Source organism: Robertkochia flava, from assembly GCF_020166515.1.
In the GTDB taxonomy this organism is placed as follows: domain Bacteria; phylum Bacteroidota; class Bacteroidia; order Flavobacteriales; family Flavobacteriaceae; genus Robertkochia; species Robertkochia flava.
The window spans coordinates 57,672-173,014 of record NZ_JAINZT010000009.1 but is presented as its reverse complement, the minus strand read 5'-3'; the positions used below and the strand labels follow the sequence as shown (position 1 = coordinate 173,014).

Sequence of the window (115,343 nt, the reverse complement as noted above, 5' to 3'; positions counted from 1 at the left end):
CCGGGGTTGGCATAGCTTCAGGATTAATGATCATGCAAGAGCCTAGGCTGTGGCCTCGGCTTCTGCCAGTTTCTTTGAAAAGTTCGAAGCGAATTGCTTAAAGAGTTGGTTAGACACCGTAGTGATCAAGCGCGATCCGAACTGGGCAATCTTTCCGTTAATGGTGACATCCATAACAGAATCCAGTTTGACCCCTCCGTCTTCAGCATCAGAAAGGTTGATGGTCATGACCATTTCTGCATTCCCTGTTCCCTTGGAATCAACGCCATCTCCTGCAATAATGATCTTTCGGTTTTCCTTGTCAATTTCCTTGTACAGGATATCGGCATCGTACTGCACCCCCATCGGGCCAAATTTCATGCCTACCTTTCCCTTGTAGTGGTTCTCTCCCACCTTTTCTTCTACAGTTACCCCGGGTACACAGTCCATGACTTTAGACGGATCGATCAGGTGTTCCCAGACCAACTCCGTATTTTGAGGTACCTCAAAGGATTTTTCCAATTGTGTTTTCATCGTGTTTTATTTTCTCCCCCTGAGCAGGGGTGTTTTTGTTGGGTAAAGATTTTGTGTTGCTACAGGACTTCTATTGAAAGCACTGTTATAAAAGTCATCCTCACTTTAATAGCCAAAGTGAAGATGACTTCCGTCAATGTATGTTCAATCTTCCAATATCACTTCTTGTGTGCCTGGATGGCATCCCAAACCTTGGATGGCGTGATCGGAATGTCCAGGTGTTTGATTCCAAGAGGCGACAGGGCGTCAATGATCGCGTTGGCGATGGCCGGTGGTGCTCCTACCGTAGGAGATTCTGCCACTCCTTTGGCTCCAAGCGGGTGGTGTGGAGATGGGGTGATGGTATGCCCGGTCTCCCAGTGGGGTGATTCCACCGCTGTGGGCACCAGGTAATCCATGAAGGTCCCGTTGAGTACATTCCCTTCGTCGTCATACTGAATACCTTCGTACATGGCAGGGGCAATTCCCTGGGTGAGTCCGCCGTGAACCTGACCTTCCACGATCATCGGATTGATGATGTTTCCACAGTCGTCAATAGCCACAAAGCGTTTCACGTCAATGGCTCCGGTTTCCTCATCGATCTCCACTACACAGATATAGGCCCCGTTAGGGAAGGTGAGGTTTGGTGGATCGTAATAATGAGTAGCCTCAAAGCCGGGTTCCATTCCCGGAGGGATATTGGTATAGGCCGCGAAGACCACCTCCTGAATGGTTTTTGATTTCTCAGGAGCTCCCTTCACAAAGTATTTCCCTACTTCCCAATCGATGTCTTCTTCACTTACTTCCAGCAGGTAGGCCGCTATTTTCTTCCCTTTGTCCCGCAGTTTACGCGCTGCGATCGCTGCTGCAGCACCCGCCGTCGGGGTACTCCTACTGGCGTAAGTTCCCAGTCCGTAAGGAGCAGTGTCGGTATCCCCTTCTTCGATCTCTATATCCGAATACGGGATCCCTAATTCTTCTGCCAGGATCTGGGCATAGGTGGTTTCGTGCCCCTGTCCCTGTGACTTAGTCCCGAAGCGGGCCAGCGCCTTTCCTGTGGGGTGTACCCGGATCTCCGCACTGTCGAACATGGCTATCCCCAGGATGTCAAAGTCTTTTGATGGTCCGGCTCCAACCACTTCGGTGAAGGTGCTGATCCCGATCCCCATGAGTTTTCCCTGGGCGCGTTTCTCTGCCTGTTCTTTTTTGTATTTCTCATAACCCAGCATGTCCATGGCTTTCTTGAGCGTTGCCTCATAGTCGCCACTGTCATAACTCCATCCAAGTGGGGAGGAGTACGGGAACTGATCCTTTTTAATAAAGTTTTCCAGGCGCAGCTGGGCCGGGTCTTTCCCGATCTCTGCGGCGAGCTTATCCACCATACGCTCTATGGCGTGTACCGCCTCTGTTACCCGGAAGGAACAACGGTAGGCCACCCCACCCGGAGCTTTGTTGGTATATACCGCATCGAGCTCGGCAAAGGCGTGTTGGTAATCGTAAGATCCGGTACAGATCGAGAACATACCGGTAGGATATTTAGACGGGTTGGCCGAAGAATCGGTATACCCGTGGTCTGCCAGGGTAGATACTTTAAAGGCCTGGATCTTTCCGTCTTTGGTAGCCGCCAGTTCACAGTCCATATGATAGTCGCGTGCAAACCCGTTCACCAGGTTTTCTGAACGGTCTTCGATCCATTTTACCGGTTTCCCGATCAGGAAGGTGGCAGCAATGGCCACTACATAGCCCGGGTATACGGGTACCTTTCCTCCAAATCCTCCCCCGATATCGGGAGAAATGATGCGGATCTTTTCTTCAGACAGGCCCACATGACCGGCTACCAGAGCCAGTACCGTACGAATAGCGTGGGGTGCCTGGGAGGTCAGGTAGATAAGCATCTTTTCGGTATCCTTATCATATGAGGCCACCACCCCGCAGGTCTCAATGGAAGCTACATGAATTCTGGGTAAATGGATACGTTCCTTTACCACCACATCGGCCTTGGCGATAACTTCCTCGGTCTTGGCTTTGTCGCCACGTTCCCAGTGATAGATATGATTGTCTTTCTGTCCTTCCTTGTCAGGTCGTAACAGGGGAGCATCTTTATCCAGGGCTTTATAGGGGTCTACGATGGCATCCATGGGCTCGTAGTCCACTTCCACAGCCTCTGCTCCGTCTGCTGCGATGTACCGGTCTGTGGCAATTACAGCGCAAACTTCCTGAGATTGGTGCATGACCGTATCGGTGGGAAGCACCATTTGGGTGTCTGAAAGCAGGGTAGGCATCCAGTGCAGATTGTATTGTGCCAGGTCTTCTCCGGTGATCACTGCCAATACTCCGTCAATGGCCAGTGCCTTTTCCTTGTTGATATTTTTGATCCTGGCATAGGCATACGGACTGCGTACCATGACCATATGGAGCATTCCCGGTAGCTTCACGTCATCGGTATATTTACCCTTCCCGTGTAAAAACCGGGCATCTTCTTTTCGCTTAACAGAGTGGCCCATTCCGCCTACCTCTGGTGATGTTTTACATTTAAACATAATTTCTTTTTTATGAGGTTAGACAGTGGTTTCTTTCTTCTGCATTTCTTCTGCAGCCTGCTGTATGGCTTTTACAATATTGTTGTAGCCGGTGCACCTGCAAAGGTTGCCCGAGATCCCCCAGCGAATCTCTTCCTCTGTTGGGTTGGGGTTGTTGTTCAGAAGGTCGATGGACCTCATGATCATCCCGGGAGTGCAGAAACCGCAGTGCAAACCGTGCTGGTCGTGGAATCCTTGTTGCAGGGGATGGTTGGTGCCTTCTGCGGCTACCCCTTCTATGGTGGTGATCTCAGCCCCGTCTGCCCTTACGGCCAGATAGGTGCAGGATTTGATCGATTTTCCGTCCAGTAAAATAGTGCAGGCCCCGCAGTTGGAGGTGTCGCAGCCAATATGGGTGCCGGTAAGGCTCAGGTTTTCACGGATGAAATGGACAAGGAGCAGACGGGAGTCTACCTCGGCCGTAACAGGCTGTCCGTTTATAGTCATTGATATCGTATGCTTAGCCATAATTCTTTATTTTCTTGCTCTTTCCAGGGCTTTGTTCAACATTCTTTTGGTAATGGTATTAACGATGGCGCGTTTATACGCTTCCGAACCTCGCAGATCGGAATCCGGCTCACAGTCTTCACTGGCAATTAACCCCACCTGTGCAATAAGTTCATCGGTGATCTTCTTGCCGCGCAATACTTCCTCGCCTCGCTCGAGTCGCATGGGCATCGGACTGAGATTGGTGAGTCCGATTCCTACTTCCCGGCAAACGCCGTCATCATCCAGTTCCAGATGTACCGCTACCCCGGCAGTGGCATAATCTCCCACCTTTCGTTCTACCTTGTGGTAAGCTCCTCCGCTGTTTTTCTTTGCTTTAGGTATCTGTATCTCTGTAAGGATATCCCCGGGTTCCAGGGCGGTCATATAAAAGCCGTGGAAGAATTCATCGATCGGAATCGATTTTTCGCCATCCGCCCCTTGTGCGATAATGGTTGCCCGCATGGCGATCATTAATGCGGGTTGATCGTTGGCCGCATCCCCGTGAGCAATATTGCCACCAATGGTACCGCAGTTACGTACCGAAGGATCGGCAGTGAGCCAGATCGCATCTCCGAATATGGGATATTTGCTTTTCAGCAACTCGTTGTGCTCCATTTCCGATTGGGTGGTGAGTCCTCCGATCTTCAGCAGATCACCTTCTTCCTTAATATAGGACAGGCCTTCGAGCTTGCTGATGTCGATAATGTGTTCCGGGGTGGCAAAGCGAAGCTTCATCATGGGTAGCAAACTTTGTCCGCCAGACATGTATTTCGCTTCCTCGCCTAATTCCTGAGACAAAGCAATAGCCTGTTGCAGGGATGTTGCTTTGTGATAATTGAATTTAGCAGGGATCATAGAGGTTTATAAATTAATGTGAATAAGAAAATTTTATAACGAATTGATCTCTAAGTTATTAAGAAAAATACCAATCATTTAATTTTTTCTATAAAAAAATCATAATTCCTTATTGATTTTAACTATAGATTATTAATCTGATAAATTCAGAGATTACTTATTTTTCGCGCCAGCGCCGCATCAGGGTTGTTTTCCTGCTGTTTTTTGGCAGTACAGTGCTGGTTTATCCCGGGGTTTTAGACAGGCCTGATGCCATGAAACTCAAAGAAAAATCGGGGATATCCCCGCCAACGCCAGACCCGGAGACCTGTGATCCGGTATTTTTTTCAATAATATTCAATACCTTTCTGATATGGAATCTCGGTACGCTCAGATATACCTCGACTATAACGCCACCACTCCCTGCGATTCTAGGGTAGCAGAGTCGATGTGGCCTTATTTTACCGAGCATTTCGGCAATGCCTCCAGCAGTCATCATCCTTACGGTTGGCTGGCGAAAGACGCCCTTGAAGAGGCTACAGGTGTCATAGCGGCGGCACTGGGAGTACAAGCAAGGGAATTGGTGTTTACTTCCGGGTCTACCGAAAGCATTAACAGCGTTCTTAAAGGTGTTTTCCGAAAATCCGGTGCTGAACGCAATCACATCATTACCTCTAAGGCCGAGCATAAGGCGGTGCTTGATGTTTGTGCATACCTGGAAACCCAGGGCGCGAAGGTGACCTACCTCGATGTGACCCCAAAAGGGTTGATTGATATGGAGCAGTTGGAGCAGACCATCTCAGAAAATACCCTGATCGTAGCTGTGATGCTGGCTAATAATGAAACGGGAGTGATCCAGGAATTGGATCAGATCGCAGCCCTATGTAAAACCTGCGGTAGTTTGTTGTTTTCTGATGCCACCCAGGCCCTGGGAAAGATCGGGTTGGGAAACTTTTTTGACCTTGTTGATTTTGCATGTTTCTCCGGACACAAGCTTTATGGTCCCAAAGGCATTGGGCTTACCTATATCAGTGAAGAACGGAAAGACGTATTGGATCCTTTTATTCATGGAGGCGGTCAGCAAAGCGGATGGAGGGGTGGAACCTATAATACCCCGGCCATAGTGGGCCTGGCCAAAGCAGTAAGGTTGGCTGTGGATCAACAGGTAGAAGAGGGAAAACGTTTAGGGGAATTGAGAGATCAACTGGAGCATGGCCTCCTGGGTATAGAGGAAACTGTGATCAATGGCAGCCATGTAAACCGCTTGCCCAATACGCTGAATATATCTTTTAAATATGTGGACGGGGAGGCGCTGCTCCGGGCACTGAGTACTCACATGGCAGTGTCTAATGGTTCTGCCTGTAATTCCGCCAGCGTTAATCCTTCTCATGTCTTAAAAGCAATGGGCCTTGCGACAGATCTGGCATTTTCCAGTCTTCGGTTTAGCCTGGGGCGCTATACCACCCCTCAGGATGTAGAAAAGGTGATCGATCTGGTTATCCGGGAAGTATCCGGCCAGCGCGCTTCAAATATTCTTTGGGAGCGACGTTCCCGTTAAATTAGTAGCGTTCGTGTATAGGGTCTTCCTTTTTTCTTAACATCCCCCCTTTTTTATTGGAAAAAACAGCCAGGATCTCCGCGAAGATACTCGCAGCGATCTCTTCCGGAGTATTGGCACCGATCTCCAGTCCGCAAGGAGCATAAATGCGATCCAGTTGTTCCGGGGTCAAAGGATTTCCAAAAGATTCGAATTCATCCTTCATCTTTTCGAACCTCTTTTTTGGGCCCAGGCTTGCAATATAGGGGGCCGGGGAATTCAGGCAATGCTTAAGGTTTTTCAGGTCGGTCTTATAATCGTGCGCCATCAGAACAACGGCGGTACGTGAGTCAATTTTCGGGTGGGTCTCCTCGTATTTACTGTAGAGGTGTTGCACGAACCCGAGCCGTTCCTTTTTCAGTTTTTGAAGATTTCCAACCAGGCTCACCTCCCAGTCCATTACCTGTGCCAGGTCGATCATCGGGTATACGTCGTAATTGTCTCCGTAGATGGCCAGATGGAACCGGGGAGGGATGAGTTCGATAAAAACACTCAGCTCCAGCCCTTCCAGGGTGTAGTGGTAAATCCTTGATTTATTGCTGTTCAGTACCGAAGCGATATCGTTGTGAAGTAATTTTTCCAGTTCGGCATGACCGCAGTTGTCCAGGGTTTGGGTTTCTGTATCGTAGTAAAACGTTTGCCCCAGGGAAAGATGGCTCTCCTTGTTATTGATAGCGGTTACCGTAGCCAGGACATGTGATTTTCTCGAGTTGATGCACCGCTCCAGGAAGTTCAGGGTATTGCCTTCCGGGGTAATGGGGGAGATAAGGACGTCTATGACCCCGTTACAGCCCAGTCCGACTCCGATCTGGTTCTCGTCATCTTTTGAGGTGTCGTAGGTAACAATGGAAGGTTCTTTTTTAAGAATGGCGATCTGGGATCGTTTAAGGGCATCCCCTTCCAGGCACCCCCCGCTGATGCCGCCCTCGAAAACTCCGGATTGGAAAACCAGCATGCGGGCCCCCTCTCTTCGATAGGAAGATTCCTCCACACGTACCACCTGTGCAATGGCACATTTTTGGGAGGTGGATTTAAAATCGTTGTACAATTTTAAGATCGCCTTTATTTCTTTCATGGTGCTCAGGGATTTAAATCCGGGAATCGATATTATTTATAATCCGTTTCCGATAATTCATTATAAATGTTTTATCTTCAACTTATTAAGATTTTCATTGTAAAATTAGAAAAATAATCCTGAAAGTATACGTGTAATGGGAGTGAAGGACGGATTTAACAGAACGATCGATTATGTGCGTATCGGGGTCACCGACCGTTGTAACCTCAGGTGCTTTTACTGCATGCCGGAACATGGCATACCTTATGAGCCCAGGGCCGAATTATTGAGTTACGAAGAGATCGTTCGTTTGTTGGATGTTCTGGGTAGACTGGGCTTTACAAAAGTGAGGTTCACCGGCGGAGAACCCTTTTTGAGAAAAGATTTTATTACCCTGCTGGAAAAATCCCATGCCCTCTCCTACTACAGGGACATTCGTATCACGACCAACGGTACCCTGATGGTGAAGCATATTGAGAAACTCAGGGAGCTGGGTATTCAAACCATAAACCTGAGCCTGGACACGCTGGACCCGGAACGGTTCAAACAGATTACCCGCCGCGATGATTTCAATAAGGTGATGGAAGCCTTTCATACCTTGCTGGAGAATGGGTTTTACCTGAAGATCAATGCGGTTGTGATGAATGGCATCAATACCGGGGATATTCTTCCCCTGGTAGCCCTGGCAGAACAACACCCGGTGAGCATTAGGTTTATTGAAGAAATGCCATTTAACGGGGGGTATAAGAAAAATGAAGCGGTTTTTAAGGCGGGAGATATCTTAAACACGATCAGACAAACCTACCCTGGTATCAGGGAAAAAACAGGGAAGCACGGAGACACTTCCACCAATTACGCCATTGACGGATTTCAGGGAGATGTGGGCATCATCCCGGCGTTTTCGAGAACCTTTTGTAATACCTGTAATCGCTTACGCATCACTCCAAAAGGAGAGATCAAGACCTGTTTGTATGATGGAGGGGTTTTTAGTATCAGGGATTTTATGCGTTCAGGAGTATCCGACCAGGATCTGGCGGAAAAATTTAAAGAACTGATCAGGCTGAAACCAAAGGATGGTTTTGAAGCGGAGCAGGGAAAACAGCAATCTACGGTTCGTAAAGAGAGTATGAGTACCATAGGCGGTTAAGATGAGTAAAACGTTCATAACATACCGGGAAGCATTGGATATACTGGAAGCGCATAAGGCCTCATTTCCTGAGGTTCCGCTTGCTCTTGACGATTGCGGGGGGCAGTTTCTGGCCGAGGATCTGATTGCAGACCGCGACTTTCCGCCCTATCACCGGGTTACTATGGATGGTATTGCGATCCGACACCGAACCTTTGAGAACGGTATCGATACCTTTTCTATACAGGATGTGGCTCCTGCCGGTGCCCCTCAAAAAACACTGAACGATGTAAACGCCTGTATCGAGGTGATGACCGGGGCGATACTCCCGAAAAGCACTGATACGGTAATCCGGTATGAAGATCTGGAAATTCAGGATGGCCGGGCCCGTATTATGGTGGATGCTGTCACCAAAAGACAAAACATACATTTCAAAGGCATAGATATTACAGCAGATACCATTATTAAAAAAGCCGGTGGCCGCATCTCCAGTGCCGAGATCAACGTGGCGGCGGCTGTGGGTAAGGATAAGCTCCTGGTGCGTAAAATGCCCAGGGTGGTTATTGTATCCTCCGGGGATGAACTGGTGGATGTGCATGAAAAACCCCTGGCGCAGCAGATCAGGCGGTCCAATGTCTATGGGATTAAAAATACACTAAGGGAGTGGGGGATCACAGCAGAGTTAAGACACCTTCCTGATGATAAGCCTGAGATGGAAGAGATTCTGTCAGGATTACTGGAGGATTTTGATATGCTGGTGATCACCGGCGGTGTTTCCAAAGGAAAGTTTGATTTTTTACCCGATGTTTTGGATACCCTGGGGGTGGAGAAGCATTTCCATAAGATACAGCAGCGCCCCGGAAAACCCTTCTGGTTCGGTACCAAAGGGCAAGACACCCATATTTTTGCCTTGCCGGGTAATCCGGTGTCGGCTTTTGTGTGCTTGTATGTCTATATACGTTTCTGGCTTCAGAAATCCCTGGAGGTAGAAGATCAACCGATTTATGCCAGGCTTGCGGAAGATGTGGTCTTTCAGCCTGATCTGATCTTTTTTACAGAGGCTAAACTGCACGCTGAACCGGATGGCAGCCTGGTGGCATCCCCGGTATTTGGAAACGGTTCAGGAGACTTTGTCAATCTGGTCTATACAGACGGATTCTTAGTGCTGCCCCAGGATAAAAACGTGTTTAAAAAGGGGGAAGTTTACCCATTTATACCCTACAGAATGAAATTATAAGGTCATGAAAGCCGAAAAGACATCTTGTTGTAATGCAGAAAAGGTGGTGGCGGTTAAGAAGGCGCCTTCCTTTAAAAGCGGGTTCATGTCTTTTTTGTCTACGGCCCTGATCATTATTATACCTAAATGTCCGTTTTGTATTGCCGCCTATGCGGGATCGCTCCTGTTGTTCTTCGATATCGAGATCATGGCCTTGCAGCCCGTTGTCGATCATGGAAAGCCGGTGCTGGGTTTGATCATTATTTGCCTGATCGCTTTTAACTATAATGTAAAAAAGTCGAAGGTGGCCCTGGGTATTGCCATTACGGCATTCGCCATTCTGCTGCTGGCTACCTATGCCAATATTCATTTACTCCCTGAATGGCTCATCTACCTGGCCTTTTTCTTTGCCGCCTGGTACAATGGGAATTTCAAGTATTTCTATAGTTTTTTGAAGTCGGGGAAACAGGGAAACAGGGAAGCAGTGAGGCCGGTAGACCGGTAAGTTGATATACCGGTAATTAAGGAGATGAGCAGCATAATTAATTTGGCATGACCTCCAACTCCAACTCAACCTCATTACTTCAAAAAAAACCGGGCCTGAGCCCGGTTTTTTTATTCTGCGCTATACCAGATAGGAGAGGAGTACACCCGCTCCTGTATGGTTGCCGGGTGACCTGTTTCCTTAACATCAATACCCAGTTCCAGGGCTCCCAGCAGGGAATACCTGGGGGTAGGGATCTCCAAAGCCCTAACGTAATAGAATGCATTTTGCGTGGCATCGAATTCAGGGTCGGTCCATACCACAGAGAGTTCGGGGGCGCCAATGGAATTGGTGTATTTTCCGGTGGTCAGGTCGACCGTATTGCCCACCTTTTGGCTGCCGTCGGTGCGATCTCCGGAGAGGGCTACATCAAAAACCTTTTCCTGTGATTTCCCATTGGCATCAAGCCATCCTTTAATGATCTGTATTCTGTCGAGGTTGGCTCCGTCCGGATCCTTCATAACTGCTACCATAAAGGTAGGGGCTTTTCCATCGGTGTTTTTAAGGTCGCCTCCCATGGGTACGCCTTTGTTATACCCTGTTTGCACCATGTTGTCGCCTGCCAGGTCGTTATCGGTATAATCAAATCCGCCGAAGAATCTCAGGGTAATGCGCGGCCCGGTGGTGGCATAGACTTCTTTTCTTTTGAAAGCGTCAACCAGGGCCTGCCGGGTATTTGATTCGGCCCAGACACCTACCCATCCGGCTGCCCCCATATCCCAGCCTTTGGATGATCCTATTCCGGTAGGATGCGGACGTTTTTCATTCGTGGCATCATGCTGTCCTTTCCCTGCAAAATTGGTTTCTTCGATAGCCGACATTCCGGTGTGGGAATCACTGCTTCCGATCATACCCATTTTATAAGGGTTCGTACCAAGTTTAGCTTCCATTTCGAGTCCTCTCATCAGGCCGGTTCTCACATAATCTGCAAGGGTAGGTGGTGGTCGGGTCCCGTCAGGTGTAAGGGCAAAATCATAGGTTTCATAATCGGCGAATTCGTCGTTAGGAGACAAGGCCGGGTGTGTTTCGGAGTCTCCCTTGATCTGGGTGACCTCCACGGCGGGCTCCCATTGCATACGTTTTTTCGCATAGGCCTCATCCACGGGTTCCCCGTTTAGGCGTACTTCCGGAAACATTAGCCCGATACTGATATTGGGATTGTGGGGAATGGCCACAAAATCGGCGCCTGTCCTTGCGCTCGTTTCGTCAAGCCAGGTCCACAGATCCTCCGGATTGTCGCTGTCAAGGGCGCTGTACGGGATAAATTTTTTGGCTGTTTCTCCTCCCTGTGGCATAAAAACGACCCGGTGTAAATTTGCGCCGCTATTGTTGGAGCTCCATTCCCATCCGATTAGAGTAGTGAACTTACCGGGGTCATTGAATTTTTCTGCATCCGCAATATTTCGTTTCCATGCTTCAGCAACCTTCTCGCCTCCGAAATCCTCAACGAGGTCCTTAGCTGTTAAATTAGCTTCATTAGGTTGGTCAAAAGCCGCGAAATTCAGGATGTCGTAGATTTTTTGCATCCCTTCATCATCTGCATCCGGGGATATTTCCAAAAAGGCTTTTCCTGTTTTGGTGTCTGTGATTCCCGGAGTATTCTGATACATCAGAGCCACAGAACCCAATAACTCTGCATGATCGGCAATGACAATAAAATCCAGAGGTTTTGTCAGCTTCCAGGGTTTACCGGTAGTGGGACTGGTGACCTCCTCACCCCGGGCGAACCGGTATGCGATCTCCGGAGTGGAATTGGGAGTTCCGAACAGGTACACATCGAAGGAATTCCCCGTATGCTGGTGCGTATCGCCCCAGTAAACCTCCTTAAGGGGATTTTGTGGGATCTCAGGAGTTGGCTCCTCAGCAGTCTTTTCGGCACCTGAAGATACAGTATTCTTATTATCGGTTTTGCAGGAAATAAAAAGGATCAGGGCAAAGAGGAGGGTTATGATCCGAAACATAATGAATTGTTTTATTATGAATGCATCTAAGATACTGATTATTAATGTCTTGTAGGGAAAATCAAGTGTTTTTGGAGAAGGAGAAGGGAATTCTAGGTATTTCTATAAGTTTTTTGACGTAGGGGGGAGTCGGGGAGACAGGGAGACAGGGAGACAGGGAAGCCGGTAAACAGGGAAACAGGGAAACAGGGAAGCAGGGAAGCAGTGAGGCCGGTAGACCGGTAAGTCGGTATACCGGTAATTAAGGAAATGAGCAGTATAATTAATTTGGCAAAACCTCCAACTCCAACTCAACCTCATTACTTCAAAAAAAAACCGGGCCTGAGCCCGGTTCTTTGATCAGTCTGATACGGCCGATTTGAGTAATGCATTGAAATCGTCTAATTGTACCGAAAAGCTTTCCTGGCTGGGAGGGAATTCCTTAAAAGTTTCCAGGAAGGCCGACATATGACCGCCGATCTGTCCCAGTACCCAACTTCTGTTTTCCGCCCATTCGTCATAGCCCCTGGCTTCGTGGAACCGCTCAAAAGGATCTAATTTCAAATTCGTTACAATGGGGGTGGATAATACGGGTTGGGGCGATCTGAACCACCTTTTCTGATCTCTGAACAATACCTTCCAATCGCCATACCGCATCCCGTGAAGGGTGGTTTCCGTAAAATAAAAGAACTCCTTGCGATTGCTTTTACCATTGTTTAACAACAGATCGCTTTGGTCGTACCCGTCCAGGTGTACCTTGAAGCTTTTACCTGCTGCCTTATGGCCGGTAAGCAGGTCTTCCTTGATATTCACATCCCCAACCCAGGACATCAGGGTGGGAACCCAGTCTTCCATGGTCATGAATTCTCCGGTTACGGTGCCAGCAGGAATATGGCCATCCCACTTTACCAGCATGGGAACCCGGAAGCCGCCTTCCCAGCCACCAACACCTTTCTGTCCGTGAAAGGGGTGGTTACCGCCATCGGGCCAGCTGTTCGAGGCAGCCCCATTATCGGTCGAGAACATGACGATGGTATTTTCGTCAACTCCAAGTTCTTCCAGGAGGTCCAATAGTTCACCTACATCGTCATCCAGCTCCATCATTCCATCGGCGTAGAGTCCGTAGCCGCTCTTCCCCTGGTATTCGTCGTTGAGGTTGGTTCGGTAATGCATTCGGGTGGTATTATGCCAAACGAAAAATGGTTTGTCATCGGCAACGGCCTCCCTGATGAATTCTTTAGAATGCTCAAGGACATCCTGGTCGAGGTTACGCTGCACCTCTGTGCCCCAGGGGCCAAGGTCCTTAACTTCCTGCTTTCCGTTAGCCAGCGCTTTGGAATGAATAATACCACGTTCTTTGAGATTCAATCTTTCCTGTACTTCTTCGTCTTTAGGGAAATCGTACTGCTCGGGATACTCTCCGGCATTCAGGTGATAAAGGATCCCGTAGAATTCATCAAAGCCGTGAGCGGTGGGCAGGTGTTCATCCCGGTCTCCAAGGTGATTTTTTCCAAACTGCCCTGTGGCATATCCGTAGGGTTTAAGAAGCTCGGCCAGGGTGGGGTCGCTGGCCTGCAATCCCTGCGGTGCACCCGGGAGCCCTACCGTACTTAGTCCGGTACGCATGGGATACTGTCCGGTAATAAACGCTGCCCGGCCTGCGGTACAGGAAGCATGTGCATAGTGGTCCATAAAGATCATGCCCTCTTTTCCGATACGGTCGATGTTTGGAGTTTCTCCCCCCATCATCCCACGGTGGTAGGCGCTGATGTTCCACATGCCGATATCATCTCCCCAGATGATAAGGATGTTGGGTTTGTCCTGTGCCAACAAGGAAAGACTCCAAAGTAATGTCAATACAGAAATAAAACCCAGAGTCGTTACTTTCTTTTTCATAATGAATTCGTTTTAAGGGTTGAAATATCATAACTCAGAAGAGAAAGCATGAGATAATAGGATCTGGATTATAAATATATGAAAATCAATCATTTCTGTAAAAAAACACTTTCGGTAAAGGATTTTGGTAAGACCGATATGCCGGAATGAATCTTCGTGCATCGTATTTGGAATCTTCTTCATTCCGGGATCCCAATATCAAACCCGGGGTGATCGATATGCTGTGAATTAAAACGCTGATTTCAAGCGAATTGAATGGATTTGATCTGTTAAAATTGACCTGTGACTAAAAATTACATTCCTTAAAATACCTATCTTTAACTTCGTAAAAATGCTGAATTACTACATTTATAAAAATCAGGAAGATGCCGAATGGGTGACATTCGTGCATGGTGCAGGGGGCAGTTCGAGTATCTGGTTCAGGCAAATTCGCTCTTTTAAAGAGCACTACAATGTTTTGGTATTGGATCTGAGGGGGCACGGCAGGAGCAAGCCTAAACTCAGCGATGCCCTGAAGAGCAATTATACCTTTCACGCCATAACCAAGGATATTATTGAGGTGCTGGATCATCTGAAGATCGAAAGATCTCATTTTGTGGGGATCTCATTGGGTACCATTTTGATTCGTAATCTTGCTGAAATTCACCCGGAACGGGTGCAAAGCATGATCATGGGAGGAGCCATTCTAAAACTCAATTTCAGATCCCAGCTTCTGATGCGGTTTGGGGTGGTGTTCAAATCGGTGATCCCATATATGTATCTCTACAAGCTCTTTGCCTTCATTATCATGCCGAGAAAATCGCATAGAGAATCCAGGATCCTCTTTGTGAATGAGGCCAAGAAACTGTACCAGAAAGAATTTATGCGTTGGTTCAAGCTGGCTTCAGAGATCAATCCGCTACTTCGGTTCTTCAGGCTTAATGATATTGCGATTCCCACCATGTACATCATGGGCGATCAGGATCATTTGTTCCTCCCGAATGTCAGGAAGGTGGTGCAGCAACACCGGTTAGCTTCCTTGCTGATTATTCCTGATTGCGGCCATGTGGTCAATGTGCAGAAACCGCATTTATTCAACGAGGAAAGTTTGTCCTTTCTCAGGGGCTTAAAGGGATAAGGTGCTTCTTTCCGGATTCATTTTTTAGACTTATAAAGTATACTTTATTCCCGGTAAACCTGCCGGCAACTTCAATAGCGTTTCATTCTCTTACGGAAGGAGAGGAATTTCGTGTTTTTAATGGGCAGGTATCCGAAATGCCTGTTCTGAAAAACGTAGCGTACTCCACCATACAAGAATAGCCACCCTGCCCGTCGGTAATGACAGGCAGGGTGGCAACACCTCGTGCGTTATATAAGCTGGTTTCTATCCTGGCTCTTTCGTCTTTACGCTTTCATCTTATTCCGAAGGCGTATACCATATGGGCGAGCCCCATGCTCTTTCCACTATGGTTTTCGGAATGCGGTCCGGAAATTTCACATCGTGCCGGATCTCGTCGAACAAATTCCACCGTGCAGTAGCTAATTGAAGCGCACGTACGTAGTAATAGGCGTATTGCGAAGGGTCAAAATCGGGATCGGTCCATACCGCAAGTAATTCCGGGTCTCCTTTTTCTGTATTGAAATCTCCTGTTTCAAGATTTACAGGAGCATCGATGGGCTCCACCGAGCCGTCTTCCTTTAAACGTTCTCCCGAGGCAACCACATTATAGATCTTGTCTTTAAGCTCTCCGTTCTCCACCCATCCTTTGATGATCTGGATACGATCCAGGTTAGGGCCTATAGGGTCTTTCTGTGCCCAGACAAGGATCTGAGGTGCCGTAGTTCCTTTATAATCCTGACCCATGGGAACTCCTTTCTTATAGGCGTCGGCAATGATTTCCTGGTAAGACTCCAGGGAAGTATCAAAGCCCTGTCCGGCAAAAGCCCTTACTTTCAGACGGGGTCCGCTGGTGGCGAAGGTTTCCTTGTTATACATTCCGTCCCAGATGGCTTCTCTGGTATTGGAGGTTGCCCATACACCGGTAATGGCTCCGGGATTCATGTCGGCTACCGTCATCTCTCCATCCATATCATTTTTAGCCCTGTCTTCAGCCGTCCTGTCTGCCAGGCCATGACCTCCGACAAGCCAGTTGTCTTCTTCTACATTGGAAGGGGAGCCGTTGTGACTGTCGGTTCCACCGGCAAAACCATATTTAAACGGATTGGTACCCAGGTCCATCTGATATTTAAGTCCCCTGGTGAGTCCGTATCTGATGAAATTCCTTTTTTCAAAAACACGATTGTTGAACTTGGCAATGGAGGGGGCATTCTCAAAATCAGCAAATTCATCGGTTTGCCAGAATTGAGAAACGACTTCAGAATTTCCCTTGATCTGCATCATCTCGATAAGAGGCTCCATGCTGGCTCTGGTTTCCACATACTCTTTGGTGATGGGGCCACCACTCAGGGTTTGTTCAGGAAAATCGAGGCCCTTGCTTTCATTGGCATTATGCGGGATGGCAAATACTTTTTTTCCTTCATTGCGCTGTTCCTGCATCCAGGCCCAGAGATCTTCCGGATCTTTACTTTCATTGGATGAGAAAGGGATGTCGGGAACTATGGTGTCGCGAAAGAATACGTTTCTGTGAGAATTTCCCTCATTAGGGGCTGAGGACCATTCGTATGCGTGGATGGTAGTGAATTTTCCGGGTTCGTAATGTTTTTCGGTGGCCTCAAAATTGGATCTCCAGGTCGACTTTACAGCCTCCCAGCCTTCCCAGAATTCCGCATGTGGATTGTCTCCCCCTGCCAGAACGTCAAGAACGTATTTTTTGTAAAGTCCCAGGGCTTCCTGGTAATTGGAAGCTTCCCTGAACTGTGTCGGAATCTCACTGTTATAACCTTCAGATTCCGGATTTCTTAAGGTATAGGCTTCTCCCATAAATTCAGAATGGTCGGTTACCGCACACCAGTCAAGAGGTCTTTTTATCTTGTGCTTCATCCCGTTAACCATAACCTCTTCCCCCTTGGCAAAGCGGTAAGCCTCATCCGGCCCGATTCGGGTTCCTGCTATAAAGGCATCCATGGACACCCCGGTATGCAGGTGTTCCTCTCCGAAATAGGCATCCTTTAGTGGGTTTTCCGCGACCTGAGGTGTTACACTTTCCGTGTTTTCCTCGGTCATGGTACTGGTATCTTCTTTTTTATCGGTCTTGCAGGCAACAAAAATCATCAGGGCAAATACGAATATTAGAATGCGCATCATTTTGTGTGATTTTAACTTATGAGCATCTAAGATACTGATTATTAATGTTTTGTAAAAAAAATATGAAGGGAGGGGAACCAGGGAACCAGGGAGACAGGGAGACAGGGAGACAGGGGTGCAGGGATGTAGGGAGGTGGGGAGGTGGGGAGGCGGGGATGTGGGGATATGGGGATGTGGGGAGGAAGTTGCGAAGGTATGAGTCTGCCTGCCCTAACGGGAGGGAACGCCTTTGGCTTTGACAGGATGGATGTTCTATGTGACGTTCCCGTGAGGTACCGCTATAATTTCTGGCAACCCCATCCGTCAGCGCGATTCCGCGCTGACACCTTCCCCTCCCAGGGGAAGGGCTTAATCGGATCAATGGTGTCTACAAATTGAATCCCTTATGCAATACTTCAGGGTATGAATTTCTCCTCCCCCTTGGCAAGGGGGAGGTGCCCGCAGGGCGGAGGGGAGGACCAAGCGTAAAGAAAACAGCCAGTGGCTGTTTTTAGCGCCGGGGCCTGCTGGCGCGTGGGCTATCATGGTAAGGCCATGAGACGGGTTGGTGTTCCGGTGAAGCACCGTTAAAATTTCAGGATACCCCTCCGTCAACGCCAAAGGCGTTGCCACCTCCCCTTGCGAGGGGAGGATCAAGTCGTTGCTAGAATTAGCAGCTTTGTAAACAACCCGGTTTTAAAACGAACTGATCCCCTCATTTTGAAAAGCATGTAGTTCACCTCCCCCTTGGCAAGGGGGAGGTGCCCGCAGGGCGGAGGGGGTAAAAACAAAAAACCCAAGCGTTTGCTTGGGTTTTTTTGTGGTACCTCCAGGAATCGAACCAGGGACACACGGATTTTCAGTCCGTTGCTCTACCAACTGAGCTAAGGTACCAGTTGCCTGCAGTATTACTGCGATTGCGGGTGCAAATATAAAGGCATTATTGATATTTGCAAAAAGAAACTTTAAAAAAAATCGCTTTCGTAAATTTACAACTTAAAATCTAAAACATGAACCTGGTAACAGACGTTGGGAATTCCTTTGTTAAACTGGCTGTCTTTGAAGGAGAAAGGTTGCTGCATCTTGAAAAAACCACCCATGAGAACTTTCTTCAGGGGGTGGAAAAACTTTTTTTGGAATACCCGGATATCCATCAGAGTATTGTCTCTTCTGTGGGGAGGCTCGACCAAAAAGACCTCCTGGCCTTAAAAGTCTTTTCGCCGGTACATGAGCTGACTTCTTCCTCACGTGTCCCTTTTGTGAACGATTATAAAACACCTGCAACCCTTGGGGTCGACCGCATGGCACTGGTAACGGCTGCCTATTCCGGGTATCCCAAGCAAAATTGCCTGGTTATCGATGCCGGCAGCTGTATCACCTACGACCTTCTGAAAGCAGACGGGCATTACCTCGGGGGAGCCATCTCCCCGGGCCTGGAAATGCGGTTTAAGGCACTGAATCATTTTACCGAAAAACTCCCCTATGTTGAAGGCCGTGAATACGATGATCTGATAGGAAGTTCTACGGAAACTTCAATAATTTCCGGGGTTGTTCACGGAATGGTTAATGAGATCGACGGAATCATTGCGGCCTATTCAAAAAACTTTAAAGATTTAACAGTTATTTTAACAGGAGGCGATTGCCTATTTTTGTCAAAAAGATTAAAAAGTACCATATTTGCCCATTCTAATTTCCTCCTGGAGGGACTGAATTACATTTTGGAACTTAATAAGCATAATGATTAAAAAGATTTTTGTTGTGGTGGCATTTCTGGCTGTTTCGGTTGGTTTTGCCCAGGATGCAAGTGTTTCGCCCTATTCTTACTTTGGTACCGGTGACCTTCGGTTTAAAGGCATGGTGGAAAACCGCCTTATGGGTGGTTTGAGCGTGTTTGCCGACAGTATTCATATGAATATTAAGAACCCTGCTGCCTTGTCTAAATTGCGTTTAACCAATTTTACAGCTGCGGGATCGGCGAGAACCCTTACCCTGAAGACGGAGGAGGCCAGTGAAAGTGCAGGTCAGGCGAATTTTGATTATATTTCTTTAGGATTTCCCCTTGCTCGCCGGTTGGCAGTGCAATTCGGAGTGATGCCGTATACTACCGTAGATTACAGTCTTGAGAATTACAATCAGGATCTGACCCCGGAAGAACTTACCCGCTATACCGGGAACGGAGGGGTAAACAAGGTGTTTCTCTCTGCAGGATGGGGGATTACAAAGAATTTAAGTGTCGGGGCAACGGCCAATTATAATTTTGGTTCCATACAGCGCAGTGTGCTTTTCCGGGTAGGTGATGTGCAATACGGTACCCGTGAGCGAACGGCTTCCGAATACAGTGGCTGGGATTATAATTTTGCTGTGCACTACCAGGGGAAGATCTCAGAGAATCTCGAGTTACAAAGTGCCTTCACCTTTGCGCCGGAAGCATCTCTGGATTCCGATAACTTTACAGAAATATCTACTATCTTTGTAGATGCCAGTGGCAGGGAGATTCCGCAGGATCGTATTGAGGTGGATCTCGATGAGAGCGGGCAGAGAACCACTCAGGTTAATAAGCCCTACTCCTACACTGCGGGACTCGGAATAGGAAAGCCTTTTTCCTGGTTCGTTGGTGGGCAGTATGAATTCACTCAAAGCAGTGCATTTATGATGGAGTACCCTGTTACGACCCTTGGGAACTACGAAGACGGTAACCGGATCTCGGTTGGTGGATTCTGGATCCCGGAATACAATTCCCTTACTTCTTACTGGAAACGAGCTACTTATCGATTGGGGGTGAAGACCGAAGAGACCGGATTGATGGTGAACGGTAACACCTTGAAAGATTTTGGCATGACTCTTGGAGTAGGATTGCCAGTGGGAGGTTTCTCCAATGTTAACTTGGGAGCGGAGATAGGCAGAAGAGGAGAGATTTCTAACGGAGGAGTTCAGGAAAATTACGTAAATATTTATATTAGCCTGTCCTTAAATGACAGGTGGTTCGTTAAGAATTTAATTAGATAACTAAAACTGAAAAGATGAAAAAGAGACTTTCAATGGTGTTAGGCCTTTTAGCGGCAGCTTCTTTTGCTTATGGTCAGGCTCAGAATCCTGAATGTATGCAGAACCTGTCTATTTTCGCCGAGCATGCAAAGGTTAAAAATTACGAAGCGGCCTACGAGCCCTGGAAAATGGTATTTGAGAATTGCCCGGACCTGCATTATGCAACCTATGCATACGGGGAGCCTATTCTTAAAGATCGTATAAAAAATGATGAGGCCAACAAGCCGGAGTACATCAATACCCTTATGGAGGTTTACGATAAAGGGCCACAGTATTTTCCAAAGCGATACACCAAGGCGGGAAGTATGATCGATATCGCACTGTTGAAATTCGATAACGACATGGCTACGGATGAAGAGCTTTATGAGCTGCTCGATAAGGCGTTCAAAGAAGATCAGGAGAACTTTAAGAATCCTAAGGCCATGTACCTGTATTTCTCTACCCTGGTAGACCTTCACGGTGCCGGGAAGAAAGATCTTCAGGAGGTGTTTGATACCTATGATGCTGTAACCGGAAAGATCGAGTCAGAGAACCGCGAGCTCGCAGAGATCATACTAAAGTATGTGGAGAAGGATTCTGCCGGAACCCTGACAGCTAAAGAAAAAAGAGCACTTAAGAATGCCCGTATAAACGGAGAGTCTTACGAGAAGATCAGCGGAAGTATCGACAGTAAGCTGGGAGCCCTTGCAGACTGTGATAACCTGATCCCGTTATACCAGAAGAATTTCGAAGAGCGTAAAGGAGATGCCGATTGGTTAAGAGGTGCTGCAGGACGTATGGACGCAAAAGGATGTACCAGTGATCCGATGTTCGTAAAGCTGGTGGAAGCTCTTGATGCCATTGAACCATCTGCTTCCTCAAAATATTTCCTCGGGTCTCTTTATGAGGAAAAAGGAGATAACTCAAAGGCTTTGGATTACTTTAAGCAATCTGTGGACCTGGAAACAGATAAGTATAAGAAGGCCAACAAGCTGTTGAGTATTGCCTCTAAGGCGAGAAACAGAGGTCAGAAAACCACTGCTTATAAATATGCAAGACAAGCCATTGATGTGAATCCATCTGAGGGAAGAGCTTATATGATGATCGCCGGTCTGTATGCAGACAGTGCCAATGAATGTGGATCTACAACTTTTGAGAAAAAAGCGGTTTACTGGAAGGCTGCAGAAATGGCCAGAAAGGCAGGTCAGGTAGACCCTTCTATGGGTAACAGTGCTTCAAGTGCTGCCAGTGCCTACGAAGGACGTGCGCCCAGCCGATCTGAGATCTTTAATTCCGGACTTCAGGGGCAAACTATCAGGTTTAACTGTTGGGTAGGCGGAAGCGTTAAGGTTCCATCACTATAAGATGAAAGCATTTTTTAGATACATCTTTTTAAACATTGTCACAGTTTTCACTGTGACAATGTTTTTTTCATGCAAGGGTGACAACCTGGAAGAGGTGAGACGCATGTCGGAATACAGGCAGGTTCCCGTTGGGGAGGCTTCCAATTTCGAGCTGCGGTACACAGATTCTCTTGAGTTGCGCGCTATTGTAAAAGGGAAGGTGTATCGTGATTTTACCAATCAGGATTTTCCATACCAGGAATTTCCGGAGGGGGTAAGGGTCGATTATTTTAGCGAGACCGGAGATACCAGTACGGTGACGGCCAACTATGGAGTGATCTACTCTAATACCAAATTGATCGACCTGCAGGGGGATGTGAATCTCATTACCTCCGACGGGAAGCACCTGCAGTCTCCGCAGTTGTATTTTGACCAGGTGAATAACTGGATCTTTACGGAAAAGGACTTTGAATTTACCAGCCAGGATTACGATATGACGGGAACGGGGATCGACTTTAATAAGGATTTCACCCAGGTTCGCTTTCGCGGAAAGAAGGGGAGTGCAGTGCTCAAGGAATGATGCCCGGTGCTGATTCTGATAAAAAAGTTATGTTAAGGTCTCTTTGCAGAGGCCTTTTTTGATTCAGATAGGAAGCAGGCTGTAAACACTAACAAGTTTTGTTTATTTTTGACTAAGCGTAAGATGAAAAATTCAATGAAATACTTTAAGATTTTTGAGGTCGCCTACCTGGTGATCGCAGTGGTTTCCATATATGAGGTGGTGATGGAGTGGAACAATGAAAGGAACAGGGCATATCTTTTTCTGTTCTTCGCCGTTTTTTCTCTGTTCATGTTCTTTTTCAGGAGAAGGTATCGCAAGAAATTCGAAAACAGGAATAAAAAGTAAGCATGACGCTAAGTATCGTCATAATCATTATTTCCCTGATCTTATCGGCCTTTTTTTCCGGCATGGAGATCGCCTATGTCTCTGCCAATAAGATTCATATCGAGATCGAAAAGAAACAGGAAGGTCTGCTTGCACGCACCCTGACCCGGCTTACCAAAAAGCCGTCCAAGTTTATTGCGACCATGCTGGTGGGTAATAATATTGCCCTGGTAGTCTATGGGATCTATATGGGAGAGCTTATTGTTTGGTTGTTGTATCCGGAGTACAAAGAGGTGCGTTCGCTTCCCTTTAACATCATCCTGGTACAAACGGTGATCTCCACCCTGATCATCCTTCTTACCGCAGAGTTTCTTCCCAAGGTATTTTTTCAGATCTATTCCAACAAACTGGTTAAGGTTTTTGCCTTCCCGGCCTATCTGTTCTATCTCCTCTTTTCGCTGATATCGGAGTTTGTGATGTGGATCTCGGATATGATCCTGAAATACATTTTCAAGACCGATGGTGATGAGGTGCAACTCGCTTTTTCCAAGGTAGAGCTGGGCGATTATATCTCTGAGCAGGTCGAGGCAGCCGATGAACAGGAAGAGCTGGATACCGAGATCCAGATCTTTCAGAATGCCCTTGAATTCTCGGAAGTGAAAGCTCGGGAAGTAATGATACCCCGAACCGAGATCACCGCTGTGGAGCTTCATGAGAGCCCGAGAGCACTTTCCCGGATCTTTACCGATACCGGTTATTCCAAGATCCTGGTTTTTAAGGATACCATAGACGATATTATCGGGTATGTGCATTCGTTTGAAATGTTCAAGCTGCCGAAAACCATCAAAAGTGTGATGCTGCCGGTAGAGTATGTGCCGGAAACGATGCTGATCAGTGATGTTCTGGAATCGCTTACCAAAAAGCGAAAGAGTATCGCAGTTGTCCTGGATGAATACGGGGGTACCTCAGGGATCATAACCGTTGAGGATATTGTGGAAGAGCTCTTTGGAGAGATCCAGGATGAACATGACAGCGTGGAGTTGGAAGAGGTGCAAATAGCAGAAAATAAGTACCGCTTCTCTGCCCGCCTGGAGGTCGACTACCTCAATGAGGAATACCGACTGAACCTTCCTGAAAGTGAAAACTATGAAACCCTGGGTGGACTGATCGTGAATCATCTCGGGGATATTCCCGAAAAGGGGGAAGTGCTGCGTATCGAGCCCTATGAATTTACCATTCTCGACGTGACAAATACCAAAATCAACCTGCTTCAACTCAAAGTTCTCGGAGAGGCGTAAATAAAGCCTAAGAATTGTTTTTACAGGTTTTGTTTATTGCAAAAAAATGGTATTTTCGCCCTCACTAATTTGATAAATTGATTGATAGATGGCAATTCTAGAGAAAATAAGAAGCCGTTCCCTTTTCCTTATCCTGGTAATAGGGCTGGCTCTTTTTGCATTTGTGATTTCCGGCGTATTTACCAGTGATACGGGAGCCGGGAAGTCTGTGGTAGGAGAAGTTAACGGAGATCCGATCTCCAGGGAAGATTTTGCCTTGAAGGTAGAGAACGCATCCCGTAGATTCGGAGCTGGTGCCACTACAGTACAGGTAGTAAACCAGGTTTGGAACCAGGAGGTAAGAAGCCGAATCCTGGCACAGCAATTTGAACACCTGGGTATCAGCATCGAAAAAGGACAGATCCTTGAGGTGGTAAAAGCCAATCCGGCCTTCGCGAACGATCCTAACTTTTTGAATGAAGCAGGGGTCTTTGACGAGCAAAAATTCATCGACTTCATTTATCAATTAAAAACCAATAGTCCGGGAGCTTACCAGCAGTGGCAGGCTCAGGAGGATGCGCTTATCCGTGCTGCAGAAGAAGGTTCTTATTTTAACCTGATCAAAGCCGGCGTGGGAAGTACCCTTAAGGAAGGAGAATTGAATTACCATATCGAAAATGATAAGGTAAATATCACCTATGTAAAAGTGCCTTACACTGCGGTTTCAGATTCTGCTATTACGGTTTCTGAAGGCGATATTAAAAATTATATCAACGATCACAAGGAGCAGTTTACAGAAGAAGCTTCCAGAAGTGTGCGTTATGTATTCTTCTCAGAGGAAGCCTCTGAGGAAGATATTCAGAATATCCAGGACGAACTTTCTGCACTGCTTGCAGACAGAGAGGTATTTAACGAGGCTGTAGGAGCTAAGGAAACCCTTCCTGGTTTTGGTAATGTGGAAGATGTTGCCGCTTTCGTTAATGAATATTCTGATGTAAAATACGATACCCTTTTCGTAGCCAAGCAAAACCTTTCTGCCTCCCATGCAGACCAATTGTTCGCTCTGGAGGAAGGAGCGGTATACGGACCGTATGAAGATAACGGATCTTACAAGATCTCCCGTATGATGGCTAAAAAGGCCAACGGATCTGTAAAGGCAAGCCACATCCTGGTTTCTTTCGACGGGTCTCAGGCACAGCCAAAGGAATCGCGTACCAAGGAAGAAGCAGAAGCCAAGGCAAAGGAACTCCTTGCTGAAGTAAAGGCTGATCCGGAAAAATTTGCAGCACTAGCCCTGGAGCACTCGGAAGATCCGGGATCTGCAACCCGTGGAGGAACTTATGACAATATCACTCCAGGACAAATGGTGAAGCCATTTAACGATTATATCTTCAACAATGAGATTGGTGCTGTTGGTCTGGTGGAAACAGACTTTGGATTTCACGTGATCAAGATTGATGATAAATACGATGCGGTTCAGCTGGCTACCATCTCCAGAAAGATTGAGCCTTCTGAAAAGACCTTGAGCGATGTCTTTACAGAGACTACCAAATTTGAGATGGCTGCAGGAGAAGGTGATTTTGCTGAAGTGGCAAAAGCTTCTGAATACGTAGTAAGACCGGTGAACAGGCTGGAGGCCATGGATGAGAATATTCCCGGGATCGGAAATCAGCGTTCTTTGGTACAGTGGACCTTTAACGAGGATACTGAAGTGGGAGATGTAAGACGATTTGATACGCCTTCAGGGTACGTGGTGGCCCAGCTTACTGCCAAGCGTAAAGCAGGTCTGGCCAGTGTAAATGACGCTGCAGCACGAGTTACTCCTATCATTAAAAGACAAAAGAAGGCTGCCATTATCATGGAAGAGAGCGCCGGAAAATCAATGGATGATCTGGCAAAGGCATACGGTGCTTCTGTAAAGACTGCCAACGGACTTACCATGAAAACTCCAACGATTCCCGGGGCAGGAAGAGAACCTATGGTTGTAGGTACTGCTCTTGGTATGGGAGAAGGTGAGGTTTCCGGTCTTATAGAAGGTGACGGTGGTGTGTATAAGATCGAGGTGGTGGCTAAGGATATTGCACCCTCACTTGACAACTACAGTACATACGCCAATACTCAGAAGACCCTGAACAGAAACCGTGTATTCTCTGCCGCATACAATGCGCTTAAGGAGAATGCGGAGATCGAAGACGAAAGAGCTACCATTTATTAATGGAATAAAGCATATCATTCAAAATAAAAAGGCCTCCATGCGGAGGCCTTTTTTATTGAAATAGTGTTGGTTTCAAAGTATCATTTTTTCAAAGGGGATGATGGTGTGGTATCCTTTTGATCTGAAGTAGGGTTCCGGGTTGTTTCGCGTTGCAGCGAGGATAAAATCTCCGCCCCAGGCACCAAGACTCTTAAGTTGACCGTCGAAATCCGGGAAAAGCTCCTCCTGAACGCTAGGGATGCCGAGCAGGCTGCTGATAAGTTCCTCGTGTTCTGCCATGAGGCTGCTGAAAAGCTCCAGGGTTTGCGATGTGGCAAAATCACGGCTCAAGCTGCCTGCCTTTTGAATTTCCTGTTCTGGACGTTGTTTAAGGCTGCGGTAACGCCTGATACCTTCCCTGCTGTTCTGCTTCCTGTTCAGGTGTATAAAGTACAGATGCTCCTTAAAATTTGGGTTAAAGTTAACCTTGTTTGCCAGGGGTCTGGATGCTGTGCGATTGTAGAATAAGGGTGCATCAGAGCCTGCACAGGCAATGTCGTACCCGCTGCCGCCTAAACTCTCGGCCAGCAGGCGGTATGGGTCTGTTTTACTCCATAGCGCCAGGTTGTGGATGAAAGTGGAAGAGGACCCTAGTCCCCAGTCTCTTTCGAATTCCAGAAAGGAGCTTAGTGAAAGCCCACCCGTGTCCTCAAGTAAGGAAGGGTTTTGGGTGTGGATGGACTGGAGTATTTTTAAAAGAGTGCCCGTTACAGGCCCTTTGTCTCCGGCGGCGATGATTCGCTCCGGATCCATGGCTTCAGTTCCTACTTCGTTTAAAAATGCTCCCAGGTGGATGCTGGTCTCAAACCAGGCTTTTCCATTCGGTTCATAGCTTGTGAAATGAAGCATCCCACCGGATCGTGTGCTTACCTCCAGGCGTTGTCCCTTTTTGGTTGGCAGGGCCAGGCCTGTAGCTCCGTCAAGTATTAGATATTCCCCGGAGAGGAGCACTTTTCCGTGGCTGTAGTATGTGGATTTTCCTTCCCCCATCTTATCCCTGTTGTGCGCGGTATTCCTCAACCGCCCTGGTAACATCGCGGTGGGTAACCACTTTATCTTTAAAGTAGGAGGTGAAATGCGTTTTCTCCTCTTTTGATGCTTCCAACTGGTTGAGAATATTGAGCAGGTGCATTTTCATGTGTCCCTTTTGGATACCGGTGGTAATAAGGGAGCGCACAGCAGCGAAGTTCTGTGCCAGGCCGGCAACGGCCACGATTTGCATCAGGTCTTTAGCTCCCGGATAGTCCAGGATCTCCAGGGAAAGTTTTACAAGGGGATGGAGGTTGGTAAGGCCGCCTACCGTTCCAAGGGCCAGGGGGATCTCTATACTGAAGATAAATTCATCTTCTTTGATTTCTGCCTTGCTCAGGCTTCGGTATTGTCCGTCTCTCGACGCATAGGCATGTATTCCGGCCTCCACGGCTCTGAAATCGTTACCGGTTGCCAGGACTACCGCATCGATACCGTTCATGATCCCTTTGTTATGGGTAACCGCCCGGAAGGGTTCTGCATTGGCGATGGCTACGGCCTGTACGAATTTTTTAGCAAAACTCGATGGGGTGAGCTCCGGATCTTCGTTCAGCTCGCTGATCGGGCAGCGAACTTCGGCACGTACCCGGCAGTTGGGTACATAATTAGAGAGGATGCTCATAACCACCTGTATGTCTTTCTCGTCGTCTGAGAAATCGGAGTATGCGTCGGCTTCTTCCTGTAGCACCTCGGCCAGTCGTTCCAGGCAGGAGTTGATAAAGTTAGCTCCCATGGCATCCAGTGTTTCAAAGGTGCAATGCAGCTGGTAGTAGTGCTCCAGGGCCTGGGTTTTGTCAACCAGTTCTATTCCGGTAATACCACCGCCTCGTTTGCGCATATTAGCGGTAAGGTCTTCCAGGGATGAAAATAAAGTGGGTTTGATCCTGATGAAGAATTGCCGTAACTTCTGCGGGTCTCCGGTATAGATAAAATGTACCTGTCCGATCTTTTCGGTTGCGATCACCTCGGCGTGAAATCCGCCACGGTCCATCCAGAATTTGGCGGCGCGACTGGCGGCAGCTACCACCGAGCTCTCTTCTATGGCCATGGGAATGGTGTACAGCTTATTGTTGATCAGGAAATTGGGCGCTATACCCAGGGGCAGATAGTAGTTAGAGATGGTGTTTTCGATAAATTCGTCGTGCAACTGCTGCAAACGCTCATCTCGGTTCCAGTATTTTTTCAGGATGTCGACACCTTTTTCCTTATCGGCAAAATAGTGTTCAGATAACCAGGTTATTTTTTCCTCTTTAGAGAGTTTGGAAAATCCTTTAACGGGTTTACTCATGTTCGAAACAGATCAATATTCTCAGGCAAAGATAAGAATTAACACTTCTTCTGAAGGGGTCACGGTTTAATGATGTGCAGCCCTTATCAGGCCTAACCTTTAACAAAATTTACAGGGATTTATGGGAATAATTTAGTAAACTTGGGCGCTTTCAAATAAAAATTCAATTAATGAGAAAAATCAGCTTAACCTTTTTGCTGTTTTTAGGTCTGTCGACCTTTGTTTTTGCACAGGATCAAAAGTTTACTTTAGAGGAAATATGGGGGGGTGCTTTCAGTACAGAAGGCATGGATGCCCTGCACTCCATGGATAATGGAAGGCAGTATACCGTGCTTAACTTTGACCGTGCAACCCGAAGCAGTTCGGTGGATAAATACGATTACGAAACCCTGGAAAAGATCGAAACCATAGTGAGTTCTGCCGATCTTGACGGGATCGCCTATTTTACTTCCTATGAGTTTAGTGCGGGGGAAGATAAACTGATGCTTGCCACCGATATGGAGTCGGTATACAGAAGATCTACCCTTGGAGTGTACTTCGTCTACGACCTTAACGATAAATCCCTTACCCCTGTTTCTGAGCATAAGATACAGGAGCCCACCTTTTCTCCGGACGGAACCAAAGTGGCATTTGTTTTTGAAAACAATATTTACATTAAGGACCTCCAAAGCGGGACCACCACCCCTGTCACTGCAGACGGGAAGGAAAATGAGATCATAAATGGGGTCACAGACTGGGTTTATGAAGAAGAATTTTCTTTTGTCCGGGCCTTCGACTGGAGTCAAGACGGGGAGAAGATCGCATATATTCGTTTCGACGAGCGGGAGGTTCCTGAGTTCTCTATGGATGTATTCGGCCAAAGTCTTTATCCCGATCAGCAGGTATTTAAATATCCCAAGGCAGGAGAAGATAACTCAGAGGTAAGTTTGCATGTCTATGAATTGTCTGCAAAGGAAACACGGGATATTACGCCTGCGGATGCTTATTATATTCCCAGGATAGCCTGGACCTCTCATGAAGATGTGCTAAGCGTACAAACTGTAAACAGGCATCAGAACGACCTGAAACTTTATTTTTACAACCACGCATCAAATGAAACTGCTCTGGTATTGAACGAGACAGACGATGCCTATGTGGATGTTACCGATAACCTGACCTTTCTGGAGGATAACAGCTTTATCTGGACCAGTGAGCGCGACGGGTTTAACCATATTTACTATTACGATAAGAACGGGAAGCAGAAAACCCAGGTAACCAGTGGTCCCTGGGAGGTTACGGATTACTATGGTTACGATCCGGAGACGAAGCGAATTTTTTACCAATCGGTTGAAAATGGTTCTGTTAACCGGGATATCTACAGTATTCGCCTGAATGGAAAAGGGAAAAAGCGCTTGTCTTCTGAAGCGGGAACCCACCACGCTACCTTCAGTGCTGATTTCACCTATTACATCAATACTTTTTCCAGCGCAACCACTCCGTATCGCTACACCCTGAATACGGCAAAAACGGGAGAGGTGATCAAGGAGATCGTGAATAACGAACAGTTAGAAAACGATCTGGAGGCTTATGAGATGTCAGAAAAGGAATTTTCCACCATTGAAGTAAACGGAAACGACCTCAATATGTGGATGATCAAGCCTGCCGATTTTGATCCTGCCCGGGAATATCCGATGCTGATGTACCAGTATTCAGGTCCGGGGTCCCAGATGGTGGCTAACCGCTGGCATGCGGCTAATGATTACTGGTACCAGATGCTTGCCCAGAAGGGCTATGTAGTCGTGTGTATTGACGGCAGAGGAACCGGATTCAAAGGAGCCGATTTTAAAAAGGTGACCTACAAGGAGCTTGGAAAATACGAGGTGGAAGACCAGATCGAGGCGGCCAGGAAACTGGGAGCACTTTCTTATATCGATGCCGAAAGGATCGGGATCTGGGGATGGAGCTTCGGAGGGTTTATGAGCTCGAATGCCATTCTTAAAGGGAACGATGTGTTTAAAATGGCCATTGCTGTAGCTCCGGTTACCAGCTGGAGATTCTACGATACCATCTATACCGAGCGCTACATGCGAACCCCTCAGGAAAATGCTTCCGGATACGACGATAATTCTCCTATCAATTATGTGGATAACCTTAAGGGCGATTACCTCTTGATTCACGGCTCTGCAGATGACAACGTACATGTACAGAATACCATGCGAATGGTGGAGGCCCTGGTACAGGCAAATAAGCAATTTGACTGGGCCATCTATCCGGATAAAAACCATGGAATATACGGGGGAAAAACCAGGCTGCAGCTTTATACAAAAATGACTAACTTCATTGACGAAAACCTTGGAGACAGGATTCATGCACAGCAGGCGGAGAAACAAATAATAGACTAACTCTAAACTACAACTATATGGAATTTAAATACGGCGGTTCTGAAACGAATCAGCGTACGGTACTAGGGCATCCTTCGGGCTTGTTCGTGCTGTTCTTTACCGAAATGTGGGAGCGTTTCTCCTATTATGGTATGCGCGCTTTACTGGTGCTATTTTTGACATCGGCCTTACTCGACGGAGGCTGGGAATGGAGCAATGCCGATGCGCTTAAGCTTTACGGTGTTTATACCGGACTGGTGTACCTGACTCCGATTCTGGGTGGATTGATAGCCGATAAATTACTTGGCTATCGAAAAGCCGTGGCCCTGGGAGCACTGATCATGACGCTTGGTCACGCATCTATGGCCCTTGAAGGGGTTACCGGGATCTTCTTTTACCTCGGACTGGCCCTGCTGATCATCGGTAACGGATTATTCAAGCCGAATATTTCATCCATTGTAGGACAATTGTATAAGACCCAGGGGAAAGAGAAAGATGCCGGATATACTGTGTTTTACATGGGTATTAATGCCGGGGCCTTCCTGGGGATTCTCTTGTGCGGTTATATCGGGGAGCAGGTCGGATGGCATTACGGTTTCGGACTGGCCGGGATCTTTATGTTTTTCGGGATGCTGCAGTTCTGGTATGCACAGGGCATATTTGGAAATATAGGACTTAAGCCCGTGAAAGGAGATGTGGCCATGGTTGGTGATGTTTCTGAAGAGGAGGCTGAGCACCCGGAACACGTTTACCGCGACAGGGGTATCGTAATTGCCGTTTTTGCTTTGTTCACCGTGTTCTTCTGGTGGGCCTTTGAGCAGGCCGGTGGTTCCATGACCATTTTTGCAAATAATTATACCAACAGGGTGCTGGAAGGAAATGCCGGGATGACTTTCAAGATCGTCAATTCCCTGATCGCCATTATTCCTATGGGTATTATTACCTGGGTACTGGCCTTACTTTTTTAACAAACCTTTAAAAAATACTCGCTCTCCAACATTCTTCTCGCTACCAGTTTTGTGATCATCTGGGGGATCGTGCTCTGGATGCTGGGCAGACAATTCCAGGATGATGCACCCGAAGTTCCGGCTTCCTGGTTCTCTGTTTTGAACTCCTTGTTTATCATCCTTTTTGCACCGCTGTTTTCAAAACTGTGGCAGAATGTGGTGAATCCATCCGGTCCTGTAAAGTTCGCGATCGGGTTGTTCCTGGTAGGTGTGGGATTTGCTTTCCTCGCTTACGGAGCGTCTAATATTCCCCAAGGTGCCGAGACGGCGGCGGTAAGCATGATCTGGTTGATCCTGGCTTACCTTTTCCATACCCTTGGAGAACTTTGTGTATCGCCGGTGGGACTGTCCTATGTGAGTAAACTTGCTGCTCCCAAGCTGGTAGGATTGATGTTTGGTATCTGGTTTATCGCCAACTTCATCGCCAATACCCTGGGAGGGTTTACAGGAAGCTATATCGATCAGATCTCTGAAGAGTACGGTTTATCTACCTTCTTCATGATCTTTACCCTGATCCCAATGGGTGCTGCGGTAGTGATGTTGCTTATTACCCCTATCCTGAAAAAGAAAATGCACGGCATCCACTAATCAGTCGATTGCGGTTTTAACATATAATATCCCTTTTCACCGGTGTAGTGGAAAGGGATATTTTTTTTCCGGCATGTTGCGGCCCATACAGCTACCAGGGAAGGGTAGTTACTGCCGTCGGCAATAACGATCTCAGGATCTAAGCGGGCGGTGAGACGCTCCAGATTTACCTGTGCAGAGTTGATCAGTAAGAGGGCAGGTCGGGAATCCATGTCAGGTATATAATCGCCCTTACCTTCTACAACAATAAGGTCCCTGCCGGCTGCCGTTAAAAAGAACGGAGGGTGTTTCCGGGGGGTGTTGCGGTGGTCCTGGGGAGTGGTGACTTTATCTGGTTTCCGGGTGTAATTATTATATGTGAGTTGCGTTCCGGAGGAGATCCGGACTATACTTTGACGGTAGTTGTGGGTAATCACCAGTGTTTTTTCGGATACCGGCTCGCCCGAAACGATAACAGCACCCTGTATGATGAGTATGGCAAGAGGAAGTCCGGGGACAAAGCTTCGGCGGTAAAAGGATGCCACAAGAATGCAAATGAAAATGTAAATGGATACAAGGGTAAAGGTGTTGGGAAGGGTAACTGCTTTAAGTAAAAACATATCGGCCGGGATGAGATCTGCAGTACGCTCCAAAACCGTGGTGCCGAATTGGGCCAGGGTTACCATAAAACCTGGAGGGGGTAAAATGATGGAGATGGCAAGTAGGACGTAACCGCATATTAAGATAAAACTGATAATGGGGGTAAGTAGCAGGTTGGTGATCAGGAATGTGCCCGGAAATTGGTTAAAGTAGAATACAGCCAGGGGTGCTGTAAACAACTGGGCGGCCAGGCTAACCCCGGTAAGTGCCCAAAAGAATTTCAAAAGGCGGTTTCCAGGGCTTCTGAACTTAGATAATAAAGGACTTGTAACGAGTATTCCGGATACTGCAAGGTAGCTGAGCTGAAAACCCGGGTCAAATAGGTAGAGCGGACGAAAAAGCAATAGGACGAATGCGGATAAGATGAGGGTGTTGATGGCGCTCTGCCGCTGTTGAAGCAACATTCCTGCCGAAAGAAATCCGAACATGACGGCAGCCCTGACCACCGAAGGAGGAGCGCCGGTTAAAAGTACATATGCGGTAAGGAAGGTGAGCAGAAAAAACAGGTGTAATCGCTTACCAGAAGGTAACCACCTTAGAGGCCATAAAAAGAATCCTATTACCGTAGTGAAGATCCCGATGTGTAAGCCTGAAAGGGCTACCAGGTGGGCTCCTCCCGAGTCCCTTAGTTGATTCATCAGCCCTTCATCCAGGAGATCCCGGTTTCCCAGCACCAGGGCTTTTAAAACCCCGCCAGCGAATGCACTCATCCCTGAAGCCTGGAGATTGAGCGAGATCTTTTCTCTTATCCGGAAAAAGAAGGTTCTCCAATTGCCTTTGCTATTGGTGATCTGGATGGTTCTCGGATGAATATTTACAATATGGGCAATTCCCTGTTTGTTCAGATAAGCGCGGTAATTAAAACTTTCCGGGGTGGCACGGGGTAGAACTGGTCTGATCTCGGCCAGGGCCCGGTAACCAAAACCCGGGTAGAGGGGAGTGCAAAACGGGTCGGCTGCAGGAAGGCGCGCAATGGCAATTTCCGTTGATTTGGGGGACCCGGCGAAACGAATCTTTACAAGGAAACGGTTGTAATAGTCCGTAGTTTTAAGAACTTCCGCAACTGTAAAATTCACCGCTATGACAGGTGAACTCTCTTGATGTCGGTGCGGTTTTGTTTTTGAACTGAAGGATGTTGTGGCCGTATATCCCAGGAGTAAAAAGAAGGACAGTGTGTGCAGTTCAAAGAATATCCTATTATTTCCTCCCAGAGCAAGCAGAAGGGAAAAAGTACTTATACACCATAAGAAGGAAAGGACCGGTAAGGGGATAGCCTCCGGAAAATAAAACCCGAGAAGGATACCGGGGATCAGGTATGTAAGGAGTTTTAAAATGGCAATATTCAGTAACCTCATAATTAAAGTTACTGAAAAATATAGAAAATAATCTATAAAATTCTTCTGGCGTGATGGAAGGCATGGTTCCAGTACCCTTCTCTTAGAGAGGAAACCAGAACACCCCTGGAGCTGGTGGAATGTATAAATTGAATTTCCCCTTCTTCCACTTCTACCACCAGGCCTACATGATTGATCCTGGAAGAATTTCTGCCGGTGGTGAAAAAGAGCAGGTCACCTTGCTTTACTTCCTCCAGGGGGATTTGCATTCCCTGGGTTGCCATAGCAGAAGATGTACGTTGTAAGGAAATGTCTACGGTTTCAAAGCTGGTATAAATAAGTCCGGAGCAGTCCATACCCTTCCTGTTGGTACCTCCGTATTTATATCGGGTACCGTGGTAAGACATTGCGGCACGAATAACCTCTTTTACAATGGGGGAGAACTCAGGCATCTCCTCAGTTTCAACGGCGGTGGTATCCGGTACGTTAGCCTCAGGAGTTTCTGCAGGCGTATTTGCCGAGATGTGTATCCTTGTAGGTGTGACTGATTTTGCAGTCTTCCTGGATCCTCCGCAGGATGTTAGCACGAGGGTAAGTAAAAGGTATAAATAAGGCGTTTTCATAGTATCGGGACTTGTCGAAAATTATGAAATTTTTTCATAAATGAGTTTGGCCGCCTTTTCACTGGCACCTTTTCCACCCAGTTTTTGTTCCAGTTCTTCGTAATCTGAAAGGATTCGCGAACGCACTTCCGGATCCAGGATATGGTCAAGTTCTTCCTTCAGGCGTTTTTCGTTAAAATCGTCCTGAATGAGTTCGGTAACCACCTCCCTGTCCATGATCAGGTTAACAAGGGAAATGAATTTCAGGGTAATGATCCTTTTAGCGATCTGGTAACTGATCCAGTTGGCCTTATAGCAAACCACCTGGGGAATTTTAAGTAAGGCGGTTTCCAGGGTAGCTGTTCCACTGGTTACCAGGGCCGCTTTTGAAGCGTGCAAGAGGTCGTATGTTCTCCCGGGAATAAAGGAAACATGACTGGAACCAATAAATTGACGATAGAAGTCGAAATCCTGGCTTGGAGCTCCTGCGATCACAAACTGGTACTGTTTGTATCCCGCGGCCACCTTTAGCATGACCTCCAGCATATTAGTGATCTCCTGTTTCCGGCTACCGGGCAATAAGGCAATGATCTCTCGTTCATCCAGGTTAAACTCTTTTCGGAATGCATCGGGCTGGGTTCTCTTTTGCTGGTCCAGGGCATCCAGTAGCGGGTGTCCTGTAAAGTTTACAGGAAACTGATGTTTCTTCTCGTAAAATTCCTTTTCAAACGGCAGAATGACGAACATTTCATCGATATCTCGTTTTATAGCCTTGATCCTTCCCTCCCGGGAGGCCCATACCTGCGGAGAAACATAATAAAAGGTCCTGAAGCTATTTTCTTTTGCCCATTTCGCTATACGGAGGTTAAATCCGGAGTAGTCAATAAATATAATAACATCGGGCTTGTAGGCTTCGATATCTTCCTTGCAGCTGGTGATGTTCCTGAAGATAGCAGGCAGGTTTTTTAGTACCTCAAAAAATCCCATGAACGACTGCTCCTTATAATGCCTTACCAGGGTGGCCCCTGCGGCCTGCATAAGGTCTCCGCCCCAGCACCTGAAGTTGGCGTCCGGGTCGGTCTTTGCGAGTGCTTTGATCAGGTTGGAACCATGAAGGTCTCCGGAGGCTTCACCTGCTATGAGGTAGTATTTCATTGGACTTCGGGTTAAAAGATTTTAAGCAAAAGGATGATAAATGCACTGAACAAGGTGGCAATCAGGACCCCTTTGGCCCTATGGTCTCGTTTTAATTTCAGGAAGCCGAAAAATGCGGCCATATTTAACAAGGCCCCAAGGGCAACCAGGCTACCCAGGTGTCCTTGCTGCCGGGCAGCTTTAAGGCTTTCTTCAACACCAAGTTCAGAGAACAAAAGCAGGTAAAGTATGATTCCGATAGCGTTGGCAATGAGGCCAACTGCTATTCCGGTGGCAATTTCTTTCTTAATCATTGAGGTTCCATGTGTTTAGGTCTTGTATGCTATGATGGGCCGTGAGGTCAAACTGTACCGGGACAACAGAGGCATAGCCGTGTTCCAAAGCCCATTCGTCTGTATCCTCTCCTTTGTCAAGGTTGACAAACTTACCGGTAAGCCAGTAATAATCTTTGCCCATGGGATTGGTGCGTTTATCGAACTCCTCAACCCAGTTGGCTTTAGCCTGTCGGCATACCTTGATGCCTTTAATGCCTGAGTCTGGCAGATCCGGGAAATTTACGTTTAAAACCACCCCTTTTGGTATACCATTGGCCAGGGCTTCCCTGGTGATGGTTTCCACAAGGGATTCCACGGGCTCAAAATTGGCGTCCCAGGAATAATCGCAGAGGGAAAACCCGATGGCGGGAATACCTTCGATACCGGCTTCAACGGCTGCACTCATGGTTCCGGAATAGATGACATTGATGGATGAGTTCGAGCCATGGTTGATGCCGCTTACACAGATGTCGGGTGTTCGTGGTAGGATCTCGCGAACGGCAAGCTTCACGCAGTCTGCCGGAGTGCCACTGCAACTGAATTCCTTGTGGGTTTCTCCGGTGTTGTAAGGGGTGCAGTAGAGGGTTGAATTTACCGTAATGGCATGCCCCATGGCACTTTGCGGCTTGTCGGGTGCCACTACCACTACCTCCCCGATCTTTTTCATGATCCTGATCAGGGTACGTAATCCTGGAGCAGTTATGCCATCGTCGTTGGTTACCAGTATCAGTGGTTTCTTCTTCATTGCTTTATCCGTAATTAAGGTGCTAAATTAAGGATTTTATGCCTTATGCATTCGCCCCGGGGCATTTAACAAAAAATTAGAAGCGCCGGAAAGGTATGGCATGATTTTTTCCTTATTTTAGATGTTCTCAAGTCCAATCTGAGACCTCCGGTAGCGGACTTTTTGGCGTGGAACTATGAAATTGAAAGAATTACCAGGGAACCTTACCGTTTCCGAATAAAACCTCCCCCGCTGTATGCGGGTCAAAAACGAAATCTATGAAAAGGAAGTTTGTTTATTTTTTGGCAGCGATGCTCATCTCTGCCGCATCCTGCAGTTTTACCAATAAAACCTTTGATAATCCGGATAAGGATAAGCTGCTGATCGATCTTATTACTTATGTCCTTGAGAAGGGGCATTACAATCCGCAGGATCTGGATGACGATTTTTCATCCCGGGTATTCGACCGGTATATCGAAGCGTTGGATCCCATGAAACGATTTTTTCTTCAGGAGGATATCGAGGAATTTGAATCTTACAGAAACGCTATTGACGACCAGTTGAAAACCTCTGACCTTACATTTTTTAACCTTACCCATGAGCGTATCATCAAGCGTATGGATGAGGCCAATGTGATGTACAAGAAAGTATTGGAGGAACCATTTGATTATTCTGCCGATGAAACCATAAGCGTGGATTATGATAACCTGGACTATGTGGCAAGTCGTGACGAGCTCTGGGACAGGTGGAAGAAACAACTTAAATTATACAGCCTCGAGCGGGTAGTATCCGCGAAGAAGGAGAAGGAAGAAACCAATGCTTCTTACGATATTGCCGAGCTTGAAAAGAACGCAAGGGAAAGTATTGGGGAGACCTTTTCTGAAAATTTTGATATTTATGACGATCTGGAAAGAAGAGATTGGTTCGAGTTGTTCCTGAATTCGGTGGTGGAAGAATTTGACCCCCATACATACTACTTTGCTCCGGAAGATAAAGACCGGTTTGATATGAGTATGTCTGGTAAGTTTGAAGGGATCGGGGCCAGGCTTGAAAAACGAAGTGATAATATCCGAGTGGTGGAAGTGATCTCAGGCGGTCCTGCCTGGAGAGGAGAAAAGTTAGAAGTGGGAGATGTGATCACCAAGGTGGCCCAGGGCAATGAAACTCCGGTGAGCATTGTGGGGATGCGTCTGGATGATGCAGTAAAGCTGATCAAAGGCCCTAAAGGTTCTGAAGTTCGCTTAACCTTGAGAAGGGTAGACGGAACCATTGAGGTGGTTTCCATTACCCGAGATGTGGTAGAGATCGAGGAAACCTATGCCAAATCAACCATTATTGAGCGCAATGGTCATACGTATGGTCTGATCAATCTGCCGAAGTTTTATATCGATTTCCAGGATTACGAAGAAAGAAACGCTGCAACCGATGTGGCTTTGGAAATTGAAAGGCTCAAGGAAAGTGGCGCTGAAGGGCTTGTAATGGATCTTAGAAATAACGGTGGAGGATCCTTAAAAACCGTGGTGGATATCGCAGGATTGTTCATAAAAGAAGGTCCCGTGGTACAGGTACGCTCTACCGGAAGAGGTAAGGAAGTACTGGCTGATGAAGATGACCGGATCCAGTGGGAAGGTCCGCTGGTGATCCTGGTAAACGAATTGTCGGCTTCGGCTTCAGAAATTCTTGCTGCTGCCATGCAGGACTATGAAAGAGCTATCATTATTGGTAGTAAGCAAACCTATGGAAAGGGTACGGTTCAAAACCTGATCGACCTGAACCAGTTCTTAAGAGGGAATCAGGAATTCGGAGATGTGGGAGCCTTAAAACTGACCACTCAGAAGTTCTACAGGATCAATGGAGGATCCACCCAGCTTGAAGGGGTAAAGAGCGACGTTGTTGTTCCGGATAAATACAGTTATAGCCCGATAGGAGAAAGAGATCAGAAAAATCCGCTTCCCTGGGATAAGATCGATGCAGTACCTTATAAGAAATGGGAGAGCTCTATAGATTTTGAAGCCACAATTGAGAAGTCTAAGGAAAGAATGGCCAACAACGAGCAGCTTAAGCTTATCGATGAGAATGCCAAATGGATCAAAGAGCGCAGGGAAGAGAAGGAGATCCCTTTAAATCTGGCCGCTTATGAGGCCGATGTAGAGCAGGACGAGGCCGTAGCCAAGAAATACAATGTTATTGCCAAGTATGAAACCGGTCTTAAATTCCAGCCATTGCCATATGAATTGCCTATCATGGACAAGGATTCTACATACAAGCAAAAGCGCGAGCGCTGGTATGAAGATCTTGCCGGAGATGTTTATATGGAGGAAGCCATCAATGTGCTTCAGGATATTAAACTGAACAGTATCAAACAAGGGAAACTGGCGGATGTAAAGAATTGATTCTGCACAGCAGGTAACAAGGAAATAAAATGATACAACCCTGTGATCTTTTGATCACAGGGTTTTTTATGCAATAAACACAGGGTGATAAATGCGTGATGGTGCAGTTGTAGCTCTATTTCTTTTTTGGCAGTTGTTAAAGGATGCAAAAGCATCATATTTCTTTTTGTCTGCGGATACTTGGCTGTGTGATGTAGGTCTTTAGATCAACTTCTGAATTGATCAGGAGGGCTGGTAAGTTAATCTTAGGTAGAAGTGTGTGTACTTCTTAAAAGCAGATCACAGCCATTCGTTGATCCTGTTAGCGTCCAGTTTGAGGAAGATGAACAGCAACAGGGTGAAGCCGAGCAATCCGGAACCCCCGTAACTAAAGAACGGAAGTGGGATCCCAATAGTAGGCAGCAATCCGATTACCATGCCGATATTGATGGCAAAATGGAAGAAAAGTATGGAGGCCACCCCATAGCCATACATTCGGCTGAAGGATGTTTTTTGACGTTCAGCCAGGTAAATGAGTCGGAGGATAAGCAGGGAAAATAACATGACCACTGCCGCCGAACCTATGAAACCCCATTCTTCCCCGACAGTACTGAAAATATAGTCCGTATGCTGTTCGGGTACGAAGTCGCCCTTGGTTCGGGTGCCTTCCAGGAAGCCTTTCCCATGGAGTCCGCCGGAACCGATCGCCGCTTCACTTTGATAGGTATTGTAGCCTATGGTCTTTCTGATCTCTTCGAGTTTGGTCGGGTCGTCTTCCAGGCGGAGCCACAGACTGAATCGGTCGCGGTGGCGCTGTTCAAAGATGTTTTCGAAAATAAAATCGACCGAAAATGACATGAGTCCGGTAACCACAACGATGGTGACAAGGGTGATGAGTTTAAGTCTTTTTTTCTTTCGGTTCATGAAATAATACAAGAATCCAAGCAGTGTGCTCATCCCGAGTATGATCCATACAGGCCCATAGATAAGCGTTAATGCGAATAGAACCACCCCGAAGAACCCAAGATAAAGGTAGAGGGGGGAAACACCTTCCCGGTGCAGGACAAAGAACAGTGAGGCATAAACCAGTGCGCTCCCGGGATCGGGCTGGGGAATGATGAGCAGGGCCGGAAGGATCATGATCCCGATAGCCTTTAGCAGGTCTTTTGTGTCGGTAATATTGGTTTGTATGTCACTCAGGTATTTGGCCAGGGCTAGTGCTGTGGCAGCCTTTGCGAACTCGGAAGGCTGCAGGGTCATGCCTCCAATGGCATACCAGGAGGTAGCCCCGTTAACGTTCTTTCCGAACACGAATAGCCCGAGCAGGGAAAGAATAGACATCAGGTAGATCACTCCTGCAAATCGCTCGTAGAACTTAGCTTCGATAGATACCAGAATTACTGCGAGCGCAAGGCTTACCCCGATAAAAAGCATCTGCTTCCCGTACAGGGTATCGAGATCGAAGATGGAGCCACCGTCTCCGCTATAGGTGGCAGAATAGATGTTGATCCATCCCATAGCCACCAGAATGAGGTATATGATAATGCTTATCCAGTCTAATTTTCTGCTCATTCCGTAGATTTAGGTTCTGTTGACTTGGGTTCTGTCGTTTTGGGTACTATTGATTTTGATGCTGTACCCGTTTTGGGTTTATAAGGGCCATATCCGGGAGGATACATCATTTTAGAGCCGTCATTAATACTGAAAGGCTTTCCGCTAAGAGGTTTCTCGTATTCTTCCTCAAGGCTGCCTTCGAGTACAAATTGTTCCATGCGTTCGCTTTCCACTTCCCCCTTAAGGTATTTTTCGATCATCAACCCTGCAATTCTTCCTGCCCACCGACTTCCCCAGTACCCGTTCTCCACAAATACCGCCATGGCGATCTTTGGGTTGTCTACAGGAGCGAAGGCTACAAAAATAGAGTGGTCGGTAAGCTGCACCCTTACACTGTCGATCTTTGTGAAGTTCTCGGCCGTTCCGGTTTTTCCTGCGATCTCAATGCCTGGAATTTTGATCCACTTGGCCGTACCCTTGTTGTACACATCGTTCATCCCTTCGATCACCGGTTCATAGTGTTCGGCGTCGATGGTGGTATAATGTTTTGTCTTGTATTTGGACTGATCTATGGTGTCATTCTCTATATTCTTGATAATATGAGGCGTATAGTAGTACCCCCTGTTGGCAATAATAGCGGTTAGATTGGCCAGCTGTATTGGCGTAGTAAGCACTTCTCCCTGTCCAATCGCATTCGACAGGGTGTTGGTGGCAAACCACCGGTTTTCCCCATAATACCTGTCGTATAGTTCCGGAGAAGGTACTTTTCCGGGTTTCCCGTTAGGGAGGTCGTAACCGAGGTAGCTTCCGAGCCCGAAACTGCGAACATGATTTTCCCATTTTGCCATACCTTCTTCTGCGTCCGGATATTTTTCAATGATCCTCCGGTATACATTTGCGAAATAGGCATTACAGGATTCGTAGATCCCCCTGTTCAGGTTGTTTCGCGCCCCGCTGTTACAGTGACACCCCATAAAGGAATTCCGGCCATAGCGGTAGCCGTGATAGCAGGTAAATGTGGTATTCTCGTCTATAACTCCTTCCTGAAGTCCGATAAGGGCGTTCAGAGTTTTAAAAGGAGATCCGGGCGGGTATTGTGCAATGAGGCCGCGGTCGTATAGGGGTTTCGCAATGGAATCGTAGTACAGGCGTGTGTAATTTTCAGACCTTTCCCTTCCTACCAGCAGGGCGGGGTCGTAGGTGGGTGCAGAGATCAGGGCCAGGATCTCTCCCGAATCCGGCTCCAAAGCAACAATACCGCCTCTTTTGTTTTGCATGAGCCTTTCCCCGTATTCCTGCAGGTCCTGGTCTATGGTGAGGTAGATGTCTTTGCCCTGAACCGGAAGGGTGTCGAAAATACCTTCCTTATACGGGCCTATCACCCTGTTAAACCGGTCTTTCTGGATAAATTTCACCCCTTTCTGGCCTCTGAGGACTTCCTCGTATTGCTGTTCCACCCCCTGGCGGCCTATGAGCTCCCCGGACTGATAGTAAGGGTTTCTCTGCAGATCACGCTCGTTAACCTCACTGATATAGCCCAGGAAATTTGCACCTACGTCGGTCTGGTAATGGCGCAGGGAACGCTTCTGAATGTAGAAGCCTTCGTATTTTCTCATTTTTTCCTGCAACCTGGCATACTCTTTCTTGGAAAGTTGAGGGACAAATACCGAAGGGAGTCGTGGGGAATACGTATGGGCCTTTTTGAATTTCCTTTTAAAGTCTTCCTCTGTAATTCGCAGTAAATTGCAGAACTCCAGGGTATCGAGTGGTTTTACATCCCTGGGAATCACCATGACGTCATAAGAGGGCTGGTTGGCCACCAGCAATTCTCCGTGGCGGTCATAGATATGGCCCCGTTCCGGGTAGTCGTATTCAGCCTTGATGGCAGTATCTTCCAGTGGATTCTGATTACTGCTGTCAAGAAGTTGTAAATACGAAAGCCGCCCCAAAAAAATAATGGCGGTAATCAGGATAATGGATGATAGCAGTAGTTTCTTCATGTTTTCTTTTTACTGAACAGCGATATGAAGATCAAACTCAAAACAAGCGTGAAAATTGCTGAGAAAATAGTTTTTTTCACAATAATGACCAAGTGGGCAAAACTAAATATCTCGAGGCTGAAAAGCACTAAATGATGTGTTAAAATTAATAGCGACAGATAGTTAATTCGCTGACCGTAAGTGGTCTTGCTTATTTTGATGGTCTGGTAGTCATAGCTTACTCCGAAAGCCCAGCGCATCATCACCGGTCTCAGGAAAGCTGCCGTCAGGGTTGCCGCAGCATGTACCCCTCCGCTGTCACTGAAAATGTCAATGCTCAGCCCCAGTAAAAAAGATAAAAAGATAAACGGGATGGTGTTTTCCCTGTCATAAGGGTAATACACCAGGAATAAAATGTATATGTATGGGTTGATGTATCCCAGGAAGTTGATATGATTGAACAGGGTAACCTGAATCAGTACCAGAAAGATAAATAAGATGGTATTTGTGAGGCCGCTGTTATTCATCAGTTTGTTTTTCCAGTTCCAGGATCTCTTCCCGGTCGAGGTTTTCTATGACATAAACATGGTCAAGGGTGGCCATGTCATTAAAAAGCTCCACATTGATGATATAGTAGTTCTCAGAAACATCCAGTTCAAAATCCCTGATCTTTCCGATAGGGATCCCTTTAGGGAAAATACTGGACATTCCCCCGGTAATAATGGTGTCTCCGGCTTTAATAGGGGCCGCCCGAAGAATATCGACGAGTTGAACCACGTTAAGGGTCTTTCCATCCCACTGCAGGGAGCCGAAGTTATTCGTGTGTTTTACGCTGGCATTGATCTCTGAAAGGGTGTTTAAAACGGACTGCACCGTGGCGTATCCGGAAGAGGTGTTCTCGACAATACCTACCAGGCCATGACTGCTTATTACACCCATATCCTGCCCTATATTGTTATCCTTCCCCTGGTCTATGAGCAGGTAGTTGCGTTCCTTGGAGTAGGAGTTTTTGACCACAGTGGCCGGATAGATCCTGTAGTTTCGCAACAGGCTGTCTGCAGGGAAGAGGGAGTCTCCGGAGGTAATTATTTCAGGTTGATTCACCAACAGAGAGCGGAGTCTCAGATTCTCTTCTACCAGTTGCTGGTTGTATTCCCGCAAGTGGAAATAATCTGAGACCCCGTCTGAAAGGTTGTATACTCCGCCGGTGATCCAATTGGCCGAGTTTACAAATTTGGTATTGTGATAGGAATGGGCATTAAAAGTGAGTCCCAAGGCAACAGACAGAAGCACCAAGTATGTAATAAAGGTTTTGTTCCTTATTAAGAAATTGATGATCTGTTGCATGTTTCAGCCTTCTCCTATTTGATAAGTATGGGTTTGTATTTTTCAAGGTTCTTAAGAGCGATCCCGGTTCCTCTTACCACAGCCCTTAACGGGTCTTCAGCGATATAAACGGGGAGATCGGTCTTTTGGGAGATACGTTTATCCAATCCTCTGAGCATAGAACCTCCACCAGCGAGATAGATACCTGTGTTGTAGATATCGGCAGCCAGTTCCGGTGGGGTTTGAGACAGGGTTTCCATAACGGCATCTTCAATTCGCAGGATGGATTTGTCAAGGGCCTTAGCGATCTCCCGGTAGGAGATCTGTACCTGTTTCGGTTTTCCGGTAAGCAGGTCACGTCCCTGTACGCTCATTTCCTCCGGCGGAACCTCCAGGTCTTCTGTTGCCGCTCCAATAGCGATCTTGATATTCTCGGCAGTGGTTTCCCCAACGTAAAGGTTGTGCTGGGTACGCATGTAGTAGATGATATCATTGGTGAAAACATCTCCTGCGATCTTCACTGATTTATCACAAACAATACCCCCCAGGGCGATCACCGCGATCTCGGTGGTTCCCCCACCTATATCTACGATCATATTTCCTTTGGGCTGCATGATGTCCAGACCGATACCAATAGCAGCTGCCATAGGTTCATGAATCAGGTAGACTTCTTTTCCGTTTACGCGTTCTGCCGATTCCTTAACCGCTCTCATCTCTACCTCTGTGATCCCTGAAGGGATGCAGATAACCATTCTGAGGGTGGGTTGAAGGAATTTCTTCTTCAGAGCAGGAATGCCTTTGATGAACATGTTGATCATCTTTTCGGAGGCATCAAAGTCTGCGATCACTCCGTCTTTGAGTGGACGGATGGTCTTGATGTTCTCATGGGTTTTCCCCTGCATCATGTTCGCCTCTTTTCCTACGGCAATAATTTTTCCGGAAATACGGTCCCGGGCAACAATGGAAGGGCTGTCTACCACCACTTTATCGTTGTGGATGATCAGGGTATTGGCAGTACCCAGATCTATAGCAATTTCTTCGGTCAGGAAGTCAAAAAATCCCATGGGTAAAATTTGGTATTAATTTGGATAAAATCTAATCTTCCAAATGTAATAAATTAATGTTTAAAATGACGGGTTCCGGTAAATACCATGGCCATATTATTTTCATTGCAGTAATCCACACTTAATTGGTCCTTAATGGAACCTCCGGGTTGGATCACTGTAGTAATTCCGGCCTTATCTGCGATCTCCACGCAATCGGGGAAAGGGAAGAAAGCATCACTGGCCATAGCGGCTCCGTTAAGGTCAAATTTGAACGATTCTGCTTTTTCAATAGCTTGTCTTAGCGCATCCACCCGGCTGGTTTGTCCTGTACCACTGGCACAGAGCTGTTTGTTCTTGGCCAGTACAATGGTATTGGATTTCGTGTGCTTACAGATCTTGGAAGCAAATAGGAGGTCTTCCAGCTCTGCTGCATTGGGCTTGTTCCCGGTCACATAGTCCAGGTCTTCCAGGGTGTCGGTCTTCAGATCTTTGTCCTGAACCAATACACCGTTAAGACAGGTTCTTACTGTTTGCTGCGGAAGGGTGGTTTCTTTTTGAACAAGAATGATCCTGTTCTTTTTCCCTTTAAGGATTTCCAGAGCCTTCTCTGTATATGCGGGAGCAATAACCACTTCACAGAAAAGCTTGTGTATTTCTTCTGCGGTAGCTTCGTCGATGTCGGTATTGGATATGAGGATGCCTCCAAAGGCAGATACAGGGTCTCCGGCAAGGGCGTCCAGGTAAGCTTCTTTTACCGTTGGTCGGGTGGCAATACCACAGGCATTATTGTGTTTTAAAATGGCGAAAGTCGGATCGTCATTGCGGAATTCTCCAATCAGGTTTACTGCGGCATCCACATCCAGGAGGTTGTTGTAGGAGAGCTCTTTTCCATGCAGTTTATCAAACATTTCTTCCAGGTCGCCATAGAAATACCCTTTTTGATGGGGGTTTTCTCCATAGCGAAGTTCCTGTCCCTGTTGCTCACTTACCTTAAAGACGGTCTCCTTACCATCCTGGTTAAAATAATTAAAAATGGCAGTGTCGTAATGCGAAGAAACATTAAAAGCTTTTGCCGCAAAGCGCTTGCGATCTTTCAGGGTAGTGGCTCCGTCTCCTTCATTTAGGATCTCCAGTACTTCGGCGTACTGGTCCATGGATGAAACGCACCATACATCCTTGAAGTTCTTGGCGGCTGCCCGGATCAGGGAAATTCCACCGATATCAATTTTTTCAATGATGTCCTGCTCTGCTGCACCACTGGCAACGGTTTTTTCAAAAGGGTAAAGGTCAACGATAACGATATCCAGTTGCGGGATTTCATATTGTTGCATTTCAGTGACGTCTCCGGGGTTGTCCTGTCTGTTCAGGATACCGCCGAATACCTTTGGGTGGAGGGTTTTTACCCTGCCGCCTAAGATAGAGGGGTAGCTGGTTACGTCCTCTACAGCGATCACATCAACGCCCAGGTCGCGAATAAAGGTTTCGGTACCACCGGTAGAATAGATGGTTACTCCCAGTGCGTCAAGTTTTTTAACAATAGGTTCTAATCCTTCTTTACTGAATACGGAAATCAAGGCTGATTTAGCCCTTTTTAATTCGCTCATTTTTACTGTGTTGTTTAAAGCTGCAAAAATATATCTTTTGTCCAGAATACCCGTAAGGCACCCGGATAAAATATTTCTTTTTTAACGGAATAAAATAGATTTACAGGAGGGTAGCCACTTTTTTGTTGATATACTCCAAAAAGCGTTCGTCAGCTTCTGTAAAAGGGTCCGGGGTGTGAGAGTCAATATCGATCTGTCCGATATTTTCTCCGTTCACAAATAAGGGAATTACCACCTCTGCCTTTACATTGATACTGCAGGCGATATAATTGTCCTGGGCCGCGACATCGGGAACCACGAAATTCTCATTGGAAACGGCTACCTGTCCGCAAATGCCCTTGCCAAATGGGATAATGGTATGGTCTGTGGGTTCTCCGGCGAAGGCACGCAATTTAAGTTCGTTCTTATCGCCGTTTTTAAAGTAAAAGCCCACCCAGTCATAATGCGCAACAGAAGTTTGCAAAAGCTCACAAATGGCTTCCATTTTCTGGTCAGGAGTGCGTTCTGTGTCGGCAATGATCTGATCAATCTGAGGTTTTAAAAGGTCTAGTTCCATAGCTTATAATTAACTTTCGCGAAGGTAGTCTATATCTCTTATAATACCTTACGTCATAGGGGTATTTCTTTAGATTCAGTTTACGATGATCACCGAATTCACATGGCCTTCGTCGTCGTATTCCTGAACCGGATTTGTCGGGTCGGTTATCCATGCGTCGTCTACCACAAACCTGTAATAATGTTTGCCCTCCGGGAGTTCGAGCTTGATCTCCCAGCCGTCTTCGGTTTTTTCCATAAGGTCGAGGTCGGGTTGCCAGTTGTTGAAGGTTCCTGCAACAGCGACATTTTGCGCACTTAGGTGGGTGTTCAGGAAAAAGCGCACTTCCTTGGTGACTTTAATTACCGAAACCGGTCCCAGTTGATCGTGGCGCACCAGGTCGTCGTTCAGGGGGTCCTCGATCATCACCCCATCCACAATGAATTTGTATTGATAGAAGCCGGGTTCCAGGTCCAGAGCGAGTCTCCATCCTGTAGCGGTCTTTTCCATGGGCAGGGTGTGATTGTTCCAGCTGTTAAAGGTGCCGGTAAGAATCACTTCCCTGGCATCGGTATGTCCCGGGAGTCGGAAAAGGGTGTTGCCCATAATGTCCGGCCGGAAGGTGTTGAGTTGCAGGAAGTAGCTGGTGTCTCCGTTGGGAAAGGTGCCGGCCACCACGTTATCGCGAAAAGATGCGTCGGGTTCTGCCCAGTATTTGCCATTGACCAGGTATTTGAAATCCCAGGTGAGTTCATCCTTAAAAATACTAAGGGGTTGGGATAGCACAAATACCCCGTCTCCGAGCGGGTCCATGGGAACTCCGTCTTTATCCCAGTTATTGAAATTTCCTGAGATGCATACCCGTTTTACTTTTACCCGTGCCGGATCTTTGGTTCTTCCGTTCTTAAGCCGGGTAAAGGTCTCATAATCCTGGGGGGAGAATACGAAAATTACCTGGTCTCCCTTGAGGTAGTGCCCCAGTTTTTGGGCAGAAGCAGTCAGGGGGGTGATAATTAGCACGAGGCTTATCAACCACCAGGTTTTAGGAATACTATAGCTGTTTTCGCTCATGTACCAATGGGATTGAACATCCAAACATTACATGAGGTATTAGCAATGGTTTAGGGGGGTAGCAGTAGCGGTTTTTTCTGGAGACGATGAGGGCTGTGTAGGAATAGTTAGTGAAATTACCAATTTAAGGTGATATCGAAAAGAAATCTTTTATAAACTTAGTTGTAATTTACTAATAGCCAGTTGACAAGCGTTATTTGACCATGATCACGGAGTTAAGGTGAACAAACTGGTCGTATTCCAGGACCTGGTTCCTGGGGTCTGTGATCCATTTTCCGTCTACAATAAATTTATAATGGTGCTTCCCGCCCGAAAGGTTTACGGTAATTTTCCATGTATCATCTACCCGTTTCATCAGGAGGTCATGCGTTGCCCAGTTGTTGAAGGTGCCTGCCAGAACTACTTCTCCGGCGCTGGGGTATGATGTAAGTTCAAAAGTGATGGGGGTAGTTACCCGGACCACCGAGTTGTACCCTCCGAATTCGTTATGAGTCTTATTCGGGTTCGCAGGATCGTGGAGCCATTCCCCGTCTGCAATGAACTTATAGGAGTGGTCTCCGGGGGGCAGGTCCAGAGTGATCTTCCATCCAGAATCCGTTCTATTCATTTTAAGGGCCTCTTCATTCCATTTGTTAAAGCTGCCGGTAAGGATCACTGCTTTAGCCTTTTCGTGTCCTGAAAGGTAGAAGGTAGTATTTCCGTGCTCATTATGGGTGAGGGGGTAGAAATCAAGATTGTATACATCCAGCCAGAAATTCCCCTTTCGGGATTCGGTGATATTCCGGAAGGAAGTGTCGGGCTCTGCCCAGAATGAATGATTTACAACGTACTTGAATTCCCATTTGACCCGGGAATCAAAATCTTTCAGATCCTTTGTCAATTCATATTCATAGGGGGAGACCTGTTTCAATTCCCAGTCATCCATTATCCAGTCGTTGAATTCACCCGAAAGGGACACGTTATCAATGCGTATTTCACCTGCATTCAATTTTTCTCCGGTACTGTCCCGGGTGAGAATATTGTAGTCCCTGATGTCAAAAGTGAATATCACGCGTTCCCCCTCGATCCGGTATCCTTCCTGCTGGGAGTGTCCTGCGAAGATTCCTGCTATAGTGAACCATATAATAAAACAGACGATTCTCATGGCGTTTTCCCGGTGTAAGGTAGTTTAACAAATATAACTGCTTTCTTTTTGTAGTTGATCAGGAATCGGCGCATGCCTATAAATTCATAACCCAGGACACCGTCTATAGAAGTGCCAAAGGCCTTTGACATGCCGTCCAGGTTAGCAAGGATGGTTCTCATGATGCCAACAGGGAGATCTTTTTCCAGTCGGAGGCCGTATAGTTTTCCGGCAAAGGCCTCTGTCTTTTTATTTGCAATGCCCTTAAAATGAATTCTCTTGATGATCCTGAAGTTCTCCAGGGCTTTTTCCGGAATACCAGAATCAAGGAAGTTGATCTCTGAAGCTGTGTCCAGGACCATTCGTAAGGGGGTATTGTTAATCCTGGTATGCAGAACGATGCTGTGTCCCTCAAGGGAGAAAGGGATGCTGTCTGCAGGGGTGTCCAGGAAGAAGTGGTTGTCGATCCGGTCTCCGTCAGGATTCAGTTTGAACAGGGTAACCTGCCTGAGGAAGAAATCTATATATACCTCAAATTCACAGATAACCTCCTTCCCTATGATCCCGATAATTTTTTGTTTTTTCTCTGTTTCAATATGGGAAAGGTCTACGATGTCGGCGAGATGACCGGGTAGCCGGAAGGTATCGAAGGCGAAATCCAAAACCCTGTGGGCAGGGATATTCTCGAGTACTCCGTTTACGCCATATCCTGTGGTTACGTCCACATGGGGTTTACTGGTTCGGAAATGAACTTTATTCAGGACGAGATTTTTCGCTCCGGTATCCAGGATGAGGTTGCCGTATTGTCCGTTTATGGTTGCTTTAAGAAGAATCAGGTGATCTGCCAGGTCAAAGGGGATTCGGACCGTATTTTCAGAAAGTACTTCCGCATTTGGGAAGCCGATCGTGGCGGGTTGGTTTTCCACAGTCGTGGCAGGGAGTCTGAATACAGCCAGCGTAAAGATGATATATGTGAAGAGGTGTTTCAAGAATTCCCTTTTTAGAAAGACGAGCAACCTCTGAAGACGTTACAAATTAAAAAGAGCCGCATTATGCGGCTCTTTTTCGATTAGGGTGTATATGTTCTTGGAATTACATCATTCCGGGCATTCCGCCTCCACCCATTGGTGGCATTGCAGGCTGGTCTTCCTTGATGTCAACCAGCGAGCACTCGGTAGTCAGGATCATTCCTGAAACGGAAGCGGCATTTTCCAGTGCAATTCGCGTTACCTTAGTCGGGTCAATAATTCCCGCCTTGAGCATGTGTACGTATTCGTCTGTTTTGGCGTTGTAACCAAAATCATCCTTGCCTTCGTATACCTTGGCAACTACCACAGAACCTTCCTTACCGGAGTTCTCTACGATGGTTCTCAGGGGTGCTTCGATAGCTCTGGCAACGATCTGCATTCCGGTAGCCTCATCGTCGTTCTCAGGGGTTACCTTGTCAAGGGCGCTCTTGGCGCGAAGCAGAGCAACACCTCCACCGGCAACGATTCCTTCTTCCACGGCAGCTCTTGTAGCGTGCAGGGCATCATCAACGCGGTCTTTTTTCTCCTTCATTTCTACTTCCGAAGCAGCTCCTACGTAAAGTACAGCAACTCCACCGGCCAGTTTTGCAAGTCGCTCCTGAAGCTTTTCCCTGTCGTAGTCAGAGGTGGTAGCTTCGATCTGTGCCTTGATCTGGTTTACGCGGTTCTGGATGTTCTCTGCAGCACCGCTACCGTTTACGATAGTAGTGTTGTCCTTGTCTATGGTTACCGTCTCTGCGGTTCCCAGCATATCCAGGGAAGCATTTTCCAGGGAAAATCCTCTTTCCTCAGAAATTACGGTTCCTCCTGTAAGGATGGCGATGTCTTCCAGCATGGCCTTTCTTCTGTCTCCAAATCCTGGAGCTTTTACTGCTGCGATCTTAAGTCCGCCGCGCAGTTTGTTCACTACCAGGGTAGCCAGGGCCTGACCGTCAACATCTTCAGCAATGATAAGAAGAGGTCTTCCTGATTGGGCTACAGGCTCCAGTACCGGCAGGATTTCCTGAAGGTTAGAGATCTTCTTGTCAAACAACAGAATGTATGGGTTATCGAAGGAAGTGATCATTTTTTCTGAATCCGTAACGAAGTAGGGAGACAGGTATCCACGGTCGAACTGCATTCCTTCAACCACATCCACATAGGTGTCTGTTCCTTTTGCTTCCTCTACGGTAATAACCCCTTCTTTTCCAACTTTTTCGAATGCCTTGGCGATAAGGTCTCCGATGGTTTCGTCGTTGTTGGCAGAGATCGCAGCAACTTGCTTGATCTTCTCAGAGGAGTCACCAACTTCGGCGGCTTGCTTATTCAGGTCGGCAACAATAGCCTCAACAGCCTTGTCAATACCTCTTTTCAGGTCCATAGGATTGGCTCCTGCTGCAACGTTCTTGAGTCCTTCCTTAACTATGGACTGCGCCAGAACGGTTGCTGTAGTAGTACCGTCACCGGCCAGGTCGTTGGTTTTGGAGGCTACTTCCTTCACCATTTGAGCACCCATGTTCTCAAGGGCGTCTTCCAGTTCGATTTCCTTGGCAACCGAAACCCCGTCTTTGGTTACATGAGGAGCTCCGAACGATTTATTGATAATAACGTTTCTACCCTTTGGTCCAAGAGTAACTTTTACCGCGTTAGCCAGTGCGTCTACACCTCTTTTGAGGCCGTCGCGAGCTTCGATATCAAATTTTATGTCTTTAGCCATTTTTGTGAATTTTGTTTTTAGTGTTTCAGTGAAACTTTGTTTTAATGATCGGTTGTAGTACCTGTTATACGATGGCGAGTATATCGCTCTCGCGCATCATCAGGTAATCGGCACCTTCCAGCTTAAGTTCGGTACCTGAATATTTTCCGTAAAGCACGGTATCTCCAACTTTCACAGTCATCTTTTCATCTTTTGTTCCCGGACCAACGGCCACAACAGTGCCTTTTTGTGGTTTTTCCTTGGCGGTGTCAGGAATAATAATACCTGAAGCAGTTTTGGTCTCTGCTTCCATAGGCGCTACCAGAACCCTGTCTGCTAGTGGTTGAATGTTTACTTTAGACATATGCTTTATTTTAGTTAATGAATTCTTTTGAAAATCACACCCTGCTATCAGGCAGAAATTATGCCAACCGGCAGCTCCTGACAAAATGCAAAAAAAAATGCCAGCTTTCTGACAAGCTGGCATTTCAAATGAAATATCTTCTGACCTTACTCTGCTCCGGTAGAATCTTCACCTGAAGTTGTGGCAGGTGTTTCGGCCGGAACCGTTTCAGGAACTGTAGTCTCGATCTGTGAATCTTCAAGAAGTTTTGAATCGTCACTCATTCCATTGTTTGAAACAAGGGTGATGTTTGAGAGGAGGATCAGCACTACCAATACAGTAGCCAGGGTCCAGGTACTTTTGTCGAGGAAGTCTCCTGTTTTTTTAACTCCACCTACAACCTGGTTTCCACCACCTCCGAAAGAGGAAGAAAGTCCGCCTCCTTTAGGATTTTGAACCATGATCACCAACACCAACAGGAATGCTACTATAATAATGAGCAGCATGAAAATTGAAAAAGTACTCATATCTCTCTATTTATTTCCGTCTTTTAATTTCTTTATTGCTTTGATTTGGTCTGCAAATAAACCACTTTTTTCCGGATATTTCAAACTTAAAATTTTATAAGCCTGTATGGCCTTTTTGTACTTCTTTTGTTCCAGGTAAACCCGTGCCAGGGTTTCGGTCATTAAGGCGTGACTCGGGGCTTCGTAATCGGTAACCAGGTTCATGGCAGGAGCATCCTTACTCACCGGGGGGATCTTTGGGTTGTTCTCCAGGAACCTGTCGATAAGGCTTAGCTTGTTGCCCAGTCCTGCCGATTCTTCCTTCGAAGCTGTCTTTTCCTCAGCTGCAGGGGCTGCTTCCTCACTTTCGGAATTCGCACTCTCGGTATCCGGTATGGGGGCTGTTGTTTTCGTTGTTTCCCGGTCTATGGGTTTTAACCTGTCAGACAGTTTGAGCCATTCGGTGAACGAGTGGGTTTCTGACCGGTCAAATTCCAGGGGCGCGCCCAGGTTGAGGGGTGCTTCAGGAGCTGCTGTTATGCTGCCTTTCTCTTGTTTTTTAACGGTTTCCTGCATTTCCGGGGATGCCGATGAGGGACTTTTACCCGGGGTTTTGGGTTGAAACAACTCGGGATCCATCACCGATTCTGCATCCACCTTGTTGAAATCAAAGGTGGTCTTGTTGTCCTTTACAATAACTTCTTCCTGGTCTTCCACCTCGAGCTCGGAGACCTCCATGCCGCTGGCCAGCTCCATGATCTTATTGGCTACCCTGTTTTGGGTGAATTCTTTAGAGGTGATGAACTCGAAAAGAATGGACCGGTCTCTGGTATGAGCCGCCACAACCTTCAGGGTGTCATTGTATTTAAAGCTTTTTTCCTGTTTAAGTCCTTTGAGCTGCAATGCCCTGGCAGGCTGAAAATAGGGGAACTCCTCTATAATCTTTTCCAATTCAGAGGTATGCCCGGAGGCGATCTTCTCGGGTTTATGCAGTAAGAATGAAAAGCTTGATACGTTCATAGGTTACCAGTTGGCCAGTGAGGCATTAAAAATATCCTGGGTGATCCGCTCAAAGATCTCTTCGTGAGCGGTGCCCCTGATGGCTGTGAGCTGCGTATTGGCCGGGTAATCGTAGAAAAAGGAGAAGCTGCGTTCAAAATTCTCCTCTTCATTGTCGGTATTGGTGAACCGCACCCTTACGCCAATGGTCAGCCGGTTTTGTGCCGCGCGCTGATCGGCCGTCGCAGACATGGGGGAAACCCTGTATTCTGTGATCTCTCCTTCATATATAAGGTCTCCGCCTGAGTTTACCAGTTGCAGGTTGGTCTGATTCAGGATCAGGTCCTGCAGGGTACGGGTAAACAAAATATCCAGTCCGGGCTCTACAATGGGAGCATTGTTCTGGAAAAAGTTTACCTGGTAGGTTTCGGCGGTGGTGTTTACTCCCGTAAAAGAGTAAGGGCCGCAACCACTGAGCAGTGCACTTAGAATAAATAAACAAAAAAATCTTTTCATCAGGGTCATGGATAAGTTCAAATGAACGAAAAAAATTATAAATCGTATTGTTTGATTTTTCGGTAGAGGGTGCGCTCTGAAATGCCGAGCTCGTTGGCGGCGGCCTTTCGCTTTCCTTTATTGCGCTCCAGGGCCTTTTTGATCAGTTCGAGTTCCTTGTCCTGGAGGGAGAGCGTTTCTTCTTCTTCGATCTCTTCCGCGAAGTGGTATTTGTCGCTCAAAACGGATGGCTGTGGAGCTGCAGGCGCACTTTTGGGTTCGTCCAGTTCCAGGATAGCTAAGGCGCTGGACTCCTCCTCGGGGTAATCAACCACTTCTTCGTTTCCGTAGATCTTTTTAATGAGGTTCTCGTTGTCGCGTTGTACTTTTTCCTTGTTCCCCTCCTTCATCAGCTCCATGGTAAGTTTTTTCAGGTCGTTCAGGTCGCTTTTCATATCGAAGAGGATCTTGTAGAGGATCTCCCGTTCACTGCTGAAATCACTTTCCTTTTTCTCTTTTCTAACCACGGCCGGAAGGTTGGTTCCGGAATTGGGCAGGTAGCCCGAAAGGGTGGAGATGCTGATGCTCCGGTTTTGTTCGAGCACAGAGATCTGTTCGGCCACGTTGCGAAGTTGCCTGATGTTGCCCGGCCATCGATAGTTGTTCAGTATGTGTACAGCATCGTCTTCGAGACGTATGGTGGGCATTTTGTATTTCTGTGCAAAATCGGCCGCAAATTTCCGGAAGAGAAGGTGGATGTCGTCTTTCCTGTCGCGAAGCGGCGGCAGGTGGATCTCCACCGTACTTAAGCGGTAATAAAGGTCTTCCCGGAACTTCTCTTTTTTGATGGCTTCGAACATATCGATGTTCGTGGCCGCAACAATGCGTACATTCGTTTTCTGCACCTTGGAAGATCCCACTTTCAGGAATTCCCCGTTTTCCAGCACCCTTAGCAGACGAACCTGGGTGGTAAGGGGAAGTTCCCCGACCTCATCCAGGAAGATGGTGCCGCCGTCGGCCTCTTCGAAATATCCGCTTCGGGTTTGGGTGGCTCCGGTAAATGAGCCCTTTTCGTGTCCGAAAAGTTCCGAGTCGATGGTGCCTTCAGGGATGGCTCCGCAGTTTACGGCGATGAACTTGCCGTGTTTGCGGTGAGAGAGGGCGTGGATGATCTTTGGGATCGATTCTTTTCCGACTCCGCTTTCCCCCGTTACAAGCACCGAAATATCGGTAGGGGCTACCTGTATGGCTTTTTCTATGGCACGGTTGAGTTTAATATCATTACCGATAATGCCAAATCGTTGTTTGATAGCCTGTACAGATTCCATGGTATTAGCGTTAAAAACTGAGGTTATTATGCGTTGTTCTCACTGTATCCTACCGCCTCTCCCAGAAGGGTGGCCGAGGTGCAGTCGTTAATTTTTACATTGACAAATTCGCCTACCTTGTAGTGTTCCTTAGGAAATACCACTACGGTGTTCTGGGTGTTTCTCCCCATCCAGTGTGCATCCGATTTTTTGGAGGGACCCTCAATAAGCACTTCCTCGACCTTGCCCAGGTGTTGTTGGGTGCGGTAAAGGCTGTGTTTTTGCTGCATATTGATGATCTCTGTAAGTCGGCGCTTCTTGATGTCTTCCGGTACGTCGTCTTCCAGTTTCCGGGCGGCCAGGGTTCCCGGGCGCTCGGAATAGGCGAACATAAATCCGAAATCATACTTTACGTATTCCATCAGCGACAAGGTATCCTGGTGATCTTCCTCGGTTTCAGTAGGGAAACCGGCGATCATGTCCTGGGAGATCGCACATTCCGGAAGGATCCTTCTGATGTTGTCAATAAGTTCGAAATACTCTTCCCTGGTGTGTAGCCTGTTCATGGCCTTAAGAATGCGGTTGCTTCCGCTTTGCACCGGCAGGTGGATGTATTTACAGATGTTTTTATGCTTCGCCATAGCCTCGATCACGTCCAGGGTCATGTCCTGGGGATTGGAGGTGGAGAAGCGAAATCGCATTTTCGGAAAGGCGGTTGCGGCCATGTCAAGCAGACCTGCAAAGTTTACAGCAGTAGCTTTTTGCATTTCGCTGGCTTTTTCAAAATCCTTTTTGAGTCCGCCTCCGTACCAGAGGTAGCTGTCTACGTTTTGCCCCAGCAGGGTCACCTCCTTGAAACCTCGGTTCCAAAGATCGCCGATCTCTTCGATGATGCTTTGGGGGTCCCTGCTGCGTTCGCGCCCGCGGGTAAAGGGAACCACGCAGAAGGTACACATGTTATCGCAGCCACGGGTAATGGAAACAAAGGCACTTACCCCATTGCTGTTCAGTCGTACCGGGGCCACATCCCCATAGGTTTCTTCCTTGGAGAGAATCACGTTAACAGCATCCCGTCCCTCGTCGATCTCGGCCACCAGGTTGGGCAGGTCCTTGTAGGCATCTGGTCCTACAACCATATCAACGATCTTCTCTTCTTCGAGGAATTTGCTTTTTAGGCGTTCGGCCATACAGCCCAGCACCCCGACCTTCATCTTTGGATTGATCCTTTTTACGGCGTTAAAATGCTCGAGGCGCTTTCGCACCGTTTGCTCGGCCTTTTCGCGTATAGAGCAGGTGTTTACCAAAACGAGATCGGCCTCTTCCATTTGCTGGGTGGTATTAAACCCCTCCTTCGCCAGGATGGATGCCACGATCTCACTGTCAGAAAAATTCATCTGACAGCCATAGCTTTCTATATATAACTTTCTCTGGTTGTCTTTTTTCTGATCAAGCACCAGGGAATCCCCTTGCTTGTTTTCATCTATGATCTTCTCCATAACCCCTTAAGTTCAATTAGAGTGCAAAGATAAAATTAATTCTGAAGTAGTGACAAATTGGCAGGAATTATTAAGTGATGAAGTGGTAGGGGGTGTAGGGATGTGGGGATATAGGGAGGTGGGGTTATAAGGGTAAGGAGAATCTATCATTAAAAACTGCCTGCTATGTTAAAGCAGGTTGCCGCTTCGGGCCGTGGCCCTCCCTCCCTCCCTACCTCCCCGCCTCCCCATCTCCCTGCTTCCGGCAGGGTCTATATGCATGAGGGGAGGGGGGTATAATGCCGGGCTAATAATTATTGCGATGGATTGCCTGTAAAAATCCGATGGTATTTAAACTAATTCAAATAAAAAACCCCGGTTGCCCGGGGTGATTAAAGAAGTTATTGGTCTGATGCTGTTATGGGGTACAGTTGGTGAAAGTGGGCTTGGGCAGGGTCCAGTTGGTAGTATCGAATGCAAAGGCTGAACATTCGATGACATTGCTAACATTCCAGTTGTCCAAGGATTGGTTAAAGGCGGAAGCAGAATGGAACATGGCGTACATGTCAGTTACCTTGCCCACGTCCCAGGAGCTTAGATCCTGATTAAAGGAGGATGCCTCCCAGAAAACTGCTCTCATCCGGGTAATATTGCTGACATCCCAATTGCTGATGTCCTTATTAAACGAAGTTGCACCGTAAAACATAAAGGAAATGTCAGTGATATTGCCTAGATTCCAGGAATTGAGGTCCTGATTAAAAGAAATTGCATCTCCAAACATGCCGAAAATTTCGGTGACCTGGCTAACATTCCAGGAATTCAGGGGTTGGTTAAAACTTGAGGCAAAGCGGAACATTTGGTTCATATCAGTAACCTTGCTAACATCCCATTTGCTTATGTCACGGTTAAAGGAAGAAGCTTCCCAAAAGCTCCACTTCATGCTTGTTACATTACTTACGTCCCAGCTGCTGATGTCCTGGTTAAAATCAGTTTGGTTCATAAATAGTTCGCTCATATCGGTTACCAGTGTTGTAACTGCCCTGGAAACATCCTCGCCGTTCTGTATTAATTGTCTTAAGGAGGCTTCATCCAACACTTTATATGTGATGTTGTTTATAATTCCTGTATCTCCCGGCTTTGCCCATGCTCTTGCTTTGATCGTAATCCCGTTAGCGTCCAGGTAAATAAGAGGCAGGTCACATCCGTTTTCATCAACTTCCTTTCCGGGGGCAGTATCATTACACTGGTCAAGATCGTCTGTGATGCCATCCTCATCTGTGTCTTTCTGAGACGGGGCACATCCGTTTTCGTCGGTGGGTTCACCCTCAGGTGTATTCGGGCAGGTATCCTTGTCGTCGGTTACCCCGTCTCCATCGGTGTCCGGTTTAGCAAAATGAGCGGTTACCGATTTATCACCGTCCATTTTAAAGCTCAATGGATTGCTGGTTCCGGTTATGTCGCCGGTCCATCCGGTAAATTCGTAGTTTTCATCTGCTGTTGCGCTGATGGTGGCCGTTTGTCCGTCCTTAAAAACTTTTTCAATTGGGGTGGCTACTCCGCCTTCGGTGCTGTTGACATTCAGGGTGTAGTTCGGGATCTCTTCCTTCTTGCAGGCGGTAAGCCCCAAAAAAAGGAAAATTGCGGGAAGTAGTTGGAATTTCATTAGGTATAGGTTGAATATTTGGGGGCTAAAAGTAGAGCATTCAGGTAAAAGAAGTCTCTCTTTTTTGGAGGTTTAAGTTCTTAATTTTCGGGAAAGGAATCTAAGGGATTCAAGGTTAGTCCGTTAGGCATAGCTGGATTTCAGCGTGAAATGCGTTTTTGGTGATGGAGGGAGAAGCTGTCATTTTATGCTGCCTGCTATGCTAAAAGAGATTACCGCTTCGGGCCGTGGTTCTCCAGGCCTGACTGGATGCGGGCAGGATTTGCTGCCGTTAGGGATAGTAGGCTCGCAAAGACATCTTTTACCGGCTTCCCCGCCTGCCCGTCTCCCCGTCTCCCCACTTCCCTACATCCCCACATCCCCACATCCCCAATCACTTTTTCTTCCTCCCTTCCAAATTATTTCTACATTTATACCAACTAAACCAACCAAAAATGACTTACAATCAACTCATTGAGAAAATCGCATCGGGAAAGGTGCCTGATCTGGGAGACGTCCTGGGGAATGCTTTCGAACTTTTTAAAAAGGCCTGGTTACAGGGGTTTTTATACGTGATCCTTAGTGTCGTGTTGGTATTGCCGGCGATCTTTATCATGTATATCCCCATGGTGGGGGTGGCTGTTTCCGAATCCCAGGGGATGGACCCTTTTGAGCAATTCGGGGAGATGGCCTGGTTGCCTTTGTTGCCGTTTTTTCTGTTGTTCTTTATTGTGATCCTGCTGGCTCAGGCCATTGTGATGGCCCTGCAGGCAGGTCTCTACCGCTCTTTTGAGATCCTGGAAAGGGGTGAGGAGGTGAAGCCGGGGGTGCTGTTTATGTTCTTAAAAGGCAGGTATATCGGAAAAACCTTTGTGCTGGCATTATATGCTATCGGGATCGCACTTCTGGCTACAGCGCTTTGTGTTTTACCCGTGATCTATGTCTCGGTGCCTATTTATTTTTTCGGGGTTATCTTCGCTTTTAATCCTGAACTCAGAGCAATTGAAGTGGTCAGGGCTGCATTTAAATTAGGAAATAAGACTTGGTTTGTTAGCTTTGTCCTCATTATACTCTCATCGCTTCTGGCACAATTCGTAGGCGTACTGGCATGTGGTATCGGGTTGTTGTTTACCGCTGCTTTTGTTTATATGACTATTTATCATATATATAAGGACACCACCGAAGAGGGGTATGCTGATGGGGTGCCTGAAGTAATACAGGAATAGCCCGGAGGATAAAAGCGGAGGCTGAAGGGTGTTATGCCCTTGCTGGAAGCGGCCGTATCTCAGGGCTCATCGGGGGAAATAAAAAAATCTGTATACTTTTGTATACGTAACAAAAAAGAGCTTATGGCAAAGAATTTGGTTATAGTGGAGTCGCCAGCCAAAGCGAAGACCATCGAAAAATTTCTGGGTAAGGATTATCGGGTGGAATCTAGTTTTGGCCATATTGCAGATCTTCCTGCAAGGGAGTTGGGCGTAAATGTGGAGAAGGATTTTAAACCAAAATACGTAGTGTCCAGCGACAAGAAATCGGTGGTCAAAAAATTAAAGGATCTGGCTAAAAAGGCGGAATTGGTCTGGCTCGCCAGTGATGAGGACCGGGAGGGAGAGGCAATTGCCTGGCACCTGGCCGAAGAGCTGAAGCTGGATAAGGACAAGACCCGGCGAATTGTTTTTAACTCGATCACTAAAAATGCCATTCAAAGGGCTATAGAGAATCCCAGAACCATCGATTACAATCTCGTGAATGCGCAGCAGGCGCGACGTGTGCTGGATCGTTTGGTGGGGTATGAGTTGTCTCCCGTGCTCTGGAAAAAGATCAAGACCGGTCTTTCAGCCGGAAGGGTGCAGTCTGTGGCTGTGCGTTTGATCGTAGAGCGGGAAAGAGAGATCAAGGATTTTAATCCGGAGGCATCCTTTAAAGTTGCAGCCGTTTTCGCCACCGAAGACGGGAAGTCGTTTAAAGCCCGTTTGGGTAAGTCGTTTACCACCGAGGCAGAGGCCAGAGGCTTTCTGAAGAAAAATCTCGGAGCCGGTTTTAAGATTGCCTCTTTGGATACCAAGCCGGCAAAAAAATCTCCGGCGCCACCTTTTACCACCTCTACGCTACAACAGGAGGCTTCCCGTAAGCTTTATTTTTCTGTAGCCAAGACCATGAATATGGCACAACGCCTGTATGAAGCCGGACTCATAACCTATATGAGAACCGATAGTGTGAACCTGTCTCCGGAGGCCATCAGTGCTGCCCAAAAGGAGGTGGAGAGCTACTACGGGGAAGAATACAGCAAGCCGAGAAATTTCAGCAGTAAAAGCAAAGGAGCCCAGGAGGCTCACGAAGCCATACGTCCTACAGATATGAGCAGGCACAGTGTTCAGATAGAACGCGACCAGGCCAGGCTCTATGAATTGATATGGAAACGAACCCTGGCCTCGCAGATGAGCGATGCACAGCTGGAGCGCACCAATGTGCGGATAGAGGCCGATACCCACAAAGAGCAGTTCCTGGCCAATGGAGAGGTGTTGAAGTTTGATGGGTTTCTTAAGGTGTACCTTGAGGGTACCGATGATGAGGATGAAGAACAAAGCGGTATGTTGCCGCCGCTAAAAGAAGGGCAGAAGGTTGTTGATCGTGTGATAACCGCAACCGAACGCTTTACTCGGCCGCCTTATCGCTATACCGAGGCCTCCCTGGTGAAAAAGCTGGAAGAGCTTGGTATTGGCCGGCCATCTACCTATGCGCCAACCATTTCTACCATCCAGAACAGGGGGTATGTGGAGCGCGGTACCATTGAAGGCGAGGCCCGTGCATATAAAGAACTAACCCTTTCCAAAGGAGAGGTAAGTGAAAAGGAGCTTACTGAAATGGTGGGCTCTGACAAAGGGAAACTGGTACCAACCGATATCGGATCCATCGTGAACGATTTTCTTGTTAACCACTTTTCCGGGATTTTAGATTACCACTTTACTGCCCGGGTAGAGGAGAGTTTTGATAATATCGCCTCCGGGGAGGAAGACTGGACACAGATGATGAAGGAGTTTTACAAAGACTTTCATCCCAATGTGAAGGATGTGGAAGAGAATGCCGAACGGGAGAGTGGAGAACGCGTGCTGGGAACAGATCCGGAATCCGGAAGGCAGCTCAGTGTTCGCCTCGGCCGCTTTGGTCCCATGGTTCAGATCGGTACGGCCGACGAAGAGGAAAAACCGAAGTTCGCCAGTTTGCTGCCCGATCAGTCCATAGACAGTATTACCTTCGAAGAAGCGCTGGACCTCTTTAAACTTCCCAGGAAACTTGGGGTTTTTGAAGGAGAGGAAGTTGAGGTGAACGTGGGGCGTTACGGGCCTTATGTTCGTTTAGGAAAAACTTTTATTTCCCTGGATAAGGGGGAGGATGTGTTTTCTGTGGATATGGAAAGGGCTGCAGAGCTGATAAAGCAGAAAAAACAGGCCGATGCACCCATCGCTTCGTATCAGGGGAAAGACGTGACCCGCGGAAAAGGCCGCTTTGGTCCGTTCATCAAATGGGATGGTATGTTTATCAACGTGAATAAGAAGTACGACTTTGATAACCTGAGCCAAAGTGATATTGAGGCCCTTATAGAAGATAAGCTCCAAAAGGAGCGCGATAAGCTGATCCAGAGCTGGGATGACGAAGGTATTCGCATCGAAAAAGCCCGCTGGGGTCGGTCTAATATTATAAAGGGGAAGGTCAAGGTGGAGTTGTCCAAGGATGTGGATGCCACAAAGATCACCCTGGAGGAAGCGAAAGAGCTTCTGGAGAAAAAGGCCCCTGCCAAAAAGAAAACCGGAAAAACCAAAGCTAAAAAATAACCTATGAACACCGACTTTCTCTCTCCTGTAGAGAGTGTGGTCCTCGCCCACAATGAATTGTTGCCGCCCCAGGCTATTGGCAGAAGCATTCGTATTCACTCTGAAAAAGAAGGGTTTCCCGAGCTTGAAGGCGTTAAGATCGCCCTGATCGGGGTCGATGAATTCAGGAATGCCAAGGTCCAGCGGCAGGACCATTTGAAACTTAAGGAATTGCGCAAGCAATTCTATCAGCTGTTCATGGGGAACTGGGGCTATGCCATTGCCGACCTTGGGGATCTTCACCCGGGGGCATCTGTAGAGGATACTTATTTTGCCCTGAACGATATTACCTCCGGGTTGCTTAAGCGTAACATTATACCTGTAGTTTTCGGGGGTAGTCAGGATCTTACCTATGCCATGTACAGAGCTTATGATACCATGGAGCAAATGGTGAACCTGGTATCTGTAGACAGTAAATTCGATTTTGGTGAGGCCGATGAGTTGATCTCCTCCGGGTCGTACCTGAGTAAGATCATCGTGAATCCGCCAAACAACCTGTTAAATTTTTCCAATATCGGCTACCAGACCTATTATAATGCCCAGGAAGAGATCGACCTGATGGAGCGGTTGTTCTTTGATGCCTATCGTCTGGGGGAAGTTATTGCTGATATTACGGTAGTAGAGCCGGTATTTCGGGATGCAGACCTGGTGAGTGTGGACCTCACTGCGGTACGTGCTGCCGATCTCGGGTCTTTACCTCATGCCAATCCGAACGGATTTGATGGCAGGGAGATCTGTGCTATCGCCAGGTATGCCGGGATCAGCGATAAAGTTAGTGCTTTCGGACTCTTCGAGTGTGAGGCTACCTCCCAGGGGGCTCAGCTTGCAGCCCAGCTTATCTGGTATTTTATAGAAGGGGTTAATATTCGTAAAAACGACTACCCGTTTGCACCGGTGGAAAACTTCACCAAATATATTGTTCCTATTGAGGATATGGATATACACTTCTTTAAGAGTAATATCTCCGGAAGATGGTGGATAGAGGTGCCTAAAAATGAAGACCTGCATAATAATATCCAAAGACAGACGTTATTACCCTGTACGCATGAGGAATATCTGCGTGCGAGTGAAGGGGTCGTCCCTGAAAGATGGTGGAAGGCCTGCAAGAAAATGTTGGTGTAATGTGCTAGAAAATAACAGCTTAATATTTATACACTGTGTTTTGTAGGCATTTGACAACAAAAACTATACGTTTATTGTTTTTTTGGAATTTATTAGATAGGTTTACCATCCTGAATTTATGAATGTAATTTAACCTCGTTTATGCATATGAAAAAGCTATTTCTATTAGCATCTGTTACATTATTATTGGCCAGTTGTGGGTCAAATGACAGAGGAGAACTAGTTGGTGTAAGTGGTAAGAGCTGGCATCCTGAGAAGCCCTATGGAATGTCGCTGGTGCCCGGAGGGTCCTTTATTATGGGGAAATCCGACGATGATGTCGCCAATGTTCTCAATGCTCCGACCAAAACAGTTACGGTTCGTTCCTTTTATATGGACGAGACCGAGATCACAAACAGCGAGTATCGCCAGTTTGTGGATTGGGTAAAAGATTCGATCGTTCGAACCCGCCTAGCCATTCTCGCAGAAGAACTGGGAGAAGTTCCCGGAAACGGAGGGATAGGAGAGTTTGCCTTCAAAGACGCCGATACCAGTAATTTATCTGAATACGACAAATACATGCTGTTTAATTACGGTGGTATGGATGAGGAAAGTTACAGGGGGCGCAGACTCAATAAGAATGTTGATCTGATCTGGGATACCAGCAGATATCCGGATCAGTACTATGCAGAGGTTATGGATTCCATGTACATTCCTGAGGACGAGGCTTACAACGGACGCAGAACTATAGACGTTACCAAATTAAAATATTCATACAACTGGATGGATATCCAGGCAGCTGCCCGTGCAAAAGGGCAGGGGAACCGTAAGGACTTCATCCGTAAGGAAGAAACCCTGGTTTATCCCGATACTACTGTATGGATCAAAGACTTCAGCTATTCTTACAACGAACCTATGCATAACGACTACTTCTGGAGTGAAGCTTACAGCGAATACCCAGTAGTGGGGGTAAGCTGGCATCAGGCCAAGGCGTTTTGTGCGTGGAGAACCAAATACAAGAATGACTTTCAGAAAGATAAAGGGAAGCAGCCTGTAAATCAGTTCAGACTGCCAACCGAGGCCGAATGGGAATACGCCGCCAGAGGTGGTATCGAGTCTGGTACCTACCCATGGGGTGGACCTTACATCCTGAACGACAGAGGATGTTTTATGGCCAACTTCAAACCGCTTCGTGGTGACTACGCTGCAGACCAGGCATTGTACACCGTAGAAGCCAAATCCTACGACCCTAACGATTACAACCTGTACAACATGGCAGGAAACGTTTCGGAGTGGACCAATTCATCTTATGACCCCAACTCTTATGAATATGTTTCTACCATGAACCCAAATACCTATGATGGTGACAATAAACGTCGAGTTATTAGAGGTGGTTCATGGAAGGATGTAGCTTACTTCCTGCAAGTAAGTACCAGAGATTATGAATACCAGGACTCTGCCAGAAGTTATATTGGCTTCAGGACTGTTCAGGACTACATGGGTACCGAAGCTACCCAGAACTAAACCACCAAATTAATAACTTAACTTAACTAAAATTAGTAACTATGGCACAATCAAAATCACAAAAAAAGCTATTTAACATGGCCTACGGGCTGGGTGCATCGGTTGTAATCCTCGGTGCTTTGTTTAAGATCCTTCACTGGGAATTCGGACCGGTAGACGGAGGAGTACTTCTTGCTTTCGGACTTATTACCGAAGCTGCGATCTTCGCAATTTCTGCTTTCGAACCTGTAGATGATGATCTGGACTGGTCTTTGGTATATCCAGAACTGGCCGGAGGTGAGTCTACCGGAGTAAGAAAGAATGATGCTGCTGAAGCTAAGGAGGCAGAAGGACTGCTTTCCAAAAAGCTTGACGATATGCTGAAAGAGGCCAAGGTAGATGCTCAACTTATGGCCAGCCTTGGAGAAAGCATCAAGAACTTCGAAGGTGCTGCCAAGAGCATTTCTCCTACTGCAGAGGCTATGACTTCTACCAAGAAATACAGTGAAGAGCTTTCGCTTGCAGCTGCTCAGATGGAATCTCTTAACAGTCTGTATAAAGTACAGCTGGAGAGTGCAAGCCGTCAGGCTAACATCCAGGAAGAGGTGGCTCAAAATGCCGACGCCCTTAAAGATCAGATGCAATCACTTGCTAATAACCTTTCTTCACTGAACAACGTATATGGTGGAATGCTTTCTGCTATGAACAAGAGCTAATTAGTGTATTATAACTATTAACCTTAAAACCTAATTAGAAATGGCAGGAGGAAATTTATCACCACGTCAGAAGATGATTAACCTGATGTACCTGGTTTTCATCGCGATGCTGGCGCTGAACATGAGTAAGGAGGTACTTTCGGCTTTCGGACTACTGAACGAAAAACTGGAAGTGTCTAACGAAAAAGCGACACTTAATAACGAAATGGCATATAACGGGCTGAAGCAAAAAGCGAATGACCAGCCGGAGAAGTATGCCGTAATGTTAGAGAAATACGACGGTATTAATTCATTGTCTGATGAATTCTATACCTATATCGAAGGGATCAAGACCAATATTACGTCTAATGTAAAGGAGGCAGATCTCGAGAGCGGAAATTACGAGGTAATGGACAAGGCCGACGAACTTGACCAGTTCTTTTTCCAGGGAGATAATTACTCTAAAGAAGGACAAAAGTTTGTAGACTATATCCATTCCTACAAGAAACAAGCGATTGAAACGATTAACAGCATTCCGGATTCCCTGATCAAAGCAGAGCAGAAAGAATCTTTGGCGGCTACTATTGAAGAGCGTTTCAAAACCGGAGACGAGAATGGAGAGGTAAAGAACCAGGCCTGGTTGAACTACCACTTTGAAGGTTTTCCATTGATCGCCTCGCTTACCAAGCTAACCAATATCCAGTCTGATATTAAAACGACTCAAGAGGATGTTCTTTCAGCTATGGTACAAGGTCAGCTTACTTCTGATGTTTCCTATAGTAATTACTCGACCCTTTTAGAGCAGCCTAAATCTGCTTACTATTCGGGAGAAGAGTTCGATGGAGCTATTGTTCTTGGTAGGGTAGATGCCTCTACTGTTCCGGACAGAGCCGAACTTACCCTGGATGGAAGAGAGCTTAAGGAAGGAGAAGATTATGAGTTTGCCGGTGGTCAGGTTAAAATGAAAGTCAGTGCCGGTCGTCCGGGAGATCATACCCTTGAAGGGAAGCTGATCTTTAAGGAAGACGGGAAGGAGATCGAAGTACCGGTTAGCCAGACTTTCGCTACCATCAGTAAGCCTAATGCAGCGGTTATTTCTGCTGATAAGATGAACGTGGTATATCGCGGGGTTTCTAACCCGTTAACCATTTCCATCCCTGGTATCCCTGATAACAAAGTAAGTGCTAGCGCTCCCGGTCTTAGCCGTGCATCCGGAAGTAAGTATACCATGAACCCGGGAACAGGTCGTACCGTGAAGATCACGGCCAGTGGTACCCTTCCTGACGGACAGCGTGTTGCTTCGTCTTCAGAATTCCGTATCAAGGATATCCCAAGACCTTCAGGTACCGTACGTGGAGAGTTCGGGGAGATCAAGATGCCAAGAGCCAACCTGGAGATCTCAACCATCGGCGCTATGCTGGAAGACTTTGATTTTGACCTGAACATCGCGGTGAGCGGATTTAAATTCAAAGTACCCGGTCAGCCTACTGTACAGGTTAATGGTAACAAACTTGATGGAAGAGCCAAAGCTGCCCTTAAACGTGCAGGAAGAGGTGAATCCGTACAGATTTTTGATATTGAAGCTTACATCACCAACAACAGATCTTATAAACTCAAGAAAGTATCTCCTGTTGTTGTTGAGTTAACGAACTAATAAAGACTTATGTTTATGAATTGGAAAGGAATAATTGTAACGATTTCAGCCCTGTTTGTTTCGGGGTCGGCATTAGCGCAGGCCAACCTGCTTAACGCCAAGACTCCTGAAATGGTTGGGGTGAAGACCGAACAGCAGATCGAAGCTGATAACGATCAGCCCCTGCCTTACGGTTATGTAGATGATCGCGATATCCTATGGTCTAAAACCGTTTGGGAACGTATTGACCTGGATGAAAGAGTGAACTTTCCCTTCTATTATCCCATCGATACCGTGGGTATTGGTAAGGACAGAAGGTCGCTTTACGATGTGATCATGAAGAACGCAAGACTCGGGAATATCGACCTCTATGCAGATTCGTATTTTACCGATAAGCGTACCCTGAAGGATCTCGAGGCTACCCTGAAAAAGGTAGATACCACAGACCTCGGTTATGAGCAGTTAAATGCGGGGGAGCAGATTTCTCCGGAATATATCAATAAAAGAGATATTACTGCAGCAGAGATCGAGGAGTGGCGTATCAAAGGGGTTTGGTATTTCGACAAGCGCCAGGGAGAACTTAAATACAGGTTGCTTGGAATCGCACCTGTGGCTCCGGACGTTAACTTTATCGATTCAGGAAATGCGGATCTTGTAGAGTTATTCTGGATCTGGTTTCCAAGTGTGAGGGGAATCCTGCACGAGGCCAAAGCCTTTAATAACCAGAATTCTTCAAGGCCGATCTCCTTTGATCAGTTGCTGAATGCCAGAAGGTTCAACGCCTATATTTACAAGGAAGAGAACGTTCAGGAAGACCGCAAGATCAAGGATTACATTCCAGACAATGCCTTGTTCCAGCTGCTGGAAGCCCAGCGCATCAAGGAGAATATCCGCGACAAGGAACAGGATATGTGGAGTTACTAAGTCCTGTACATCCAATTCAGAACACATAACAACAAAGAAGCGCCCGGAATTTCCGGGCGTTTTTTGTTTGTTCCATTGTTGTTAAGGGCTTGGATATTCCGGAGTGGCTGTTTTTAATACGGCAACCCTGATGTGATGCCTTCAGCCCCTGCCTGTCTGGCTGTAAGCAGGTATTTCTCCCTGTTAGGGATGGCAGGCTGACAAAGACGTGAGTATTTAAATTCATCTCCTTCTCCAAACTCAAACTCAAACTCAAACTCAAACTCAAACTCAAACTCGTACCTCCGTACCCCTGCCTGCTGCAGGCAGGCTCGTACCTCATAACTCGTACCTCGTACCCCGGCACATTTATTATTTTTAATTATCCATTCATAATTACATCCTAACCTCGTAACCTTGTAACTTCGTAACTTTGAATCATGATCGACTATATCATTGTTGGATGTGGGCTTGCCGGTATCGCCTTTGCTGAAGAACTGGAGAAACAGGGGAAAAACTACCTGGTTTTTGATAACCGGTCCCAGGTGTCATCTCATGTGGCCGGAGGGATGTATAATCCTGTGATATTAAAACGTTTTACCCCGGTTTGGCGTGCTTCAGAACAATTAGCGGTACTTGATAGCTATTATTCCGGGCTTGAAAAGAAACTGGGGGTGCAGTTAAATAGCCCCATGCGATTATTGCGAAAGTTTGCTACCATTGAAGAGCAGAATAACTGGTTTCAGGCAACAGACCATCCTTTGCTTTCACCTTTTATGAATACCCGGTTACATCATTTGAATTTGGAAGGTATCCATGATCCGCACGGGTATGGGGAGGTGTTGAATGCCGGTTGGGTGAATACTGCAAAGCTGCAGGAATGTTATATGGCACACCTTGAGCAATCGGGTAATTTGAAGCGCGAGACCTTTGATTACAACAGGTTATCACGGGAAGATGGAGGATGGCGATATGGCGCTATGGAGGTAAAGCATGTTGTATTTTGTGAAGGGTATGGAATTAAAAATAATCCGTTTTTTGACTTTTTACCCCTGAACGGTACCAAAGGGGAATTACTTGAGGTGGAGATTCCCGATCTGGACATCGATTTTATTCTTAAGTCTTCGGTGTTTCTGCTTCCTCTGGGCGATCACAGGTATAAGGTAGGGGCTACCTATAAGTGGCAGGATAAAACCAATACGCCTACCCAGGCCTCTCGGGAAGAACTCACCGAAAAACTTGAGAAATTTTTAAAACTCCCTTATACGGTTAAAGAACATCTAGCGGGAATAAGACCCACGGTAGCCGACAGAAAACCGCTTTTCGGCTCTCATCCGGAATATTCTAATTTGTTTGTCTTTAATGGTTTGGGCAGTCGGGGGGTGATGATCGCTCCATGGGCTGCGCCCTTGCTTTTCCGGCATATTGAGTCGGGAGAGGGATTGCCTGCGGAGACCGATGCCTTACGATTTAAGAAACGATGGTATAAACGTGCTTAGGACTTGCCTGCGTTGGCATCGTATTTAAAGAAGAAATTGATCCAGATATTTCTGGATAGCCTCATAATAACGGGCATGAAAACGACCAAGGTGCCAACGATGCTGATAAATGCTGTTTTCAGGGAACTGTTCAGCAATAAAAAGGAAATGACAAAGGCCGCCACTGCAAATGCAATTCCCACAGCATAACTTACGTACATGGCCCCGTAAAAAAAGGAGGGCTCCATCTTGTATTTCAGGCCACAGGACGAACAATTTTCATTCATTTTCAGGGTCTGGGAGGGTATGTAAGGATTTTTGTACGTATACATGATCTCTTCATGACAGCGGGGACAAGTTCCTGTTAAAATGCTGTATAGTTTTGATCCTTTTTTTAACATTTGCAGAAATTTTCCATAAAATTAGTGCTTTCCAATAAAGTGCTAGGTAACCTTAGTCACAAAATATGCTTAACGTACATAATCTTTCTATAACCTTTGGCGGGGAATATCTTTTTGAAGGGGTTTCCTTTAAATTGAATCCCGGAGACCGGGTAGGTCTTATCGGCAAGAACGGTGCCGGGAAATCGACCATGCTCAAGGTGCTTTCCGGAGAAATGGCACCGGATGAGGGAGCCCTCGCCACCGATAAGGAAGTGCGGATTGGATTCCTGAAGCAGGATATCGACTTTGAGCAGGGGTGTACCGTTCTTGAAGAGGCCTATAAGGCTTTTGAGGCCATCAAGGCCCTGGAAGCGCGAATGGATGAAATTAATAATGCCCTGGCCCAACGAACCGATTACGAAAGTGAGGCCTATCACGACCTTATGGTGGAACTGAGTGATAATACGCATCAATACGAAGTTTTAGGGGGCTATAGTTATCAGGGTGATACAGAGAAAGTGCTCCAGGGGCTCGGGTTTAAACGGGAAGACTTTGACAAGCGTACCGATACCTTCTCAGGAGGGTGGCGGATGCGGATCGAACTCGCGAAGCTGTTGTTGCAGAATAATGATGTATTGCTGCTGGATGAGCCTACAAACCACCTCGATATCGAATCGATCATCTGGCTGGAGGATTTTCTTAAGTCCTATCCCGGGGCCGTGGTGATCGTCTCTCACGATAAAATGTTCCTCGATAATGTGACCAACAGAACCATTGAGATCTCTCTGGGGAAGATCTATGATTATAGAAAACCATATTCTGAATACCTGGAACTGCGCAATGAGATGCGGGAGCTGCAACTGAATGCCCAGAAGAACCAGGAAAAGCAGATCCAGCAAACCGAAAAGCTGATCGAGAAATTCCGGGCGAAGGCCAGTAAGGCTTCCATGGCCCAGTCACTGATCAAGAAGCTGGAGCGTACCGAGCGTATTGAGGTTGATGAAGAAGATAATGCGGTGATGAATGTGCGTTTCCCTGTTTCAGTGAGGCCCGGAAAGGTGGTGATTGAGGCCGAAGGGGTGTCAAAGGCGTATGGGGAGAAGCAGGTCTTGAAAGGGATCGATCTCCTGGTCGAGCGCGAAAGTAAGGTGGCTTTCGTAGGCCAGAACGGACAGGGGAAAACTACCCTGGCCAAGATCATCGTTGGGGAGCTTTCTCATGGCGGTAAACTCAACCTGGGGCATAATGTGCAGATCGGCTATTTTGCCCAGAACCAGGCCGAATATCTCGATGGGGAAAAAACCGTTCTCGATACCATGCTGGATGCAGCCAATGATGGAAACAGGGTTAAGGTCAGGGATATGCTGGGGTCATTTCTTTTCAGGGGAGAGGAAGTGGATAAGAAGGTAAAGGTGCTTTCCGGAGGAGAGCGAAACCGGCTGGCCCTGTGTAAGATGTTGCTGGAGCCTTTTAATGTGTTGGTAATGGATGAGCCCACCAACCACCTCGATATAAAGTCGAAGAATGTACTGAAGGAAGCTTTGAATGAGTTTGAAGGCACCTTATTGCTGGTGTCTCACGACCGGGATTTCCTGCAGGGGCTTACTAACAGGGTGTATGAGTTCCGCGATGGGGATATCAGGGAATACCTTGGAGATATTAATTACTACCTCGACGAAAGGAAGGCGGCGGATTTCCGCCAGATTGAAAAAGGTGATCATCCTAAAAAGGCGAAGCAGCAAAAAGAGGAAGCCCCTGAAAAGCTTAGTTACGAAGAACAAAAAAAGCTAAAATCCCTGAAGAATAAGGTGAGCAAGGCAGAGAGTCGCATGGTTCAGCTCGAAAAACAGATAAAAGCAAGGGATAAGGAGCTGGCGGAGAACTACGACAAGCTGGCTCAAGACGCCGATTTCTTTCAAAAATATGAGAAGCTTAAAAAGGAGCTCGAAGAAGTCACCGAAGAGTGGTTTCTTTTAAATGAAGAGCTTGGGGGTAGTATCTAACGTTGTATTCGGGAACGGTTGTTATTGTGGGCATTCGGAGGAGGCCCGGGAATAATACGTGTACTCTTCATATTTAAGAAAGTTTTAACCTGTTAAAGCCGTTCATATAGATAGCTTTGCATATCATCAACTAAAATTGCTATGAATCATAAATACGTCTCTGCGATTCTGGGGCTTGCCCTGATTGCTCTTGGTGGATACGGGGCTTCTTACCTGATCTCAAACAAGAAAAAACCGGAGTCTGTAGTCCAGAAAGTGGTCAAAACCGTTTATGTGGATACGGTGCAGAATGGAGAAGTTCCTGTAATTATTAATGCAAACGGTACGCTGGTAGCGAAAAGACGTATTGAGTTATATTCCGAAGTTCAGGGGGTACTGCTTAACAGTGCGAAATTATTCAAGGAGGGGCAGGAGTACCGGAAAGGAGAGGTATTGATGCAGATCGATGACGAGGAATTTTTTGCCTCCGTACAATCTCAGAAAAGTACCCTTATCAATCTGGTAACAGGCATCATGCCGGACCTTCGCCTGGATTATCCTGAGGCCTTTCCTGCCTGGGAAACTTACTTACAAAACTTCAATATGAAAGGGCTTACTCCCGAATTACCAGAGCCGTCATCGGTTCAGGTGAAGAACTTTTTAATAGGGCGGGGGGTTTATGCGGCATACTATAACCTTAAGAATCTCGAAAAAAGACTTTCCAAGCATATCCTTAGGGCGCCTTTTAACGGCATCCTTACCGAGGCCCTCGTTAACGAGGGTACGCTTATAAGGAATGGCCAGAAACTGGGGGAGTTTATTGATCCCAGTGTCTATGAAGTGGAGGTTGCGGTGAATAAATCATTTGCCCCCTATTTAAAGGAGGGCGAGGAAGTCTTGTTGAATAACCTGGACAATACCGAATCCTGGAAGGGGACCGTTTCCAGGGTAAATGGAAAGATCGATCAGTCTACCCAGACCATAACGGCCTTTGTAGAGGTAACCGCTGACGAATTGAAAGAAGGGATGTACCTGGAGGCGCATATTCACGCCCGTGACGCCCAGAACGCCTATCAGATCGAGCGCTCCCTCCTTGTAGATCAGTCCAGGGTGTATGCTGTTAAGGATACGGTCCTGGAATTGCTTCCGGTGAAACCGGTTTTCTTTTCTGAAAAACATGTTATTGTAGAAGGGCTTAAAGACGGGGCAAGGGTGTTGTCGCGCTCTGTGCCCGGAGCTTATCCCGGAATGGTGGTTAAGATTTCTGGAGACAGGGATGTGAGCATGAATGATACCAAACCTAACGTAGCCGCCCAATGAGAAAAATACTCGCTTACTTCATCAAATACGATGTCGCGGTAAATGTTGTTATTATCGCATTCTTTATTTTCGGGATCATTGGGGCATTCTCGCTGCGATCTTCATTTTTCCCATTAGTAGACTCCAAGATTATTTCTATAAATGTAGCATATCCCGGCGCTGCTCCCCAGGAGATCGAAGAAGGTATTATCATTAAGATCGAAGACAATCTTAAAGGGATCGAAGGGGTTGACCGGGTGACTTCAACATCCCGGGAGAACGGGGGTAGCATTACAGTGGAGATCCTTAAGGGATACGATATTGATTTTATGCTCCTCGAGGTAAAGAATGCAGTAGACCAGGTGCCCAGCTTTCCCACCGGAATGGAGCCCCTGGTGGTAGGGAAACAAAAGGCGATACGGGAAACCATAACCTTTAACGTGAGTGGAGACGAGGTAGCCCTGTCTACTTTAAAACAGATCGCCCGCCAGGTGGAACGCGACCTGAGGGGTTTTGACGGGATCTCCCAGATCGAGATCACCGGGTTTCCCCGGGAGGAGATCGAGATCGCTGTGCGCGAAAAGGATTTACAGGCCTTTGATCTCACTTTTTCTGAAGTGGCTCAGGCAGTTTCGGAGACCAACCTGCTGATTACAGGAGGAAATATAAAAACAGATTCTGAGGATTACCTGATACGGGCCAACAACAGGTCCTACTTCGGCGACCAGTTGAATAACGTGGTGGTAACGGCTTTGCCCAACGGTACTAACGTAAGGCTTAGGGACGTGGCTGATATCCGGGACCGGTTCGAAGAAAATCCAAATGCCTCTTACTTTAACGGGAATCTGGCAGTAAACCTTTCCATTAGTAATACCAACAGTGAAGACCTGATTCCTACAGCAGAAAAGGTCAAGGAATATATTGATGATTTTAATAGTAAATATAATAATGTCCGGCTGGATATAGAGTCTGACCGTTCTATAACCCTGAAACAGCGAACCGCTTTACTATTTAAGAATGCCTGGCAGGGTATTCTGCTGGTACTGGTGTTCCTGTCCATATTCCTCAATTCCAGGATGGCCTTTTGGGTGGCCTTCGGACTTCCTATATCCTTCCTTGGACTTTTTATTTTCGGAGGGATGTTCGGGATCACCATCAATGTACTGTCCCTTTTCGGAATGATCATCGTGATCGGGATCCTGGTAGACGATGGTATCGTGATCGCGGAGAATATATACCAGCATTATGAAAAAGGTGCCACTCCGGTTCAGGCAGCCATTAACGGAACCATGGAGGTGTTGCCGGCCATTATATCGGCTATTATTACCACCATACTCGCCTTTTCCACCTTCCTGTTTCTGGATAGCCGTATCGGGGAGTTCTTCGGGGAGGTATCTACCGTAGTTATTATTACACTGACCATATCCCTGATTGAGGCGCTCATCATATTGCCCTCACATATTGCCCATTCCAAGGCGTTACATAAGCTCGAGGATAAGGAGAAAGGCAAGCAGAACCTGATTCAGAAGTTCTTTGCCGGGATGCGTAATATTAACGTTTACGGAGACCGTCTTATGGATTATATGAGGGACCGGTTGTATTCTCCCACACTGAAATTCTGTTTAAGGCACCAGGTGCTTACCATGGGGCTTTTCATTATGGCTTTGGTGCTTACCTTTGGATCTATCGGCGGCGGGATCATAGGAACCACCCTGTTCCCTTCCATAGCCAGTGATCAGGTGTCCGTGAACCTGTTAATGCCTGAAGGGACTTCTCCAAGGGTAACCGACTCTATTATAACCATGGTAGAGGAGAATGCCTGGAAAGTCAACGAGAAATTTACCGCCCGGCAAACCGGGAAAAAGCCGGTAATTGAAAATATTGTGAAAAGAGTGGGGCCGGGAACCAATAAGGCGTCCCTTAATATCAACCTGCTACCAGGAGAAGAAAGGGATTTCGAATCCTTCCTGATTTCCAATGCCCTTAGGGATACTACGGGAGCTGTTTACGGCGTAGAGCGATTGACCTTTAATTCCGGAGGTAACTTCGGAGGAAGTCCGGTTTCGGTTTCTCTGCTCAGTAATAATACACAGGAATTGAAATCTGCCAAGGATTACTTTCGGGCGGAACTGGAAAAGGATCCAAGACTAAAGGATATCGTCGATACCGACCCGGAAGGGATCAAGGAGATCCGTATCGAATTAAAAGAAAATGCCTATGCCCTTGGCCTGGACCTGAGAACGGTAATGAGCCAGGTTAGAAGTGGATTCTTCGGGTTTCAGGCACAGCGTTTTCAGAGAGGTCAGGATGAGATCCGGGTCTGGGTGCGATACGACCTGGCAGACCGGGGTTCTATAAAAGACCTGGATGAGATGCGAATCCTTACCCCCTCGGGAGAACGGGTTCCTTTTACAGAGATCGCAACCTATGATATCGCAAGAGGAGACGAATCTATCCAGCACCTCGATGGCGTACGGGAGATTCGTGTGGAGGCAGACCTGGTGAATCCTAATGCCTCTTCTACAGATGTTCTTGCCGATATCCGCAACAATATCGTGCCGGAATTGCAATCGTTATATTCTACCGTCAGGGTGTCTTATGACAGTGGGCAAAACCGGGAGGCAGGTAAGCTGTCCAGCTCTGCAGGAAAGGTTTTTCCAATTGTCATATTCCTGATCTACGCGGTAATTGCATTTACATTCAGAAGCTATAGTCAGCCTTTATTGCTCATTCTGATGATACCGTTCAGTTTGATCGGGATCGGCTGGGGGCACTGGCTCATGGGCTTCCCTATTAACGTGTTGTCCATGCTGGGTATCATAGCCTTGATCGGGATTATGGTAAACGACGGATTGGTATTAATAGGTAAGTTTAATAGTTACCTTAAGGAAGGAGCGAGCTATGCAGAGGCCATTTTACTGGCTGGAAAATCCAGGTTCAGAGCGATCTTTCTGACCTCCCTGACCACGGTAGCCGGATTGGCGCCACTGTTGTTTGAGAAGAGCAGACAGGCGCAATTCCTGAAGCCTATGGCTATTTCCATATCCTTTGGAATTGCCATTGCAACTTTCCTGACCCTGCTCATGTTACCCGTATTGCTTACCATAAGTAATCAGATAAAAATGGGAACCTTCTGGTTGAGAAAAGGGGAGTTGCCTAACCCAAGAGAAGTAGAACGCGCTGTTAAAGAACAAAAGGTTGAAGAGCATGAAGTTTACTAATACCCTGGTTGTATTTTCACTTACTTTTATAATGACCGCCACTGCCTGGTCTCAGGATATCCTGGAAAAGCAGGAGGCCATTTCTTATACCCTGACCAATAACCTGGGCATCGAGATCGCCAAGAACAATACAGAGATCGCAGAGAATAATGCCAGTGTACTTAACTCCAGGTTTCTACCTACCTTAACGGGGAATGCGGGAGCAAGTATTGACCGTACCTCCACAGAAGGTCAGCTGGCCAACGGAGAAGTGCGTTCGGCCGACGGGGTGGAAACCACCAGGTATAATGCTTCTGTGGATCTTAATTTTGTGCTGTTTGATGGCCTCGGAAGGCTTTACAATTACAAGGCCCTGAAAGAAGAACGCAACCTTACCCAATTACAGGCCAGGGAAACCATTGAAACCACCATGCTGCAGCTGTTTTCTGTGTATTATGAGGTGGCGCGGTTAAGTGAAAATGTGGGGAATCTCAAACAAGCCCTGGAGATCTCCAAGGATCGTCTGGACCGGGCTAAATACCAGTTCGAATACGGTCAGAATACCGGTTTGGATGTACTCAATGCAGAGGTGGATGTAAATACCGACAGCATTAACCTGATCAATGCACAACGAATCCTTAAAAATACCAAAAGAGATTTGAACCTGATCATGAACCGGGATCTGGAGACGGATTTCCAGGTAGATACCCTGGTAACCTTTATGCCCGGTCTTCTAATGGAAGACATGTTAAGTGATGCCCGTGAGAATAACGTAAACCTCCTGCAGGCCCGTTCCGGAGAACAGATCAATGAGTACGGTATTAAGTCGGTACGAAGCGGTTTTCTGCCTACCGTAGGGTTGTTTGGATCTTATGGTTGGAACAGGTCTGAAAACAATAACCCACTGGCCTTCCTTTTGGAAAATACTTCTACCGGACTGTCCGGAGGTATTAATCTGTCGTGGAGCCTGTTTGATGGGGGAGGTACCATTACCCAGTATAAGAATTCCAAGATAACTTACGAGAATCAGGAGTTAAGCAAGCAACAGGTAGAGCTCAATGTGGAGCGTGATATTCGTAACGCATGGGAGACCTATAAAAATGCACTCTTCATTTATGAAGCCCAGAAGCAAAACGTGGCAACCACAGAAAATAACTTCAACCGAACTGAAGAGCGTTATAAGTTTGGGAGGGCAACCTCCCTGGAATTCAGGCAGGCGCAGATCAACCTGTTAACTGCCATCCTGAATAAGAACCAGGCCAAGTATACGGCTAAACTTGCCGAACTGGCGGTGTTACAGGTGAGCGGACAGTTGCTGAATGTAGATTTTTAATTGAATGTCGTGATCGAGCATTTTTTTCAATGCCCTTATTGCTGGGAGGAAATATCCATGCTGCTGGACCCATCCCAGAGCCAGACCTATGTGGAAGACTGTGAAGTGTGTTGTAATCCTGTAGAACTTACAGTGGAGTTTGAAGCGGGGGAATTGCGTTCATTCAGTGCTGCCAGCCTGGAACAGTAGTTATTTCTTTAAGGCTTCGATATCTCTTCTGATCTCAGTAATGGCCTGATGGATCTGTTCTATGGATGCATTTCCGGGGTCCTTATCGATCTCCATGCTAATCTTACTGTTTACCTGCCATATCTCCTGGATCTCATTTGCATTTACAGTAACAGGAGGGTATTCCTTATTGAGTGAGATCAGCGAGAGTCTGTCGTTATCCGGATGCTTCTGGATCTTTTTAACAAGAACACTATCCTGGAGTACGATCACACAGATGGAGTGGTTGTCCAGCAAACTGAGATTTTCTACCGCACGGCCCAGAACCCATTCTCCTGGGTAGAGGGAAGGGAGCATACTGTCGCCTTCCACCTGGAAGCCGCGATAGGTAGCATTCCGGTATTCATTAAGCGGGAGCTGAAAAGCGGGGAGCTCATCATACCAGTCGACATCCTGGAGGTTGTGCGGATATCCGGCTGCAGCCTTCACATTGACCATAACAATATTGTCATTATTTGCGCTGTCTACGGTAACCACCTTAGGGGTGGTATTTACGGTAAGCTCAATGGTCTTACGGTGACTTTTACCATAAAGCCAGAGCGGATTAATGTCGTATTGCTGTAGCAGCTCTGCCACCACCGCGCCGGAAATCTTGCTCTTTCCGCGTTCAATATCGGCTGTAGAATTCTTAATGCCCAAGGCTTCTGCAAAGGATTGCTGGGTCATGTTTAAGGCTTCGCGGATCTCCTTGAATCGGATTACCTCTATTGGCAGGTCAGACTTCATATGGTAAATATAAATAAAAAAATGGAATAATTCCTTTTTATTGGAAATAATCCTATTTTTGAATTCTCATCAGGTAAATATAATTAACCTGTTTGGATTTCAGAGGTGCCCTTTGTGTTTTGCATCTTATCAACCATTCCAAAATCAACAATATGACGAAAACCTGCTTACTTTATGATGGTAGTTTCAAAGGATTGATGACTGCTGTTTATCTCGTTCTGGACAGAAACCTTTCAGAGGTAACCATTCTTTGTAATAATAAGTACAGTACCGGGGCCGGTGGCTGTAAAATAGAGGTGCAATCCCGTGACCTTTGCCTGGCCGATGTGCGAAGAATGATCAGGGTCAAAGCCGGAGAAGCGTACTGGCAACTTATTTTCAGGGCGTTTTTAAGTGAACTGAAGGGTGCTGAAGACTGTATTTTGGAATTCGTCCAGCTGGTGGCCGACTCAGAATGCTTTGTTCCCCGGATGGAGAAGCAAACCTGTATCCGGAATATCAGGCATGCTGCGGGGATGGTGCAAAGAGCGGAAGAGCGGTTCTACGAGATCACCAGGACGCGACTTGAGAATAAGAAGGAGAAATGGATCAGCCTGCAGCCAACCTTTGACCTGGTGCCACTTCTGGCTTCCAGGTTATCTGAGGAATTTCCGGAAAAACGTTGGGTTTTGTGGGATAACAGGCGCAATTCCGGTTGGTGTTTTAACGGCGAATTCCTGGAGCCGGTAAACCCGGCTTTTAACCCAGAAAGGGCTATTCAATCTTCCGGTCGTTCGATCGGGACTTTGGGAGCCAGGTAATAATATTTAACCCCAGTTTTTCCCGACAGGTGTTTTTGATTTTATAACCTTATCGGTTTCAATAAGGGTTCTGGTATAATGGGAAGCGTCTGCCGTTGAAGGATTGCCGGAGCGTTGTTGTATTTTCTTTGCCTCCGGTATGCAATAACTCATTAAAATTCCAGTTTTTGTCTTAAGATTTCAAAGGTAGGGGTCCTTGAAAGGGGAGTATTTCCCTTAAAGGGTCATGGCCATTTGATATCGGTATGCGATACGAAAGGACCTTTAACAATTAACCAGGGTCCGGGTTCATGTTTGGCAGTATTAATTTTTTAAATTGCAAAACATCTGGAAAATGTGATTTATGAATCCTAAGAAGATTAGTGTGTTTATTATTTCATCACTCCTGGTGATGTTTGCCTTTACGTATATAAGTGAGGCACATCCCGATGGGGAAGGACAAACCCAGGACGGTTTTTCGTTTTTTGATGAAGTGATAAAATATCCTACTACTGCCTCCTTTCTGATGTCTGGTGCTCTTGATCAGGGGGATACCAGGGCCATAGACAGCATTGTGGCCAATATTGAGCAGGTCGTGCTGGAGGAGGGTCCTGAAGCACCTGGTCCGGAGGCCCCGGAAGTGGATTACCGCAGGATTGATACCTCAAGGATACGCAGGCTGGACTGGCCTAAGGATAAAGACAAAGTTATTGGGCAGCTCAGGGAACACTTGAATTCCGGATCCTGCAGGATCATACACTACGGAGATTCCCAGCTCGAAGGCGACCGGATCTCGGCCTATGTCCGAAACCGGCTCCAGGTACTTTACGGGGGCGAAGGCCCCGGGTTTGTTCCGGTAAAACAATTGTATCATCAGCTAAAGGCAAAGGTGACTCCCTCTGAGAACTGGTTGCGGTTCGCCGCTTTTGACCCCAACCACGAGAAATTCGATCATAAAAAGTACGGAGCCTTTACCTCCATTTCCCGTTTTACCCCTTATGTCAGTAAAGACAGTGTGTCCCTGGATACCATCCCGGTTACCGAAGCCTCTATTGCTATTGCAGCCACAAGGATGTCGTATAAGCGACTACGGAGGTTTACCCGGGTGAATCTTCATTTTGGTCATGCGCAGACCCCGCTAAAGATCGAAGTGTTTAATGAAGGTGTCCTGATCCAGGAAGACAGTTTAGCTGCCGATCTCGGATACAGGAATTACCGGATAGCACTGGATGCTCCGCCTGCCGACCTAAAGGTGGTTTTGCGATCAAAGATCAGTCCCGACTTCTACGGCCTTACCCTCGATGGTACCGGTGGAATTTCCCTGGATAACGTTGCCATGAGAGGCGCTTCGGGAACGGTGTTTACCAAACTGGATAAACAGAATTTCCGGGCAATGCTTTCGGACCTGGATCCCGGGATCTTTATCTTTCAGTACGGGGGGAATTCTGTTCCTTACCTGAAAAGCCAGAAGGCCATAGATAACTACGCCAATTATGTGCTGGCCAACCTGAACTGGGTACGAAGAATGCAACCGGATGCCAGTGTTATCTTTATCGGTCCCTCAGACATGTCGACCCTCGAGAACGGAGATTATATAAGTTACCGGCACCTGCCATACCTGAACGATAAGCTCAGGGAAGTTTGTGTGAACAACGGGATCGCTTACTGGAGTATGTTCGATGCCATGGGAGGAGCCAATTCCATGCAGCATTGGGTAGACCAGGAGCTTGCTAAATCCGATTATACCCACTTTTCGCCTTCCGGAACCAAGGTGATCTCCGAACTATTTTTTACCGCCCTTTACCTGGACTTAAACGAATAATGTATGAAGAGACTTTTATCGCTGCTTGTCGTGATCCTTTTGGGAGTGTATGCCAGTGCCCAGGAGTATGTGTTGGATAGTTTACTCAGGGTACATCCGGGGCTCGTAAAACAGGAAGCCAATACCCTTTATTACGCTGAGGATTCCCCGGCATTTCATCATTTTTTTACCCAGCTCGACAGTGTCTACCAGGGAAAAAAGGAAAAACTGCATATTATGCATATCGGGGGGTCTCATATCCAGGCCGACTTTTATTCCAATAAATTGCGTACGTATTTGCAGAATATGAACGAGGTGGCCACCAGTCAGCGTGGCTTCGTATTTCCATACCATCTGGCCCATACCAATAATCCGTTGAACTACCGGGTGGAGGCTAACAATGACCTCTGGGAAGGCTATCGCTGTTCGGTGAGTTCTCACGAAACCACCTGGGGGCTCGCAGGGGTTACCGCGGCTTTTCGCGAAGCGGTAGATACCATTACCATTCGCAGTAACTACAAGAACGATGACCTGCGAACGCGGTATTGCTTCAACCGGCTGAGGATATTTTATGATACCTGGACAGACGATTACCAGGTGCGGGTTATTGACTCATCCCTGGTATTGTCAGACAGTCTTGTGGATAGGGGGAAATTCAGGGAGTTCCGGTTTGGTGGTGACCTGGAAGAGATCTCCATTGAGGTCAGACGCTCAGAAGGTGCCGGAAAAGATTCCGAGTTTTTACTGATGGGACTTGAGATGATGAATGACGAGCCCGGAATAGAATACACCTCTATTGGCGCAAACGGAGCAAAATTTGATTCCTATTTTCGATGTGAGCTCTTTGAAGAGCAGCTTAGCCTGTATCGCCCGGATCTCTTTATCGTATCTATAGGTACCAACGATGCCTATACGCCAAATTTCAAACCGGAAAAGTACGAACGGCAGTATGAGGAATTCATTGAGATGGTGCAGCGGGTTAACCCCGATTGTGCGCTGTTGCTAACCGTGCCTAATGACTCCTATTATAAAAGACGTTATCCGAACCGGAATACAGAGCAGCAACAACAGATCATACATAAACTCGCCAGGAAGCATCAGATGGCGGTTTGGGATTTTTACGAGATTATGGGCGGACTTGGTGCCTCCGGACAGTGGTATGAGAATGAATTGATGCCTAAAGACCGAATTCATTTCACCCTTTTCGGATACAGCGTTAAGGCCGACCTCCTGCTGGATGCCCTGGTAAAACAATGGGAGCACTTTACCTCAAGACCCGTGAACAGTATATTAACTCATTTTAAGGCTATAGGTGAATAGAATAAAAGATATTTTTACGTTTACAGAAGACTTCCCCCTGATCTTTACCCAGGTCAATTTCTGGATCTTTTTTGGGGTGATTTATCTCTTGTTTTCCTTTCTTTATAAAAGAATCCGGGTAAGAAATGTATACCTTTTCCTGATTTCTCTTTTCTTTTATTACAAGACCAGCGGTATGTTCGTGGGCTTGCTGATCTTCTCGACCATAGTCGATTATTTTATTGGCAAAAACATTTACAAAAGTGACGATCCGGTACGTAGAAAAATACTGGTTACCCTTAGTGTTGTGATTAACCTGTGTACCCTGTGCTATTTTAAATACGCTTACTTCTTCACCGATTCTTTTAATTACCTCTTTCATACCCAGTATGAGGTGGTGAACTGGCTGGCACAATGGAGTAATAGTTTTACCACGGTAAATTATTTTACGGTGGATAAGATTATCCTTCCGGTAGGTATCTCTTTCTTTACTTTTCAGACCATAAGCTATAGTGTGGATATCTACCGGAAAAAGGTAAAACCCCTGGATTCTATCCTCGATTTTGGATTCTATGTGAGTTTCTTTCCGCAGCTGGTTGCCGGACCTATCGTAAGGGCAGAGAATTTCGTGCCCCAGATCGATGCCCCTACCCGGGTAACGAAAACAGACTTCAACCAAGGGAGTTTTATGATCCTGAAAGGACTGATCAAAAAAATGATCTTTGCCGATTATATTGCCATGCATTTCCTCGACCGGGTATTTGATGCTCCAGATATGTATTCGGGCTTTACCAATATCATGGCCATGATCGGATATTCCCTGCAGATCTACGGCGACTTCTCGGGATATACCGATATCGCTATCGGACTGGCGCTGTTGATGGGCTTTAAACTGCCGACAAACTTTAACTCGCCCTACAAGGCAGAGAACTGTGGGAACTTCTGGAAACGCTGGCATATTTCCCTGTCTACCTGGTTAAGAGATTATCTCTATATCCCTTTGGGTGGAAACCGGGAAGGAACACGCGCTTCTTATATTATCCTGGGCATTATCCTGCTGGGCGTCATGCTCGCCTTTGGCAACCTTTGGACCTATATTCTGATCCCCGCCCTGGTTGGAGGGGCTGTGGTGGCGGCCCGGGTATCCCCTGTTGTAAAGAACCAAATCAACACCAATATCAACCTGATGTTAACCATGCTTATCGGCGGACTCTGGCATGGGGCCTCCTGGAAGTTCGCCATCTGGGGCGGACTTAATGGGCTTGGTATTGTGGTCTATAAGTTCTGGCGAAAGGTAAGTCCTTGGGAAAACAAGACCGGATGGCTGGTGCACGCCTGGAAAATCCTGGTGACGTTCATCTTTATCACCTTTACCCGGATCTATTTCCGCGGGGAAAGTATGGAGCAGATCGGTATGCTCTATGATCAGATCTGGAATAATATGGACTGGGCAGGGGCCGGAACTGTGTTAAGTGCTTATAGCTCGGTATTCTGGGTCATGTTACTGGGGTATATCACCCACTGGCTTCCTCAATCCACAAAAGATGGTATACAGGGACTGTATGGCCGAAGCCCGATGCCTGTAAAGGTAGCCACCGTTGCGGTGGTAGGGGTGTTGTGTTACCAGGCGTTTTCATCGGACTTCCAGCCGTTTATTTATTTCCAATTCTAGGGGAGAAGCAAGATTCAAGAACCAGGATTCAGGATGCTACCCGTCTTCGCGAAGTTTGTTTTGAAACTTTGGCGATCTCCCCATTACAGGAACGAGTTTGAGTTTGAGTTTGGGTTTGGGTTTGGAAATGAAGATGAATTTGAATACTCACGTCTTTGCGAGGCCATGCAGTGGCCGTGGCAATCTCCCCATTACAGGTACGAGTTTGAGTTTGAGTTTGGAGATGAATTTGAATACTCACGTCTTTGCGAGGCCATGAAGTGGCCGTGGCGATCTCGCCATTACAGGTACGAGTTTGAGTTTGAGTTTGGAGATAAATTTGAATACTCACGTCTTTGCGAGGCCATGAAGTGGCCGTGGCAATCTCCTTATTGCAGGAACGAGTTTGAGTTTGAGTTTGGGTTTGGAAATGAAGATGAATTTGAATATTCACGTATTCAGGGGTTTATCTGTCAAAGTAAGGGAGCGATGCGACGTGGCGATCTCTCCATTGCAGGAACGAGTTTGAGTTTGAGTTTGGGTTTTGAGTTCGGATTGATTTTCTAGGAAATTGACCTTTTGGAATTTGATCATTTGAAATTACAGACAAGTATCTCACTCACCACTAACCACTCACTACTAACCACTAACGACTCCCGACTCCCGACTCCCGACTCACAATTCACTCCAAAGGCGTTCCAAAGCTTACCATCCAGTGTACGCCATATTTATCGGTGAGCATTCCGAAATAGGCCCCCCAGAAAGTATCGGCCATGGGCATTTTTATAGTGCCACCATCCGAGAGTCCGTTGAAGACCTGGTCGGCCTCCTCCCGGCTATCGGTTTCCAGGGAAATTGAATAATTGTTGCCTGCCTTTAGCCCCGGTTCCATATTGGAGGGATAATCACACCCCATCAGGGTGGCATTCCCCAGGGGAAGGTCCATATGCATGATCTTATCCTTGTCCGATTCCGGTACAGGATACTCCTCGGAAGGAGGCATCTCTGAAAACCTGCTGATGTTGCCAAAGTCGCCTCCAAAAACATCCTGGTAGAAAGTAAAGGCCTCCATGCAGTTCCCGTCAAAATTCAAATAGATATTAAAACCTTTCATGATCTGTTTATTTATTATCGATGGTAATATCATGGTTTTAAGGCTTGTATAAAATTACGTAATATTTGGATTGCAAGCCCTTGTATAAATGCCTTTAAATACGTTTCCCGAGGTTAGACTTGGATATGAAAAGGAGTTACAGGTTACACGTTACAGGTTACGAGTTACACGTGATAGGTGAAGAGTTAGAAGTGAGAGGTAAGAGGTAGGAGGTAGGAGGGGTAGAATGATGATTACATAAAGACAAAAAATCAATAATCTATAATCCATAATCTATAATCCATAACCCATAATCCCCACACCCTACTAACGACTCCCCACTAACCTAAAATAAAATCTGCTGCCATACGCGCGTGGAGTTCGGTGGTGTGAAGCAGGGGAATATCCGCCTTTTCTGTTTCCAGTAAGATGGGCAGTTCCGTACAACCCAGTATGATCCCATCAGCGCCACGTTGTCTCAGCGCCTCGATCTGATTGCGGTAAAAATCCCTGGCCTGCTCGGTAAATTCGCCCCTGGTAAGTTCTTTGCTTACGAAATAATGCGACTTATTAATACTGCCCTCGCTGTCGGGGATAATGGTTTCAATACCGAATTCCTTCTGCAATACCTCCGGGATATACCCCAGGGTCATCGTAGGTCTGTTGCCCAGTAACCCCAGCTTTTTCAGCGATCGGTTTTTCGCCTCCCTTCCCGTTGCTCTGGCAATATGAAGGATGGGTATGCCTATCTTAGGTTGCACATAATTATAGACCTTGTGCGGGGTATTGGCACAGATCAGAATACCTTCGGCTCCTGCTTTTTCCAGTTTTTTTGCCACATCCAGGTATTTTTTGTTGATCCGTTCCCAGTCCTGCGAACGCATGACCTCAATATTGATGCTGTAAATGATAAGTTCAGGATTGCTGTGGGTGCCGAGTTCCTCAGCCACCATTTCATTGATGAGCTTGTAGTATTCAAGGGTGGAGAACCAGGAGGTGCCTCCGATCATTCCCAGTGTTTTCATAATTGTATTTTACTTTGGTTGATTGCTTTTCATTTCCTTTCCTTTATGAGGATTACGACTTCCAAAATACAGTTGATCACCCGTCATAGTTGTACAACTTTTTCAGATGGCGTTTAACATAAAAGAACCTGATGGTCCCTATAACCAGCATGACCGGACCGACAATGGTGAGTAGTATACCCAGCCATTTGATATCTTCCAGTATGTCGAGTTTCACGATGGCAAGTCCGGAACTGATAAATACAATGAACGTCCTGAAATAGGCCAGGAAAGTCCGTTCATTTGCCAGCCGGGTCCGGTCGAGCGCGAGTAGGTCGGTAAGACTTAATTTAGTATCTGTTTTCAAAGCGTGGTATGTTTAATCTTGCGTATCCCTGATGCCCATGTACCTCGGGATAAAGGGCTAAGTTAAGGCATAACCGGCAGTAAAAAAGTAACATAGGTTGCAATGGAATTACGCCTCCTTTCCATTAAATTTACGAATAAACCTAAAAAGAAAGCTTCCTCATTTTGGAGTATACCCTTTGAAGCATTGTGCTTTTTGCATTGATCCTATGAGGAGCAACTTGCTGTGAAAGACTACATTTGTGCTTATCAAATAAACCTGTCCCATGGCTAACGTGATACTTATTGGTATCGTCTTGCTGTCCCTGATGCTCGGGTGGCAGTTCAGGCTGGAAAATGATTTCCTAGGTTTGCGGCCGGGTGCTCTGCGAACCCTGGATCTGCTGGTAGGATTTGTGGCCTCCGCCGTTGCCTGTGCCCTTTGTTTCCTTTTGCTGATCTGGTTTACCGATGCAAGGATCAATGCGAATTCCTATTCCGGCAACCTCTTCTTTAATGCTTTCTGGTGGACCCTCAGGTCGGTGCTTACCGAAGAATTGATCTTCCGGGGGATATTGTTGGTATTGCTCATCCGTTATCTTGGTATTCCAAGAGCCTGTGTGGTCTCTTCCGTCGCTTTCGGGCTATATCACTGGGGAAGTTACGGGGTGTTCGGAGACCTTTCCCGTATGGCGGAGGTTTTTGTGCTCACAGCTGTTGGCGGCCTGATGTTTGCCTTTGCATTTGCCCTGACAAAGTCGCTTTATCTGCCCATAGGCTTGCACCTGGGGTGGAACCTGGTGAGTGTAGTGGTTTTTTCGGAAGGTCCGCTTGGGATGCAGTGGCTGGAGGTGGTGCCCCGAAACGATCTGAGCACGCTGATGACCGTGCTCATCTTTACTTACCAGGTCACGGTATTGCCCGTTATTGCGTACGTATATCTAAAAAACAGGGCAAACTTGCTGCTATGACCGTTATTTTCTTTTTGACCACACCTCGTGGATCGGATCTCCCTTACTGCTCTTTCCGGAGTGATGCCAGTTGCCGTCTTCCAGTTTGTAATTAAATTCCAGGGTGGCCCCAACGCGGGAATTGTCGCGGGAGAAGAAGGCTATATTTTCAGTGTATTTTCCTTTTTTGGTGGTGTAGGTACCACCTCCGGTTCCCATAAATTCGCGGGTTTCCGTATTGTAGGCAATCCATTGAAAACGGGTTCCCGACAGGATCTTCATGGTTTTTCTGGGTTGGTCTGTATCCCGCATCTGAATCTCCCCATCGCGTTCCCTGCCTGAGATCAGCCAGGCCCCGGCCAGGTCACCTTCCTTCCCTTCATCGATCCTGGTAAATTCCAGGTCGCCTCCTACGACTTTTAAGGTCGAATCGGTTATTTCGATCTCGAAAGAGGTGGTGTTGCCTACCCGAAGCGGTACAGCACTGTCGTATTCCACCGTTTCTGTCATGGTATTGCCGTTTAACGACCAGCTACCTCCGTTGGTTCTCAGGAATTCTCCTGTTTCTGCCAGGTAATAAGCAATAGACTGATATTTTTCTGAGAAGATCACCACAGCGCGAACCTGCTCTCCATGTTGATTGGTTGCCATAGCTTCCCAGGCGCCAACAGGCGATTGGGCCCATAACGATGTTGTGATGCAAAACAGGGCGATGAAAAGAATGAATGGTTTCATAATGTATTGGTTTCGTTGTGTTTATTAAAAATACGAAATAGAATATGATTTATTGTGTGGAGGATGTTTTAAGTGATGAGGTGATGTATTAATGTAATGATGAAGGGATATGGGGATGTGGGGATGTGGGGATATGGGGATTCGGATGGTTCGATCTGGCGGCCCCGCAAGAAAGCCTGGTTGTGGCCTCCCTGCCACTGTAAACTCAAACTCCAACTCGTCCCTCGAACTGAAGAAAGGAGTACTTCGCCTTGCTCAGTCAACCTTTTAGGGGGACGCTTTACCCATCACCCCGGGGCTGCTAATCTACCTTTCAGGAAATTTCAAATTTCAAATCCCACGTTTGTATTGCAGAAAAGGGCTAAAGGATAAGGCTCAGTTTGACCACTGACTGCGGACTTCCAACCATTTGTAAACCTAAACTCAAACTCCAACTCGTCCCTCGAACTGAAGAAAGGAGTACTTCGCCTTGCTCAGTCAGCCTTGGAGGGGGTGCTTTACCCATCATCCCGGGCCTGCTGTCGCAGGCCTCAGAATTTTTTATTTCCTGTCTTACGCCAGCCAGCTGCCGACGTCCGGAAATAAAAAATCCCGATCAACTTTGTTGACCGGGATTGATGTGCACATGAGAGGAGTCGAACCTCCACACCCGAAGGCACTGCCACCTGAAGACAGCGTGTCTACCATTTCACCACATGTGCGTGTTGCCTTGTAAAGAACGTTTCTTGCTTTTAGGCGGGGGCAAATCTAAATAAATTGTTTGAAATGGGAAAGGAAATTTACAGAAAGTAAAATTGTGAGATCGAGGATTTGTAAAACTGTCTTTTTAGTATAAACGACAACTTTTGGTATTCATGTCAAGTCAATGATTTATGTAGAGCGTTTAATTGATTGGTAATTAGCTGTAGATCTTTCCGAAGGTTAATGTATTCCTGTTCACTCAAGTATTCAAGATCCTTGGCAAGGATTAAATGATTAATGGTTTCCATCGCCGAACCGAACGCCAAAACCATGAACCTAGCTTTGTCTTTTTTTGTATACCTCGAAACTCCCTCCGATATGTTGGAAGCAATGCTCATGGAAGATCTTCTGATCTGAGAGGTTATGCCAAACTGTTCAGCCTTTGGGAAGAATCGACTAACCGAATAAACAGATTTAACCAAGCCTCTGGCATTCTGCCATACCTCAAGTTTTTCAAAATAGAATTGATACATTTTTTAATTTATTTTGATAAATATAGTAAATAATCGATTTTATTCCTCAATTCCTCAATTCCTCAATTCCTCAAACTCACTTAACCTGATATTATTCAGAAGTTTACAATTCTGTATTGCATTTCTATTCTTTGAAATCTCATAAAAAAACGTATTTTTGCAACCGCAAAATTTTTATGCTATGACCGAATCGGGAAAGATCGAATTAATGGCGCCGGCCGGAAACTTTGAATCATTGCAGGCTGCACTGGATAATGGGGCAGACTCTGTTTATTTTGGAGTGGAACAGCTTAACATGCGGGCCAGGGCCAGCATTAATTTTACCATGGACGACCTTCAGGAGATCACCAGAAGATGCCGTGAGAAAAACGTGCGTACCTACCTTACCCTGAATACCATTATTTACGATCATGACCTCACCCTGATCAAGACCTTGCTGGATAAGGCAAAGCAGGCAGAGATCACCGCGGTTATAGCCATGGACCAGGCGGTAATTGCCTACGCCAGACAGATCGGTATGGAGGTGCATATTTCTACCCAGATCAATATCACCAACATTGAGACGGTCCGGTTCTACGCAATGTTTGCAGATACTATGGTGATGAGCCGGGAATTAAGCCTGCGCCAGGTAAAGAAGATCTGTGAACAGATCGAAAAAGAAGAGATCAAAGGGCCTTCGGGAAACCTGGTGGAGATCGAGATCTTTGGGCATGGTGCCCTTTGTATGGCGGTATCAGGTAAGTGCTACCTGAGCCTGCATTCTCATAACTCTTCAGCGAACCGCGGGGCTTGTAAGCAGAATTGCCGTAAGAAATATACAGTGATCGACCAGGAAAGCGGATTCGAGATCGAGCTCGATAACGAATATATGATGTCTCCCAAAGACCTGTGTACCCTGGATATCCTGGATCAGGTGATCGAATCAGGAGCAAAAGTACTAAAGATCGAAGGACGCGGACGTGCTCCTGAGTATGTAGCCAGGGTGATCAAGACCTACAGGGATGCCATTGATGCGTATCATGAAGGTACATACACCAAAGAAAAGGTGACAGCCTGGATGGAGGAGCTCAGCACCGTATACAACCGCGGATTCTGGAATGGGTATTACCTGGGACAAAAGCTCGGCGAGTGGAGCGATGGCCCCGGGTCTCAGGCGACCCAGAAAAAGGTTTATATAGGAAAAGGAGAGCACTTCTTTCCCAAGGCCGGTATCGCCCAGTTTAAGATCGAAGCCTATGATATCAAAGTAGGTGATAAACTGCTCATTACCGGTCCTACCACCGGGGTGAAGGAGTTCGAACTCACAGAGATGATGGTAGACGATCAAAAGGCGGAAGCCGCTAAAAAAGGAGATTCAGCTACCATAAAAACCGACTTCAGAGTGCGCCTCTCCGATAAACTTTATAAAATTGTTTCTGCCTAGTGGTTGTAGTTACCTTACAGCGCGAAAAATGCATCGGGTGCAACTATTGTGTGGAGCTGGCCCCCGGACAATTCCAGATGTCCAAAAAGGATGGGAAAAGCGTCCTGCTCCATTCAAAGGATAAGAAGGGTTTTTTTACCATTAAGTCACATGACAACAGCATTTTTGATCCCTGTATGGAGGCCCAGAAAGCCTGTCCGGTGAAGATCATTACTACCAAGATGATCTAAGGTAGGGAGCCAAGAGCCGGGAATCAAGACTCAGGAGTATGGAAGTAAAAGCCTGAACCTCCATGTCAGTAAAACGACTTGGAACAAGGATCAACTTCATCTCCAAACCCAAACTCGAACTCAAACTCGTACCTGCATTAGGGAGATCGCCACGTCGCATCCGCGGATGCTCCTCGCGAAGACGAACTCGTCATATTACGCATCCCTGGATGCTCCTCGCGAAGACGTGAGTATTCAAATTCCTCTTCATGTCCAAACTCAAACTCAAACTCAAACTGGTACCTGCATTAGGGAGATTGCCACGTCGCTTCGTTCCCTGCCTTTGGCAGGTATACTCGCAAAGACGTGAGTATTCAAATTCATCTTCATGTTCAAACTCAAACTCAAACTCGTTCCTGTAATGGGGAGATCGCCACGTCGCATCCCTGGATGCTCCTCGCAAAGACGTGAGTATTCAAATTCATCTTCATGTTCAAACTCAAACTCAAACTCAAACTCAAACTCGTTCCTGTAACGGGGAGATCGCCACGTCGCATCCCTGGATGCTCCTCGCGAAGACGAATGCGTCATATTACGCATCCCGTACCTCCGTACCCTTGTACCTTATCACCTCACCACCCCATAAAAAAACCGCCCCGGTTTCCCGAAGCGGTTGGAGAATTCAATAAGGATAGGGAGAATTAATTCCCATCCTCGTCATCATCATAGTAGTGATTGTCGTCATCGTATTTTTCGAATTCACCGCAGACCTCCGCATGGGCGATCAGGTAAATATCTCCATCCAGCCCTCCAACAGTATAGCTGTCTGAGGAGGCATAATCCAGTTTTTCATTTTTATAAGGGTATTGTCCCGGAGCAACAGTGGGTGTGCCCATCTTTTCAGGATACATGTCAGTACCTGCATAGAAATGTGTTTCTGTGAGATAGAAACCATTCATCATTTCATATTCCACTTCCAAAGTGCCTTCGAGGTAGCTGTAGTTGAGGTATCCCACCAGGGTTCCTTTCCCGGTGTTACACTGGGCTGCACCTGCCCATAGTTCCATGGTGCCCGAATCACCCTCAGAGAGCATATTGGTCCATCCCCATCGGGAGAAATTGTCGGGTTCGGTATTATTAAAACATAAGGCGTCGGCTCCTTTGGCAAAAAGGGTTTCGCAGGAAACGTCTTCCAGTTCCCTTTCACAGTGGAAGCGGATATCATCGATGGCCCCCGAATTATTCAGTTCCAGGACCATTTTTACCACTCCCGGGGTATTTTCCAGGTCTACGGTTTGAACCCCGTTGTCATTCATAGGCATGATCTCTTTTTCAAAGATCAAGGCATCGTCTTTGTCGTAAAGTTTTACAAATGTGCCATCCGCTTTACTTTCCCCGTCGAGATCGATCATCAGAAAAGAAGTCATGTTAACCTCTCCATTTCCATAGCCACTAAAATCGAATTCGAAGTAGGATCCCGCAACGTAACTGTCATCGGGATCTTCACTGTCAAAGTCCTCCGTGATGATAAGAACGTTATTCTGAGCGGTATCATTTGTAGGTTCAAATCCGTTCTCGCTGTCTTCCGATTCCCCGGGCCCCCCGTATTGAATGTTCGGAGTGCCCAGATCGATATCGCCCCCCGTAGGAGCATTGGAATCAAAGATCATGGCAGCGTTTACTCCGGGGTTCGCCTCCGGGTTTTCGGCATAGATCCTTACCTCTCCGCCACAGCCATCCGGCATGGTGGATGAAATAATATCGCCTGCCATGTAACCCTCTGAAGGTTCGTCAAAAGTAATTACAACGGCCTCTTTTACCGTTAGCATGGAATTGGTTTCCAGTAGTTTTTGATCTTCCATCAGGTCGTTCTGGCAGGAAAACAGGGCCAGTACCAGAATTACTCCGATGAGGTGAACTTGTTTCATTTTTTTTCGTTATGTTGATTATTAGTGTCACTAATCTAGCTAAATGCCTGGTAATAAAATACTTATATTCGTTGTGCGCCTTTTTATATCGATAACAATATTTTGTAGGAATTCATGACCTGTTTCTTGAATCAGACCCATGACTTACGGGTGAGCCGAGGGTATATAGGTTCGGTAAATGGTGGTGAATAATAGCAAAGCCTGCCCGTAGTTGTTGTGTTTCATATTGTAACAATGTTAGACAAATGAAGACTGATCTTCTGAAGTATATGCAAACCAATCAAAATATTATGAAGCAACTTATTACACTCATTTTTGTACTTGGTTCTTACCTGGGTGGCATCGCTCAGGAAGAGGTGAACTGGAAAAGCGACCTGGAATTTCTTAAGACAACCATAGATACAGAATACCCTTTTCTCTATAAAAAGATCAGCAGGGAAGATTTCAACAAGCGTTATAATGAGTTATACGCTCAGGTGGAGTCCATGGAAGATTATGAGGCGGTTTGCGGAATAATGGAGCTGGTGTCTTCCTTCGAATACGGACACACATCGGTAGGCTTAAGGGGAACTGATTTTGAACTCAGGCAGCTTCCGGTTAACCTTATGGAATTCAAGGATGGAATTTTTATAGAAGGAATTTCGGAGGAATATAAGGAGGATGCAGGTGCGAGGGTCCTGAAGATTGCTGGTGAGGATGTCATGGATGTGTACAGACAGGTCTATCCTTATTTTCCTGCAGAAAACTCCCAGTTCTTTAAGGCATATGGAATGAATTTCCTGGTGTATACCGAGCTACTTGCAAAGGAAGGTCTGATCCCTGACCCCGAAGCTGGAGTAACCCTTACGCTGGAAAAGAACGGGAAGTCGTATGAGCGCACTTTGAAGCCCATGGAAAAAGGGAAGCGCCCACCAACAGATTACGGATACACGAAAAATGAAGCGGGTTGGATAAGTGCCCGCGATCAGGGTTTTACACCTAATTACCTCAAACATCTCGACAGGATCTATTATTCTGAATTTCTCAATGACAATAATGCCATGTACGTGCGCCAGAGCCAGATCCAGGACGATTCCCTGGTGCCCATCCCGGAATTCTACGATAAGGTGTTTGAAGAGATCAGGGAGAAGCATATAGATAAACTGGTTATTGATGTGCGCCTGAATGGGGGAGGGAATAATTATAAGAATAAGGCGGTGATCAAGGACATTATTGCACACCCTGAGATTGATCGGGTAGGACATCTTTTCGTGATCCTGGGTGATCGTACCTTTTCAGCCTGCCAGAACCTGGTGAATGAACTCGATAATTATACCAACGCCATCTTTATTGGTGAACCTACTGGGGAAAATATCAACTTCTACGGGGATAATAATAAGGTGGTGCTTCCGGAAAGCGAAATTCCGGTGTACCTAAGTTTTGCCTGGTGGCAGGATAAACCCCAATGGGAGAACCAGCAGTGGCTGCCACCCCATATAGCTGTGCAGCTAAGCTTTGAAGATTACCTGGAAAACCGGGACCCCGTGCTGGATGCAGCTCTAAATTTCAGGGATGATGATTTTATTCTTGACCCTATGGACCACCTTACAGCCCTGTTTATGAAGGGGGATGTTGAAACCCTTAAATCGGAAGCCTTCAGGCTTTCAAGGGACGACAGATACGTATTCTTTGATTTTGAAAATCGATTCGCTGAGGTGGCAGAGCGGTTATTGTCTTCAGGGCAGGTCAATGAAGCCATGTTCGTGGGGCAGCTCAATACGGAGCTCTATCCGGAGGCTGCCGTCTCCTGGGCAGGTCTGGCTAAGGCACTGAAGCAATCCGGAAGGGAACAGGAAGCGAGGGAGGCGGCAGAAAAGGCTATGCAGCTTTGCGGAGACTCCTGCGGGATCCGGCAGGAATTAGCGTCTTTACTGAGTTCACTGGAGGAATAAGGCCCAGGTTGATTTTGTTAAGATGTTATTAAAACACTTTTATTTAATTGACATATCAATTAAATTTGAATAACAAATCAATCATCATCAAAAAATGAACACACTAATCAAAATCCTGACGGCGTTCTTGTTATCGATTTTTATCAGTACTCATGCCCAGGAGAAGCCTGTAGATTCAACCCTGACAAATCAACAAATCGAGGCGGCAGTAGATTCGCTTTCCAGGGCGCTTAAACAGGTTTATGTATTTCCGGACATGGCCATTAAAATGGCAGATCACATTAGTGCTCAACAGAAAAAAGGGGTGTATGCCGGTCTTGGAAATGGAAGGAAGGTTGCCGAGCAGCTCACTGCCGACCTGCAGTCCGTGAGTAAGGATAAGCACCTGAATGTACGTTTTAATCCGGAACGCATCGCTCAATACATGTCTGTAGCTTCACCAGAGGACAGCGTGGCCCGAAGGGAACGATGGGTAGGTGAAATGAGATCCCAAAACTTCGGGTTTCATAAGATAAGTGTGCTGGAAGGCAATATAGGGTATCTCGATCTCAGGGCATTTATGAACCCTGAATTTGCAGGGGAAACCGCTGCAGCGGCCATGAACTTTCTGGCTAATGCCGATGCTCTTATAATTGATCTTCGGAGAAATGGAGGAGGCTCCCCGGGCATGATACAGTTGCTAACCAGTTATTTGTACGACAGCGATCCTGTGCATCTCAATAATTTTTACTGGCGTCCCACCGACACCCGAACCCAGACCTGGACCCTCCCTTATGTTCCCGGTAAGCGGCGTCCTGATATCCCGGTTTATGTGCTCACCAGTAGTGATACTTTTTCTGCAGCCGAGGAGTTTACCTATAACCTGAAGAACCTGGAACGGGCTACGGTCATAGGAGAAACCACCGGAGGAGGAGCCCATCCCGGAGGCCCCTATCCCCTGGATGAAAACCTGGTTGTCTTCATTCCTTCCGGCAGGGCCATTAACCCGGTGACCCAATCGAACTGGGAAGGCACAGGGGTAAAACCGCATATAGAAGTACCATCTGACGAGGCGTTGAAGGTGGCCGTTACAAAGGCCGTTGAAAACCTGATGACGGGATCAGACAATGATGGGGAAAGGCGATATTATGAACAACTGCTACTGGATCTTAAATCCGGAAAATTAGATATCAAAGGATAATCAGCAACTATTCCAACCAATGAAAAGCTCCCCGTGTTTTTAGCAGGGAGCTTTTCTTTTTTCCGGAGGTCTCAATACCCCTGACTTTTTGTGCTTAAGGCTTCAGGAGATTCAGAACCGACGCTACTTCTTCCGGATATGGTGCATTATAAGAGACGATCTTTCCGTTTTTTGCTATTAGATAATGTGGGTAGCCTGCGGTGAATCCTGGATGGAGTTCCCGTGTTATTTCATCCCAGTAGCCCTGAGCCTTTTCTTTAACAAAATAGTAATGCCAACCCTTGAGTTCGTATTTCTCTATTGCATTTCGCCACCGTTGCTTAGAATCCGGATGACTGGTTTCGCGCGCCAGGTAAATATATTCCACCGATACTCCCTGTTTCGTTATTTCTTTCTTCAATTGCGGAAGATACTCCTTGAATTGTTTAACACAAGGAGAACAACTGCTGTACCATAGATCTATATACAGGGTCTTGTCTTTAAATTGAGGTTGTTTGATCAATGCATCGATAGATTGAACTTCCTGTGTGATGATGTGGTAATTTTCATTTTTTGCAAGGCGGTCTTCAACCGGAATGTTGAGGTATATAAATCCTGATATAAGCAGGACAGCAACAGCGGCCAGGGTTACCTTAACGGCTTTCATATGGGGACGCAGATAACCGTAGAACAGTCCAAGTGTATACAAGACCGGAAGCATTGCAGATTCCTTGTGAGGAAATGACTCCAGCAGATAACGCCATTTAAAACTGGCATCAGGAGAAAAGCTCATCCAATACCATACGTTCAGGAGTAGCGCGACACCATAGCAAACCAGGAAAGGAAGCAGGTTTTGCAGGAAGAAGTTACTTCCCTTTCTTTGGGAGAGTAGGCAAATTCCCTTTTGGGTATTTAATGCAAAGAACAGCATTCCTGACAGTACCGTAAATGCAGAGGCACAGAAAGCCGGGAAGCTGGAAGTATTGGGGTAAATAATAAGTAGTGTGACTCCCAAAAGAAGGAACACTATCTTTTCTGTACGTTTCATGAATTTAATTTTTGATTGATGATTGATTGCATTTATAGGTATTTATTGTAAGCTTTTCGTTACAATTTAAAGAATGAAAACAGGAATATGCAGATTTTCTTGCAATTACGATTAACCGGAATGTCTGGAACGTTACGCATGTTTATCCAATCCGGATGACCGATAATAGATCGTTTCACCGCATTGTAAACCTTCATGATTTTGGACCTGAAGACAAGGGCAGGGGTACTGCACTGGCCATATGGGCTGAGGTAACAATATGACATCCCTTCATTCAATTGAAAATTTGTTTTGTGCGAGTTATTTAAGTAACGGGATGGGTTTGCATTTTTGATCTTTCCGGATAAGGGGAATTTAAGGCTGCCGTATCCAGGGAGGTCCGTATGCCCTGGTTCAGACTGCCAAAATATAGAAGAAAAGGTTGTATCTAACTGTTATTCAGGTAAAAAGAAATTTAAACCTCGTTTTTTACAAGATAAATCCTATGCATGCATAGTATATTTGCACTGTTGAAATTTTGAAAAAGAGCAAAGAGTCAGGAGCAAAGAACAAAGACGAAAGTTTTTTAAAGGATGCTTCTCTCGATTGCATAAAGATATCACTTATCCTACTTGAGGTAAGAAACCGGTTCCTGCCCCCCTTTGGAACCGGGGATACGATCTCATAATTTGAAGTTGATTTTGATTATTTAAGTTTATTGGTTGGTTAGTGAAAAAGGTCGCTCATTTGGGTGGCCTTTTTTTATTGGGCAGGATGAAGGATCAAAGTCAAAAAAAACAAAGATGTAAGATCAACTCCTCTGGTGAAATTTTAGTTGTAACCGGATCTTTGATGTACTACGGGTGTTTCTGGTACAAATGGGATTTCTGTGTTATCTATCATCATCCATCCTTAATCGTCTGTTTCTCAGCTATTACCGTATGCACCAAAAAAATATAAATCATATACAGATGATTTGTAAAGGACACATAATCAGCAATTTAATCTTTGTTTTTTACAAGTATTAAACTGTGCATGCATAGTATATTTGCACTGTTGAAATTTTGAAAAAGAGCAAAGAGTCAGGAGCAAAGAACAAAGACGAAAGTTTTTTAAAGGATGCTTCTCTCGATTGCATAAAGATATCACTTATCCTACTTGAGGTAAGAAACCGGTTCCTGCCCCCCTTTGGAACCGGGGATACGATCTCATAATTTGAAGTTGATTTTGATTATTTAAGTTTATTGGTTGGTTAGTGAAAAGGTCGCTCATTCGGGTGGCCTTTTTTTATGGTACAGAATGAAGTTAGAAAAAGCAACGACAAAATGTAGCTGCTTTGGGAAGAGGTAAAGATTTTAAACCGTTAGGACTAAACGGTCTTCGGATCATTTGCCAAATCATTTGAACGGATGGTGACTGAGAAACGACTGCAGATGCATGATGGGCCAGAAATGAGGGATGGGGCTGATAATCACTATTCGATCCAGAGGTGTTTTGGTGAAACTGGCAGAGGTTCGATACGTTTAAGGTTCCCTTCAAAATCTCCATAGATAACTCCACCGGAGTATCCTTCATTATTAAGTTGATTGTAACCAACTACTACGGTTTGTGATAGGGGGTCATAGGTGTAACTTGTGAAGTTAATCCCGGCCATAAGCTCTTCTTCGGCTTTTCGAAGAAGATCGTACATGAATCCATTTTCTCCTCTTGACAGACTCAGGTCTGATAATTCCAATATTGCCGGTCCATCACTCAGCGCACCTGGTGAGGGGTAAGGAATACTATTTTTGATCAGCGCCTGGTCCGGGGTGAGAAGTTTGACTTCCGTAAACCCTGGTGCAAGAACCCTTTCTGCGCCGGAGGTGTAGGATGCAGCATTTGAAACCGTGAACGCGTCTGTGGAAATGGTTTTGTGCACTCCGTTATCGAGGTAGAGGTGAATCATTTCTTTTGTAATGATACCCCGGAATGGTCTTTCAATTTCAATGCTGTTCGTGATAGCAGCATTTTGCAGGTCGATCTGTGTGAGTCTCCTGCTGGTATCGCTATCAGGATAATAGAAGTAGAACTTTTCGTCTATGGATTGAAAATGGTAGTCGTTTACCACCCCGGAGGCCTGGCCCATAAAAATTCGTTCGCAGGATTCGTCCCCTCTCATGATATTAAGGTAAAAATGATAGGAACCATCAATGGTTTCGTGAGTGATATGGATTGTGTTTTCCAGGGATGCCAAAGGATAAAAGTCAGAACTGGCAATTGGAGCACTGCTGCAGATCTGGTCATACCAGTTCACCTTACCTGAGTCGCAGAAATATTCTGAAAACCGGTAATTATCCGGGAATGCTGAGTTCCGGTAAAAAAAAGTCAGTTTGTCGTCATTCCTCCTCAGATGCAGGTAATCTGCTCCAATATCAAAATTTGTATTAAGGGGTTCAGTAACCTCTGCCTGGCCATTCGCGCTTAGCGTGTAATGATAAACTTCCTTTTCTGAATTCGGTATATTTTGATCTGACGTATACGCAATAGCCGATACAACGGGAAGCCTCGTAGAATTTCCATCAAGGTTTTCCCCCTCACTTTTTGAACAACCGGTAAATAAGAGAAGCAGGTAAAAAGGGTATAAAAATTTCATTTTGTAGATTTATTACTACAATTTTAATAAAAATTATATAAAACGAGTGTTTAGGCTTTTCTTCAGGCCATGGTATCATCCTAGTGGGCTGAAATCATTTTCAAGTGGTCGTTATTTCCTGTCATTTCCCATTGTCCCAGGCTTATCGGGATGTTTCCTATGGTGTTCAGGGTATCGAAGAAGGTTTTAAGTTCAAAGGGTTCATTCTCGCTTTCCTTTAACTTGGCATATTCCTTCAGCGCCTCCTCTACGAGGTATTTCCCGGTGATGTAGCTGGTGCCGTACCCGGGTTGCCTCAGGTACAGGTGCTGTTCAAAGATCAGCAGCTCTTTTTCAGTTTTCATCCAGCCTCGGGGGGTATATTCCGAATGGATGGTTCCGGCCTCTTCCATGGTCATTTCATTGGCATGGGCATAAAGGGACCCCAGTCCCCTGGCAGCCCGCTGGGCGATCATGATATAAACAATTTCCCGCGATCTGGGATTCTCATTGTACAATCCGGCCTGCATAAACATTTCCTCCACTGCTGTAGCCATTCCTTCATTACGGGAATCAAAAATATTGTACAAGAGCGCATTCGTTCGAATAGGATTCGGGTTCGGGTCCTGGTCCATTCGGGCCAGTTCGAACCAATGGTAAAAATGAGAGTAGAGGGGTTTGGGGTCGAGGTGGGCGGTGATCCAGAAGAAGTTCCTGGTTTCTTCCGGCACAAAGGCTCCCAAATGGGCATTGAGGGCGGGCTCAAAATAGTCTTTAACCGTTACGATGTCGTTTTCCTCTAAAAATCGCAGCAACTCCTTTGCCGATCTTTCGGCGAGGGCGTCATAGGCTTCCGGATTCGCTGCGGGTTCTAATGGCGGCAGATCCCTGTTTCGGTGTTCCTCCAGCTTAAGGGCCGCCCATGCCCGGGCCAGTTCCCTTTTCAAAAGCATAACCTCGTCGTCCCAGGTAAGGGGTACCAGGTGCACATTTTGCTGGTACCAGGTATATTGCTCTTTTCCGATCCCGGAAGGACCGGTTTTCATTGAGGCCTCCTTCTGCAGCCAGCGCACCAGGTCTTCGGTGGCTGTTTTAGCCTCATCAATGGATTCAAGGAGCTGCGGGTCTTCGGAAACTCCCGGCATATCTTTCAGGCTTTCAAGGTCGGATGCCTGGGTTTGGATATCTCTTATTCCGGCTATCCATAAGTCTCTGGCATTACCGGTAAGATTTATTTTTGCCTGGCGGTTTAATGGCGGAATGATTTTCAGGTCGGAGATAAAACTTTTCCTTTGATCTTCACTCAGGGGGAAGGTGTATTGCCATACCTCGGTAACTGCGTGGTGGGTTGGTCCTTCATGGGCGGGGACATCACTTCTGTCCATCCAGATGGTTTTGTAGAAGGCCGGGTCCCTTTGCCATGGTTTCAATATCCGGTGGTTGAACGAATACCCATTCATTTCTGCCCAAACGATATACCAGTCGACCTGCTGTGCGGTCGTCCACGTCTCCTTGTCAAACGACTCCAATTCGGATTTCAGACTGAGAAATTCGGGCCATCGCTTTTCAAAGGTCTCCCTGCGATAATCAGGGGCGCCATCAAATAGGGGTGGCATTTCAAAGACCCGCCAATTCCGGAATAGCTCGACCAGCTGAGGGTGGCTGTCTGAACCAATAGTTTTGTTTTGAGCATGAATCACCTGGAGAAGTGAAAAGAAGAGGAATCCCGTATAAACAATGGATGCAATTTTATTCTTCATGGAGGGTGAATTTAGTCTTTAGCTTGCAACCGGTATCCTTGCAAAACAATTTCAGGAGTCATGGTTGAACGAAAAATTTTACTTTCTATCAAAGAAACGAATTTTTAAATACATTGCATCTTAAAGTACAAAACCCAGGAATTATGCGTCTTACCCTCCTTCTTCTTATCGGCTTTACCATTGGTGTCAAAGCTCAGGCCCTTGATTTTGGAAAACTTGAAAACCTGAAGATCCGAAATGTAGGACCTGCCAATATGAGCGGAAGGATCACAGCTATAGATGTAGACCTCTCCAACCCTAAGATGATTTTTGTGGGCGCTGCCTCCGGAGGGGTTTGGAGATCGGTAAACGGCGGGTCGGCCTGGAGTCCTGTCTTTGATGACCAGCCTACACAGAATATTGGGGCCATCGCGATCGATCAAAACAATCCGGAAATTATCTGGGTAGGTACCGGAGAAGGGAATCCCCGGAATTCCATGAACCTGGGCATGGGGATCTTTAAAAGCGAGGATGGCGGGAAGACCTGGCAGCATATGGGACTGGAAGGCACCAGGTCTATCCACAGGATCATCGTACACCCCGATAGCAGTAATATCATTTATGTTGGGGCCATGGGCGACCCTTTTACCCCCGGGGAGCATCGCGGACTTTACCGGTCTGCAGACGGAGGGGAGCATTGGGAAAAGATCCTTTACAGCAATACCACCTCCGGGATCGGAGATATGGTCATGGATCGGCAGAATCCGGATAAGATCATAGCGGCTCTTTATGAGCACCGTCGCACACCTTATTCTTTTACTTCAGGGGGTCCCGGTTCGGGTTTATACCTTACTCTTGATGGGGGAGATACCTGGAAAAGAATTGGCCCCGAAAATGGGTTGCCCGAAGGTGACCTCGGTAGGATCGGGGTGGCTATAGCTCCCAGCGATCCCCAACGGGTGTATGCGAAGATCGAGGCGGTAAAAAATGCCCTGTACCGAAGTAACGATGGAGGACTTTCCTGGGAATTGGTGAATGATGATCCGAAGTTTACCAATAACAGACCGTTCTACTTTCAGGACCTGGCTGTGGATTCAAAAGATCCGGACAGGCTCTATAATATTTACCAGCCATTGTCGGTGAGCTACGACGGAGGGGTAAGCTTTGATCCTGCTCCAATGATCCCTGCCGATGAAACCAAAGGTATCCATGCCGATTTTCACGCTTTTTGGGTAAACCCGGAGGATCCGCAGCATTTTATGATCGGGGGTGATGGGGGATTAGGGATCACCTATGACCATGGCAAGAGCTGGTATTTCCCGGAAACTATACCCGTAGCCCAGTTTTATCACGTAAATGCCGATCATGATACGCCGTTTAATGTGTACGGGGGAATGCAGGACAATGGGAACTGGTCGGGGCCTGCATATACCTGGAAAAGGGGAGGTATCCGAACGCTCTACTGGCAGTACCTGGTGGGTGGCGATGGATTTTACATCGCTCCCGATGAGGATAACTCCCGGTTTGGATATGGAACTTCGCAAAACGGGGATCTTTACCGGTACGACAAGCTAACGGGCTATTACGTGAGCATCGCCCCTCAGCCTCCTTCTCCGGATACTCCCTTGCGGTTTAACTGGAATGCGGCTTTTGCAAAGGATCCATGGAACGAGAGCGGGGCCTATTACGGATCTCAATATGTACATAAGACTTCCGACAAGGGAGCCAGCTGGGAGATCATTTCTCCCGACCTGAGCACCAACAACCCTGCCCACCAGAAAGGCGACTATGGTGGACTCACCCTCGACGTTTCCGGGGCAGAGAATTACAATAGTATCCTGACCATATCCCCAAGTGCTATAGAAGCGCAGGTGATCTGGGCAGGAACCGACGACGGACAGGTACACCTGACCCGTGATGGAGGCCGATCCTGGAAAAACCTTACCGCCAATATCGATGGCCTGCCACAAGGAGCCTGGATCACCCGGATCTACGCCTCCCGATATGAGAAGGGTGCAGCCTGGATGGTGGTTAACAATTACAGGAAAGGCGATTATGCTCCTTATTTATTTAAGACCACCGATTTTGGGAAGCAATGGCAACGAATGGCCGACGAACAGGATGTGCGGGGGTATGCGCTTTCCTTTATCCAGGACCCGGTGGAAAAGGGACTTGTTTTCCTGGGAACGGAGCACGGCCTTTGGGTGAGTATCAATGAAGGGGAAGACTGGACTGCTGTTCCAAACGGTTTTCCATCAGTAGCCACCACCGATCTGGTGATACAGGAAAGAGAATCGGCATTGATCATTGGAACCTTTGGAAGGGCCATCTGGGTCCTGGATGATCTGCTGAGCCTGCGGGAGATTGCCGCGGGGCGTACGAACAAACCGATCACGGCTCTCCCCATGAACCCTGTGGTACAGGTCAAAGGCCTTTTTATAGCGCCTCCGGGGAATATCTGGACCGGCTTCCACACCACATTTGAGGGGGAGAACAGGAGTTTTCAGAAAGCAGAGATCCCCTTTTATATCAACCGGTTATCTCAAACCGATAGCGTGGTTAGCGCGGTGGTTTACAATGCCCAAGGTGCGATCGTAAATGAGGTGGAGCAAACTCAACTCAAGGAAGGACTTAATTACATCACCTGGAAGCTGGATGAAAGGGCTACCGTATTACCCGGAACCTGGATCACGGAAGAATCCAGGGGCATCCCGGTGGTACCCGGAAATTATAAGGTGGAGCTTCGGTATGGGGAGTACCGCGATAACGTTGAGGTAAAGGTAGTGGCTGATCCCCGATTTGAACTTCCTGCAGCGGTTGATGAGGCCCTGTATCAGTATCAAAAGGCCGTAGACACCCAGGTGTCCAGGTTGTCTGCACTCATGCAACAAATGTCAAAGCAGCGGGAAGCTTTAGGTAAGATGGAGGCCCATTATAAAAAATCTGGAACTCCGGGTATTCCGGAAGAGGTCAGGGATTTGAGCAAGGCATTGGAGGCGCTGGAACAGACCTTAAAACCCGGTCCCGGAGACCGTCAGGTGGGGGCATGGCAAACCAATAAGGTCTCGGCCTACAGCAGTACCGTTGCGGCTCAAAAAGCCGCCATAGCAAGAACTACCCTTCCTTCTGAACAGGATTGGAAACGACTGGATATGGCCGAAAATCTCACCACCATTTTCGAGGAGAAATACCATAGTTTTAATAAGGACCTCTGGGAGCCCTTTAAAACACGATACCAGGAGGTTAACAGGGAATGGTTCGAATAATGATTAGTCTACCCGCGCTTCCGCTTCGATCTCTACCAGGTATCCATCCCCAACCAGTTTGCCCTCTACAAGGGTGTTGGCGGGGTTGATGCCGTGGAAACGCTTTCCGTGCGCCCTGGCGACTTCTTCCCAATGCCGGAGGTCGTGTACGAAGATCCGGGTACGTACCACATCTGCCAGGGTTCCTCCGAGCGATTCGATGGCTCCTTCGATCTTATCGATAATAAAATGCGCCTGGGCTTCAGGGTCGTGGCCACCGATTCGCAGGTCGCCATGGGTGGCCGTGGTTCCGGCAACGTAAATAGTATCTTTTTTTCTTACTGCCCTGGAGTATCCCGCAAACCATTCCCAGGGAGTGCCACTAAACACCTGACGTCTGTCGTGCCCAGTGGTAATGCTGTTAAAAGCATGGGGGATGTCTTCCAGGTGATGGCTCAGATCTCCGGAGGCGGTTAAATAAGGCGGTTTCCGGTATTCATCTCCGCAATCGCCCGGCAGGGGTTTTAGATCGTCCTGAGCGCTTCTGATGCGATCCAGGTCTTCCTGGTCAAGGGTGATGTCGAGCATGGCCTTATGGTCGTCGATGTGGGCATTCTCCCCCAACCGGGCTCCAATGATCACGGCGGCCACATGGGGATTTTCGAGCATATACCGGCTGGCAATATTAGCGATGCTTGTTTTGTGTTTTTCGGCAACCTCGTTCAGGGCCCTTAAGATCTCCTGAAAGACGTCCCATCCACCCACAGTATCTATAAACCGTTTGTATTTCATCTGGGACCAGGTAGATAGGGTAGTTGGGTCGGGTTCCGGTTTCCCCAGCCATTTATCAGAAAGAAACCCACCGGCAAGCGTACCATATGCAAGCAATTTTACGCCGTACTGGGAACAAACCTCTGCCATATCTTTCCTGGCCCTGCAATCGATCACAGAGTGGGAAACCTGGTTGCTCACAATTGGAATGCCGCTTGCCAGGGCGATCCTCAGGTGGGCTGCATCAAAATTGGTAACCCCAATATTTTTGATAAGTCCCTCTTCCTTTAATTCTTTCAGGTAAAACAAGGCGTCCAGCCAGCTCGGGTCGGGGTAGTACCAGGCGTGGAATTGCATCAGGTCGATCGTACTTTGTTTCATGCGGTCCAGGGCGGTTTGAACAGCCTGCCTTACATCCTGCCTGTTAATTTTTCCGGGCCTGGGTACCCACTTGGTAAACAAACGGATCGTCTCAGGATCGTCTGCAAGGTTTTTAAAGGTGCCGGCAATGATCTCGCTCGACCCGTAATGATCGGCCATATCAAAGGCGGTAAACCCTGCATCGGCATAGGCCTGCATATAAGTTGCAGTGACCCCGGGGTCGAGGATGTCCCCGTGTCGTTCCATATCGGCGATCTGCCAGAGGCCGATGACTACCCTGGGGATTTCGAGATTTTCGGAAAGTTGTGAATGCGTTTTCATATTTATTGGTTTGGGAGTGTTTTAAAAATGTTTTTAGCCTGCTCCGGGCCGTGACTGAGTTGTCGCCAATGGTAGTAAAATACCAGGCTTCCAAGGGCCATGACCAGGAGCCAAACGTAGGTCGAATGAAAATACCAGGCTTCCAGCTCTTTGGAAAGGTCCTTGTAAACATGGGTGATTAAAAATATCGAGATCAGGATGATGCCTGATACCCCGGTGATCAGTTGGAGTCTTCTGCTTCGAAACACGCTGATCCTTTGGGCAAGGTTGACGTTGACCCTGGGGATGCTTAATACCGTAACAGACATTAACAGGAAATTGACCAGCATAGCAATCACCATAATATCGATCCCCAGGAAAAAGTCGCCTGCAAAATGTGATCCGAGAACCCCGATGCTTGCAATAATTCCTGCGATGATCAGAGCTATATACGGGGTGTGATTCTTCGGGTGTACCCGGGTGATGGCCTGAGGGAAAATCCCATCTCTGGCCCATGCGAACATAAGTCGGGAAACCGAGAGCAGCATAGCCGGCAGATCGTTGATCAACGCGATGGCTGCACCAGCCAGGATGGCGATATCCCATCCGGATGGCAGGATCAGGCTCAGCATTCCCGGAGCGGTAATATCCGCAGACTGTGCCTGAAGGGCAATATAACTCCAGGGTACCATATGGTAGACGGAAGCGGTAAACAAAAAGTAAAAAACACCCACCCCAAGGATGGCCAAAAGGATGGCCAGTGGAAGGTTGCGTGTGGGGTTTTTAGCCTCACTCCCCGTTTGTGCGATAGCATCGAACCCTATAAAACTGGAAAAGAGGACCGCCGCTGCCGATAAAAATGTGATCCAGTTAAAAGGCATGTCGCTCACAGGGGTAAACGGTGTGGTGGACGTGGTCTCCAGGGCAGCCAGATAGTCATTGGTGTCGTAGATCAACCCGGAGGCAATGACGATACCACCAAGAGCGAAGATCAGGACTACCATGGGCAGCAATAAACGGGAGTAGGTTTGTATTCCCTTAAAATTGATCCAAACGAAAAACCAGATCATGGCCAGGCTGAGTCCGACCCTGACCCAGGGGATGCTCAGAACATTTGCAAGCCATTCCATATGGGCCACAAGGGCGATATCGCGAACAAAAGGTACGGTCAGATAAGCTATGACCCCGATCACGATCGAGAGGCCGAACCATTGCGAAAAACTGGCCACAAACCCCAGGTATGGATGGAGGCCGCGACTCGCATAGAGGTAACTTCCCCCGGCATGCGGCATGGCAGAGGATAGGATGGCAAAGGCAAATCCGGCCATCAACGCAGGCAGGGCAGCGAATACGAAAGCCCATAATACATAGGAGCCGATCTCCGGAACGCTGCGGTGGATCATAAAGGGGACGATATTGATGGATGCCCCAACCATGGAAGACACTCCGGTGGCGGTAACCACGAGAAGCCCCATCTGCCTGGTTAGTGTAGCTTTAGCAGGTTTTTTCATGGACCCGTAAATTACAAATCATTCCTGTAAGTAAGTATTTTATTACGTGTTAAATTGTTTGCTAAGTTGTATAGTCACGAGCCGGGAACACCTACCTTATTGGTTTTTTGCCTGTGTATCTTAATTTTTATGGGGAAAATACAGACTTGGATTCCCCTTCATTATTTGGCCGCATTAAACTTAAATTCACTGGAGTCGGTATATTTTCTTTAATTTACCATGTGATGCTACCGTCCGGAGGGATCCGGATCTGGTTGACTTTTGACCTATTAATAAACTCCGATCAGCAATGAAAAACCTTATCCTCTTTTCGTCTTTCGCCTGTTGCCTGCTTTCCTGCGCAGGAAAGCCTAAATTGAAAGAGGCTGCTTTTTCTCCTGAGATCCCGCTATCCACTCTTAATGAAAAGGGCATCGCGGCTTACAGAGAAAATTATAAAAGTTCGTACTACGATATCCTGCCTTATTTGTACTATAATGAAAAAGGCAGGTTTAACGGGATACAGGGTGATTTCTATAATCTGAAATTTCACCCTAACTCGGACCTGAATGTGATGCCGGGATTTTTTGGTAAAATCGGGAAGCATCGCAATGCCCTTGTGGTTTTAATATCCCTGAGTGCTACCTCATCTTTATCCTTAAAAGATGTACCGGTTTCGGTATCGTCTCTTAACCATGGCGAATTTTCCAGAAGTGAAGAATTATGGGGAATAGCCGGAGTTAACAAGGATCAGCAACGTATCCTTTTCCTAAAGCCCCTGGAACTTCAGGATAAATATGATGTTTTAAATAAGGTAAAGGATGATGTGATAACGGTAACGGTGGATGGGGAAAAGTATGTTTTTTTAAATCCGGAAGTGCATTTTGAAGAATAATATGGACGTGACAAATTAGTATACAATGAATTTAAACCAGGTTACAGTGCCCTCATCAGATCTTAGTATTTCGGTCCCTTTTTATGAAAAACTCGGACTTAAACTGATCGTTAGCGCTCTGCCGCACTACGCAAGGTTTGAATGTCCGGTGGGAGGCTCCACCTTTTCCATTCACCAGGTCACACAATTGCCCACAGGCGACCGGGTTTGTGTGTATTTCGAATGTGATGATCTCGATACCCGGGTAGATACCCTGAAAGATTTGGGAATCATATTTGATCTGCCTCCTACTGACCAGCCATGGCTGTGGAGGGAAGCCCGGCTTAAGGATCCCGATGGTAACCCAATTATCCTGTATTATGCCGGGGAGAACAGACTTAACCCTCCATGGAGGCTACAGGAAAATACATGATGAGCACTTTGGCAGTGCAGCTAGGTATGATCGCTCCCGCTTTCGGGTTTCACTTTCCGCTATCCGGGAATGATTTTAAAATAATTCGTATGATCGGCATGGGAAATACCGTGGGCTACAGGCTGTAAATAAACCTGAAGGTGATAAAGCGGGGCTGAATAAAGGATTCGGAAACAAAGACCGATACGTTATTGGCACTGTTTCTCACCTGTGCATCGATGTTCAGAATATTGGTAGCTCTTACCTCGTATTCCCATTTAGCATCCCTGTCTTTTCGGTAAGAGAGGGTAGCATCCCAGTTTTGAAATGATTGCGAATTTCCATTGCCCAGATCCTGGTCGGTGTAGGTATAGTTGGTTCTGAAGGTGAGCTTTTTCCATAGGTACACATCCAGCTCTGCCGATGGGGCGTTGGTCACGAACCTGGTTTTTCGGTTACCCTGGTTGTTGTTGGTGACACTGTAACGGTACCTTAGGTTGAGGTTGGGCGCCACCTTAAAGTTGGTACGTAAACCAGGCGTATAGGTCTGTGTATAGCCCTCATTAACCGAACGCTGTCCCTGTATGAACTGGTTGAGTTTGCTGTAATTAAAATTGGCGTTCAGGCTGGCCTGGACCTTTCCGAAAGTACGTTGTACTCTTCCGAAAACATTCACATTTTCATCTGCAAACTGGGAATTGAAAAACGTGCTGGTACGGATCACATTTTCAAAATTGGTCAGACTCCGGATCTGATCTATGGTATTCGAATAGGTGGCCCTAACAAATACATTCGTATAATTAAACAGGTTGAAGCTACTGTACAATAAACTTATATTGTGCGACAATGCATTCTGTAGTTCGGGCGCGCCGAATTGGATATTGTCGTAGTTGTTTAGGACGAGCCCTGCGGCCAGGCGGGTAACATCCGTAAACTGGTTACGCATTTCATATCTCAGAGTTAGGGATTCACTCTTTTTGAGCTGGATTCGGGTTTCGAAATCGGGGAGAAAGCGGAAGAAATTGTCCTCGTATACTTCCCCGAATTGTTCATTCCTGTTGCCATAAGCATGGAGAGAGAATCCCGGGGTGATGGTAAAGATACCGCTTCGAAAACGGTAGTGCACCCCCAGGTAGACATCACTGAAATTATATTCGGTGTCATTGGTGGCCCGACCCTCATTAAAGGTGGGGGTAGGATCGAACCGATTGCCATCTTCCAGGAACTGAAATAAACTGGAGTTAAACTTCTGATTGCTCAGGATGGTGCCAAAGGTAAAGTTAAAATTGCTTTTTGCGTTGATAATGTTGAAGTAATCAATTTTAGCATCTAATTGATTCGATTTGATCCTCCTGTCCTGGGCGATATCGTAGGAATTCAGGGAGGTATCGAGACCCAGAGATTCAGCCGTAGCGTCGTAATTGTTATCTCCGTCCGGATCGTTCACCAGGATGGCATTGTAAAAAGGGTCTTCATTGCGATACAGGTGCTGGGCCTCTACAGCAAAGATGTTATTCTCATTAAGCGTATAGTAATAATTAAAGTTTTGATTGATACTGTAGGAGGTAACTTCATCCAGCTGATCGGTGTTTCCGATCACATTCGAAAATACGTTCTGCAATTGTGTGTCATCATTGATACGCCCCAGAATATCGTAGTCTAGTTGATTGTTTACATTGGGCTGATAGGATGCACTGAGTTTAATGATCCCCTGGTTAGAGCGTTCATTACTCGATTGCTGGGTGATCTCGTCTGGTATACCCAGCTCCGGATCGGTATAGGCAATAGCATTATTCTCCCTCGAAAGGATTTTACTGGTATTGTAGATAAGGAATCCGCTGAGGTCCAGCCCGGGATTCGGAGAATAACTGAAATTTCCGGAAGCTAATTTGTTTTCAATGCTCAGGGCATTGTTCTGGTTGGTCAGGAAATCCAAACTGTTATCGCCCAGGTTCAGGTTGGTACCACTGCTGTTGCTGGGGGGTTGAAAGCCACCACCAAACCCGCGGATGTCTCTGCGGGTGAGGGCAACCTCCCCGGTGTTGTTTAGATCACCAATAAAGTTGAGGGTATATTTCGGACTGTAGTAAAACAATTTTGGCTGGGCGAGGTATAATTCATTATCGGGTGAAGCCCCTGCGCCGGCAGTTATATTACCAAACCAGAAATTCTCTTTGCCTTCCTTGAGTTTGATGTTGATAGCAACATTATCCTGGTTGTTGCGAACACTGCTGAGCTGGGAGACTTCAGAATAATTGCGGAGGACCTGCACCTTGTCTACAGCCTTCGAAGGGATGTTTTGAGTGGCCAGTTTGGTGTCGCCGTCAAAGAAATCCTTCCCGTTAACCATGAGTTTGTTCACCACCTTGCCTTCAACCTCGATCTGTCCGTTTTCATTGATCTGCACCCCTGGGAGATTTTCCAGGACGTCCTCCAGTTTTCGCTCTGTTCCTGTGTTAAAAGAATCGGCATTGTAGACTACCGTGTCGCCTTTTACGGTGACGGGCATTTCATAGACCACTTCTACTTCATCAAGTACATTGTCGGCTTCCAGGATGAAATTTTTGGTGAAATCGGTTTCTTTTGAGGTTATGACCTCCTCCAGGGTTTTCATGCCCACATAACTGATCTGAATCTTATAGGATGTGTTTTTTTTCAGGTCGAGCTGGTATCTGCCTTCGGCACTGGTAATGCCATATGACTCCAGGGTGTTTGATTCCTGTTCAATGGCTATAACATTGGCCAGTTCCAGAGGAGTGTTCAGACTGTCGGTAACAATGCCTTCCAGTTTCACCTGTCCGTAAGTTAAGGTAACAGCCAAAAGAAGGGTAAGGGTCAGGATATTTTTCATGGTAATGAATGGATTGTGTTTTGGGTATGTGAAATCCCGGTGCTTTACCCGCGTCTTCTTCCCCGGTTATCCCTCATTTCCATCATTTTTTTCTGTACCGTGTTCTGGTATTCCTCCTTGGTAATTTCCTGTCCTCTTTTCGGGGCTTGAATTTCAAGTACTTCTTTCGGATTTAAAATTACTTTAGAGCAGAGCATAGTGGTGTTTCCTGCGCTGACTTCCAGGATAAGTCCGGGTAAGCCCCAGTATTCTCCAGGTCCGTGACTCACCGGAATTTGCGGGGTATACCAGGCTTCTATATTGGTCATTTTAATCTCGGGTTCCCCGGAACCCTCTGCTCCCTGATCTGCACTAGGCAGATCGCTCCATGAGAAATCGTACCAGCTTAACTCCCTTGTAGGTACGATAGCGTTGGCTTTAAAGCAGGTATATTGCCCGATCTGTTTGGTTTCCTTGCCCATAACCCATTTGATCTCCTGTAACTTATCCTTTACAAGGAAGCGCTTTCCATAGAACTCCTGACTTTGAACGAGGGCGTTGTCTTTGACATTTTTATACTGGACTCCGCGAGAAAAATTATCACCCCAGGAATCCGTCGCTCCTGAGATAGCGTCGAGTTTTTCATCTTCCGTGAAAAGGGATTCCTGTTTGTTGAAATTCCGCGTATAGGTTTTTTCCAGTCGATTTTTTAACCTGGCTTCGATCTGTTTTTTCTGGGCTTCGCTCATGCGTGCACCAAAACTACCCAACTCCATTTTGGATTTGGAATAATAAACAGCCTGTCCCTGAAACTCCTGGACAGAGGGGCGAAATGAAAACAGGACCCATACAGCAAGGAAGAGGATTTTATAGTAAAGCGATTTCATAACTAATGATGCTTAATGTGTTTAACAAATATAGTAAAAGGTTAAACAGAAGAGCTGTTTTATACGAATATTAACATTACTTAACGCTCAGGGCTTAGGAAGCGGTTGGCATCATGAGGGGAATTGGCCCAAATTGTTTAACTCCGGAAGGAATGGCTAATGGCCCTTCACCGGGCCGGGATGCCCCTGCCTGAACCTCAAGTGTATCTGCAAACATCCCTGGCCTTTAAAACATATGCTGTGAGAATTTTTTTCAACATGGCCGGTGGGTGATCAGTATCTTACTTACCACAACTAAAGAGTATTACAATAAGAAGAACGTATGGAATGTGTGGAAGATACGAAAAGTATAAATGGCTTAATTTTAGGGGAATATTCCTTATTTTTAGGTTCACTAACACCCTTGGACTCATGTATATCAGACTATTTCTTCCCGCCTTACTGCTCTTATTATTTCAAAGCCTGACAGCCCAGAAAGAGGTCTATGAATTGAGGACTTATGAACTTGAATTTTTTCGATCGGCTGATGTGCTTCACAAGTATTTTGAAGCCGCGCTTATTCCGGCTTTAAACCGACAGGGCATCAGGCATGTGGGGGTTTTTGAGGTGGCTGGAGAGGCCTTGCCTAAGAAGATCTATCTCCTGGTTCCATATGGTGATATGCAGGCTTTTCTGGATAGTCAGCAAAACTTATTGAAGGATGAGGCCTATTTGGATACTGCCACCCCTTATTTAGAGGCCCCTGAAACCGCAATTCCCTACAATGAATATACAACCAACCTGATTCGATCCACCTATGGATTCCCTAACCTGGTGAAGCCGGATGCCGATGCACAACTTTTTGAACTCCGTATTTATCACAGCCATAATGAGGATGGATTGCGCAGAAAGGTGAAAATGTTTAATGATGCTGAATTTCCGATTTTCGAGGATGCCGGCCTGCCTATGGTATTCTTTGGGGTGGATATTGCCGGGAACCATATGCCTTGCCTGACGTATATGCTCGCCTCAAAAGATAAGGAGGCCAATGCAAAGGGGTGGTCTGCTTTTATAGAACATCCCGAATGGAAGCGAATCACCGAAATTGAGGAATATGCCAATTCCATGAACGATATTACCCGGGTTTTCCTGAAAAGACTTCCGTATTCGCAGTTGTAGTCAGGACCGGGTGGATCTTCTCGACATCACATGAGCGGTAGTGCTTATGCCATCTCACAATTTTATAATCCCTCAACCTCAACCTCAAACCCAAACCTACCGTGCTTCGCACAGGCAGGATTTCCTCCCGTGAGGGATGGCAAGCTCAACCTCAAACCCAAACCCAAACCCAAACCCAAACCCAAACCCAAACTCTCCTTACTACTTTATCATTTAAATATTGGAGCTTTACAAAGCTTTGGCCGGTTGATGAAATTTGGTCGCACTCATTTCATGAATCATCATTGGGGTGGTATTAAAATGATAATGATTACTGTACCCTCCCTATTCCAGGTAGGCACTCCGGATCAGGAAATCTTCGGCATTTTCCATCTTTAGAATGGCCTTCAGGGCGTCTTTTTTATTTTCGGCTGCATCGTAATAGGCCGCACATATTTTATAGCCCATTACATAGCCGAGAAGTGGTGGGTGGTCTTGCTGATCTAAAGAGTTCCACATCCAGTAATTCATATCCTGGGAATTCAGGTCTGCCTTGAATTTCGTCTTCAGGTCTTTTTCATTTTGCTCGAGAAAAGCGAGTGATTTGGTTTGAGTGATATCGCTTAATACCAGGGAGGTAATGAACTCAGCTCCGCCTTCACGAAGGCATAGGCCTAGCATATTGTTAGGGGTGCTGTACAGAGCTCCGTATTTTTGGGGGCCCATAGCCATGGCTTGCTGAAAATGAGAGAGCTCATGGGTCATTAGTTTTTCCAATTTATTCAGGTCGTCTGTCACGCGGGTTACAGTGATCAACTGGCCGACCCTGGAGGCCTGACCAATACCCCTGTTGGCTCCTACCAGCAGCCAGGTGGGGGCATACATCGC

Annotated in this window: 91 protein-coding genes, 2 tRNA genes and 1 pseudogene (1 of these 94 only partly in view); 42 read left to right on the top strand and 52 right to left on the bottom strand. The window is 46.8% G+C overall.

Annotated elements, in window-relative coordinates; all coding sequences use genetic code 11:
• Positions 1-42: 42 nt before the first annotated feature.
• The 4 genes from K7R11_RS14855 to K7R11_RS14840 all read right to left on the bottom strand — a co-directional run bounded on the left by K7R11_RS14855 (position 43) and on the right by K7R11_RS14840 (position 4,415).
• Entirely contained in the window at positions 43-513 is a 471-nt protein-coding gene (locus K7R11_RS14855) for an SRPBCC family protein (RefSeq protein WP_224491627.1), read from the bottom strand.
• 158 nt (positions 514-671) lie between these two features.
• Positions 672-3,032, bottom strand: coding sequence for an aerobic carbon-monoxide dehydrogenase large subunit (locus K7R11_RS14850; RefSeq protein WP_224491626.1), 2,361 nt, complete (start codon positions 3,030-3,032; stop codon positions 672-674).
• Between the two features lie 18 nt (positions 3,033-3,050).
• Entirely contained in the window at positions 3,051-3,539 is a 489-nt protein-coding gene (locus tag K7R11_RS14845; protein ID WP_224491625.1) for a (2Fe-2S)-binding protein, read from the bottom strand.
• A 6-nt stretch (positions 3,540-3,545) separates the two neighbouring features.
• Positions 3,546-4,415 (bottom strand): FAD binding domain-containing protein, encoded by an 870-nt coding sequence (locus K7R11_RS14840; protein WP_224491624.1) that lies wholly within the window; start codon positions 4,413-4,415, stop codon positions 3,546-3,548.
• A gap of 352 nt (positions 4,416-4,767) precedes the next feature.
• Here K7R11_RS14840 and K7R11_RS14835 point away from each other — a divergent pair, with 352 nt between their 5' ends.
• The gene (locus tag K7R11_RS14835; protein WP_224491623.1) at positions 4,768-5,952 is read left to right on the top strand and encodes a cysteine desulfurase family protein; all 1,185 of its coding nucleotides are present in this window, start codon (positions 4,768-4,770) and stop codon (positions 5,950-5,952) included.
• A 1-nt stretch (position 5,953) separates the two neighbouring features.
• Here K7R11_RS14835 and K7R11_RS14830 read toward each other — a convergent pair whose 3' ends face one another.
• Entirely contained in the window at positions 5,954-7,066 is a 1,113-nt protein-coding gene (locus K7R11_RS14830; protein ID WP_224491622.1) for an XdhC family protein, read from the bottom strand.
• 136 nt (positions 7,067-7,202) lie between these two features.
• On the opposite strand from K7R11_RS14830, the gene moaA reads away from it, so the two are divergent.
• The 3 genes from moaA to K7R11_RS14815 are packed head-to-tail and all read left to right on the top strand — an operon-like array spanning position 7,203 to position 9,892.
• Positions 7,203-8,192, top strand: coding sequence for a GTP 3',8-cyclase MoaA (gene moaA, locus K7R11_RS14825; RefSeq protein ID WP_224491621.1), 990 nt, complete (start codon positions 7,203-7,205; stop codon positions 8,190-8,192).
• 1 nt (position 8,193) lies between these two features.
• On the top strand, positions 8,194-9,408 hold the full coding sequence (locus K7R11_RS14820) for a molybdopterin molybdotransferase MoeA (protein ID WP_224491620.1): 1,215 nt from the start codon (positions 8,194-8,196) through the stop codon (positions 9,406-9,408).
• 4 nt (positions 9,409-9,412) lie between these two features.
• Complete coding sequence (locus tag K7R11_RS14815) at positions 9,413-9,892, top strand: hypothetical protein (protein WP_224491619.1); 480 nt, start codon at positions 9,413-9,415, stop codon at positions 9,890-9,892.
• Between the two features lie 110 nt (positions 9,893-10,002).
• On the opposite strand, the gene K7R11_RS14810 is transcribed toward K7R11_RS14815, so the two are convergent.
• Positions 10,003-11,892, bottom strand: coding sequence for a DUF3604 domain-containing protein (locus K7R11_RS14810; protein WP_224491618.1), 1,890 nt, complete (start codon positions 11,890-11,892; stop codon positions 10,003-10,005).
• Positions 11,893-12,231: 339 nt separating this feature from the next.
• Positions 12,232-13,767 carry an arylsulfatase gene (locus tag K7R11_RS14805; protein ID WP_224491617.1) on the bottom strand — a complete coding sequence of 512 codons (1,536 nt, stop codon included), beginning with the start codon at positions 13,765-13,767 and terminating at the stop codon, positions 12,232-12,234.
• 331 nt (positions 13,768-14,098) lie between these two features.
• On the opposite strand from K7R11_RS14805, the gene K7R11_RS14800 reads away from it, so the two are divergent.
• Positions 14,099-14,884, top strand: a complete 786-nt coding sequence (locus K7R11_RS14800; RefSeq protein ID WP_224491616.1) for an alpha/beta fold hydrolase — start codon at positions 14,099-14,101, stop codon at positions 14,882-14,884.
• Positions 14,885-15,163: 279 nt separating this feature from the next.
• Here the strand turns inward: K7R11_RS14800 and K7R11_RS14795 are convergent, their stop codons facing one another.
• Both K7R11_RS14795 and K7R11_RS14790 read right to left on the bottom strand, forming a co-directional pair.
• Positions 15,164-17,011: a DUF3604 domain-containing protein gene (locus K7R11_RS14795; protein WP_224491615.1), complete on the bottom strand. Its 1,848-nt coding sequence runs from the start codon at positions 17,009-17,011 to the stop codon at positions 15,164-15,166.
• 800 nt (positions 17,012-17,811) lie between these two features.
• Positions 17,812-17,884: transfer RNA gene (locus K7R11_RS14790), tRNA-Phe, on the bottom strand.
• Between the two features lie 116 nt (positions 17,885-18,000).
• On the opposite strand from K7R11_RS14790, the gene K7R11_RS14785 reads away from it, so the two are divergent.
• The 7 genes from K7R11_RS14785 to K7R11_RS14755 all read left to right on the top strand — a co-directional run bounded on the left by K7R11_RS14785 (position 18,001) and on the right by K7R11_RS14755 (position 25,735).
• Positions 18,001-18,735: a type III pantothenate kinase gene (locus K7R11_RS14785; protein ID WP_224491614.1), complete on the top strand. Its 735-nt coding sequence runs from the start codon at positions 18,001-18,003 to the stop codon at positions 18,733-18,735.
• Positions 18,728-19,996, top strand: coding sequence for a hypothetical protein (locus tag K7R11_RS14780; RefSeq protein ID WP_224491613.1), 1,269 nt, complete (start codon positions 18,728-18,730; stop codon positions 19,994-19,996). Before K7R11_RS14785 ends, K7R11_RS14780 begins: the two co-directional genes overlap by 8 nt.
• A 14-nt stretch (positions 19,997-20,010) precedes the next feature.
• The gene (locus K7R11_RS14775) at positions 20,011-21,378 is read left to right on the top strand and encodes a tetratricopeptide repeat protein (RefSeq protein WP_224491612.1); all 1,368 of its coding nucleotides are present in this window, start codon (positions 20,011-20,013) and stop codon (positions 21,376-21,378) included.
• A 1-nt stretch (position 21,379) separates the two neighbouring features.
• Entirely contained in the window at positions 21,380-21,937 is a 558-nt protein-coding gene (gene lptC / locus K7R11_RS14770) for an LPS export ABC transporter periplasmic protein LptC (protein ID WP_224491611.1), read from the top strand.
• Positions 21,938-22,072: 135 nt separating this feature from the next.
• On the top strand, positions 22,073-22,264 hold the full coding sequence (locus K7R11_RS14765) for a hypothetical protein (protein ID WP_410528202.1): 192 nt from the start codon (positions 22,073-22,075) through the stop codon (positions 22,262-22,264).
• 2 nt (positions 22,265-22,266) lie between these two features.
• Positions 22,267-23,541: a hemolysin family protein gene (locus K7R11_RS14760; RefSeq protein ID WP_224491609.1), complete on the top strand. Its 1,275-nt coding sequence runs from the start codon at positions 22,267-22,269 to the stop codon at positions 23,539-23,541.
• A gap of 88 nt (positions 23,542-23,629) precedes the next feature.
• Positions 23,630-25,735 (top strand): peptidylprolyl isomerase, encoded by a 2,106-nt coding sequence (locus tag K7R11_RS14755; RefSeq protein WP_224491608.1) that lies wholly within the window; start codon positions 23,630-23,632, stop codon positions 25,733-25,735.
• A gap of 72 nt (positions 25,736-25,807) precedes the next feature.
• Here K7R11_RS14755 and K7R11_RS14750 read toward each other — a convergent pair whose 3' ends face one another.
• Both K7R11_RS14750 and K7R11_RS14745 read right to left on the bottom strand, forming a co-directional pair.
• Positions 25,808-26,764, bottom strand: a complete 957-nt coding sequence (locus K7R11_RS14750) for a GYDIA family GHMP kinase (protein ID WP_224491607.1) — start codon at positions 26,762-26,764, stop codon at positions 25,808-25,810.
• A 1-nt stretch (position 26,765) separates the two neighbouring features.
• Positions 26,766-28,091 carry a hydroxymethylglutaryl-CoA reductase, degradative gene (locus K7R11_RS14745; RefSeq protein ID WP_224491606.1) on the bottom strand — a complete coding sequence of 442 codons (1,326 nt, stop codon included), beginning with the start codon at positions 28,089-28,091 and terminating at the stop codon, positions 26,766-26,768.
• Positions 28,092-28,261: 170 nt separating this feature from the next.
• Between K7R11_RS14745 and K7R11_RS14740 the strand changes: the two genes are divergently transcribed.
• Both K7R11_RS14740 and K7R11_RS14735 read left to right on the top strand, forming a co-directional pair.
• Complete coding sequence (locus tag K7R11_RS14740) at positions 28,262-30,472, top strand: S9 family peptidase (protein WP_224491605.1); 2,211 nt, start codon at positions 28,262-28,264, stop codon at positions 30,470-30,472.
• Between the two features lie 17 nt (positions 30,473-30,489).
• A pseudogene (locus K7R11_RS14735) lies at positions 30,490-32,046 on the top strand (peptide MFS transporter).
• Here K7R11_RS14735 and K7R11_RS14730 read toward each other — a convergent pair.
• Genes K7R11_RS14730 through surE form a run of 5 tightly spaced genes read right to left on the bottom strand, consistent with a single transcriptional unit; the run spans position 32,043 to position 36,835 of the window.
• Positions 32,043-34,040: a ComEC/Rec2 family competence protein gene (locus tag K7R11_RS14730; RefSeq protein WP_224491604.1), complete on the bottom strand. Its 1,998-nt coding sequence runs from the start codon at positions 34,038-34,040 to the stop codon at positions 32,043-32,045. The pseudogene K7R11_RS14735 and the gene K7R11_RS14730 sit on opposite strands and share 4 nt — an antisense overlap.
• Positions 34,041-34,072: 32 nt before the next feature.
• Entirely contained in the window at positions 34,073-34,642 is a 570-nt protein-coding gene (locus K7R11_RS14725; protein WP_224491603.1) for a C40 family peptidase, read from the bottom strand.
• Positions 34,643-34,663: 21 nt separating this feature from the next.
• Positions 34,664-35,776, bottom strand: coding sequence for a lipid-A-disaccharide synthase (lpxB, locus tag K7R11_RS14720; RefSeq protein WP_224491602.1), 1,113 nt, complete (start codon positions 35,774-35,776; stop codon positions 34,664-34,666).
• Between the two features lie 11 nt (positions 35,777-35,787).
• Entirely contained in the window at positions 35,788-36,069 is a 282-nt protein-coding gene (locus tag K7R11_RS14715) for a hypothetical protein (RefSeq protein WP_224491601.1), read from the bottom strand.
• Positions 36,062-36,835, bottom strand: a complete 774-nt coding sequence (gene surE / locus K7R11_RS14710) for a 5'/3'-nucleotidase SurE (protein WP_224491600.1) — start codon at positions 36,833-36,835, stop codon at positions 36,062-36,064. Before surE ends, K7R11_RS14715 begins: the two co-directional genes overlap by 8 nt.
• Before the next feature lie 257 nt (positions 36,836-37,092).
• Between surE and K7R11_RS14705 the strand changes: the two genes are divergently transcribed.
• Entirely contained in the window at positions 37,093-39,207 is a 2,115-nt protein-coding gene (locus tag K7R11_RS14705; protein WP_224491599.1) for a carboxy terminal-processing peptidase, read from the top strand.
• A 279-nt stretch (positions 39,208-39,486) separates the two neighbouring features.
• On the opposite strand, the gene rodA is transcribed toward K7R11_RS14705, so the two are convergent.
• The 18 genes from rodA to K7R11_RS14615 all read right to left on the bottom strand — a co-directional run bounded on the left by rodA (position 39,487) and on the right by K7R11_RS14615 (position 58,915).
• A complete protein-coding gene (rodA, locus tag K7R11_RS14700; protein WP_224491598.1) occupies positions 39,487-40,758 on the bottom strand; it encodes a rod shape-determining protein RodA in 1,272 nt (423 codons plus the stop codon).
• On the bottom strand, positions 40,755-42,740 hold the full coding sequence (gene mrdA, locus K7R11_RS14695) for a penicillin-binding protein 2 (protein ID WP_224491597.1): 1,986 nt from the start codon (positions 42,738-42,740) through the stop codon (positions 40,755-40,757). Before mrdA ends, rodA begins: the two co-directional genes overlap by 4 nt.
• Entirely contained in the window at positions 42,737-43,246 is a 510-nt protein-coding gene (locus K7R11_RS14690) for a rod shape-determining protein MreD (protein WP_224491596.1), read from the bottom strand. Before K7R11_RS14690 ends, mrdA begins: the two co-directional genes overlap by 4 nt.
• Complete coding sequence (mreC, locus tag K7R11_RS14685; RefSeq protein ID WP_224491595.1) at positions 43,239-44,066, bottom strand: rod shape-determining protein MreC; 828 nt, start codon at positions 44,064-44,066, stop codon at positions 43,239-43,241. The genes K7R11_RS14690 and mreC overlap by 8 nt, the downstream gene beginning before the upstream one ends.
• A 14-nt stretch (positions 44,067-44,080) precedes the next feature.
• Positions 44,081-45,109 carry a rod shape-determining protein gene (locus tag K7R11_RS14680; protein WP_136334323.1) on the bottom strand — a complete coding sequence of 343 codons (1,029 nt, stop codon included), beginning with the start codon at positions 45,107-45,109 and terminating at the stop codon, positions 44,081-44,083.
• Positions 45,110-45,162: 53 nt separating this feature from the next.
• Entirely contained in the window at positions 45,163-46,695 is a 1,533-nt protein-coding gene (gene purH, locus K7R11_RS14675) for a bifunctional phosphoribosylaminoimidazolecarboxamide formyltransferase/IMP cyclohydrolase (protein WP_224491594.1), read from the bottom strand.
• Between the two features lie 100 nt (positions 46,696-46,795).
• On the bottom strand, positions 46,796-47,251 hold the full coding sequence (locus K7R11_RS14670; RefSeq protein WP_224491593.1) for a GAF domain-containing protein: 456 nt from the start codon (positions 47,249-47,251) through the stop codon (positions 46,796-46,798).
• A 75-nt stretch (positions 47,252-47,326) separates the two neighbouring features.
• Positions 47,327-48,301 (bottom strand): early set domain-containing protein, encoded by a 975-nt coding sequence (locus K7R11_RS14665; protein ID WP_224491592.1) that lies wholly within the window; start codon positions 48,299-48,301, stop codon positions 47,327-47,329.
• A gap of 193 nt (positions 48,302-48,494) precedes the next feature.
• Complete coding sequence (locus K7R11_RS14660) at positions 48,495-49,445, bottom strand: glycogen-binding domain-containing protein (RefSeq protein ID WP_224491591.1); 951 nt, start codon at positions 49,443-49,445, stop codon at positions 48,495-48,497.
• A complete protein-coding gene (locus K7R11_RS14655) occupies positions 49,442-50,413 on the bottom strand; it encodes a pepsin/retropepsin-like aspartic protease family protein (protein WP_224491590.1) in 972 nt (323 codons plus the stop codon). The genes K7R11_RS14660 and K7R11_RS14655 overlap by 4 nt, the downstream gene beginning before the upstream one ends.
• A gap of 103 nt (positions 50,414-50,516) precedes the next feature.
• Positions 50,517-52,148: a chaperonin GroEL gene (groL, locus tag K7R11_RS14650; RefSeq protein WP_224491589.1), complete on the bottom strand. Its 1,632-nt coding sequence runs from the start codon at positions 52,146-52,148 to the stop codon at positions 50,517-50,519.
• A gap of 64 nt (positions 52,149-52,212) precedes the next feature.
• Entirely contained in the window at positions 52,213-52,491 is a 279-nt protein-coding gene (locus K7R11_RS14645; RefSeq protein ID WP_224491588.1) for a co-chaperone GroES, read from the bottom strand.
• Between the two features lie 146 nt (positions 52,492-52,637).
• The gene (gene secG, locus K7R11_RS14640; RefSeq protein WP_224491587.1) at positions 52,638-52,997 is read right to left on the bottom strand and encodes a preprotein translocase subunit SecG; all 360 of its coding nucleotides are present in this window, start codon (positions 52,995-52,997) and stop codon (positions 52,638-52,640) included.
• A gap of 6 nt (positions 52,998-53,003) precedes the next feature.
• Positions 53,004-53,996 (bottom strand): hypothetical protein, encoded by a 993-nt coding sequence (locus K7R11_RS14635; protein ID WP_224491586.1) that lies wholly within the window; start codon positions 53,994-53,996, stop codon positions 53,004-53,006.
• 3 nt (positions 53,997-53,999) lie between these two features.
• Positions 54,000-54,491, bottom strand: a complete 492-nt coding sequence (lptE, locus tag K7R11_RS14630; protein WP_224491585.1) for an LPS assembly lipoprotein LptE — start codon at positions 54,489-54,491, stop codon at positions 54,000-54,002.
• 35 nt (positions 54,492-54,526) lie between these two features.
• Positions 54,527-55,798 (bottom strand): sigma-54 interaction domain-containing protein, encoded by a 1,272-nt coding sequence (locus K7R11_RS14625; protein WP_224491584.1) that lies wholly within the window; start codon positions 55,796-55,798, stop codon positions 54,527-54,529.
• A gap of 26 nt (positions 55,799-55,824) precedes the next feature.
• Complete coding sequence (gene miaB, locus K7R11_RS14620) at positions 55,825-57,273, bottom strand: tRNA (N6-isopentenyl adenosine(37)-C2)-methylthiotransferase MiaB (protein ID WP_224491583.1); 1,449 nt, start codon at positions 57,271-57,273, stop codon at positions 55,825-55,827.
• A gap of 397 nt (positions 57,274-57,670) precedes the next feature.
• Entirely contained in the window at positions 57,671-58,915 is a 1,245-nt protein-coding gene (locus tag K7R11_RS14615) for a BspA family leucine-rich repeat surface protein (protein ID WP_224491582.1), read from the bottom strand.
• A gap of 434 nt (positions 58,916-59,349) precedes the next feature.
• Here K7R11_RS14615 and K7R11_RS14610 point away from each other — a divergent pair, with 434 nt between their 5' ends.
• From K7R11_RS14610 to K7R11_RS14575, 8 genes are all read left to right on the top strand, one after another.
• Entirely contained in the window at positions 59,350-60,120 is a 771-nt protein-coding gene (locus tag K7R11_RS14610; RefSeq protein ID WP_224491581.1) for a hypothetical protein, read from the top strand.
• Between the two features lie 123 nt (positions 60,121-60,243).
• Positions 60,244-62,727, top strand: coding sequence for a type I DNA topoisomerase (gene topA, locus K7R11_RS14605; protein ID WP_224491580.1), 2,484 nt, complete (start codon positions 60,244-60,246; stop codon positions 62,725-62,727).
• A 3-nt stretch (positions 62,728-62,730) separates the two neighbouring features.
• Positions 62,731-63,888, top strand: a complete 1,158-nt coding sequence (locus tag K7R11_RS14600; RefSeq protein ID WP_224491579.1) for a formimidoylglutamase — start codon at positions 62,731-62,733, stop codon at positions 63,886-63,888.
• Between the two features lie 147 nt (positions 63,889-64,035).
• Complete coding sequence (gene porK / locus K7R11_RS14595) at positions 64,036-65,391, top strand: T9SS ring complex lipoprotein PorK/GldK (RefSeq protein WP_224491578.1); 1,356 nt, start codon at positions 64,036-64,038, stop codon at positions 65,389-65,391.
• Between the two features lie 41 nt (positions 65,392-65,432).
• Positions 65,433-66,086 carry a type IX secretion system motor protein PorL/GldL gene (gene porL / locus K7R11_RS14590; protein WP_224491577.1) on the top strand — a complete coding sequence of 218 codons (654 nt, stop codon included), beginning with the start codon at positions 65,433-65,435 and terminating at the stop codon, positions 66,084-66,086.
• 40 nt (positions 66,087-66,126) lie between these two features.
• The gene (gene porM / locus K7R11_RS14585) at positions 66,127-67,719 is read left to right on the top strand and encodes a type IX secretion system motor protein PorM/GldM (protein ID WP_224491576.1); all 1,593 of its coding nucleotides are present in this window, start codon (positions 66,127-66,129) and stop codon (positions 67,717-67,719) included.
• Between the two features lie 15 nt (positions 67,720-67,734).
• A complete protein-coding gene (gene porN, locus K7R11_RS14580; RefSeq protein ID WP_224491575.1) occupies positions 67,735-68,622 on the top strand; it encodes a type IX secretion system ring subunit PorN/GldN in 888 nt (295 codons plus the stop codon).
• A gap of 419 nt (positions 68,623-69,041) precedes the next feature.
• On the top strand, positions 69,042-70,100 hold the full coding sequence (locus K7R11_RS14575) for an NAD(P)/FAD-dependent oxidoreductase (protein WP_224491574.1): 1,059 nt from the start codon (positions 69,042-69,044) through the stop codon (positions 70,098-70,100).
• On the opposite strand, the gene K7R11_RS14570 is transcribed toward K7R11_RS14575, so the two are convergent.
• Complete coding sequence (locus K7R11_RS14570; protein WP_224491573.1) at positions 70,097-70,480, bottom strand: DUF983 domain-containing protein; 384 nt, start codon at positions 70,478-70,480, stop codon at positions 70,097-70,099. The genes K7R11_RS14575 and K7R11_RS14570 overlap by 4 nt on opposite strands.
• 65 nt (positions 70,481-70,545) lie before the next feature.
• On the opposite strand from K7R11_RS14570, the gene K7R11_RS14565 reads away from it, so the two are divergent.
• The 5 genes from K7R11_RS14565 to K7R11_RS14545 all read left to right on the top strand — a co-directional run bounded on the left by K7R11_RS14565 (position 70,546) and on the right by K7R11_RS14545 (position 78,465).
• The gene (locus K7R11_RS14565; RefSeq protein WP_224491572.1) at positions 70,546-72,465 is read left to right on the top strand and encodes an ABC-F family ATP-binding cassette domain-containing protein; all 1,920 of its coding nucleotides are present in this window, start codon (positions 70,546-70,548) and stop codon (positions 72,463-72,465) included.
• Between the two features lie 141 nt (positions 72,466-72,606).
• Positions 72,607-73,764, top strand: a complete 1,158-nt coding sequence (locus K7R11_RS14560; RefSeq protein WP_224491571.1) for an efflux RND transporter periplasmic adaptor subunit — start codon at positions 72,607-72,609, stop codon at positions 73,762-73,764.
• Entirely contained in the window at positions 73,761-76,964 is a 3,204-nt protein-coding gene (locus tag K7R11_RS14555; protein WP_224491570.1) for an efflux RND transporter permease subunit, read from the top strand. Before K7R11_RS14560 ends, K7R11_RS14555 begins: the two co-directional genes overlap by 4 nt.
• On the top strand, positions 76,951-78,276 hold the full coding sequence (locus tag K7R11_RS14550) for a TolC family protein (RefSeq protein WP_224491569.1): 1,326 nt from the start codon (positions 76,951-76,953) through the stop codon (positions 78,274-78,276). The genes K7R11_RS14555 and K7R11_RS14550 overlap by 14 nt, the downstream gene beginning before the upstream one ends.
• Positions 78,277-78,285: 9 nt before the next feature.
• Entirely contained in the window at positions 78,286-78,465 is a 180-nt protein-coding gene (locus K7R11_RS14545) for a CPXCG motif-containing cysteine-rich protein (RefSeq protein ID WP_224491568.1), read from the top strand.
• On the opposite strand, the gene K7R11_RS14540 is transcribed toward K7R11_RS14545, so the two are convergent.
• Positions 78,466-79,230, bottom strand: coding sequence for a LexA family transcriptional regulator (locus K7R11_RS14540; protein WP_224491567.1), 765 nt, complete (start codon positions 79,228-79,230; stop codon positions 78,466-78,468). It lies immediately after the preceding gene.
• A 152-nt stretch (positions 79,231-79,382) separates the two neighbouring features.
• Between K7R11_RS14540 and K7R11_RS14535 the strand changes: the two genes are divergently transcribed.
• Complete coding sequence (locus K7R11_RS14535) at positions 79,383-80,030, top strand: DUF4130 domain-containing protein (protein WP_224491566.1); 648 nt, start codon at positions 79,383-79,385, stop codon at positions 80,028-80,030.
• A 6-nt stretch (positions 80,031-80,036) separates the two neighbouring features.
• On the opposite strand, the gene K7R11_RS14530 is transcribed toward K7R11_RS14535, so the two are convergent.
• Positions 80,037-80,183: a hypothetical protein gene (locus K7R11_RS14530; protein WP_224491565.1), complete on the bottom strand. Its 147-nt coding sequence runs from the start codon at positions 80,181-80,183 to the stop codon at positions 80,037-80,039.
• Between the two features lie 190 nt (positions 80,184-80,373).
• Between K7R11_RS14530 and K7R11_RS14525 the strand changes: the two genes are divergently transcribed.
• The 4 genes from K7R11_RS14525 to K7R11_RS14510 are packed head-to-tail and all read left to right on the top strand — an operon-like array spanning position 80,374 to position 85,327.
• Complete coding sequence (locus tag K7R11_RS14525) at positions 80,374-81,831, top strand: SGNH/GDSL hydrolase family protein (RefSeq protein WP_224491564.1); 1,458 nt, start codon at positions 80,374-80,376, stop codon at positions 81,829-81,831.
• Between the two features lie 3 nt (positions 81,832-81,834).
• Positions 81,835-83,130 carry a GDSL-type esterase/lipase family protein gene (locus K7R11_RS14520; RefSeq protein WP_224491563.1) on the top strand — a complete coding sequence of 432 codons (1,296 nt, stop codon included), beginning with the start codon at positions 81,835-81,837 and terminating at the stop codon, positions 83,128-83,130.
• The gene (locus K7R11_RS14515; protein WP_224491562.1) at positions 83,123-84,781 is read left to right on the top strand and encodes an MBOAT family O-acyltransferase; all 1,659 of its coding nucleotides are present in this window, start codon (positions 83,123-83,125) and stop codon (positions 84,779-84,781) included. The genes K7R11_RS14520 and K7R11_RS14515 overlap by 8 nt, the downstream gene beginning before the upstream one ends.
• Positions 84,782-84,814: 33 nt before the next feature.
• Complete coding sequence (locus K7R11_RS14510) at positions 84,815-85,327, top strand: hypothetical protein (RefSeq protein ID WP_224491561.1); 513 nt, start codon at positions 84,815-84,817, stop codon at positions 85,325-85,327.
• A 115-nt stretch (positions 85,328-85,442) separates the two neighbouring features.
• Here K7R11_RS14510 and K7R11_RS14505 read toward each other — a convergent pair whose 3' ends face one another.
• From K7R11_RS14505 to K7R11_RS14495, 3 genes are all read right to left on the bottom strand, one after another.
• Positions 85,443-85,874, bottom strand: a complete 432-nt coding sequence (locus tag K7R11_RS14505) for a VOC family protein (RefSeq protein ID WP_224491560.1) — start codon at positions 85,872-85,874, stop codon at positions 85,443-85,445.
• Between the two features lie 320 nt (positions 85,875-86,194).
• The gene (locus K7R11_RS14500; protein ID WP_224491559.1) at positions 86,195-86,878 is read right to left on the bottom strand and encodes an aspartate/glutamate racemase family protein; all 684 of its coding nucleotides are present in this window, start codon (positions 86,876-86,878) and stop codon (positions 86,195-86,197) included.
• A 76-nt stretch (positions 86,879-86,954) separates the two neighbouring features.
• Complete coding sequence (locus tag K7R11_RS14495; RefSeq protein ID WP_224491558.1) at positions 86,955-87,224, bottom strand: YidH family protein; 270 nt, start codon at positions 87,222-87,224, stop codon at positions 86,955-86,957.
• A 265-nt stretch (positions 87,225-87,489) separates the two neighbouring features.
• On the opposite strand from K7R11_RS14495, the gene K7R11_RS14490 reads away from it, so the two are divergent.
• The gene (locus K7R11_RS14490) at positions 87,490-88,173 is read left to right on the top strand and encodes a CPBP family intramembrane glutamic endopeptidase (RefSeq protein ID WP_224491557.1); all 684 of its coding nucleotides are present in this window, start codon (positions 87,490-87,492) and stop codon (positions 88,171-88,173) included.
• Positions 88,174-88,176: 3 nt separating this feature from the next.
• Here the strand turns inward: K7R11_RS14490 and K7R11_RS14485 are convergent, their stop codons facing one another.
• The 3 genes from K7R11_RS14485 to K7R11_RS14475 form a co-directional block, all read right to left on the bottom strand.
• Positions 88,177-88,887 carry a membrane or secreted protein gene (locus K7R11_RS14485; protein WP_224491556.1) on the bottom strand — a complete coding sequence of 237 codons (711 nt, stop codon included), beginning with the start codon at positions 88,885-88,887 and terminating at the stop codon, positions 88,177-88,179.
• Between the two features lie 620 nt (positions 88,888-89,507).
• Positions 89,508-89,588: transfer RNA gene (locus tag K7R11_RS14480), tRNA-Leu, on the bottom strand.
• 156 nt (positions 89,589-89,744) lie between these two features.
• On the bottom strand, positions 89,745-90,101 hold the full coding sequence (locus K7R11_RS14475) for a four helix bundle protein (RefSeq protein WP_224491555.1): 357 nt from the start codon (positions 90,099-90,101) through the stop codon (positions 89,745-89,747).
• 181 nt (positions 90,102-90,282) lie between these two features.
• Between K7R11_RS14475 and K7R11_RS14470 the strand changes: the two genes are divergently transcribed.
• Both K7R11_RS14470 and K7R11_RS14465 read left to right on the top strand, forming a co-directional pair.
• Positions 90,283-91,524: a peptidase U32 family protein gene (locus tag K7R11_RS14470; RefSeq protein WP_224491554.1), complete on the top strand. Its 1,242-nt coding sequence runs from the start codon at positions 90,283-90,285 to the stop codon at positions 91,522-91,524.
• On the top strand, positions 91,524-91,754 hold the full coding sequence (locus tag K7R11_RS14465) for a ferredoxin (protein WP_224491553.1): 231 nt from the start codon (positions 91,524-91,526) through the stop codon (positions 91,752-91,754). Before K7R11_RS14470 ends, K7R11_RS14465 begins: the two co-directional genes overlap by 1 nt.
• 680 nt (positions 91,755-92,434) lie before the next feature.
• On the opposite strand, the gene K7R11_RS14460 is transcribed toward K7R11_RS14465, so the two are convergent.
• A complete protein-coding gene (locus K7R11_RS14460) occupies positions 92,435-93,661 on the bottom strand; it encodes a hypothetical protein (RefSeq protein ID WP_224491552.1) in 1,227 nt (408 codons plus the stop codon).
• A gap of 290 nt (positions 93,662-93,951) precedes the next feature.
• Here K7R11_RS14460 and K7R11_RS14455 point away from each other — a divergent pair, with 290 nt between their 5' ends.
• Both K7R11_RS14455 and K7R11_RS14450 read left to right on the top strand, forming a co-directional pair.
• Positions 93,952-95,592, top strand: a complete 1,641-nt coding sequence (locus K7R11_RS14455; protein ID WP_224491551.1) for a S41 family peptidase — start codon at positions 93,952-93,954, stop codon at positions 95,590-95,592.
• Positions 95,593-95,686: 94 nt separating this feature from the next.
• Positions 95,687-96,772, top strand: coding sequence for a S41 family peptidase (locus K7R11_RS14450; RefSeq protein ID WP_224491550.1), 1,086 nt, complete (start codon positions 95,687-95,689; stop codon positions 96,770-96,772).
• A gap of 94 nt (positions 96,773-96,866) precedes the next feature.
• On the opposite strand, the gene K7R11_RS14445 is transcribed toward K7R11_RS14450, so the two are convergent.
• The 3 genes from K7R11_RS14445 to K7R11_RS14435 form a co-directional block, all read right to left on the bottom strand.
• Positions 96,867-97,799, bottom strand: a complete 933-nt coding sequence (locus tag K7R11_RS14445; protein WP_224491549.1) for a TlpA family protein disulfide reductase — start codon at positions 97,797-97,799, stop codon at positions 96,867-96,869.
• A 1,453-nt stretch (positions 97,800-99,252) separates the two neighbouring features.
• Complete coding sequence (locus tag K7R11_RS14440) at positions 99,253-100,410, bottom strand: hypothetical protein (RefSeq protein WP_224491548.1); 1,158 nt, start codon at positions 100,408-100,410, stop codon at positions 99,253-99,255.
• An 80-nt stretch (positions 100,411-100,490) separates the two neighbouring features.
• The gene (locus K7R11_RS14435) at positions 100,491-102,149 is read right to left on the bottom strand and encodes a hypothetical protein (RefSeq protein WP_224491547.1); all 1,659 of its coding nucleotides are present in this window, start codon (positions 102,147-102,149) and stop codon (positions 100,491-100,493) included.
• Positions 102,150-102,292: 143 nt separating this feature from the next.
• On the opposite strand from K7R11_RS14435, the gene K7R11_RS14430 reads away from it, so the two are divergent.
• A complete protein-coding gene (locus tag K7R11_RS14430) occupies positions 102,293-105,394 on the top strand; it encodes a VPS10 domain-containing protein (protein WP_224491546.1) in 3,102 nt (1,033 codons plus the stop codon).
• 3 nt (positions 105,395-105,397) lie between these two features.
• Here K7R11_RS14430 and K7R11_RS14425 read toward each other — a convergent pair whose 3' ends face one another.
• Both K7R11_RS14425 and K7R11_RS14420 read right to left on the bottom strand, forming a co-directional pair.
• Positions 105,398-106,846, bottom strand: a complete 1,449-nt coding sequence (locus K7R11_RS14425) for an aldo/keto reductase (protein WP_224491545.1) — start codon at positions 106,844-106,846, stop codon at positions 105,398-105,400.
• Positions 106,847-106,848: 2 nt separating this feature from the next.
• Complete coding sequence (locus K7R11_RS14420) at positions 106,849-108,336, bottom strand: APC family permease (protein WP_224491544.1); 1,488 nt, start codon at positions 108,334-108,336, stop codon at positions 106,849-106,851.
• 289 nt (positions 108,337-108,625) lie between these two features.
• Here K7R11_RS14420 and K7R11_RS14415 point away from each other — a divergent pair, with 289 nt between their 5' ends.
• Positions 108,626-109,210 carry a hypothetical protein gene (locus tag K7R11_RS14415; RefSeq protein WP_224491543.1) on the top strand — a complete coding sequence of 195 codons (585 nt, stop codon included), beginning with the start codon at positions 108,626-108,628 and terminating at the stop codon, positions 109,208-109,210.
• Positions 109,211-109,235: 25 nt separating this feature from the next.
• Positions 109,236-109,622: a VOC family protein gene (locus tag K7R11_RS14410; RefSeq protein WP_224491542.1), complete on the top strand. Its 387-nt coding sequence runs from the start codon at positions 109,236-109,238 to the stop codon at positions 109,620-109,622.
• Positions 109,623-109,737: 115 nt separating this feature from the next.
• Here K7R11_RS14410 and K7R11_RS14405 read toward each other — a convergent pair whose 3' ends face one another.
• A complete protein-coding gene (locus K7R11_RS14405) occupies positions 109,738-112,452 on the bottom strand; it encodes a carboxypeptidase-like regulatory domain-containing protein (protein WP_224491541.1) in 2,715 nt (904 codons plus the stop codon).
• A 44-nt stretch (positions 112,453-112,496) separates the two neighbouring features.
• On the bottom strand, positions 112,497-113,318 hold the full coding sequence (locus K7R11_RS14400) for a GLPGLI family protein (protein ID WP_224491540.1): 822 nt from the start codon (positions 113,316-113,318) through the stop codon (positions 112,497-112,499).
• Positions 113,319-113,729: 411 nt separating this feature from the next.
• Here K7R11_RS14400 and K7R11_RS14395 point away from each other — a divergent pair, with 411 nt between their 5' ends.
• The gene (locus K7R11_RS14395; RefSeq protein ID WP_224491539.1) at positions 113,730-114,476 is read left to right on the top strand and encodes an NIPSNAP family protein; all 747 of its coding nucleotides are present in this window, start codon (positions 113,730-113,732) and stop codon (positions 114,474-114,476) included.
• Positions 114,477-114,800: 324 nt separating this feature from the next.
• On the opposite strand, the gene K7R11_RS14390 is transcribed toward K7R11_RS14395, so the two are convergent.
• A protein-coding gene (locus K7R11_RS14390) for a DUF2268 domain-containing putative Zn-dependent protease (protein ID WP_224491538.1) crosses the window boundary here: on the bottom strand, positions 114,801-115,343 show its 3' portion. The gene runs 396 nt beyond the window's last position; only the last 543 of its 939 coding nucleotides appear in the window; the start codon falls outside the window, past its right edge — the gene reads right to left on this strand; it ends in the stop codon at positions 114,801-114,803.

What these genes read in the sequence shown, in the direction of transcription:
- K7R11_RS14505 (WP_224491560.1), bottom strand. Translation starts at nt 85,874, where the DNA reads ATGAAAGGTTTTAATATCTATTTGAATTTTGACGGGAACTGCATGGAG.
- secG (WP_224491587.1), bottom strand. Translation starts at nt 52,997, where the DNA reads ATGAGTACTTTTTCAATTTTCATGCTGCTCATTATTATAGTAGCATTC.
- K7R11_RS14565 (WP_224491572.1), top strand. Translation starts at nt 70,546, where the DNA reads ATGCTTAACGTACATAATCTTTCTATAACCTTTGGCGGGGAATATCTT.
- K7R11_RS14555 (WP_224491570.1), top strand. Translation starts at nt 73,761, where the DNA reads ATGAGAAAAATACTCGCTTACTTCATCAAATACGATGTCGCGGTAAAT.
- K7R11_RS14740 (WP_224491605.1), top strand. Translation starts at nt 28,262, where the DNA reads ATGAGAAAAATCAGCTTAACCTTTTTGCTGTTTTTAGGTCTGTCGACC.
- K7R11_RS14550 (WP_224491569.1), top strand. Translation starts at nt 76,951, where the DNA reads ATGAAGTTTACTAATACCCTGGTTGTATTTTCACTTACTTTTATAATG.
- K7R11_RS14670 (WP_224491593.1), bottom strand. Translation starts at nt 47,251, where the DNA reads ATGGAACTAGACCTTTTAAAACCTCAGATTGATCAGATCATTGCCGAC.
- K7R11_RS14500 (WP_224491559.1), bottom strand. Translation starts at nt 86,878, where the DNA reads ATGAAAACACTGGGAATGATCGGAGGCACCTCCTGGTTCTCCACCCTT.
- K7R11_RS14705 (WP_224491599.1), top strand. Translation starts at nt 37,093, where the DNA reads ATGAAAAGGAAGTTTGTTTATTTTTTGGCAGCGATGCTCATCTCTGCC.
- K7R11_RS14445 (WP_224491549.1), bottom strand. Translation starts at nt 97,799, where the DNA reads ATGAAACGTACAGAAAAGATAGTGTTCCTTCTTTTGGGAGTCACACTA.
- K7R11_RS14435 (WP_224491547.1), bottom strand. Translation starts at nt 102,149, where the DNA reads ATGAAGAATAAAATTGCATCCATTGTTTATACGGGATTCCTCTTCTTT.
- K7R11_RS14725 (WP_224491603.1), bottom strand. Translation starts at nt 34,642, where the DNA reads ATGAAAACGCCTTATTTATACCTTTTACTTACCCTCGTGCTAACATCC.
- K7R11_RS14400 (WP_224491540.1), bottom strand. Translation starts at nt 113,318, where the DNA reads ATGAAATCGCTTTACTATAAAATCCTCTTCCTTGCTGTATGGGTCCTG.
- K7R11_RS14850 (WP_224491626.1), bottom strand. Translation starts at nt 3,032, where the DNA reads ATGTTTAAATGTAAAACATCACCAGAGGTAGGCGGAATGGGCCACTCT.
- K7R11_RS14780 (WP_224491613.1), top strand. Translation starts at nt 18,728, where the DNA reads ATGATTAAAAAGATTTTTGTTGTGGTGGCATTTCTGGCTGTTTCGGTT.
- K7R11_RS14750 (WP_224491607.1), bottom strand. Translation starts at nt 26,764, where the DNA reads ATGGGGGAAGGAAAATCCACATACTACAGCCACGGAAAAGTGCTCCTC.
- K7R11_RS14485 (WP_224491556.1), bottom strand. Translation starts at nt 88,887, where the DNA reads ATGAAACCATTCATTCTTTTCATCGCCCTGTTTTGCATCACAACATCG.
- moaA (WP_224491621.1), top strand. Translation starts at nt 7,203, where the DNA reads ATGGGAGTGAAGGACGGATTTAACAGAACGATCGATTATGTGCGTATC.
- K7R11_RS14615 (WP_224491582.1), bottom strand. Translation starts at nt 58,915, where the DNA reads ATGAAATTCCAACTACTTCCCGCAATTTTCCTTTTTTTGGGGCTTACC.
- K7R11_RS14570 (WP_224491573.1), bottom strand. Translation starts at nt 70,480, where the DNA reads ATGTTAAAAAAAGGATCAAAACTATACAGCATTTTAACAGGAACTTGT.
- K7R11_RS14540 (WP_224491567.1), bottom strand. Translation starts at nt 79,230, where the DNA reads ATGAAGTCTGACCTGCCAATAGAGGTAATCCGATTCAAGGAGATCCGC.
- K7R11_RS14625 (WP_224491584.1), bottom strand. Translation starts at nt 55,798, where the DNA reads ATGGAATCTGTACAGGCTATCAAACAACGATTTGGCATTATCGGTAAT.
- lptC (WP_224491611.1), top strand. Translation starts at nt 21,380, where the DNA reads ATGAAAGCATTTTTTAGATACATCTTTTTAAACATTGTCACAGTTTTC.
- K7R11_RS14845 (WP_224491625.1), bottom strand. Translation starts at nt 3,539, where the DNA reads ATGGCTAAGCATACGATATCAATGACTATAAACGGACAGCCTGTTACG.
- K7R11_RS14535 (WP_224491566.1), top strand. Translation starts at nt 79,383, where the DNA reads ATGACGAAAACCTGCTTACTTTATGATGGTAGTTTCAAAGGATTGATG.
- K7R11_RS14840 (WP_224491624.1), bottom strand. Translation starts at nt 4,415, where the DNA reads ATGATCCCTGCTAAATTCAATTATCACAAAGCAACATCCCTGCAACAG.
- lpxB (WP_224491602.1), bottom strand. Translation starts at nt 35,776, where the DNA reads ATGAAATACTACCTCATAGCAGGTGAAGCCTCCGGAGACCTTCATGGT.
- K7R11_RS14820 (WP_224491620.1), top strand. Translation starts at nt 8,194, where the DNA reads ATGAGTAAAACGTTCATAACATACCGGGAAGCATTGGATATACTGGAA.
- surE (WP_224491600.1), bottom strand. Translation starts at nt 36,835, where the DNA reads ATGAAGAAGAAACCACTGATACTGGTAACCAACGACGATGGCATAACT.
- K7R11_RS14440 (WP_224491548.1), bottom strand. Translation starts at nt 100,410, where the DNA reads ATGAAATTTTTATACCCTTTTTACCTGCTTCTCTTATTTACCGGTTGT.
- topA (WP_224491580.1), top strand. Translation starts at nt 60,244, where the DNA reads ATGGCAAAGAATTTGGTTATAGTGGAGTCGCCAGCCAAAGCGAAGACC.
- K7R11_RS14715 (WP_224491601.1), bottom strand. Translation starts at nt 36,069, where the DNA reads ATGATTAAGAAAGAAATTGCCACCGGAATAGCAGTTGGCCTCATTGCC.
- groL (WP_224491589.1), bottom strand. Translation starts at nt 52,148, where the DNA reads ATGGCTAAAGACATAAAATTTGATATCGAAGCTCGCGACGGCCTCAAA.
- K7R11_RS14450 (WP_224491550.1), top strand. Translation starts at nt 95,687, where the DNA reads ATGAACACACTAATCAAAATCCTGACGGCGTTCTTGTTATCGATTTTT.
- K7R11_RS14525 (WP_224491564.1), top strand. Translation starts at nt 80,374, where the DNA reads ATGAATCCTAAGAAGATTAGTGTGTTTATTATTTCATCACTCCTGGTG.
- porN (WP_224491575.1), top strand. Translation starts at nt 67,735, where the DNA reads ATGAATTGGAAAGGAATAATTGTAACGATTTCAGCCCTGTTTGTTTCG.
- porL (WP_224491577.1), top strand. Translation starts at nt 65,433, where the DNA reads ATGGCACAATCAAAATCACAAAAAAAGCTATTTAACATGGCCTACGGG.
- K7R11_RS14730 (WP_224491604.1), bottom strand. Translation starts at nt 34,040, where the DNA reads ATGAGGTTACTGAATATTGCCATTTTAAAACTCCTTACATACCTGATC.
- K7R11_RS14600 (WP_224491579.1), top strand. Translation starts at nt 62,731, where the DNA reads ATGAACACCGACTTTCTCTCTCCTGTAGAGAGTGTGGTCCTCGCCCAC.
- K7R11_RS14470 (WP_224491554.1), top strand. Translation starts at nt 90,283, where the DNA reads ATGACCGAATCGGGAAAGATCGAATTAATGGCGCCGGCCGGAAACTTT.
- porK (WP_224491578.1), top strand. Translation starts at nt 64,036, where the DNA reads ATGAAAAAGCTATTTCTATTAGCATCTGTTACATTATTATTGGCCAGT.
- K7R11_RS14395 (WP_224491539.1), top strand. Translation starts at nt 113,730, where the DNA reads ATGTATATCAGACTATTTCTTCCCGCCTTACTGCTCTTATTATTTCAA.
- mreC (WP_224491595.1), bottom strand. Translation starts at nt 44,066, where the DNA reads ATGCAACAGATCATCAATTTCTTAATAAGGAACAAAACCTTTATTACA.
- K7R11_RS14745 (WP_224491606.1), bottom strand. Translation starts at nt 28,091, where the DNA reads ATGAGTAAACCCGTTAAAGGATTTTCCAAACTCTCTAAAGAGGAAAAA.
- K7R11_RS14760 (WP_224491609.1), top strand. Translation starts at nt 22,267, where the DNA reads ATGACGCTAAGTATCGTCATAATCATTATTTCCCTGATCTTATCGGCC.
- K7R11_RS14490 (WP_224491557.1), top strand. Translation starts at nt 87,490, where the DNA reads ATGGCTAACGTGATACTTATTGGTATCGTCTTGCTGTCCCTGATGCTC.
- K7R11_RS14405 (WP_224491541.1), bottom strand. Translation starts at nt 112,452, where the DNA reads ATGAAAAATATCCTGACCCTTACCCTTCTTTTGGCTGTTACCTTAACT.
- lptE (WP_224491585.1), bottom strand. Translation starts at nt 54,491, where the DNA reads ATGAAAAGATTTTTTTGTTTATTTATTCTAAGTGCACTGCTCAGTGGT.
- K7R11_RS14455 (WP_224491551.1), top strand. Translation starts at nt 93,952, where the DNA reads ATGAAGCAACTTATTACACTCATTTTTGTACTTGGTTCTTACCTGGGT.
- K7R11_RS14785 (WP_224491614.1), top strand. Translation starts at nt 18,001, where the DNA reads ATGAACCTGGTAACAGACGTTGGGAATTCCTTTGTTAAACTGGCTGTC.
- K7R11_RS14635 (WP_224491586.1), bottom strand. Translation starts at nt 53,996, where the DNA reads ATGAACGTATCAAGCTTTTCATTCTTACTGCATAAACCCGAGAAGATC.
- K7R11_RS14775 (WP_224491612.1), top strand. Translation starts at nt 20,011, where the DNA reads ATGAAAAAGAGACTTTCAATGGTGTTAGGCCTTTTAGCGGCAGCTTCT.
- K7R11_RS14665 (WP_224491592.1), bottom strand. Translation starts at nt 48,301, where the DNA reads ATGAGCGAAAACAGCTATAGTATTCCTAAAACCTGGTGGTTGATAAGC.
- K7R11_RS14530 (WP_224491565.1), bottom strand. Translation starts at nt 80,183, where the DNA reads ATGAGTTATTGCATACCGGAGGCAAAGAAAATACAACAACGCTCCGGC.
- K7R11_RS14645 (WP_224491588.1), bottom strand. Translation starts at nt 52,491, where the DNA reads ATGTCTAAAGTAAACATTCAACCACTAGCAGACAGGGTTCTGGTAGCG.
- K7R11_RS14415 (WP_224491543.1), top strand. Translation starts at nt 108,626, where the DNA reads ATGAAAAACCTTATCCTCTTTTCGTCTTTCGCCTGTTGCCTGCTTTCC.
- K7R11_RS14475 (WP_224491555.1), bottom strand. Translation starts at nt 90,101, where the DNA reads ATGTATCAATTCTATTTTGAAAAACTTGAGGTATGGCAGAATGCCAGA.
- K7R11_RS14855 (WP_224491627.1), bottom strand. Translation starts at nt 513, where the DNA reads ATGAAAACACAATTGGAAAAATCCTTTGAGGTACCTCAAAATACGGAG.
- K7R11_RS14755 (WP_224491608.1), top strand. Translation starts at nt 23,630, where the DNA reads ATGGCAATTCTAGAGAAAATAAGAAGCCGTTCCCTTTTCCTTATCCTG.
- K7R11_RS14800 (WP_224491616.1), top strand. Translation starts at nt 14,099, where the DNA reads ATGCTGAATTACTACATTTATAAAAATCAGGAAGATGCCGAATGGGTG.
- K7R11_RS14680 (WP_136334323.1), bottom strand. Translation starts at nt 45,109, where the DNA reads ATGGGATTTTTTGACTTCCTGACCGAAGAAATTGCTATAGATCTGGGT.
- K7R11_RS14610 (WP_224491581.1), top strand. Translation starts at nt 59,350, where the DNA reads ATGACTTACAATCAACTCATTGAGAAAATCGCATCGGGAAAGGTGCCT.
- K7R11_RS14560 (WP_224491571.1), top strand. Translation starts at nt 72,607, where the DNA reads ATGAATCATAAATACGTCTCTGCGATTCTGGGGCTTGCCCTGATTGCT.
- K7R11_RS14810 (WP_224491618.1), bottom strand. Translation starts at nt 11,892, where the DNA reads ATGTTTCGGATCATAACCCTCCTCTTTGCCCTGATCCTTTTTATTTCC.
- mrdA (WP_224491597.1), bottom strand. Translation starts at nt 42,740, where the DNA reads ATGAAGAAACTACTGCTATCATCCATTATCCTGATTACCGCCATTATT.
- K7R11_RS14425 (WP_224491545.1), bottom strand. Translation starts at nt 106,846, where the DNA reads ATGAAAACGCATTCACAACTTTCCGAAAATCTCGAAATCCCCAGGGTA.
- K7R11_RS14410 (WP_224491542.1), top strand. Translation starts at nt 109,236, where the DNA reads ATGAATTTAAACCAGGTTACAGTGCCCTCATCAGATCTTAGTATTTCG.
- K7R11_RS14690 (WP_224491596.1), bottom strand. Translation starts at nt 43,246, where the DNA reads ATGAATAACAGCGGCCTCACAAATACCATCTTATTTATCTTTCTGGTA.
- porM (WP_224491576.1), top strand. Translation starts at nt 66,127, where the DNA reads ATGGCAGGAGGAAATTTATCACCACGTCAGAAGATGATTAACCTGATG.
- miaB (WP_224491583.1), bottom strand. Translation starts at nt 57,273, where the DNA reads ATGGAGAAGATCATAGATGAAAACAAGCAAGGGGATTCCCTGGTGCTT.
- K7R11_RS14460 (WP_224491552.1), bottom strand. Translation starts at nt 93,661, where the DNA reads ATGAAACAAGTTCACCTCATCGGAGTAATTCTGGTACTGGCCCTGTTT.
- K7R11_RS14575 (WP_224491574.1), top strand. Translation starts at nt 69,042, where the DNA reads ATGATCGACTATATCATTGTTGGATGTGGGCTTGCCGGTATCGCCTTT.
- K7R11_RS14795 (WP_224491615.1), bottom strand. Translation starts at nt 17,011, where the DNA reads ATGATGCGCATTCTAATATTCGTATTTGCCCTGATGATTTTTGTTGCC.
- K7R11_RS14805 (WP_224491617.1), bottom strand. Translation starts at nt 13,767, where the DNA reads ATGAAAAAGAAAGTAACGACTCTGGGTTTTATTTCTGTATTGACATTA.
- K7R11_RS14765 (WP_410528202.1), top strand. Translation starts at nt 22,073, where the DNA reads ATGAAATACTTTAAGATTTTTGAGGTCGCCTACCTGGTGATCGCAGTG.
- K7R11_RS14430 (WP_224491546.1), top strand. Translation starts at nt 102,293, where the DNA reads ATGCGTCTTACCCTCCTTCTTCTTATCGGCTTTACCATTGGTGTCAAA.
- K7R11_RS14835 (WP_224491623.1), top strand. Translation starts at nt 4,768, where the DNA reads ATGGAATCTCGGTACGCTCAGATATACCTCGACTATAACGCCACCACT.
- K7R11_RS14815 (WP_224491619.1), top strand. Translation starts at nt 9,413, where the DNA reads ATGAAAGCCGAAAAGACATCTTGTTGTAATGCAGAAAAGGTGGTGGCG.
- rodA (WP_224491598.1), bottom strand. Translation starts at nt 40,758, where the DNA reads ATGAGCAGAAAATTAGACTGGATAAGCATTATCATATACCTCATTCTG.
- K7R11_RS14830 (WP_224491622.1), bottom strand. Translation starts at nt 7,066, where the DNA reads ATGAAAGAAATAAAGGCGATCTTAAAATTGTACAACGATTTTAAATCC.
- K7R11_RS14510 (WP_224491561.1), top strand. Translation starts at nt 84,815, where the DNA reads ATGCTACCCGTCTTCGCGAAGTTTGTTTTGAAACTTTGGCGATCTCCC.
- K7R11_RS14520 (WP_224491563.1), top strand. Translation starts at nt 81,835, where the DNA reads ATGAAGAGACTTTTATCGCTGCTTGTCGTGATCCTTTTGGGAGTGTAT.
- K7R11_RS14660 (WP_224491591.1), bottom strand. Translation starts at nt 49,445, where the DNA reads ATGAGAATCGTCTGTTTTATTATATGGTTCACTATAGCAGGAATCTTC.
- K7R11_RS14420 (WP_224491544.1), bottom strand. Translation starts at nt 108,336, where the DNA reads ATGAAAAAACCTGCTAAAGCTACACTAACCAGGCAGATGGGGCTTCTC.
- purH (WP_224491594.1), bottom strand. Translation starts at nt 46,695, where the DNA reads ATGAGCGAATTAAAAAGGGCTAAATCAGCCTTGATTTCCGTATTCAGT.